We start from the raw sequence: 115,343 nt of genomic DNA, 5'->3' as shown, positions 1-115,343 counted from the left end.
GGGTGACCGGCCAGTCGCAGGGGCCGGACGACGAGAGCCGGGACGTTCCCCCGAGGGGGAGCGTCCCGGCTCTGCGGCTCGATCGGCGCGCGACCGCGCTACGAGTACTTGATGTTCAGGCCCACGCCCACGATCATGATGAACCAGATCAGCCCGATGAAGATGGTCGCCCGGTCGAGGTTCTTCTCGACCACCGACGAACCGGACAGGCTCGACTGCACGCCGCCGCCGAACAGCGACGACAGGCCGCCGCCCTTGCCCCGGTGCAGCAGCACGAGAACGATCAGCAGCACACTGGTGATGGCCAGGCCGATGAAGAGTGCGAGTTCCACGAGGCGAGAATCCTGTTCGGTGAAATGACTGTGGCAGGCGCCCCCGAAGGGGCAACCTGCCACAGTCTACGCGATGAACCGCCCGATCAGAGCAACGGCCCGCCCGCGGCGATCGCACACAGCTGCGCGAACTCGTCCGCCTTGAGCGACGCGCCGCCCACCAGGGCGCCGTCGACGTCGGGCTGCCCGACGATCTCGCCGACGTTCTTGGCGTTGACGCTGCCGCCGTACAGGACCCGCACCCCGGCCGCGGTGGCCGCGTCGGAGATCTCGGCGAGCGCCGCACGCACCGCCGCGCACACCTCCTGGGCGTCCTGCGCACTCGCGACCCGGCCGGTGCCGATGGCCCAGACCGGTTCGTAGGCGACGACCACCTTGCTGATCTGCTCGGCCGTGAGACCGGCCAGCGACGCCTTGACCTGCGCGACGTTGTAGGCGACGTGCTCGCCGGCCTCGCGGACGTCGAGCCCTTCACCGATGCAGACGATCGGCGTGAGGCCGTACTTGAGCGCGGCCTTGGCCTTGCCCAGCACCACCTCGTCGGTCTCGCCGTGCAGGGTGCGGCGCTCGGAGTGGCCGACGGTGACGTAGGTGCAGCCGAGCTTCTCCAGGAAGGCGCCGCTGATCTCACCGGTGTAGGCACCCGAGTCGTGCTCGGACACGTCCTGCGCACCGTAGGTGAGCAGGAGCTTGTCGCCGTCGACGATCGTCTGCACGCTGCGGATGTCGGTGAACGGCGGGAGCACCGTCACGTCGACCTTGTCGAAGTACTTCTCGGGCAGCGCGAAGGCGATCTTCTGTACCAGCGCGATGGCCTCGAAGTGGTTGAGATTGCACTTCCAGTTGCCCGCGATCAGCGGCTTGCGTGCGGCGGCCATCAGTTCCCCACTTCCAGTACGGCGAGCCCCGGGAGTTCCTTGCCCTCGAGATACTCCAGCGAAGCACCGCCGCCGGTCGAGATGTGCGAGAACGCCGAATCCGGCAGGCCGAACGACCGCACGGCCGCGGCCGAGTCACCGCCGCCGACCACGCTGAACGCGCCGTCCTGGGTGGCCGCGGCGATCGCCTCGGCGACGCCGCGGGTACCGGTGGAGAACTTCTCGAACTCGAAGACACCCATCGGGCCGTTCCAGAACACCGTCTTGGCGCCGCGGAGCACGGCCGAGAAACGCTCGACGCTGCCCGGGCCGATGTCCAGGCCCATCCCCTCGGTGAAACCGTCGCGGGTGAACGCGATCGAGGTGCCGGCGTCGGCGGCGAACTTGTCGGCCACCACGATGTCGTGCGGCAGGTGGATCACGTCGCCGAACCGGTCGAGCAGGTCCTTGCAGGTGTCGATCATGTCTTCCTGCAGCAGCGAGTCGCCGACCGGGCTGCCCTGCGCCCTGATGAAGGTGAAGGCCATGCCGCCGCCGATCACCAGGGTGTCGACCTTGGGGGCCAGGGCCTCGATGACGGCGAGCTTGTCGGACACCTTGGACCCGCCGAGGACCACCGCGTACGGGTGCTCCACGTCGGTGGTGATCCGCTGCAGGACGTCCACCTCGGTGGCCACCAGGTCACCGGCGTACGACGGCAGCAGCTTCGCCACGTCGTACACCGAGGCCTGCTTGCGGTGGACCACGCCGAAGCCGTCGGACACGAACGCGCCGTCGTCGCCGACCAGCTCCACCAGTTCGCGGGCCAGCGCGGTGCGCTCCGCCTCGTCCTTGGAGGTCTCCCGCGGATCGAAGCGGATGTTCTCCAGGAGCAGGACGTCGCCGTCGGTCAGGCCCTCGGCGCGCGCGAGCGCGTCGGAGCCGACCGTGTCACCGGCGAGCTGGACGTTGCGGCCCAGTTCCGCCGAGAGGCGGGCGGCGACCGGAGCCAGCGACAGCGCCGGGTCCGGCTCGCCCTTCGGACGGCCGAGGTGCGCGGTGATGATCACCTTGGCACCGGCGTCGACCAGCTGACGCAGCGTCGGGATGCTGGCCAGGATGCGGCCCGGATCGGTGATCTCGCCGCCGTCCAGCGGCACGTTGAAGTCCGACCGGACCAGCACGCCGCGACCCGAGACTCCTTCGGCGAGAAGGTCTTTGAGAGTGCGTACAGCCATCGGGCTTACAGCGACTTGCCGACGAGGGTGACCAGGTCGGCGAGGCGGTTGGAGTAGCCCCACTCGTTGTCGTACCAGGAGACGACCTTGGCCTGGTTGCCGATCACCTTGGTGAGGCCGGCGTCGAACAGCGAGCTGTGCGGGTCGGTGACGATGTCGCTGGACACGATGGGCGCGTCGTAGTACTTCAGGATGCCCTTCATCGGGCCCTCGGCGGCGGCCTTCATCGCGGCGTTGATCTCCTCCGCGGTGGCGGCCTTCTCCAGCTCCACGGTGAGGTCGGTGACCGAGCCGGTGGGGATCGGCACGCGCAGGGCGTAGCCGTCGAGCTTGCCCTTCAGGTCCGGGAGCACCAGCGCGATGGCCTTGGCGGCACCGGTCGAGGTCGGCACGATGTTGATCGCGGCGGCGCGGGCGCGGCGCAGATCCTTGTGCGGTGCGTCCTGCAGGTTCTGGTCCTGGGTGTAGGCGTGCACGGTGGTCATCAGGCCCTGCTTGATGCCGAAGTTGTCGTGCAGGACCTTGGCGAACGGCGCGAGGCAGTTGGTGGTGCACGAGGCGTTCGAGATGATGTTCTGGCTGCCGTCGTACTGGTCGTCGTTGACGCCCATCACGATGGTGATGTCCGGATCGCTGGCCGGGGCCGAGATGATGACCTTCTTCGCGCCGGCGTCCAGGTGGCCCTGCGCGGCGTCGCGGCCGGTGAAGATACCGGTCGACTCGACGACGACGTCGACGCCGAGGTCCTTCCACGGCAGCGCGGCCGGGCCCTCGCGCAGCGCGAGCGCCTTGATGCGCTTGTCGCCGACCACGATCTCGTCGCCGTCGACCGACACGTCCTCGGGCAGGCGGCCCAGGATCGAGTCGAACTTCAGCAGGTGAGCCAGGGTGTTGATGTCGGTCAGATCGTTGACCGCGACGATCTCGATGTCGGTGGTGCCGGCGGCATTCGTCGCCAGCACGGCACGGAAGAAGTTGCGGCCGATGCGGCCGAATCCGTTGATGCCTACCCGAACGGTCACGTTGTGCTCCTTAGCAGAGTGGGAGAGCCGGTGGGAATGTCCGGCCCACTGCGTCCAGCCTAGTGGCAGGCCGCCCGCTCTTCAGCAGAAGGTCCCGATGCGGTGTGCGTCACGCCCGCTCGGTGCGCACCCGCGCCGAACCGAGCAGCATTCCGGCGGCGGCGAGCTCGGACTCGTCGTCGAAGGAGACCGCCAGCTGCACGAACTTCGACGGTCCGACCGCGAAGCCGTAGAACGAGTCGGCGCCGGCACCGGTCTCCGGCTCGTGAAGGCGAAAACCGGCATACCGGACCTGATCCGCGAACCACGTCCGTTCGTCGTAGCGATCCGGGGAGGCACCCGCCAGCAGCCGTGCCAGGCTCGCCGCGGCGTCCTGTCCGTCGTCGCGCCGCCAGAGCGTGAGCCGGGCCGTGAAACCGGGCCGCCACAGCACCAGCGTGCCGTCCTCGACGCGGCGGTTCACCGGCCGGTCGAGGGTGATCTCCCACTCGGGAGACAGCGGCAGCGGCCCGCTGACCACCGGGAAGTCCGGGTTGAGGCCGGCCGGGACGGGCGCCGGTGCGATGGGGCCGGTACCTCGTGTCTGTTCCGGCACGAAGCCGTCGCCGGCACGGACCAGCGCGGTGCCGACGGGTGACGACAGGTGCGGCGTGACCGCCGGGTCCCACACGCCGATCTCGGCGAGCGCGAGCACCGCGAGGTTCTCCGGGGTGTCGACGTACTCCTGGGTCTCGTCACCGGCCAGGAAACTCCAGCCGAGTTCGTCGCGCACCATGTAGCCGACCGGGCGGCGGTCGTTGAGGATGCGACGGCTCACGTGGCAGGTCTGCGCGGCCGCGGTGGGGTCGGTCATTATGTTCACGCTTCGTCGAGGAGTTCGGGGGTCACCGCGGATTCGGTGTCGGGCAGGCCCTCCTGGCGGGCCTTCTTGTCCGCCATGGACAGCAGCCGCCGGATCCGGCCGGCCACCGCGTCCTTGGTCATCGGCGGATCGGCGAGCTGGCCCAGTTCCTCCAGGGATGCCTGCCGGTGTTCGACGCGGAGGCGGCCCGCGGCCACTAGGTGGTCGGGCACCTCGTCGCCGAGGATGTCCAGGGCGCGCTCCACGCGCGCGGCCGCGGCGACCGCGGCACGCGCCGAGCGGCGCAGGTTGGCGTCGTCGAAGTTGGCGAGGCGGTTCGCGGTGGCCCGGACCTCGCGCCGCATGCGGCGCTCCTCCCACACCAGCCGGGTCTCGTTGGCGCCCATCCGGGTCAGCAGTGCGCCGATGGCCTCGCCGTCGCGGATCACCACGCGGTCGCTGCCGCGTACCTCGCGGGCCTTGGCCACCACGCCGAGCCGCCGGGCCGCACCGACCAGGGCCAGGGCGGCCTCCGGTCCGGGACAGCTGACCTCGAGGGACGACGACCGGCCCGGCTCGGTCAGCGAACCGTGCGCCAGGAACGCACCGCGCCAGGCGGCCTCGGCGTCGCCGACGCTGCCGCCGACCACCTGCGCGGGCAGCCCGCGCACCGGGCGGCCACGCGGATCGAGCAGCCCGGTCTGGCGGGCGAGCGCCTCACCGTCCTTGCTGACGCGCACGATGTATCGCGCGCTCTTGCGGAGTCCTCCCGACCGGAGCACGTGCACCTCGGACGGGTAGCCGTAGAGATCGTGGATCTCCTGGCGCAGCCGGCGGGCGACGTTCCCGAGATCCACCTCCGCCTCGACCACCACCCGTCCGGCCACGATGTGCAATCCCCCGGCGAACCGCAGGAGCGCCGCGGCTTCCGCCTTCCGGCAACTCAGTTGCGCCACCGACAGACGACTCAATTCGTCCTTCACCGCGCCTGTCATGGCCAACCTGACCAAGCCTCCTTCGTGCCACTCGTCCAGCAACTCTCGTCAAAGCTTACCGTGCGGTCAGTTATGACTTCCATACCGTCTCTCCTGTCTCTCCTTCCGGGGGGACGTCGCGGCCTCACCTCCGGTCGTGCAGGAGCGCACCGAGCGTCGCGGACACCTTGACCGGGTCGTGCACATCCTGTCCGGGGAGTCCGAGATCGGCGATCACCAGACGCGCCCCGAACTCGCCTGCCGCCCGCTCCAGGTGCTCGCGTTCGCGTCCGGCCGGCACCGAGGCGGCATCGACCAGGATGTCGTCGCAGCGCAGGGAGCCGCCGGCGTGCGCGGCGAGCACGTGCAGGTGCCGTTCCACCGAGAACCCGGTGGTCTCCCCCGGCTCGTTGGCCAGATTCACCACCAGCACCTTGCGGGCCGGCGTCGCACGCAGCGCCGCCAGCTGCTCGGGCACCAGCACGTGCGGGATCACACTGGAAAACCAGGAACCCGGCCCGAGAGTGACCAGATCCGCGGCGCCGATCGCCTCGACGGCCTGCGTGCACGACGACGGTTCGGCCGGCGTCACCCGCACCCGCCGCACCACGCCGGGGGTGGTGGCGACGGCGACCTGCCCGCGGATCACCCGGCTCATCCGCGGGTCCTCCTCGAGGCCGGTCACATCGGCCTCGATCACCAGCGGCTCGGTGGCCATCGGGAGCACCCGGCCGTCGATCCCGAACAGGTCGACCAGCGCGTCCAGGGCGGCGACGATGTCGTCGCAGCGCTCGTCCACGCCGGACAGCAGCAGATTGCCGATCGGGTGCCCGGCGAGCGCACCGCTGCCGCCGAAGCGGTGCTGCAGCAGATCGGCCCACATCCGGGCGCGGTCGGCGGACGCCGGATCGACGGCGCCGCGCGCCTCGAGCGCGGCCGGGGCCGACAGCAGCGCCGCGAGCGCCATCCGCAGGTCTCCGGGTGGAATCCGGCCGAGTTCGTGCCGCAGGCGCCCGGACGACCCGCCGTCGTCGGCGACGGTCACCACGGCGGTGACCTCGGGTGTCAGGTAGCGCAGGGCGGTGAGCGTGTTGTAGAGGCCGTGCCCGCCGCCGAGCGCGACCGCCTTCATTCGCGCCCCAGATCGCGGTGGGAGGCGACCACCTCATAGCGCGGACGGCCGTCGGTGTCGGTCTCCGCGGCGAGGCGCCGGGTGATCTCCTCGGTCATCGCGACGCTGCGGTGTTTGCCGCCGGTGCAGCCGATCCCGATGGTCATGTAGCTCTTGCCCTCGCGGAGGTATCCGCGGGCGATGATGTCGACCAGTTCGGTGTAGCGCTGCAGGAACTCGAGCGCATCGGGCTGGCCGAGCACGTAGTCGCGCACCGGCGCCTCCCGGCCGTTGTGCTCGCGCAGCTCCGGGATCCAGTACGGGTTGGGCAGGAAGCGGACGTCGGCGACGAGGTCGCAGTCGATGGGCAGCCCGTATTTGAAACCGAACGACTGGACGGCGATCGAGAGCCCCTGTCCGGTCTGCGAGGGGAAGACCTGCGCCACCATCGTCCGCAGCCGGGTCGCCGAGAGGTCGGAGGTGTCGATCAGCGTCTCGGCGTCGGCCTTGACGCCCGCGAGCATCGCCCGTTCGGCGGCGATGCCCTCGGACAGGGTGCCGCTGCCCTGCAGCGGGTGGCGGCGTCGTACCTGTTCGAAGCGCCGGATCAGGACCGGGTCGGAGGCGTCGACGAAGAGCAGCACGGTGTGCGCCCCGCCGTCGGCGAGCTCGGCCCGCAGATGGGCGAGGTCGGCCGCGAACGTCGGGCCGGTCGGGCGGACCACCATGGCGATCTTCTGCGCGCCGATCTCGCTGGTGCGGACTCCGTCGACCACCTGGGCGATCACCGAGACCGGGACGTTGTCGGCGACGTACCAGCCGTCGTCTTCGAGCACGTTGGCGACCGACGTCCGGCCCGCGCCGGACATGCCGGTGACGAACAGGACGGTGGTGGCGCTGGGGGCCTCGGCCTCGCTCACGGCGCGGTCCTCTCCTTGAGGTCGGTGTGGGGGGTGTCGCTGTGGAGTGCTTCGTGGACGGTGCGGGCGGTGGCCTTGCCCATCCCGCGGACCTGCGCGATCTCGTCGACCGTGGCCTGTTTCAGCTTGGCGACCGAGCCGAAATGGGTCACCAGGGCGGTCCGCCGCGAGGGTCCCAGGCCGGGAATCCCGTCGAGCGCGGACGCCGTCATCCGTTTGCTGCGCTTGGACCGGTGGAAGCCGATCGCGAAGCGGTGCGCCTCGTCGCGGATGCGTTGCAGCAGGAAGAGCGCCTCGGAGTTCCGCGGCAGGATCACCGGTTCATCGTCGCCCGGAATCCAGACTTCTTCCAGTCGTTTCGCCAGACCGACCACCGTCACGTCGGTCACCCCGAGGTCGTCGAGGACGGCCGCGGCGGCGTGCACCTGCGGCTGCCCGCCGTCGACGACGAACAGGTTCGGCGGATAAGCGAAGCGGCGCGGCCGGCCGGTCTTGGGGTCGAGGGCCGCTTCCGGCGCGAGGTCGCCCCCGTTGTCGGCGGCGGCCTCCCCGGGCTCCGTCTCCCCCGCCGCGGCCTCGCCCGCCCGGTCCGCGGCATCGCTGCGATGGCGCAGGAAGCGGCGGTGGGTCACCTCGGCGATCGAGGCGACGTCGTCGGAGTGGCCGTCGCCGGCCGCCTCCCGGATCGAGTAGTGCCGGTAGTCGGATTTGCGGGCGAGGCCGTCCTCGAAGACGACGAGGGAGGCGACCACGTCGGTGCCCTGCACGTGGGAGATGTCGATGCACTCGATGCGCAGCGGCGCGTCGTCCATGCCGAGCGCCTCCTGCAGTTCGGTGAGCGCGGCCGAGCGGGTGGTGAGGTCACCGGCCCGCTTGAGCTTGTGCCGGGTCAGGGCCTCGCCGGCATTGCGTTCGACGGTCTCGGCCAGGGTGCGCTTGTCGCCGCGCTGCGGCACCCGGAGCGAGACCCGGCTGCCGCGGCGCTCGGACAGCCACGCGGTGAGCTGCTCGGCGTCGTCGGGCAGCTCGGGGATCAGCACCTCGCGCGGGATGCCGGAACTCATCTCCGACTCGTCGCCGTAGAACTGCAGCAGGAAGGCCCCGACCTGGTCGCCCAGGGTGGCGTTCTCCTGCACCTCGACCACCCAGCCGCGTTCGCCGCGGACCCGGCCGTCACGGACATGGAAGATCGCCACCGAGGTCTCGAGTTCGTCGCCGACCATCGCGATCACGTCGGCGTCGGTGCCGTCGCCGAGCACCACCGCCTGCTTCTCCATGGCGCGCCGCAGGGCCGACAGGTCGTCGCGCAGCCGTGCCGCGCGCTCGAAGTCCAGATCCTCGGCGGCGGCGCCCATCTCGCGTTCCAGCCGGCGGATCAGTGTGTCGGTCTTGCCGGCCAGGAAGTCGCAGAAGTCCTCGGCGATCTCCCGGTGCTCGGCGGCGTCGACCCGCCCGATACAGGGCGCCGCGCATTTGTCGATGTAGCCGAGCAGACACGGCCGGCCCATCTGCGCGTTGCGCCGGAACACCCCGTTGGAGCAGGTCCGCACCGGGAACACCCGGGTCAGCAGGTCGACGGTCTCCCGAATGGCCCAGGCGTGGGCGTACGGGCCGAAGTACCGCACACCCGGCTTGCGCGCGCCCCGGTAGACGAAGACCCGCGGGAACTCCTCGTTCATGGTGACCGCGAGCATCGGGTAGCTCTTGTCGTCCCGGTAGCGGACGTTGAAGCGCGGATCGAACTCCTTGATCCAGTTGTATTCGAGCTGAAGGGCCTCCACCTCGGTGCCCACCACGGTCCACTCCACGGAGGCGGCGGTGGTGACCATCTGCCGGGTGCGCGGGTGCAGCGTGGTGAGGTCGGCGAAGTACGACGTCAACCGTGACCGCAGGCTCTTGGCCTTGCCGACATAGATCACCCGCCCGTGCGCGTCGCGGAACTTGTACACGCCGGGGTCGGTCGGGATGGTGCCCGGAGCCGGGCGGTAGGTCGTCGGATCGGCCACGGTTCCCAGGTTAGTCGCCGGGTCCGACAGGGGTCCGGCGGGCGAAGGTGCGGCGGAGGACGGCGGCCGCCGCATCCAATGGGAAGCCGTGGATGCAGGCCGCCCAGTCGTAGTCGTCGTCGGACCAGCGTGTGCTCTCGTCCGGCCAGTGCAGATCCCACGGTTCCGATGATCGCGGCCGCCGGGCGAGGCTGAGTGATACGTGCCCGGCAGCACTGCGGGTGCTCGCCTCGAAACCGCCGTCGTCGTCCCGGCGGTGCACGCTGAGCTGCCCGAAGGGCACGGTGAGCGGCAGCGCGAACCCGGCCGGCCCGACGTGCTCGGTGAACCAGTCCTGTTCGGCCTTCCGCCGCTGCTCCCACTCCCGTCGCAGGTCGGCGTCGCGCTCGGCGACCGCTGTCACCGGACCGTCGTAGCGGAACCAGCCGGGTTCGACGTCCGCCGTGGCGAAGCGCACATACGACGCGCGGACCCCGGCGTCGTCGTTCCGCATCTCCAGCACCGCGCCGGTCTCCCGATCGACCACGAGCCGGATCGGATACGGCTTGCGCTCCGGCGCCGCGAGTTCCACCGCCCAGGCCGGGCGGCCGAGGAACTCGGTCTCCTCGATCGGTCTCTTCGTGGGCCGGGTGAAGTCGTCGCTGCGCGCCCAATCGTTGGCGTCCCGAACGGCGAGGATCGCTCTGCCGGGCCCGGTGTACTCCACCCGGCTGCCCGGGCTCAGCACCGGTGGCTCGGCCGGCGCCGACGGGTCGAACCGCCACGCGTGCTCGCCGTCGCGGCGGAACACCGGCGTCCCGTCGGGCAGATCGACGCGCAGTCGGCGGCCGTGCTGCCACACCCGCACCGCACCGGGCGGGAGGCCGACGAAGACCGGCATCTCACCCATCCACATCCGGAAGCCGTCGTCGTCATCGACGGTCTCCACCACCCCGGTCACCGGGACCGACGGACCGTCGACCATCGCGATCAGCACCTCGACCCACGCCGTCACCGGCTCACGCCTCCCGGACGATGCTGGTGCCGTACACGCTCAGCGAGCGGTAACCGAGGCGGTACGACGCGGTGGTCATCTCGTCGCCGGCCTCGCCGTCGTGGGCGACGCGGATCGGGGCGGCGGAGGTGATCTCGAAAGCCGGGACCTGCGCCTCCTGATACAGCTTGGACGCCTTGATCCGGCCGGTGAGCAGCGAGGCGGCGATGCGGACGGTCTCGAAGCGGTGCCCGGTGCGCAGGTAGCGGACGTCGATGAGGCCGTCGTCCAGGCGGGTGCGGCGGCCCGGGAAGAATCCGGCGGTGCCGTACATGCCGTTGCCGAGGAAGAAGAACAGGGTCTGCACCTCGTCGCCGTTCATCGCCACCGTGACCGGTTCGCTGTGCCGGAGGACGTGCAGCCCGGCGCGGATGGTGGCGACCGGGCGGCTCGCGCTGTGCTGAAAGCGCTCGCGCGCCTTCACGTATTCGGGGTAGGCGCCGATGCTCGACGTGTTCAGGATCAGCTGGTCGTCGTTCAGCCAGAGCACGTCGACGTCGGTGACCTCGCCGGACCGGACGTAGTCGACGGTCGACCCGACGTGTTCGGCGCCGATGTCCTTCGCGAAGTGGTTGAAGGTGCCCGCCGCGAAGACGGCGAGCGGCAGACCGGACTCAATCGCCTGCTGCGCGACGGCGGCGACGGTGCCGTCGCCGCCGGCCACGCCCAGCACCTCCGCGCGCGCCGCCGCCTCCCGGGCGACGTCGCCGAGGTCCCCGGCCGTCGACAGGTCGACGATCTCCGCGGCGGGCAGCTCCTTCTCGATCTGCGCCTGCACCCGCTCACCGGTGCCGTCCCCGGACGCCGGATTCACCAGGATCACCAGGCCTTCCCCGTCCGGGCGGGGGCGCTGCTCCGGGCGGCGCGGCGGCGGCACGGTGATCGCGTGGTCGTCGACGGGCTTCACCAGCTGCGCGCCCAGCACCGCGATCCCGGCGCCGAGCGCGAAGCCGGCGAGGACGTCGCCCGGATAGTGGGCGCCGGTGGCCACCCGCGACAGGCCGACCAGTCCGGCGAGCCCGCCCAGCAGGTATCCGGCCGGCCGGTTCTCCACGCCGACGGCCATCGCGAAGGCCGCGGCGCTGGCCGAGTGCCCGGACGGGAACGAGCTGGACGTCGGCTGGCGGCGCAGCCGGCGCAGCCCGATCCCGGCGGTGTCCGGCCGCACCCGCGGGTGCACCCGCTTGCTCACCTGGTTCGCGATGAGACTGGTCACGCCGAGGGTCACGACGCCGCGCGCGGCACCCCGCCGGAGCGACGGCGACTTGGTGGTGGCCATCGCGGCGGCGATCACGAACCACAGCTTGCCCTTGTCCGCGGCCGCCGACAGCGGCTTCATCGCGGCGTCCAGGAACGGGCTCGGCGAGTCGGCGACGGCGCGGAACACCCGCTCATCGAGTTCGGCGAGGCCGGCGGTGAGCGCTTCGGCGGGCTGTTCGTTGGGCACGACGGGACCGGTGAATCGGGTGGGACGGATCATAGGGAAACCGTAGCGGCCGGCGACGGTAAACTGGTGCTCATGACGCGCTCGCCGCGCCCCGCGGCCCGGCGCCGCAGCCGGGCTGCGGTGACCGGGGTCCTCGCGAGCGCCCTCGTCCTGCTGCTGTCGAGCTGTCAGATGAACGCCGGCACCGAGTTTGCGAGTCAGTTCGGCCGGTACCTCGACGGCCGCGACGATGTCGCGAGCCATCGGATCCGCGGCAACAACGACCTTCCCGGGCGCGGTTCCGCCGACAGCCGGGTGGATCTGCGAGACGGCCTCTCCGACGCCGAGCTGGCCCGCTCGATCAGCGAGATCACACACCACCGCGTCGCGCGGAAGATCGCGCACCACAATCTGTCGTTCTACTTCCCCGCGGTCAACGGCAGCGGGGCGCCCGCGACGGTGTCGGTGTTCGTCCGGACCGGCGACGGCGCGCTCGGCGACACCTCCCCCGCCGCGCTCGAGCGCCGGATCGCCGACGTGCGGGCCTTCGCCGCGTCCGATCCGGGGCTGATCACGCTCGACACCTTCATCCACGACCTGCGCGGCAGCACCAGCGGCGACCCGTACGTGACGGCGGACCGGCTGAACGACTATCTGCGCACCGACCCGCCCGGTGTCCGCTACGTGTCGGCGACCAGCGGAGATGTCGGCGCGCTGGGTGTGGTGAGCTTCGACGCCGGCGACTCGGTGGAGCAGCTGCGGCCGCTGCGGCAGGTGCTCGCGGCGCTTCCGCCCGGGGTCACGCCGGTGCGCTGGCGGGCGAACTCGCAGCGGCCGGTCACCGCACCGCAGTTCGAGCTGGTCCTGCCGCGGGGCACCGATCCCGCGGTGCTCGAAGCGGCGGAGCATCGCGCCGCCGAGGCCGGGATCCCGCTGTCGGCATCGATCGCGAGATAGCGGCGCCGCCCGGGCCGGACCAGCCCTTAGGCAGGCCGGTCCGGTGTCGGCTCGGCGGGCGGGCGGTACTCGCGCTGGAGTTCCCGGACCCGCCGCATCGCGGCGACGGCGGCGTCGCCGTCCCGGGCCTGCACGGCCATCACCGGAATGTGCTCGTCGTACGGGAACAGCAGCCGGGCCCACGGAGCCTTCTCCGGGTAGCTCATGCCGGTCACCTCGTCCCAGCCGTACACCCGCTCGGTCACCAGGTTCAGGACGCCGATCCCCCGCGGGCCGACGCGCAGCCGCGAACGGGTGAAGAGCAGCAGCACGCAGGAGATCACCACGCCGATGGTGATCAGCGCGGCCTGATCCTGCCAGCCGACGGGCGCTCCGGTGTCCCGCCAGGTGAGCAGCAGACCGAAGGTGACGTGAATGGCGATCACCACGACGATCGCGATGATCACGATCCGCACGATCGCCTTGGGCCGGTAGACGTAGACCCAGTCGTCGTCGGTGTCGGGCCGCTGCTCCGGCGCCGCGGTGTTCATCGGCCGGCGAGGCCGGCCAGCACCAGCGCCGACGCGAGGGCCGCCGTCATCGCTTGCGCGCCTTTGTCTTCCGACGATCCGGGCAGACCCGCCCGGTTAATGGCCTGGGCCTCGTTCAGGGTGGTCAGGACGCCGTTGCCGACCGGCGTGGACTCGTCGAGCGAGACCCGGGTCAGGCCGGCGGTCACCGCGTCGCAGACGTATTCGAAGTGCGGGGTCTCCCCCTTGATCACCACGCCGAGCGCGACGACGGCGTCGTGCGTGCGGGCCAGCGCCTGCACGATCACCGGCAGCTCGATCGCCCCGGCTACCCGGACGACCGTCGGATCGGTGACGCCCGCGTTCGCGGCGGCGCTGACCGCGCCGTCGAGCAGCGCCGTGCAGATCAGCTCGTGCCACTGCGAGGCGACGATCGCGACCTTCAGCCGTCCGGCGTCGGCCAGCTCGAGCGTCGGTTCTCCGCTGCCGCTCATGCGCCCGCTCCGTTCTCGATCGCGTCGTCGAGTCCCTGCAGGTCGTGACCCATGCGATCGCGTTTGGTCTTCAGGTAGCGCAGGTTCTCCTTGGTGGCCCGGACCGGCATCGGCACCCGGTCGATGATGGTGAGCCCGTAGCCGTCCAGGCCGACGCGCTTGGCCGGGTTGTTGGTCAGCAGCCGCATGGACCGCACGCCCAGGTCGACCAGGATCTGCGCGCCGATGCCGTAGTCGCGGGCGTCGGCCGGCAGGCCGAGCGCCAGGTTGGCGTCGACGGTGTCGCTGCCCGCATCCTGGAGCTGGTAGGCCTGCAGCTTGTGCAGCAGGCCGATTCCGCGGCCCTCGTGGCCGCGCATGTACAGCACCACGCCGCGGCCCTCCTGCGCGACGGCCTCCATCGCGGCGTGCAGCTGCGGGCCGCAGTCGCAGCGCAGCGATCCGAAGACGTCGCCGGTCAGGCACTCCGAGTGCACACGGACCAGTACGTCGGCGCCCGCCCCGTCGGGTCCCGCGACGTCGCCCATCACCAGCGCGACGTGCTCGACGTCGTCGTACGGGCTGGAGTAGCCGACGGCGGTGAAGTCGCCGAACTCGGTGGGGATCCGGGCCTCGGCGACGCGCACGACATGCTTCTCGTGGTGGCGCCGCCACGCGATGAGGTCGGCGATGGAGATGAGGGCGAGGTCGTGCTCGTCGGCGAAGACGCGCAGCTCCTCGAGGTGCGCCATGTGGCCCTCGTCCTTCTGGCTGACGATCTCGCAGATCGCGCCGGCCGGCCGCAGCCCGGCGAGCCGGGCCAGGTCGACGGCGGCTTCGGTGTGGCCGGGGCGGCGCAGCACGCCGCCCTCCTTGGCGCGCAGCGGCACGACGTGTCCGGGGCGGGTGAAGTCGTGCGCCTGCGCGTCGGCCTCGGCGAGCTTCCGGATGGTGACGGCGCGGTCGGCGGCGCTGATGCCGGTGCCGACGCCCTCGCGCGCGTCGACGGTGACGGTGTACGCCGTGCCGTGCTTGTCCTGGTTCACCGAGTACATCGGCGGCAGCCCGAGGCGGTCGCAGTCGGCGCTCTCCAGCGGCACGCACACGTAGCCCGAGGTGTATCGCACCATGAACGCCACCAGTTCGGGGGTGGCCTTCTCGGCGGCGAAGATCAGATCGCCCTCGTTCTCGCGGTCCTCGTCGTCCACCACCACCACGGCCTTGCCGGCCGCGATGTCGGCGAGTGCGCGTTCGACGCTGTCCAGCGTCACCTTGCCGGTCTCGTCAGTCATCCTCACTCGCCTTCCTTCACCACGCTGCCGTGCGCCGTCGCCCCGGTCAGTCGTTCTACATATTTCGCGATCACGTCCACCTCGAGGTTCACCGGGTCGCCCACCTGCGCGACGCCGAGGATCGTTCCGGCGAGCGTGGTGGGGATCAGGGAGACCTCCAGCCAGGGCGCGCCGGCGTCGTCGCCGACCGCCGACACCGTCAGCGACGTGCCGTCGATCGTGATCGACCCCTTCTCCACCACGTATCTCGCCAGCCCGGCGGGTATGGCGACCCGCACGACGGTCCAGTTCTCGGTGGGCGAGATCGACGCGATGGTGCCGACACCGTCGACGTGCCCCTGCACGATGTGCCCGCCGAAGCGCCCACCGGCCGGCATCGCCCGCTCCAGGTTGACCGCGGAGCCGGGGGCCAGGCGGCCGAGGGAACTGCGCTGCAGGGTCTCGTCCATCACGTCGACGGTGAACGTGTCGGTGGTCTGTTCGACGACGGTCAGGCAGACCCCGTTGACCGCGATCGAGTCACCGAATCCGGCGTCGCTGGTGACCAGCGGGCCGCGGATGGTGATCCGCGCCGCGCGGTCGAGATCCTCGCGCGCGACGATCTCGCCGCGTTCCTCCACGATTCCGGTGAACACCCGTCTCCTCCATGCATCCGCGCTCGGGGAGGACAGGTCGCGGCCCGGTGCCGCGCTGCCGTTCTCTCGTATCCGGACTGTGACCGTCGGCTCCGGGATCTCACCGGAATCTGCTGTCCCCGTGCTGGCACGGGCGCTCGCGGGCTCGTGACGCTCACGGACCTGCCGCTCGCCTCCATCACCGCCGGTGGGGAATCGCACCCCGCCCCGAGAACTCTGTCTCCGACGCTAGCACGCGGACGCGCCGTCGTGGCGCGCGCTCCGGCGCTGTCCTGCGGTGTTAGATAGACGCACAGCGCACGAAAGCCCGTGCGCGTCACCGCGACGACACCCAGGGGACGCCATGACCACTTCGCCCACCGGAAAGATTCCCGCCGGGCAGCCGCCCGCCTCGAAGGGCGCCGGCCGTGACATCGGCGTCTTCATCAAGCGGTTCTGGCTGCCGATCATCCTGGTGATCCTGGCCATCATCTTCATCGCCACCAACACCAACGACACGCCGCTGACCATCGGCTGGGTCACCATCAACTCGCCGCTGTGGCTCACCATCACCGTGACCGTGATCGTCGGCTTCGTGATCGGCTGGTTCGTCGGGCGCCGGGGCAAGAGCGACTGAGGCGGTACCCGCGCCGGCTGACCGTACTGTGACGTAGATCAGCGGCGCGGTCGGTGCTGCGCCGACATCATTCGGATTCGTTCCGGGCGGTCAGGGTGACCAGAAGGTCGTCGCCGAGTTCGGTCACCGACTCGCGACGGAAGCGGTGCGCCTGGGTGAGGGTGGTGACGGTGCGGTCGAGGACGGCCGGGGAGCCGTCGCCGAGGATCGTCGGCGCCAGGTAGTACTGGACCTCGTCGACCACACCGGCGGCCAGGAAGGCACCGAGGATGCCGGGACCGCCCTCCACGAGCACCCACAGGGCGTCGGGGACGGCGTCGAGGACGTCGCGCGGATCGTACGAGCGGACCTGGACCAGCGGAGCCGTGTCGTCGAGGAGTTTCGCACCGGCCGGCAGGTCTCGCTGCCCGACCACCACGCGGGTGGGCTGATGGGCGTAGAGCGAACCGTCCGGCCGCCGCGCGGTGAGCGACGGGTCGTCGGCGAGGGCCGTCCCGGTCCCGATGACGATGGCGTCGAGCCGTGACCGCTGGGTGTGCGCGTGAGCGCGCGCCTGCGCCCCGGTGATCCACCGGCTGGTGCCGTCGGGTGCGGCGATGCGGCCGTCGAGGGTGGCGGCGATCTTCGCGGTGACGAAGGGGCGGCCGTGCGCCTGCCGGAACAGCCAGGGCCGCAGCGGCCCCCGCCGGATCTCGTCGGAGAGGACGCCGCCGGTCACGGTGACGTCGGCGGCCCGGAGGCTCTCCGCTCCCCCGGCGGCGATCGGATTCGGGTCGGACACACCGAAATGGACCGCCGTCACCCCGGCGTCGATGAGCGCTTCGCTGCACGGCCCGGTACGGCCGGTGTGGTTGCACGGCTCGAGGGTGACCACCGCGGTGCCGCCGCGAGCGGCGCGTCCCGCATCGCGCAGGGCGACGATCTCCGCGTGCGGTCCGCCCGGCGGCTGAGTGTGCCCGACACCCGCGACCCCGCCCTCGGCGTCCAGGATCACCGCACCGACCGGAGGGTTCGGCGAGCTGAATCCCTGTGCGCCCCTAGAGGTCTCGATCGCCAGGCGCATGGCGCGCTCGATCGCGGTGGCGGACATGCGTCAGACGGTGACGGCGGCGTCGGTGGCGAGCCGGCGCAGTTCGGCGACCCGGGCGGCCGGATCGTCGCCGCCGTAGACGGCCGATCCGGCGACGAAGCAGTCGACGCCGGCCTCGGCGGCCTCCTCGATGGTGTTCGCGGCGATGCCGCCGTCGATCTCGATGAGCAGCTTGAGCTCCTCGGCGTCGATCAGCTTCCGCAGCTCACGCACCTTGTGCAGGACCTCCGGCATGAACTTCTGTCCGCCGAAGCCGGGTTCCACGCTCATGATCAGCAGGGTGTCGAACTCGGGCAGGATCTCCAGGTACGGCGCCAGCTCGGTGCCCGGCTTGATGCCCAGCCCCGCCTTGCCGCCGGCCGCGCGGATGTCGCGGGCGACGGCGACCGGGTCGTCGGTGGCCTCGGCGTGGAACGACACGTTGTACGCCCCCGCCTCCGCGTACGGCGGCGCCCAGCGCCCGGGATCGGCGATCATCAGGTGGCAGTCGAGCGGGATGTCGGTGGCCTTGAGCAGCGACTCGACCACCGGCAAGCCGAGGGTCAGATTCGGGACGAAGTGGTTGTCCATCACGTCGACGTGCACCCAGTCGACACCGGGGTCGATCTCGGAGGGGCCGACGGCGGCGATCTCGGCGGCGAGGTTGGCGAAATCGGCGGACAGGATCGAGGGCGCGATCATCGGCGCCGGTCGTTGACACATGCGTCGTAGTGTAACGGTCTCCGGGGTGAGCGCCGGGCCGTGGCGCCGTACTCCTTTTGGAGGACATGACGGGGCGATTCGCGAGGATCGCGATAATCTTCGTGCCTACCACGAGCCAGGAGTGTCATGCCGAGTCGCGATCCCCGCCAGCCCGGACCAGGCCGGATTCCCCGGCCGACTCCCCCGCCTCCTCCCGGCACGCCCCCGGCCGCGGCCGACGCGGCACCGCCCCGGTTCGGTGGACACGCGCCGCATCCGGCAGCCCCGCTCCCCGGACGGGCCGGCCCGCCGCCCGCACCGCCGGGCCCCGGACGGCCCCTGTCCGGGCCGTCGCACCCGGTGCCGCCCCCGCCCATGCCCGCGGCCGGGCCGCACCCCACGACACCCGGCGGACCCCGACCGCCGACACTTCCGCAGCCACCTCGGCCCGGTGGGGCGGGCCCGATTCCGGACGCTCCGGCGGAGCCGACGGCCACCATCGCGATCGGCGGTCCCGCGCCGGCCCCGGAACGACGCCGACGATTCGGCCGCAAGGGATCGCCCACCGAACTCCCCGGCAGCGCCGCAACGACGACCGATTCGGCAGGCGGCGATCGCCGGCGCGGCCCCCTCGCCTTCTTCCGCACCCGCCGCGGCACTCTTCTCCGCTGGACCGCACTGTGTCTGGGGCTGATCCTGATCGGCTGGTCCGTCGGCTACCTGGTGATGCCGCGCAGCGGCGGCGGAGACCAGATCGTCATTCCGAAGGAAGCCTTCGAGGCGACCGCGACACGGGGTGACATGCCGTCACTGGTGGGGCTGAACCGCGACGCGGCCGTCGCCGCGATCGGTGACGCCGGAGTCAGCGGCATCACCATCGACTATCGCGACAAGCCCGCGGCCGGACCCACCGGCACGGTCATCGCCCAGACACCCGCCGCCGGCGTGGCGGTGACCGACGGCATCGAACTGACTCTCTCGGTGCCCGCACCGATGCCCGCGCTGAAGGGCGTCCCGAACCGGGATGCCCGGACCACCCTGGAAGACCTCGGTGCGATCGTCACGGTCGAGAGCGTCGTCGACCCGGCCGCACCGGCGGGAACCGTACTGCGCACCGATCCCGCCGAGGGCCAGCCGATGCCGTCGAGCGTGACCATGGTGGTCGCCGATCCCGGCGACGCGCTCAGCCTCTCGACGGTGTCGACCGTCTCCTCGTCGAGCTGTTCGACCTCGAGTTCGGCGAGTGTGGCGGGCAAGACCCTGAGCAACAACGTGACCTGTACGCCGGGGTCGTCGAAGAAGGCGGAGGCGGAGGCGGAATACGCGATCAACCGCAACGCCACCCTGCTCGAGGCGACGGTCGGCACCGACGACACCAAGGGCAAGGGTGGTGCGACGGTCACGATCTACGGCGACGACCGTCCACTCAAGACGGTGAACGTCGGCCTGGGCCGTTCCGAGGACATCCGGGTGGACGTCCGGAACATGATGCGCCTGCGGATCGTGGTGACCTCCGGCGGCGGTGACGACTCCCCGACGGTCGTGCTGGGCGACGCCCGGCTGCGCGGTTCCACCGACGGCCTCGACCAGATCGCGGGCCGGCGATGATGCGGCGGCTGATCGTCGCCGCGATCGCCGCACTGCTGGTGCTGAGCGGACTGCCGTGGCTGCCGGCCGGCCCGGCCGCGGCCGAGCCCAAGGCCAGCGGACCCGGCACCGTACTCGTGGTGATGGATACCTCCGGGTCGATGTCGGCGTCCACCGACGGCGGCAGCACCCGGATCGAGGAGGCACGAAGTGCCGTACTCAAGACCGCGGACTCGTTGCCCACCGGTGCCCGCTTCGGGCTCATCGCCTATCCCGGCAACGGTCGCGTGGTCGACGGCTGCTCGATCGGTGACGAGGAGATCAAACTCGGCACACTCGAGGCCGGCACGGTATCGACCGCTGTGCGGCGGCTGACTCCGAGCGGCGACACGCCTACCGGCCCGGCGCTGCAACACGCGGCAGACGTCCTCCGCAAGGAAGGCGGCCACGGCACGATCATCGTCGTCAGCGACGGTGACGCGAACTGCGGCTCGTCGAACCTCTGCGAGGTCGCCGAGAAGATCGCCAAGGAGGGCATGGCCGTCCAGGCGCATACCGTCGGATTCCACCACGAAGACGATCAACTCGCCTGTGTCGCGAAGACACTCGGCGGCAGACATGTGAACGTCACCGAGCCGGGGGCGCTGGAACCCGTACTTGAGGAACTCAGCGGCGCGAAGCTGGAGTTCGACCTGGAGGTGCCGAAAGAGATGCCCGAAGTCGCCGGTACCGGCACCCAGGGCAGCACGATCGTCGCCAAGGTGCGCAGCACCGGACAGCAGCCGGCCAACAACGTGCGCGTGTCGATCCAGGTGACCGGCGCCGACGGCAAGCCGAGCACCAAACTCATCATTCCGCAGGCCGTCCGCTTCCTCGGCAATCTCCAGCCCGGCCAGCGAGAACGGCAGGTGCGGATGACGATCCGTCCACCCGAGGGCACCATCGGCGACTACAAAGTGACGGGGACCGCGTATTCGGTGAACACCTCACCGGTACAGCAGAGCGGGTCGTTCAAGGTCGTCCGCAGCGGCCCGGTCTCCGGACTCCTCGGCGACGTGCAGAGCGTCGCGGTACTCGGCGACTCTTATTCTTCCGGTGAAGGATCCGGAGACTATATCGCGGGCACCAACTCGCAGTTCGAGAACATGTGTCACCGGTCGAAAGCGAACTATGCGGGTGTCATGTTCTCCGATAACGCGTACACGATCGCCTGCTCCGGGGCGACGACCTGGGATTTCTGGGCCCAGCAGCAGGTAGCATGGTCACCTCCCAAGAACCGCGGCATGTACGAGATGCCCCAGCTCAAGCGCCTCCACGAGGTGGCTTCTCATCACCCCGTCGACGCCGTATTTCTCTCGGTCGGCGGAAATGACGTTGGCTTCGGCGATGTCCTGGGTGCCTGCATCGCGAAATTCGATCACTGCATCCCGCAGGTCCGAGAGGCGACCAAGAAGGCGAAGGCACAGTCTCTCGCCGACCGGCTCGCCGATGTCTACACCGACGTCGACAACACCATCAATTCGGATACCCCACGGAAGCAGCGAGGACAGCACACGGCGCCGATCGTCGTCGTCCCGTATCCGCGGATCACGCCGACCAACAACGCCCTCGCCGAAGAGGGCGAACCTGGGCAACTCCGACCCGGCGAAGGCTGCATGATGGGTGTCAGTCCCGACGAGATCACCGAGCTGAACTCCATGCTGGACGCGGTGAACGCGACGATCGCCCGTGCGGTGGACGCGGCCCGGGCCACCGGGGTGCCGGTGTACTACGCACAAGATGTGATCGGTGCCTTTCAGCCCGATCACACCATTTGCGCGCGGGACTCGTACGCGGTCAACAGTGTCGCCGCGAACGCAGCGCCATGGCTGCAGCAGCAGATCGCCCATCCGAACCGGAAGGGCTACGAAGCGATGGCCAGCAGTCTTCGGGGGTGGTCGCAGACGACGACCCGCTTCGTACCTCGCGACGAGCACCGTTCCGATTGGTCGGACGTGGTGATATCCGAACGCAATCCGGTGGACAAGGTCAGTAATCTGATCTCGGCCCCGGTCAAGAAGTTCGATCTCATGGAACCGCTGACCGACATCAACGTCCAGAGCTCCGGATACCAGCCGAACAGTGTGGTCACCATCGAGGTGCGTTCGACTCCGCGCGCCATCGGCAGCTTCATCGCCGACCGTAATGGGAACGTGAACGTCCATTTCGTGTTGCCGAGCCACGTGACTCCCGGCCGACACAAGCTGGTCGCGCAGGGAATCGCTCCCGACGGATCCGCTCGACAAACCGTTCAGGACATCCGGGTGATCCCCCGCTACAGCGGGATCATGACCGTGGTGTTCCTCGTCGGCGTGATCCTGGCCGCGGGCGGGGCGATCTCGATCCGGCGAGCCAAGAAACGCAAATCCCGCGCCGCCACCACGCCGCCGCCCACGCCGGCGGTGTGAAGGTCCGGGAGCGGTGGACGGTATCCGGTCACCGCTCCCGGGGCTTCGGGCGGCAGGCGCGGGACGCGGGACGCGGGGCCGGGCGTCAGAGGTGACCGGAGACGTAGCGGGGGCGGGAACCCACCGAGGCCAGGAGGGCGTCGTGCAGCTCCGGCCCGTACTCTTCGAGATTCGGCCAGTCGACCAGGACCAGACCGCAGTCGGTGCGGGCGTACGGGGTGCTGCCGATGTGCCAGTCGCCGATCGGCGCGGTGAACCCACAGGACGGGCACTCCTCGGTCGGCTCCTCGCCGCCGTCCCACCAGTCCTGCGGATCCCAGTCGGTCAGCAGTTCGTGGCACCGCGGGCACTCCGGCGGCACGCTGTCGGAGAAGGCGCTGACCGTCGCACCGGGGCCGAGGTCGACGGAGACGTCGCCGCGCTCGTCGAGCGGCAACGGGTTGCCGTCGGAGGCGGCGGCGTGCGCGATCGCCATGATCTCCGCGAGGCGGGCCTCGTCGACGGGGCCGCCCGGCTCCACCGGGTCGTCGTCCGGGTCCGCGCTGAGCACCAGGCGGACCGTCTCGGCGAGTTGCCGTTCGGCGGCGGCACCCGAGTCGTCGAGCGAGAAATAGAACTGCAGGAACTGGCTCACGGTGTCAGGCATCCCTGCGCAGGACGGCGAGGAACATGGCGTCGGTGTCCTGGCGATGGGGCCAGAGCTGGACGTACGGGCCGGGGCCCAGACTCTCCGGGTCGACCATGTCGCCCGCGACGAAGGGCCGGGCGTCGAGTTGGGTGGTCTCACCGGACGTGTTCAGGCAGGAGGCGACCACGGCGGTGGTCTCGGCGGGGTGCGGGGAACACGTCGAGTACACGACGACGCCCCCGGGGCGCACCAGGCGGAGCGCCTCGGTGAGCAGCGCGGTCTGCAACTCCACGAGTTCACCGATCTCCGACGGCTGCCGCCGCCAGCGCGCCTCGGGACGGCGGCGCAGCGAGCCGAGCCCGGAGCAGGGCGCGTCGACCAGGATGCGGTCGTAGCCCGGCTCCAGGCCGGTGGCGCGGCCGTCGGCGACGTGCACGGTGACCGGCAGCCCGTCGACCACCTTCTCGATCAGTCCGGCGCGGTGCTCGGAGATCTCGACCGCGTCGAGGTGGGCACCGTCGAGGCCGGCGAGCGACCCGAGCAGGGCGGCCTTGCCGCCCGGCCCGGCGCACAGGTCGAGCCAGCGGCCGCCGTCCTCGCCGACGAGTTCGGCACGAGTCAGGGCGAGCGCCACCAGCTGGCTGCCCTCGTCCTGGACACCCGCGAAGCCCTCGCGGACGGCGTCGAGCTGCCCCGGATCACCCTCGGGCAGGTACACCGCGTACGGCGAGTACCGGCCCTCCTCACCGCCGCTGACCAGTGCGAGTTCCTCCGCACTGATCTGGCCGGGCCGGGCCACCAGGTGCACGATCGGCCGCTCGTCGTCGGCCGCCAGCGCCGCCTGCAGTTCACCGGCCGAGCCGCCGAGCGCCTCGGCGAACACCTCGGCGATCCAGCGCGGATGCGCGTAGGTCATCGCGAGGTTCCCGATCAGGTCGTCGGTGATCGACGGGGCGAGCGTGTCGAGCCACTGCTGCTCGGTGCGCTGCGAGATCTTGCGCAGCACCGCGTTCACGAAACCCGAAGGGCCCATTCCCTTCTCGCTGCGCACCAGGTCGACCGAGGTGGACACCGCGGCGTGTGAGCCGATCCGCGTCCGCAGCAGCTGGTAGGCGCCCAGACGCAGCACGTCGAGCAGTTCGCCGTCGATCTCGGCGACCGGGCGGCCCGCCGCGGACGCGATGACGGCGTCGAGCAGTCCCGTGCTCCGCGCGGTGCCGTAGGTCAGTTCGGTGGCCAGCGCGGCGTCGCGGCCGGTGATCCGTCGTTCACGAAGGAGCTTGGGCAGCAACAGGTTCGCGTAAGCGTCGCGTTCCCGGACGGCCCGCAGCACATCGCGGGCGACGACGCGTTCGGGATCGAGTTCCTTGGTGCGGAGCTTCTTGTCCTGCGGCTTCTTGTCCCGGCCGCCCCGATCATCCCGGCGGCGCCGGTCGTCCCGGCTCACGCGAAGCGCTCCTCGCCGGTGAGCCGCGCGCCGCGCGCCCAGTCAGCGGCGGGCTGCGCTTTCTTGCCCGGCGGCTGCACCCAGCCGAGCCGCACCGCACCCGACGCGGTGCCGACGTGGACGGCCTTCTTCCCCGCCGAGATCGCCCCGGGAGCAAGGTCTTTCGGCGCGGTGATCCCCGCGGGTGGCTCGGCGTCGTCGACGACGGTCACCGGACCGAGCTTGATCCGCGCGTCACCCAGCCTGGTCCACGCCCCGGGCGCGGGCGTATGTGCGCGGATCGCCCGGTCGACGACGTGCGACGGCAGATCCCACCGCACTTGGGCGTCGTCGACGGTGATCTTCGGCGCGTACGACACCCCGTCGCCCGGTTGCGCCACCGGCGACAGCTGGTCGGCGGCGATCCCGTCGACCACGTCGCGGGTGAACGCCGCTCCGGCCTCGGCCAGCCGGTCGAGCAGATCACCGGCGGTGTCGGTGGACCGGATGCGTTCGGTGAACTGGCCGAACACCGGCCCGGTGTCGAGCCCGGCTTCCAGGGCGAACACGCTGGCGCCCGTCACCTCGTCGCCCGCGGCGATCGCCGCCTGCACGGGGGCGGCTCCGCGCCAGGCCGGCAGCAGCGAGAAGTGCAGGTTGACCCAGCCGTACGGCAGTGCGGTGAGCACCTCGGCGGGGATCAGCCCGCCGTAGGCGACGACGACGCCGAGGTCGGCGTTCCAGCGCGCGAGGGCCTCGGCCACCTCGGGATCGCTCATCCGCCGGGGCGTGATCACCTCGATGGCGTGCTCGTCGGCAAGCTCGCCGATCGGTGAGCGCACGGCCTTGCGGCCGCGGCCCGCGACGGTGTCCGGCCGGGTGATCACCCCGGCCACGCGGTGATCGTCGGAGTCGATCAGTTCCCGCAGCGTCGGGACGGCCGGGTGCGGGGTACCCGCGAACACCACTCTCATGTCAACCGATCGTAGGCGGGTCCACCTGGACCCGAATACCCGCGGTGTCCTCATGGCGCGCGTGCCGGAGCACCTGGGCCGCCCGCAGCGCCGCGGCCAGATCGCGGCCGTGGCCGCGGTCGGTGCGCAGCAGGACCCGCTCCAGCGGTTCCCCCGGTTCGGCACCGGCCGGCGGACGCACCCCCGGCGGCAGCGGCACCGGTCCCAGCTGCTGCGCCCCGGGCGGCGTGTCGACCATGCCCAGGAACGCGCTGATCGCCGCCGGCGGCCCGTCGATCGACGCCATCGTGACCGCGGGCGGGAAGCGCAGTTCCCGGCGCAGAGCCAGCTCGTGCCCGGCGAAACCGGCCGGGTCCCAGCGGATGAGGGCCTGCACCGGCAGCAACGTCGCGTCGGCGACGATCACCACCCGGCCCCCGTCACCGTGCGGCCGCACCAAGGTGGCCACCGACATCCAGGTGCGCACCGCCTCCTCGGCGGCGCGCAGATCCTGCCGGTCGAGCTGTGCCCACGTGTCGAGGAGCACGGCGGCGCCGTAGCCCCCGGCCGCGTGCGGCTGCGCACCGGGCGTGGCGACGACGACGCGCGCACCGGCGTCGATCTCATCGACGATCTTGTCGCCGCCGGACGTCACCACCGGTATCCCGGTGAAGGCGCGGCCCAGCTCCTCCGCGGTGCGTTTGTCACCGATCATCAAGGCGCGCACCGCGGTACCGCCGCACGCCGGACAGACGAAGCGGGTCTCCAGCCGCCCGCACCACCGGCACGACAGATCGCCGCGATCACCCATCTGCAGCGGACCGTGGCACGACCGGCAGCGCGCGTGCGTCCGGCACCGCGCGCAGGCCACCGACGGCAGATAGCCGCGCCGCGGCACGATGAACAGCACCGGGGCGTCGTCGGCGAGGGCGCGCCGGGCCGCGTCGAAGGCGATCGCCGGGATGCGCGCGGAGCGGGCGAGCGGGTCGCCGGCCACGCGCCGGTCGTCGTCGGAGATGCCCTCCACGCGCGGCATGTCGGCCCGGATCGTCTCGCGCGGTGCGGTGAGCGATCGCGCCCAGCCCGATTCGACCAGCGCCTGCGCCTCCGCGGTGCGGGCGAAGCCGCCGATCACCAGCGCCGACGCGCTCTGGTGAGCCCGCAGTACCGCGACCTCGCGCGGGTGCGGGTAGGGCGAGCGCGGCTCGTCGAGGCTGGGATCGCCGTCGTCGAACACGACGGTCAGGCCCAGGTCGGCGACCGGCGCGAAGACGGCGCTGCGGGTGCCGATCACCACCCGTGCCTGCCCTCGGAGCACCGCGAGCCAGCGGCGGTAGCGCGCGGTGGGCCCCAGACCGGCGGCCAGGGTGATGCACCAGTCGCCGAGCAGCGGCCGGCAGGCGGCGTCGAGCCGGTCCAGGTCACGCTGATCGGGGACGACGATCACCACGCTTCTCCCCTGCGCGGCGACCGTGCCGGCCAGTTCGGCGAGCCGGGCGGCGACGTCCTCGCCGGGCCGGGCCTGCCAGCACACCCGCGGGTGCAGGGTGGCATCGTGCAGGGCCGCAAGGAATTCGGCGCCACCGTCGTACGCGTGCCAGCGCTCGGCCGACGGGGCGGCGATCTCGAGTTCGGGCTCGTCCGGCGGCTCGGCCTTCTCCACCCGGGCGTGCCGCGGCGGGATCGCCAGGCGCAGGACGTCGGGCATGGTGCCCGCGTACCGATCGGCGACGGCCCGGGCGAGTCGTGCGAGGTCGGGCGTCAGAACGCGTTCCGGTGAGACGACGCGGTCGAGCCAGGCCAGCCTGCCGCCGTGATCGCTCTCCGGAAGGCGTTCCAGCACGAAGCCGTCGACGAGCCGGCCGGAGAACCGGACGCGGACGCGGACACCCGGCTGGGCATCGGAATCCATCGCCTCGTCGACGAGATAGTCGAAGGGCCGGTCGAGATGCGCGAGGCCGAGCATCGGGAGCACCCGCGCGACCGGGTTCTCCGGCGCGGGCAGGCGCCGGTGCTTGTCCTTGGCGGACTCACCGGCCACGGGGTGCTCCTCGACCTAGACGGGCGTTTCGACACGGTCTCGGCTAGCGCCTCGACCGGCGGGGCGGGCTTAGGGGCGTTTCGACACGGTGCGGGCTGGGGTCCTCATCCGCCGGGAGCCGGCTACAGGCCGGCGGCGGCGCGGAGTTCGGCGACGCGGTCGGTGCGCTCCCACGGCAGGTCGACGTCGGTGCGGCCGAAGTGGCCGTAGGCGGCGGTCGCGGCGTAGATCGGCTGCAACAGCTCCAGGTCGCGGACGATCGCACCCGGACGCAGGTCGAAGACCTCGGAGATCACCTTCTGGATGGTGCCGACGTCGATCTTCTCGGTGCCGAAGGTCTCGACGAACAGCCCGACCGGCGCGGCCTTGCCGATGGCGTAGGCGACCTGCACCTCGATGCGCTTGGCGAGGCCGGCGGCGACGGCGTTCTTCGCGACCCAGCGCATGGCGTAGGCGGCGCTGCGGTCGACCTTCGACGGGTCCTTGCCGGAGAACGCGCCGCCGCCGTGGCGGGACATGCCGCCGTAGGTGTCGACGATGATCTTGCGTCCGGTCAGTCCGGCGTCGCCCATCGGGCCGCCGAGGACGAAGCTGCCGGTCGGGTTCACCAGCAGGCGCGGGCTGCTGGTGTCGAGCGGCGTCGGCAGGTCCAGCTCGGCGAACACCGGGGCCAGGACGTGCTTCTCGATGTCCGGCGTCAGCATGCCGGCGATGTCGATGTCGGCGGCGTGCTGGGTGGAGACGACGACGGTGTCGAGGCGGACCGGCACGTCGTCGGCGTACTCGATGGTGACCTGGGTCTTGCCGTCCGGGCGCAGGTACGGCAGGGTGCCGTCCTTCCGGACCTCGGTGAGCCGGCGGGCCAGCCGGTGGGCCAGCGCGATCGGCAGCGGCATCAGTTCGGGGGTCTCGTCGGTGGCGTAGCCGAACATCAGGCCCTGGTCGCCGGCGCCCTGCAGGTCGATCTCGTCGGCGTGGGTTCCGGTCTGCGCCTCGTGCGACGCGGTCAGGCCCTGGGCGATCTCCGGCGACTGCGCGCCGATCGCGACGTTGACGCCGCACGACGCGCCGTCGAAGCCCTTGGTCGACGAGTCGTAACCGATCTCCAGGATCTTCTCACGCACGATGGTCGGGATGTCGGCGTAGGCGGTGGTGTTCACCTCACCGGCGACGTGCACCTGGCCGGTGGTGACGAGCGTCTCGACGGCCACCTTGGCACCCGGATCCTGGGACAGCAGCGCGTCGAGAATCGAATCACTGATGGCATCGCAGATCTTGTCCGGATGTCCTTCGGTGACGGACTCGCTGGTGAACAGGCGGGACGCGGACGCGGTCATCGGTTCCTCTCAGAGAACGGGGTCGGTGGAAAGCTGGGAAAGTGGGTGATCGGCTTCGGTGCCCCCACTATCAGGCACCAGCGAGGAGACTTCGTCAAGGATTCTGCTCGCCATCAATGTCTTTGAGCCGTACGGCAATCCGGTCTCGGTTCCGTCGGCGGACAGCACCCAGCCGGTGTTGTCCTCGGTACCGAACGCGCGGCCCTCGCCGACGGCATTGACCACGAGCAGATCGCAGCCCTTGCGCCGGAGCTTCGCCCGGCCGTGATCCAGGACGCCGCCGTCGGCGTCGCCGGTCTCCGCCGCGAAGCCGACGATCACCGTCTCGGCGGGGATGCGGCCGTCTCGGCGGGCGCCGACCAGGCCGGCCAGGATGTCCGGGTTGGTGTCGAGTTCGATGGGCGACGGCCCGTCCGCGCCCTTCTTGATCTTGGCACCGGCCACGGACACCGGGCGGAAGTCGGCCACCGCGGCGGCCATGATGACCACGTCGGCGCCGGCGGCTCTGGCCGTCATCTCCTCGTTCAGCGCCGCCGCCGAGTCGATGTGCACCACGTCGACGGCGGCCGGTTCGCCGGGCTCACTCACCGCGCCCGACACCAGGGTCACCCGGGCGCCGCGCTGCGCGGCGACGCGGGCCAACGCGTAGCCCTGCTTGCCGGAGCTGTGATTGCCGAGATAGCGCACCGGATCGAGCGCCTCGCGAGTCCCGCCAGCGCTGATCAGCATGCGGACGCCGGCCAGATCGCGCGGAAGGGCGTCGGGCCGGGTCAGCAGCAAGTCGCCCAGCAGACCGATCTCCGCCGGTTCGGGCAGCCGGCCCGCACCGGTGTCGGCACCGGTCAGCCGCCCGGAGGCGGGAGTCAGCACGGTCGCGCCGTGCCGCCGAAGGGTCTCGACGTTCGCCACAGTCGCCGGATGCTCCCACATCTCCGTGTGCATGGCCGGCACGAACAGCACCGGGCAGCGGGCGGTCAGCAGCGAGGCGGTCAGCAGATCGTCGGCGCGGCCGGCGGCGGCACGCGCCATCAGATCGGCGGTCGCCGGAGCGATCACCACCAGGTCGGCCTGTCGTCCGAGGGCGACGTGGGCCACCTCGTCGACGTCGTCGAAGACCTCGGTGGTGACCGGATTGCCGGACAGCGCCTCGAACGTGGCGGCGCCCACGAACTTCAGGGCGCTGCGCGTCGGGATCACGCGGACGTCGTGCCCGGCCTCGGTGAAGTGCCGGATGACCGAGCAGACCTTGTACGCGGCGATGCCGCCGCCGACCCCGACGATGACGTGACGGCGAGCGGTCTCGTCACCCACGAGGGGGCCTATTCGCCTTCGGTGTGCTCGAGCAGGTCCGAGTGGATCTCGCGCATCGCGATCGACAGCGGCTTCTCGTGCACGCCCGGCTCCACCAGCGGCCCGACGTACTCCATCAGGCCCTCGGCGAGCTGGTTGTAGTAGTCGTTGATCTGGCGCGCGCGCTTGGCCGCGTAGATCACCAGGGCGTACTTGGAGGAGGTGCGCTCGAGCAACTCGTCGATCGGCGGATCGGTGATGCCCAGCGGGGTGTCGTAGACGGTCTCTTCGACGAGATCCAGTTCGATCCCGGTTTCGGTGCTCACGCGTTGTTCTCCTGCAAAGTTCGTTAGGGTGCGGCCACTCAGCGGCCGACTAGCAAGTTTACCAAGGTCCGGGCGGAAGCGTCGACATCGTCGTTCACGACGACGTGTTGGAACTCGTCCTGAGCGTCCATCTCGACCTTCGCGGTCTGCAGGCGGCGGGCGATCGCCTCCGGCGTCTCGGTGCCGCGGCCGGTGAGGCGCCGCTCCAGCTCGGTCCAGCTCGGCGGCGCCAGGAAGACGGTCACGGCCTCGGGCAGCGAGCTCCGCAGCTGCCGTGCGCCGGCCAGATCGACCTCGACGAGCATCGGCGTACCGCTCTCCCGGGCGCGCCGCACCGGTCCTGCCGGAGTGCCCGATCGTTGCAGTCCGCCATGGATGTCGGCCCACTCGAGCATCTCGCCGCGCTCGATCATCGCGTCGAAGTCGGCGCGCGAGACGAAGTAGTAGTCGCGGCCGTCGACCTCACCGGGCCGCGGGGCGCGCGTGGTGGCCGACACCGAGAAGGTGAGTTCCGGCAGCAGCTCGCGCACCCGGGTCACGACGGTCGACTTCCCGACGGCCGAGGGGCCGACCAGTACAACCAGTCGGCCCCTCGGTCGGGAATCCTGTGCGGATCGCTCAGCAGGCACAGCTCAGGAGCTGAACTTCTCGAGCAGAGCCTTGCGCTGGCGGTCGCCGAGGCCGCGGAGACGACGAGTCGGAGCGATCTCCAGCTCGGTCATGATCTCCTGCGCCTTGACCTTGCCCACCTTCGGCAGCGCCTCGAGCAGCGCCGAGACCTTCATCTTGCCCAGGATCTCGTTCTCCTCGGCATCAGCCAGGACCTGCTTGAGATCGGTGCCGCCACGCTTGAGGCGCTCCTTCAGCTCGGCACGCACGCGACGGGCCTCGGCTGCCTTCTGGAGCGCTGCTGCGCGCTGCTCGTCTGTCAACTGGGGAAGAGCCACGGTTCCTCCGCCTTTCGTTGGTTCGGTTCGGTTGGTCCCCCGACGCTATATGAGCACCGGGCGGCTTCGCTCCGCGGGTCGATCCGGCCCGCCGAGATGCACGACGATTCTATCTATTCTCGTCATGACCAGGACAGACGGTACCCCGCGTCCCTGAGAGAACCGAACACCGCCCCTGGGCGCGTCGCACTCCGGGTCCATCGGTAGCCTGTCGCACCATGCGACAGTCCGACCTGGTCACCCTCACGCGAGTCCTCCGCGACGACTTGGCGCCGCGCACGGCGACGGAGTCCGTCGTGCTGTCCGACCGGCCGCACGCCCGGCTGCTCCGCTACGGCACCGCCGACCAACTCGGCGCCGCCCGGGAGGCCGGCGCGGTGCCGGTGCTGCTGGTCCCGCCGCTGGCCGTGCCCGCGTCGTGCTACGACCTGGCTCCGGGCAACTCCGTGGTGGAGTTTCTGCTGGCCAGCGGCACTATTCCATATGTCATCGACTTCGGTGACGTGGGCCGGGCCGAGCGTGGACTGGGCTTCGAGGACTACTTCGACACGCTGATCCCACGCGCGATCGGCGAGGTGGTCGATGACTTCCGCGGCCCCGGCGATGCGCTGGATCTGATGGCCTGGAGCCTGGGCGGCACCCTCAGTTTCCTGACCGCCGCGCACGACCGCAGCCTGCCGATCCGCTCGGTGATCAGCGTCGGCACACCCCTCGACTACATGCAGATCCCGCCGTATCCGTTGGTCCGGCAACTGCTCGGCCCGACCGGCGGCCGCCCGGCGACGTACGCGCTGCGCGCCATGGCGGGCATCCCCGCGCCGATCGTGCGCACCGTGTACCGGGGCTTCGCGTGGCAGCGCGAGCTGACCAAGCCGTGGTACATCCTGGCCAATCTCGGCGACACCGAGGCGCTGGCGCGCATGCAGGTGATCGACCGCTTCCAGCGGTCCCTCCCCGGCTATCCGGGCAAGGTCGCCGAGCAGATGCTCGTCAACTTCGTGATCCGCGACGAGGTCAGTCGCGGACTGCTCCAGTTCGACGACGTCACGGTCGACCTCACGTCGATCACCGCGCCGGTGTTCATGGTCGGCAGCCCGCGCGACCCGATCGCGCCGTACGGCGCCGTACGACACGGTGAGGAACTGTTCTCCTCGTCCGCGCGGGTGGAGTTCCACACGGTGACGTCGAGCCACCTGGGCCTGCTGACCGGTCCGGACGCGGCCGAGCACACCTGGCCGGCCATCGCCACGTTCCGCGCCCGGCTCGACGCCGAGCGTCTCTAGCGCGGCGAGGCGGCTTGACCGGCGGGGCGACCTGACAGCTGGACCCGAGCAGCCCGTTGAGCCGCCACCGAGCCTGCCAATTCAGGGGTCGTTTCGACACGGCCGGGCCCTAGCGGGCCCGTCCGGCGGGGCGGGCTGCTGATGACCACTCGTCAACGGGCTGTTGATGACCACCCGGGGCAGCTGCTGAGGACAGCCGCCAAACGAGACCGTGTCGAAAGGGGCGCTCCGCGGGCGCGGTCAGCGCAGCGCCGACTCAATCTCGTCGCGTGTGGCCCGCGCGGCGGCGGCCAGGGCCGCCGGATCGGGGCCCGCGCGCAGAATGCTGCGTGAGGCGGCCGGGAGGAGCCACGACAGGTCGGCGGTGTCACCGAAGATGGCGGTCAGGTCGGCCGCGGTGGCGCCCTGCGCGCCCAGGCCGGGCGACAGAATCGGGCCGCCCAGCGACGACAGGTCGAGGCCGTGCTCCCGTGTCGCCCCGACGACGACGCCGGCCGTGCCGGAGCCGTCGGCGTTGACGGCCGCGGCGGCGTCGACGATGGATTGCGCCACCCCTCGCTGGAGGGCGGCGCCTTCCGGGTTCGAGGTCCGGGCGAGCACGAACACCCCCCGATCGGTGGCGCGGGCCTGGGCGACGGCCGGGTCGAGCGCACCGAAGCCCAGGTACGGCGACACGGTGACCGCGTCGGAGCACAGCGGGGACGCGTCGTCGAGCCAGGCGGTCGTGTAGGCGGCCATGGTGGTGCCGATGTCGCCGCGTTTGGCGTCCGACAGCACCAGTGCCCCGGCCTCCCGGCAGCCGGCGATGGTCTCCTCGAGCACCGCGAAACCGGCCGAGCCGAAGGCCTCGAAGAAGGCGACCTGCGGCTTGATCACCGCCGCCACCGGGCCCAGACCGGTCACGCAGGCGCCGGCGAAGGCGCGCAGGCCGTCGACGGACACCGGCAGGCCCCACTGCTCCAGCAGCGCCGCATGCGGGTCGATACCGGCACACAGCCGCCCCCGGTCGGCCACGGCCGAACGGTAGGCGGCCGCGAAGCCGACGCTCACTTGCCGCCGCGCAGCACGGCGTGGCGGCGCTGCAGGGATTCCACGCCCATCGTCGCGCCGAGCGCGGCCTCGATACCCTGCACGGCCGCCCCGAAGCCGGAGACCGTGGTGACGCACGGGATACCCGCGGTCATCGCCGCGGCACGGATCTCGTAGCCGTCGGCCCGCGGGCCGGAGCTGCCGGCCGGGGTGTTGACGATCAGGTCGACGCGGCCGTCGCGGATCATGTCGACCACCGACTCCTCGCCCTCGGCGGCCTCGTAGTGCTTGCGCACCTCGGTCACCTGGATCCCGTTGCGGCGCAGCACGTCCGCGGTGCCCTTGGTGGCCAGGACGGTGAAGCCCAGGTCGGCGAGGCGCTTGGCCGGGAAGGCGGCCGAGGCCTTGTCGCGGTTGGCGACCGAGACGAACACCGAACCCGACGTGGGCAGCGCGCCGGAGGTGGCGGTCTGCGCCTTGGCGAAGGCCCGGCCGAAGTCGGCGTCGAAGCCCATCACCTCGCCGGTCGACTTCATCTCCGGGCTCAGCAGCGTGTCGACCACGGCGCCCTCGGGCGTGCGGAACCGGTTGAACGGCAGCACCGCCTCCTTGACCGCGACCGGCGAATCGACCGGCACCACGGTGCCGTCACCGGTGGCCGGGAGAACGCCCTGATCGCGCAGCTCGGCGATGGTCATGCCCATCATCACCCGGGCGCACGCCTTGGCGAGCGGCACCGCGGTGGCCTTGGACACGAACGGTGCCGTCCGGCTGGCACGCGGGTTGGCCTCCAGCACGTACAGCACGCCGTCCTTCAGCGCGTACTGCACGTTGAGGAGCCCGCGCACGCCGATGCCCCTGGCCAGCGCCTCGGTGGAGCGCCGGACGGCGTCGATCTCCTCGCCGCCGAGGGTGATCGGCGGCAGCGCGCACGCCGAGTCGCCGGAGTGGATACCGGCCTCCTCGATGTGCTCCATCACGCCGCCGATGTACAGCTCGGTGCCGTCGTACAGGGCGTCGACGTCGATCTCGACGGCGTCCTCGAGGAACCGGTCGACCAGCACCGGCCGGTCGTCGGAGATCTCGGTGGCGCGGGAGATGTAGTCGGCGAGGGCGGCCTCGTCGTACACGATCTCCATGCCCCGGCCGCCGAGCACGTACGACGGCCGCACCAGCACCGGGTACCCGATGCCGGCGGCGATGTCGCGAGCCTGCTCGAAGGTGGTGGCGGTGCCGAACTTGGGGGCCGGCAGCCCGGCGGCGACCAGTACCTTGCCGAACTCGCCGCGGTCCTCGGCCAGGTCGATGGCGCTCGGGCCGGTGCCGACGATCGGCACGCCCTCGGCCTCCAGCTGCGCGGCCAGACCCAGCGGCGTCTGGCCGCCGAGCTGCACGATGACGCCCGCGACGTTCCCCGACTCCTGTTCGGCGTGGATCACCTCGAGGACGTCCTCCAGGGTGAGCGGCTCGAAGTAGAGGCGGTCGGCGGTGTCGTAGTCGGTGGAGACGGTCTCCGGGTTGCAGTTGACCATCACCGTCTCGTAGCCGGCCTGGCTCAGGGTGAGCGCGGCGTGCACACACGAGTAGTCGAACTCGATGCCCTGGCCGATCCGGTTCGGTCCGCTGCCGAGAATGATCACCTTCGGGCGCTCACGCTGCTCGGCGACCTCCGAGGTGGCCGCCTCGTCGAGCTCGTAGCTCGAGTAGTGGTACGGCGTCTTGGCCTCGAACTCGGCGGCACAGGTGTCGACGGTCTTGTAGACCGGCCGGATCCCCCACTCCGCGCGGAACGCGCGGACCGCGGCCTCGTCACCGAAGGTCGCGTCGCCGGCGGCGGCCCGCAGCGCGGCGATCTGCCGGTCCGACAGGCCGGTGAACTTGGCCTGGCGCACCAGGTCGGCGTCGAGCCGGTCGGCGTCGCGCACGTCGGCACCGACCTGTCCGATCCAGCCGATCTCGGCGAGGAACCACGGATCGATCGCGGTGGCCTCGTACAGCTGCTCGATGGTGGCCCCGGCCTCCATCGCCTGCATGATCTTGTACATCCGGCCGTCACGGGCCACCCGGATGTCGTCCAGGAGCGCGGGCAGATCGAGCGTCGCCGGATCCGGCCGATCCGGTTCGGTCCAGAATCCGGCGGCCTTGGTCTCCAGCGAGCGCATCACCTTGCCGAGCGCCTCGGCGAAGCTGCGGCCCAGGCTCATCGCCTCACCGACGGACTTCATGGTGGTGGTGAGGGTGTCGTCGGCGCCCGGGAACTTCTCGAACGCGAAGCGCGGGGCCTTGACGACGACGTAGTCGATCGACGGCTCGAACGCGGCCGGGGTGGCCTTGGTGATGTCGTTGGTGATCTCGTCGAGCGAGTAGCCGATGGCCAGCTTGGCGGCCATCTTCGCGATCGGGTACCCGGTCGCCTTCGACGCCAGCGCCGACGACCGCGACACGCGCGGGTTCATCTCGATCACGACCAGCCGGCCGTCCCGCGGGTCCTGAGCGAACTGGATGTTGCAGCCGCCGGTGTCGACGCCGACCTCGCGGATGATCGCGATCGACTGGTCGCGCATCTGCTGGTACTCGACGTCGGTGAGCGTCATCGCCGGGGCGACGGTGATCGAGTCGCCGGTGTGCACGCCGACCGGGTCGACGTTCTCGATCGAGCAGATCACGATCACGTTGTCGCGGTTGTCCCGCATGAGCTCGAGCTCGTATTCCTTCCAGCCGAGGATGGACTCCTCGATCAGGACGTTCGCGGTGGGCGACGCGGCCAGGCCGCCACCGGCGATCCGGTTCAGGTCGTCCTCGTCGTACGCCATGCCGGAACCGAGGCCGCCCATGGTGAACGACGGCCGCACCACCACCGGGTAGCCGAGCTCGGCGACGGTGGCGTGCACCTCCTCCATGGTGTGGCAGACGCGCGAGCGAGCGCTCTCGCCGCCGATCTTGGCGACGATGTCCTTGAACATCTGACGGTCCTCACCGCGCTGGATGGCGTCGATGTCGGCGCCGATCAGCTCGATGCCGTGCTTGGCGAGGATGCCCTGTTCGTGCAGGCCGACGGCGGTGTTCAGCGCGGTCTGGCCGCCGAGGGTGGCCAGCACCGCGTCGATCGGATGACCGGCGGCGGCCTCGGTCTCGAAGACCTTCTCGACGAACTCCGGGGTGATCGGCTCGACGTAGGTGGCGTCGGCGAACTCCGGGTCGGTCATGATGGTCGCCGGATTCGAGTTGATCAGCGAGACCCGCAGGCCCTCGGACTTGAGGACGCGGCACGCCTGGGTGCCGGAGTAGTCGAACTCGCAGGCCTGGCCGATGACGATCGGGCCCGAGCCGATGACGAGGACGTGGTTGAGGTCGGAGCGACGTGGCATCGGAGGATCAGTTCCCTTCCGTGGTCGAGGCCGACGTGTACGCGTCCATCGCGGACACGAACTTGTCGAAGAGGTTGGCGGCGTCGTGCGGGCCGGACGCGGCCTCGGGGTGGTACTGGACGGAGAACGCCGGGCGGTCGATCAGCTCGACGCCCTCGACCACGCCGTCGTTGGCGCAGACGTGACTCACCCGGCCGCGGCCGAAGTCGGTGTCGAACTCGTCGCCGGCCTTGCCCTCCAGGGCGAAGCCGTGGTTCTGCGAGGTGATCGCCACCTCGCCGGTGGCCAGGTCGACCACCGGGATGTTGATGCCCCGGTGCCCGAACTTGAGCTTGTAGGTGGACAGGCCGAGGGCCCGGCCGAGGATCTGGTTGCCGAAGCAGATACCGAACAGCGGCAGGCCGGCCTCCAGGACGCGCCGGGTCAGCGCGACGGCGTCGTCGGCGGTGGCCGGGTCGCCCGGGCCGTTGGACAGGAAGAAGCCGTCGGGCTCGATGGCCATCACGTCGTCGAAGGTGGCCCCGGCGGGCAGGATGTGCACCTCGACGCCGCGGGCGGCGAGCATGCGCGGGGTGTTGGCCTTGATCCCGAGGTCGATGGCGGCGACCCGGAAGCGCGGCTCACCGGCCGCCTCGACCACGTAGGTCTGCTCGGTGCTGACCTCGCCGGCCAGGTCGGCGCCGGACATCGGCGCCTGGGCGCGGACCTGGGCGAGCATGTCGGCGGCGTCGGTGACGGCGGCGCCGGAGAAGATCCCGGCGCGCATGGAACCGGCCTCGCGCAGCACGCGCACCACGGCGCGGGTGTCGATCCCGGCGATACCCACCACGCCCTGCGCCTTGAGCTCGTCGTCGAGGCTGCTGCTGGCGCGCCAGTTGGAGACGCGCGTGGTGGGGTTGCGCAGGGCGTAGCCGGCGACCCAGATCTTGCCCGGGTCGTCGTGGTCGATGAATTCGGCCGACCAACGCACGTCGGACCGCTTGCCGAGCAGGCTTTCGCCGTCCTCGGTGTTCCAGCCGGTGTTGCCGATCTGCGGGGCGGTCGAGACGATGATCTGCTTGTGGTAGCTCGGGTCGGTGAGCATCTCCTGGTAGCCGGTCATCGCGGTGCAGAACACCGCCTCACCGAAGGTGGCGCCCTCGGCACCGAAGCTCATACCCGTGTGGATGTTGCCGTTCTCCAGCACCAATACCGCTTTGCTCATGACTTCTTCCTCTTCGTATCGGATGCTGTGGTCTCGTTGTCGCCGGCGTTCAGTGCCGCGAAGGTGGCCTCGGTGATCTCCCGGTAGGGGGCCGTCCAGTCCGGGTACACCGACTTGTCGTCGCCGCGGATCCCGGAGTCCACCTCCAGGCCGGACGCCAGCCGCCACCGGATGACGAGCAGGCCGTCGCGGCTCATCACCTTCCCGGCCAGGCGGTTCTCGGTGCGCAGCGCGGTGATCGACTCCGCCGGGATCCAGATGTCCGACGCGCCGGTGCGCGCCAGCAGGATGCCGCCCGGGTACTCGCTGTAGGCGACCAGCGCCCGGTCACCGAAGTCGCCGGTGGCGATCCGGGTGGTCCAGCTGGGCGCCAGGGTGGAGCCGACGTACATGCCGGTCTCCGGTCCGCGGACCGGCTCGCCGAGGTCGGCGGGTACCGGCGGCAACTCGCCGACGGCCTGCGCCTGCGCGCGGCCACGGCGGCGCCAGCCCCGCAGGGCGAGGGCCACCAGACCGAGCCACAGGATGACGACCGCGACGACGATGATCAGGTCGTACAGCCAGTCGCTCACGAGTACGTCACCGACCCCCGCAGGATCGTGGCGACGACGACGCCGGGCAGGGTCATCGCCGCGTACGGCGTGTTCCGCGACTTGCTGGCCAGCTCGTCCGGATCGACCACCCACTCGGTGTCCGGGTCGACGACGGTCAGGTTGGCCGGCTCGCCGACGGCGATCGGGCGGCCCTGATCGTCGAGCCCGACGATCTGCGCGGGCCGTTCGCTCATCACGCGGGCCACCCCGCGCCAGTCGAGCAGGCCGGGGCGGACCATCGTCTCCACGACCACCGACAGCGCGGTCTCCAGCCCGAGCATGCCCGGCTTGGCCTGGCTGAACTCGCAGCACTTCTCGTGCGAGCCGTGCGGCGCGTGGTCGGTGGCGACGCAGTCGACCAGGCCCTCGGCCAGTGCGGCGCGCAGGGCCAGCTTGTCGCGGTCCTCGCGCAGCGGCGGGTTCACCCGGTTGACGCCGTCGTAGGTCTCCAGCCGCGAATCGTCGAGCAGCAGATGATGCGGGGTCACCTCGGCGGTGATGTCGATGCCCTGGCTCCGGGCGAAACGGATCAGCTCGACGGTGCCCTCGCAGGAGGCGTGGGCCACGTGGATCCGCGCACCGGCGTCGCGGGCGAGCAGCGCGTCGCGGGCGACGATCGACTCCTCGGCGGCGCGCGGCCAGCCGGCCAGCCCGAGGCGCGCGGCGGTGGGACCGTCGTGCGCGACCGCGCCGACGGTCAGCCGCGGATCCTCGCTGTGCTGGGAGATCAGCACGCCGAGGCCGCGCGAATACTCCAGCGCCCGCTTCATGATGACCGGGTCGTGGACGCACTTGCCGTCGTCGCTGAAGAGCTTCACCTTCGCGACGCCGTCGGCCATCATGCCCATCTCGGCGAGCTGGGTGCCTTCGAGTCCGACGGTCACCGCGCCGACCGGGTGGACGTCGCACAGGCCGACGTCCTGGCCGATCCGCCAGACCAGGTCGGTGATCGCGGCGTTGTCGGCGACCGGGCTCGTGTTGGCCATCGCGAAGATCGCGGTGTAGCCGCCCTTGGCCGCGGCGGCCGAGCCGGTCGCGATGGTCTCGGTGTCCTCGCGGCCGGGTTCGCGGACGTGCGTGTGCAGGTCGACGAAACCGGGCAGCAGGACGTGTCCGCCGCCGTCGACGGTCCCGGCGCCCTCGGGTGCGGTCAGCGTGCCGGCCGGGCCGATCCCGGTGATGACGCCGTCGGTGACCGCGACGTCGACCGGGTCACCTTCGCCGTACGGGCGAACGTTGGTGATGAGGACATTGCCGTGGGCCGCCACTAGTGGACCCCTCCTGCCTGGTGATGAACGGGGGTGTCGCCCGCGGCCTCGTGCGCGTCGCTGGCGAGGAGCCGGAACAGCACGGCCATGCGGACGTGCACCCCGGCGCGGACCTGGTCGAGCACCACCGACTGGGGAGCGTCGGCGACGTCGAACCCGATCTCCATGCCGCGCAGCATGGGACCGGGGTGGAGCACCTTCGCGTGCTCGGGAAGCAGGGCGAGCCGGGTGTCGTTCAGGCCGTAGCGGACCGAGAACTCGCGGGCGCTCGGGAAGAAGCCGCCGTTCATCCGCTCGGCCTGCACGCGCAGCATCATCACCGCGTCGGCGGCCGGCAGTTCTGCGTCGAGCTCGGTGCTCACCCGTACCGGCCAGGTCTCGACGCCGGTGGGCAGCAGGGTCGGCGGGGCGACGAGCACCACGTCGGCGCCGAGGGTCGACAGCAGTTGGGCGTTGGAGCGGGCCACCCGGGAATGCAGGATGTCGCCGACGATCGCGATCCGCCGGCCGTCGAGCGAGCCGAACTGCGAGCGCAGGGTGTAGGCGTCGAGCAGTGCCTGGGTCGGATGTTCGTGGGTGCCGTCGCCCGCGTTGATCACCGCGGGTCCGGTGGTCGGGAGGCCGAGGATGTCGGAGCCGTCGTTGGTCCAGCGGGCGATCTGCGCGGCCGCGCCGGACGCGGGGTGGCGGACGATCAGCGCGTCCGCGCCCGCGGCCCGGAGGGTCTTCGCGGTGTCGCGGAGGGATTCGCCCTTGCTGACCGACGAGCTCGACGCGCTCACGTTGATCACGTCGGCGCTCATCCACTTGCCCGCCACCTCGAACGACACCCGGGTGCGGGTGGAGTTCTCGAAGAACACGGTCATCACGGTGCGCCCGCGCAGCGTCGGCAGCTTGCGGACCTCGCGGCCGGCGAGCGCCTGCTCGAAGCGGGCGGCCTCGTCGAGGATCTCGACGGCGTCGTCGCGGCTCAGGTCCGCGGTCGAGAGCAGATGCTTCATCGGTCCTCCCCCGGGGTGCGCAGCACCACTTCGTCCACGCCGTCGTCCTCGGCGAGATGCACCTCCACGTCCTCGTCGCGCGAGGTGGGGATGTTCTTGCCGACGTAGTCGGCGCGCAGCGGGAGCTCCCGATGACCGCGGTCGACCAGTACCGCCAGCTGTACGGCGGCCGGGCGGCCCAGGTCGCGGAGGGCGTCGAGGGCGGCGCGCACGGTGCGCCCGGAGAACAGGACGTCGTCGACCAGGATCACCAGCGCCCCGTCGACACCGCCGGTGGGGACCAGCGTCCGTTCGAGGGGGCGGTGCGGCTTGTCGCGCAGATCGTCGCGGTAGAGCGTGATGTCGAGGTAGCCGGTGGGCACCTCGACGCCGCTGAACTCGGCGATCTTGGCGGCCAGCCGCCGGGCCAGAGACGTGCCGCGGGTCGGGATTCCGATGATCACCACCGGGCCGGCCTGATCGGAGTCCAGAGCGGTCTTCTCGATCACCTGATGCGCCATGCGCGCAATGGTGCGACCCACATCGGACGTGCTCAGCAGCGTCCGGGAATGCATCGGTGCGGAATCTTGCGACACCTTGCGACCGACCTCCTTCTCCGCCTCACGGGACGGATCGTTAAAGGATTTGCCGGAAGCGACTCTACTCCCCCGCGTCGCCGCCGCGAATTTGGGCCGCGCGCACCTGCGGGGCCAGCGCCGCGATCCGGTCCAGGACGCCGTTGACGAAGGCCGGCGAGTCGTCGGTGGACAGCTCGGTGGCGAGCTTGACGGCCTCGGTGATGACCACCTTGACGTCGATGTCCGGCGCGTACAGCAGCTCCCAGGTCGCCAGGCGCAGGATGGCCCGGTCGACGGCCGGGAGCCGCTCGAACTTCCAGTTCTGCAGATGCGAGGCGACCACCGCGTCGACCTGCTCGGCATCGGCGGTGACGCCCTCGACGGCCCGGACCACGTAGCCGGTCATCTCGCCGACCGCGTCGTGGGTGTCGAAGACCTCGCGACGCTCGGCGATCAGGTCGGTCGCCGGAACGCCCTTGGCCTCGGCCTCGAACAGCATGTCGACGGCCCGGCGCCGCTGGCGATGGCGGCCGCGCGGCTCCGGGTTGCGCCGATCAGCTGTTGACACGGCCGAGGTAGCTTCCGTCGCGCGAGTCGATCTTCAGCTTGTCACCGGTGTTGATGAACAGCGGGACCGCCACCTCGGCGCCGGTCTCCAGCGTGGCCGGCTTGGTGCCGCCGGTGGAGCGGTCGCCCTGCAGGCCCGGATCGGTCTGGGCGACGATGAGCTCGACGGTCACCGGGAGCTCGACGAACAGCGGCTCGCCCTCGTGGGTGGCGACCTGGACGCTCATGTTCTCCAGCAGGAAGCGGGCGCCGTCGCCCATGGTCTCCGGGGAGATCGAGATCTGCTCGAAGGTCTCGCCGTCCATGAACACGAAGTCCGACCCGTCGTTGTACAGGTAGGTCATGTCGCGGCGGTCGACGGTGGCGGTCTCCACCTTGACGCCGGCGTTGAAGGTCTTGTCGACGTTCTTGCCGGACAGCACGTTCTTGATCTTGGTGCGCACGAAGGCGGGGCCCTTGCCCGGCTTGACGTGCTGGAACTCCAGGATCTGCCACAGCTGGTTGTCGATCTTCAGCACGAGGCCGTTCTTGAAATCGGCGGTCGTCGCCATGAGGGGTCTCCTTATAAGTCTTGTCTGTCGTGCGCTACAGCACGCGCAGCTCGCGTGGCGTGTGAGTCAGCGACCGCGAACCGGATTCGGTGACCACCAGGGTGTCCTCGATCCGCACCCCGCCGCGGCCGGGCAGATAGATGCCCGGCTCGACGGTGACGATCGCGCCTCGAAGAAGTGTACCGGTCGCGGTGGCGCCGATCCCCGGCGCTTCGTGGATCCGCAGGCCCACACCGTGTCCGAGGCCGTGCACGTAGAACTCGCCGTATCCGGCGTCGGCGATCACCTGGCGAGCGGTGGCGTCCACCGCGCGCAGGTCGGCGCCGGGGGTCAGCGCCCGCGTTCCGGCCTCCTGCGCGACACGCACGATCTCGTGGATCTCCCGCTGCCACGGCGCCGGTTCGCCCAGGACCACGGTGCGGGTGGTGTCCGAGTGGTAGCCGTCGACCATCGCCCCGAAATCGATCTTCACCAGGTCCGACGTCGCCAGCACCGCGTCGGTCGGCCGGTGATGCGGGACCGCCGAGTGCGCCCCGGCGGCCACGATGGTCTCGAAGGCGATGCCCGACGCGCCGCGCTCGTACATCTCCCATTCCAGGTCGCGCGCCACCTGTCGTTCGGTGCGGCCCGGGGCGATCGCGCCGCGCTCGATCAGCGCCGTCAGCGCGGCGTCGGCCACCGCGCACGCCCGCGTGACCAAGGCCACCTCGCCGTCGTCCTTCACCTCGCGCAACTCCTCGACCACGCCGCGGAGGGGAACCAGCGTGGCGCCGTCGCCGCCGGGTTCCTCGCGCAGGGTCTGGAACTGGGCGACGGTGACCGCGTCGGCCTCGATGCCGACACGCGCGCCGGCCGCCTCGGCGACGAGCGCGGCGAGCGTGTCGCGGGCGATCACCGCCGTCACATCCGGCGTCTGGGCCGCGACCTGAGCGGTGTAGCGGCCGTCGGTGGCGATCCGGTCACCGGTGCCGCCGCCATCGGCCCGGATCAGGACGGCGCCGTTGCTGCCGGTGAAACCGGTCAGATAGCGCACGTTCACCAGGTCGCTGACGACCAGGGCGTCGGCGCCGCGGCGGGTCAGGCCGGCGGCGACGGCGGCGCGTCGTGCGGCGTAGGCGGGGGCGGGGGCGGACACGGGGACGGATTCTCCAGACACAGGCATGCCAAGATTGTTGTACAGGTCTCAGGCCGGTACGGTATCGACATGGACTCGTGGCTACTGCGCGGTATCATCATGTCGGTCATCAACATCGCGGCCCGCATCTTGCTGGGTTTCGCGGTGATCGCGTGGCCCATTCAGTCCCCGATCTACCGGGCCATCGCCATCGCCGCGATCGTGCTGATCGCGGTGATCTGGGGCGGATACGACGGTATCAAGGATGCGCGCGCCCATCCGGACCCCGACGACTACGACGACCTCACCATGCGCTGGCTGAAGGCGGGCTTCCTGGCCGGCTGGACGTCGTGCCTGATCTGCTGGATCCTCGGCACCTACTGGCTCGACGGCATCGGCCAGGCGTCGTTCTGGATCGAGATGATCGCCGGAACGTCGTTCATCACGCTGCTGGTGTACGTGCCCGCCTTCTTCGGCGTCAGCGCCGGCCGCTTCCTGGTCCGCCGCGAGCAGCGCAAGGGCGAGGACACCGACTGGTCGCACCACGAACTGCACACCCAGCCGACCGAGGTCGTGCAGACCGGCGCCTGAGCCGTCGTTCTTTCACCGAAGGCCCGGCCCCCTTCACGGGGACCGGGCCTTCGGGCATCCGAGCACCGGCCCGGGGTCCAGAACGGCGGTCAGACCAGTGTGACGTCGTCGAAGTAGTCGCTGTGCCCCAGTACGTCCGATGACACATCGTGATCGACGATGTTCGCGAAGCTCGATCCGAAACCCTTGGCGCCCACCGCCTCACTACCGAGCATCGCGCCCTTGTAGAGGTACTTGAGGACCTTGTCGTTGGTGGAGTGATAGTTGTGCACCTCCCCGGTCACGGCGCGTCCGAGCCTGCCCCAGTCGCCGCCACGGCCCCGTGCCGCCCCGACCAGGTGTACCGCTGCGACCGCGGGCGCAGCGGGGTCGGTCCCCATCGACTCAGCGGCGGTGATCATCACCCGGCCGCCCAGACTGTGACCGACGAGGATGACCTCGTCGGTCTCCGTGCGCGCCAGGATTCCAGCGAGTGCGGCGCCGGCCTTGTCCGCGCGGACCGTCGCCGAATGCCATGGATTCTTCGCGAGTCCGGCGCCCGCCATCGCCCAGCCGATCGGACCGAGGGCCGCGGCTGCCGCCTTGTGCGCCATCGCCCCACCGACTCCGGCGAAGGCTGCTCCCTGCTGTATGCCCATGTTCGCGAAGACGTACTTGGCGATGCTCTCCTTTTCCTTGGACCCCCAGTGCAGGAGATACACCGGTGAATCGGGGTACCGGGCCTCGACCATGTCGACGGCCGCGTCCCAGTCCTGAGCGTTCTGGGTGAGGAATCCTCGCGCGATCACCACCGGCGTACCGTTCCCGGCACGGAACTTCTGGATGCCGAACGACTGGTCATCACTCACGTAGGCATTGATCAGGCTCGCACCGAAGGCGGTCCCGAGCGCCGCACCCGCGGCCGTGATCACTGCCGTGCCACCCGCCATGCCGAACGCGATACCGCCGGATCCGATCGCTCCACCCCCGAGAGTCGCCAATCCCCAGCTCGTCGCCACCGCCCCGGAATAGCCGCCGAAGGTCACGCCGACCAGACCGCCGAGCGCAGGAGCCGCCGCGTAGGCGGCAGGGCCGAGCACGGCGCCGCCGAGAAGGCCGAAGCCGGCGAGCCGCGAGTGCCTCGCGAGGTTGGCGCTGTCGTACTTCAGGATGTCCCGGTAGCGATGCGGTGCCGAGATCTTGTCCGCGGCCCGCGCGAAGCTCGGAAGTTCGTGCCGATGCTCCGCGCAATACTTGGGCAGCCTGACGGAGCCGGGACCGCGGACGGCCATATGCGCACATCCCGGAGCCGGGCAGACTCGGGTCGGCGTCCCGCACTTCGCGCACAGGTATGTCGGCAGACGGCGACGGACGGCGACCTTCCGGTGAGTCGTCTTGGCGAAGCACCCCGAACACCACCGAGCGAGCACGACTTCGGTGGTCAGCCGGTCGACGAAGCCCGAGATCTCCCTGGCAATCTCCTCGTGCACTCCGGCCTGCGCCAACTGACTCTTCTCGTCGTCCGGTTCCGCCGCTTCGAGCGCAGCGATCGAGTGTTTGGCATACGCCCAGGCGTTGTTCACCATCGCGGCGTTCGAGAGCATCTCGTCGTCGCCCTCGATCGCCTCGGCTACCGGACCGGCCAACGGTCCACTCAGCTCCAGTCGCCGGCCCATCGGCGACCGAAGCACGCATGCGACTCGGCCCTCGCCCACCATCGTCACTGACACCGTGGCACTCACTGCCGTCCCTCCGTTCCTGCACACTGTGGTGTGTACAGCACGAGACGACTATAGATCGCGGTTCCGACAGCACCACTGAAAGGCGACGATCTACCTCGCAGGACGGCCCTCGCAGCGCGGCAGCGGGGCACGGGCGTTGCTACGACTCCCGGTCAGCCGAGGAAGACGCCGCCCGGGGACGACTCGCCGGCGACGGCGGAGTACGCCGCGGCGATCAGCGACGGGTCCGGGGCCTCGAGGCGGCCGGGGCGGGCGAGGCCGTCGAGCACGACGAACCGGAGCATGCCGGAGCGGTTCTTCTTGTCGCCGGCCATGTACTTGAGCAGGTCGCCGAGGGCGTCCGGGTCGTAGCTGGTGGGCAGGCCGACCAGCTCCAGCAGGGTGCGGTGGCGGTCGGCGGTGGCGTCGTCGAGGCGGCCGGCGAGCCGGGCCAGCTCGGCGGCGAAGACCATGCCGACGGCCACGGCGGCGCCGTGGCGCCACTTGTACCGCTCACGCCGCTCGAGTGCGTGCCCGAGGGTGTGGCCGTAGTTGAGGATCTCCCGGAGCGACGACTCCTTCAGATCCGCCGAGACGACGTCGGCCTTCACCTGCACGCTGCGGCGGATCAGCTCGGGCAGCACGTCGCCGGCCGGGTCGAGGGCGGCCTGCGGGTCGTTCTCGATGAGGTCGAGGATCACCGGATCGGCGATGAACCCGGTCTTGATCACCTCGGCGAGGCCGGCGACGATCTCGTTGCGTGGCACCGTTTCGAGGGTGCCGAGGTCGATCAGCACGGCGTCCGGCTCGTGGAACGACCCGACCAGGTTCTTGCCGGCGTCGGTGTTGATGCCGGTCTTGCCGCCGACGGCGGCGTCGACCATCGCCAGCAGCGTGGTCGGGACGTGGACGACGCCGATGCCGCGCATCCAGGTGGCCGCGGCGAAGCCGGCGAGGTCCGTGCACGCGCCGCCGCCGAGGCTGACGACCTTGTCGTTGCGCTTCATGCCGATCTGCCCGAACACGTCCCAGAGGTAGGCGGCGACCTGCAGGTCCTTGCCGTCCTCGGCGTCCGGAATCTCGATGCGGTGCGCGTCCAGCCCACGTTCGGTGAGGTATTCGCGGATCTGCTCGGCGGTCTGCTTGAGCGGCGGCTGGTAGACGATCGCGACGTGATCGGCGGTGGCGACGGCCTCGGCCAGGTCGGGCAGCAGGCCGCGGCCGATGATCACGTCGTACGGAGCGGCCGCGCGAACGGCCACCTTCACGGGCTCGGTCATGAACGGTTCTCCTTCGGGAGGCAGGGCGGCGAGGATCTGCTCGACGATCGGGGCGACGGCACCGGACGCGTCGACCGTCTGCGAGGCGACGGCCTCGTAGGCGGCGGTGCGCCCGGCCAGCAGTGCGGCGTAGCGCGCGGCGGGATCCGGGTCGTTCAGGAGCGGACGGTCCGAATGCGCGACGCGCGCGAAGCCGTCGTCGGCACCGATCCGCAGGTAGACGACGTGGTGATCGGCCAGGGCGCCGGCGATGTCGGGCACGGTCACCGAACCGCCACCGAGGGCGACGACCCCTTCGCGGGTCGCCAGCACGTCGAGCACCACCTCACGCTCGAGCGCGCGGAACGCGGCTTCCCCACCGTCGGCGAAGATCTCCGGGATGGTGCGGCCGGCGCGTCGTTCCAGTTCCTCGTCGGTGTCGAGGTACCGGGCGTCGAGCGCGGCGGCCAGCGCCCGCCCGACGGTGGTCTTGCCGGATCCCATGAACCCGGTCAGCACGACCCGCGGCGTCACGGACGCGGCGGCCGGACGTCGATGGTCTCCAGGTAGGCCCGCAGGTTGGCGCCGGTCTCGGTGGCCGAGTCGCCGCCGAACTTCTCCAGCGCGGCCTGCGCGACGACCAGCGCGACCATCGCCTCGGCGACGACGCCGGCGGCGGGCACCGCACAGACATCGCTGCGCTGATGGATGGCGCTGGCGGGCTCGCCGGTGGTCATGTCGACCGTGGCGAGAGCGCGCGGGACCGTGGAGATCGGCTTCATGGCGATGCGGACACGCAGGTCCTCGCCGTTGGTCATGCCGCCCTCGGTGCCGCCGGCACGGTTGGTGGAGCGCAGGACGCCGTCGGGCCCGGGGACCATCTCGTCGTGCGCCTCGCTGCCACGGCGGCGGGCGGTGGCGAAACCGTCGCCCACCTCGACGCCCTTGATGGCCTGGATGCCCATCAGGGCGCCGGCCAGCCGGGCGTCGAGCCGGGTCTCGCCGGAGACGTGCGAACCGAGACCGATCGGGACGCCGGTGGCGATGATCTCGACGACGCCGCCGAGGGTGTCGCCGTCGCGCTTGGCCGCCTCGATCTCGTCGATCATCGAGGTCTCCGCGTCCTTACCGAAGGCGCGGACCGGGCTCTCATCGATGGCCGGCAGGTCGGCGTAGCGCGGCGCGGGGCCGTCGTACGGGTCGCTGGCGCCGATGGAGATGACGTGCGAGAGGACCTCGATGCCGAAGACCTGGCGCAGGAAGTTGCGGGCGACCGTACCGGCGGCGACGCGGGCCGCGGTCTCCCGGGCGCTCGCCCGCTCGAGGACCTGCCGGGCGTCGTCGAACCCGTACTTGAGCATGCCGGAGAAGTCGGCGTGTCCGGGGCGCGGCCGGGTGAGCGGCGCGTTGCGGGCGCCGGACAGTTCGGCGTCGTCGACCGGATCGGCCGACATGACCTTCTCCCACTTGGGCCATTCACTGTTGCCGATCTCGATGGCGATCGGGCTGCCCATGGTGCGGCCGTGCCGGAAGCCGCCGATCAGCGTCAGCTTGTCGGCCTCGAACTTCATCCGCGCACCCCGGCCGTAGCCGAGACGTCGGCGGGCGAGCTGTTCGGCGATGTCGGCCGAGGTGATCTCGACCCCGGCCACCATGCCCTCGATCATCGCGATCAGGGCGGGCCCGTGGGATTCTCCTGCAGTAGTCCAGCGCAACACAAGGAACAATTGTTCCAGAAGCTACGTCCACTGCCCGTACTGGGGCTTCAGGATGGTGTTGACGTCCACCGTCACCCCGCCGACCTGCTGCTGGCCGGGGATCTGGTGGAGGTGCGCGGCCGGGTGGAGGTAGCCCTTCGGCGTCCCCCAGTCGTGCTGCCAGAACCACTGCCCGAGCGCCAGCGACGACGCCCACTGGATGGTCTGCGCGTTGCCGTACACGCCGACCCGCCCCGGACCGATCACCGTGTTCCAGGCGAGCAGATACGGGGCGATCTGGGTGACGAACTGAGTGAGCGTCGGATTGTCGTCGATGGAGACGTAGATCGGGGCACCGGCCGGCCCGCCCGCCGCGGTGTGCAGCTGCGCCCCGCGGGCGGCGTGCTTCAGCCCGGCCGGGTAGCCGCCGAGCCAGTCGGCCGTCGCCTCCTTGCCGTACTGATAGTTGGAGACGACGGTCAGCCCGGCCGCGCGCATCCCCGTCGCCTCCGCGGCGGTCAGCGGCTTGCCGGTCATCCACGACTCGCGCGGATCGGACACGTACCGGATCACCCCGGCATGCCCGGCCGCGCGGACGGCCTGCGGGGACGGGACGCCGACGGCGTAGTCCAGCAGCGTGCCGAGGGTCGTGCCGGCGGGCAGCGAGGGCGGCAACTCCGACGAACCCGCGGCGAGGTCGGCGAGGCCGTCGGCGCGTGCCGGGCCGGACGGCAGCACGACGGCCGCACCCGCACCCGCGATTCCGGCGGCGCACACGGACAGGAAACGGCGGCGGGACACCCCGCGGGCACTGGCGGACACGAGAAACCTCGACTCGATCGGCGACGACTACCCCGCCCACCCTAGCCTCAAACCCCACCTGTACCTCTAGTCACTCTAGTCACAAACTCGGCCACGGTGCTTTCCACCCTCACGCGGCGGCGACGGCCACGACGAGGGTGGCAACGACCAGGAGCGGCCCGTGCACGACACGCCGTCGCCGCACCAGAGCGCACACCGCCACCGTCAGCACCGCGGCCAGGAGCAGCACGGCCAGGGCCGCGAACGACGACCCCGCGAGCACCCCGCACGACGGCGCCAGCTTCACGTCGCCCCCGCCGCACGATCGGGTGAGGAAGCCCGCCAGGTAGGGCGCGGTCAGCACCAGGGCGGCGAGCGCGGCGGCCGGTGACGACCACGCCTGTAGCGCCGCGATCAGCAGCAGCGGCAGGGTGAGCCGATTCGGCAGGCGGCCGGTGCGGCGGTCACACTCGGCGGCGGCGATCAGGCCCGCGGCGAGCAGCCAGGTGAGCAGCATGACACCAGCGTGGACCGTCGCGCCCGGCGCCGGGCGGCACCGTCCACAGGCCGGTACGAGTGGTACCGGGTTGTCCACAAGTCAGGCGCGCAGGACGGCGGCCATCGCCTCCTTGGGCGCGGGCCGCCCGGTGAACTGCTCGGACTGGCTGTACGCCTGGTTCAGCAGCATGGTGAGCCCGCCGACCACGACTCCCCCGGACTCGGTGACCGCCCGCGCCAGCGGGGTCGGCCACGGGTCGTAGATGACGTCGACCAGGCGCGCGGCACCGCGCAGCGACGCGATCAGCGGCTCCGCGGCGGGGGCCGGCACGGTGGAGACGACGACGTCCGCGCCCGCGACCGATTCGGCGAGCGCCGGACCGTTCTCGAAACCCACCAGACGACACGCCAGACCCAGCCGCCCGGCGAGTTCCACCACGCCCGCGGCGCGCTCCACGCTGCGGGCGACGAGGACGATCCCGGTGAATCCCCAGTCGGCGAGCGCCGCGACCGTCGGCAGGGCCGTCCCGCCGGCGCCCACCACCACCGCGTGCCGCGCGGCCACCGGGACTCCGGCCTCGGCGAGCGCGCCGGTCATCCCGTCGACGTCGGTGCAGTCGGCGCGCCACCGGCCGTCGGGCAGCCGGATCAGGGTGTTGGCCGAGCCGATCAGCTCGGCGCGCGCGGTCCGCTCGTCGGCCACCGCCAGCGCGGCGAACTTGCCCGGCATGGTGACCGAGAAGCCGGTCCACTCCGGTCCGGCGGCGGCCACCCGCGCGGGCAGCTCCTCGGCCGTCGTCTCCAGGGCGTCGTAGGTCCAGCCGTCCAGGCCCAGCGCGGCGAACGCGGCGCGATGCAGGTCCGGCGACCGCGAATGCCCGACCGGCGAGCCGAGCACCGCGGCCTTGCGCGGGCCGCCGTCCATCAGCTGCATCCGGTGGTGATGAACTTGTTCTTGCAGGCGACCTCGGTGTTCTTCTTGTGCTGGGCGAAGGTCTTCGCGAACAGCGTGGTGCCGTCCTTGTCGACGGTCACGAAATAGACCCAGTCACCCACGGCCGGGTGTTCGACGGCGTGCAGCGCCTTCTCGCCGACCGCACCGATCGGCGTCACCGGAAGGCCTTCCTTCTGGTAGGTGTTCCACTCGGTCTTGTCGGTGTAGGTCTCACCGTGCACGTCGATGTTGGTCACCGCCGCGGTGTAGTTGGCGGTGGAGTCCATCTCGAGCTTCTGGCCCTTGTCGAGCCGGTTCAGGATCACCCGGGCCGCCTTGGCGTAGTCGTCGTCGTGCTTCACCTCGCGCTCGATGATGGAGGCGACGACGAGGGCGTCGTACGGCATCAGTCCGGAGTCGTTCTGGCTGGTCAGGCCCCAGCTCTCGAACCGGGTCACGCTCCTGGTGATCAGGCTGCGCAGCAGTTCCTTCGCATCCATCCGGGGATCGATGTCCTCCCACGACCCGGACGCGATCAGGCCCTCGATCCGGCGGTGATCGCCGGTCAGCTTCTGCACGGCCGGTGCCGCCCACGACGGGACGCCGAGGTCGGCCACCGACGACTGCGCCGCGGCGTGCTGCAACTGCTCCACCGTGACGCCGTAGGTCTTGCCGTCGGCCTGGACCGAGGTCGCCTCCGCCAGCATCTCGAAGATGCCCGGCGTGGTCTTCCCGTCGATGCCCTTCTTGGAGTCGAGCTGCAGCCCCTCCGGGATCACCAGGCTGCCGACCCGGTAGGTGTCGTTCTCGTCGGTCAGCATCGATACCGCGGTGGCCGCCGAGATCTTGGTGGGCAGCTTGTAGAAGCCCGCCTTGAGGGAGCGGCTGCCCGCGGCGTCGATGAACGCCCGCTTGCTGCCGACCACGTCGTCGTCGGCGAGGATCTTCCCGATCTCGCGCACCGAGGCCTGTTCCGGGATCTGCACCAGTGTGGGGGAACCGCCCGTGGTGGAGCTGAAGTTCTTGTGCGAGTCGAACACGCCGAGATGTTTGAGGCCGAGCAGACCGACGACGAGCACGACGATCGCCACCGCCAGCACCGCGAACAGCGCCTTGCGGTGCGAACGCCGCTCCGGCATCCCGCCCTCGACGACCGGCAGGTCACCGGTCGGCGGCTCGCCGGATCCACCGGCGGACGGGGCCGGAGCCGGCGCGGTCTCGGCGTGACCGTCGAGGATGTCGAACGATCCGGTCACCGGTGCGGCGTGGGCCCCGGGCGCTGCGACCGGGGCGGTCGGGGCGGCGAGCGCGAACGCCGCGGTGTTCAGCTCGGCCGGGTCGAGCGCCGGGACGTGCGGGTCGGTCGCGGTGAAGTCCGCGGGCGAGCCGGCCCGCGACGACGGCATCGCCGCGGTGTCCGCGTCGGCCACCGGAGCGGGAACCGGAGCCGGAGCGGCCGGCACGGTCGGCGCCTCCGGAACCGGCGCGGTGACGGGGGCCACCGGCGCGGCCGGTTCCGGCAGCGGAGTCGGCGGCACGGCGGCCCGGTGCCGGACCTGCGGCGGCTCGGCGGACCACGACGGCTCGACGAAGCGCTTCTCGATCGCGGGCGAGGGCACCTCGGCCTGCGCGTACCGGATCTCCAGATACGGGTTGGCCGAGCGTTCCGGCCGCCGGTACTCGACGGTCGGATCGGGCAGGCCGGGATCGGTGCGGACGATCGGGATGCTGCCGGTCGTCGTCGGGTCGCCGGGTGCGCGGCGGCGCCGGTGCCGGGTCCGTGGCTCTTGCTCTTCAGTCACTCGCGCCTCGTCCTTCGCTGCGTCGGGCATCCAGCCATCCTTGAAGAATAGCCACAGCGGCCGCTTGATCGATGACGGCGCGCGCGGCCTTTCCCTTGCGTCCACTTGCGCGCAAGGCACCGGCCGCGGTCACCGTGGTGAGTCGTTCGTCGTGGTAGACGACGGGCACCGGGGCGATCGCCGCCGCCACCTGGCCGCCGAAGTCACGGGCCGCGGCCACCGCCGCGCCCTCGGTGTTGCGCAGCGTGCGGGGCAGGCCCACCACCACCTCGACCACTTCGTATTCGTCGGCCAGCGCGGCGACGCGCCGCACATCGGCGTCGTCGGCGGTGCGCTGGACGGTCTCCACCGGGGTCGCCAGGATCCCGTCGGGATCGCAGCTGGCCACGCCGACGCGGACGCTCCCGACATCGATGCCGAGGCGCCGTCCTCGCGGTGAGATCACGACTCGCCGACGACCTCTCGCACGCGACGCAACGCGGCGTCGATGCCCTCGGCATCGGTGCCGGAGCCCTGCGCCAGGTCCGGCTTGCCGCCGCCGCGGCCGGACACCAGCGGAGCGATCTCCCGGACCAGGTCACCGGCCTTGCGTCCGGCGGCCCGCGCGGCCTCGGTGGTGGCCACCACGAACGGCACCTTGCCGCCGTCCGCCCCGAACAGCACGACCACGGCGTCACGATCGGCGACCTTGCCGCGCAGTTCGGTGGCCAGCGCGCGCAGGCCGTTCGCGTCGACGCCGTCGCCCACCCGGCCGGCCACCACGAGGGTGCCGCCGACGGTCTCGGCGTCGTCGATCAGTCCGCCGACGGCCGCGCGGGCCTGCTCGGCGCGGACGGCGTCGAGCGCCTTCTCGGCGTCCTTGAGCCTGGTCACCAGCTGCTCGACGCGGTCGGGCACCTGCTCGGACGGCACCTTCAGCGAACTCGCGAGGCCGGCCAGCAGGGCGCGTTCCCGCGAGAGGTAGCGGAACGAGTCCATGCCGACGTACGCCTCGACGCGGCGGACACCGGAACCCACCGAACCCTCACCGATCACGGTGACCGGGCCGACCTGCGCCGAACTGCCGACGTGCGTACCACCGCACAGCTCCATCGAGAACGGTCCGCCGATCTCGACCACGCGGACCTCGTCGCCGTAGTTCTCGCCGAACAGCGCCATCGCACCCATCGCCTTGGCCGAGGCGAGATCGGTCTCGAAGGTGTTGACGGTGTAGTTGGCCTCGACGGCCTCGTTGCTGATGCGCTCGATCTCGGTGCGCTGAGCCTCGCTCAGCGGCTCGGACGAGTGGAAGTCGAACCGCAGGTAGCCGGGCCGGTTCAGCGATCCCGCCTGCGTCGCGGTGGGTCCGAGGACCTCGCGCAGCGCGGCATGCACCAGATGCGTGCCGGAGTGGCCCTGCGTGGCACCGTGCCGCCAGGACGGATCGACGGCCGCGAGCACCTCGTCGCCCTCGACGATCTCGCCCTCCTGGACCGTGACGCGGTGCAGCCAGACCAGCTTGGACAGCTTCTGCACGTCGGTCACGGTCAGCCGGGCGCCCGACGAGGTGGTGATGGTGCCGGTGTCGGCCATCTGACCGCCGGACTCGGCGTACAGCGGCGACCGGTCCAGGATCAGTTCCAGCTCCGTGCCCGGCGTCGCCGAGACCACCCGCTCGCCGCCGGCGACCATGCCGATCACGCGCGCCTGGGACACCAGCTCATCGAAGCCGGTGAACTCGGTCGGCCCCCGATCCAGGAACTCGCGGTACACCGAGAGATCGGCGTGCCCGGACTTGCGGGCGGTGGCATCGGCCTTGGCGCGGGTGCGCTGGGCCGCCATCAGCTCGGCGAAGCCCTCGCGGTCCACCTCGAGGCCCGCCTCGGACGCCATCTCCAGCGTGAGATCGATCGGGAAACCGTACGTGTCGTGCAGGACGAAGGCATCGTCACCGCTGATCCGGCTGCGGCCGGACTTCTTGGTCGACGCCGCGGCGTCGGCGAAGAGCTTGGAACCGGAGGCCAGGGTCTTGCCGAACGACGACTCCTCGGCGACCGCGACGGTCAGGATGTGCTCGCGCTGCTCGGCCAGCTCCGGGTACGACGGGCTCATCAGCTCGATCACCCGCTCGACGATGCGGCCCATCGTGGGCTCGCTCGCGCCGAGCAGGCGCATGGACCGCACCACGCGCCGCAGCAGCCGCCGGAGCACGTAGCCGCGGCCGTCGTTGCCGGGCACCACACCGTCGCCGATGAGCATGACGGCGGTTCGCGAATGGTCGGCGATCACCCGGAAGCGGACGTCGTCCTCGTGATCGCCGGTACCGTAGCCGCGGCCGGTCAGCTCCGACGCCAGGTCGATCACCGGCTTGAGCAGGTCGGTCTCGTAGACGTTGTCGACGCCTTGCAGCAGGCAGGCGACGCGTTCGATGCCCATGCCGGTGTCGATGTTCTTCTTCGGCAGCGGGCCGAGGATCTCGTAGCCCTCCTTGCCGCCGCCCTCACCGCGGATGTTCTGCATGAACACGAGATTCCAGATCTCGATGTAGCGGTCCTCGTCGGCCTCCGGGCCGCCCTCGATGCCGTACTCCGGGCCGCGGTCGTAGAAGATCTCCGAGCACGGGCCGCACGGGCCGGGCACGCCCATCGACCAGTAGTTGTCCTTGAGTCCGCGGCGCTGGATGCGCTCGGCCGGGACGCCGATCACGTCGCGCCAGATGGCCTCGGCCTCGTCGTCGTCGAGGTAGACCGTCGGCCAGAGCTTCTGCGGGTCGATGCCGTAACCGCCCTCGTCGACCGGGTCGGTCAGCAGCGACCAGGCGAATTCGATGGCCTCGCGCTTGAAGTAGTCGCCGAAGCTGAAATTGCCCGCCATCTGGAAGAAGGTGTTGTGGCGGGTGGTGATGCCCACCTCTTCGATGTCGAGGGTGCGCACGCACTTCTGCACGCTGGTGGCGCGGGCGAACGGTGGCGTCTGGTCGCCGAGGAAGTAGGGCTTGAACGGCACCATCCCGGCGTTCACGAACAGCAGGTTCGGATCGTCGAGGATCAGCGAGGCGCTGGGCACCTCGGTATGTCCGGCCCGGATGAAGTGATCCAGGAAGCGCTTCCGGATTTCATGCGTCTGCACTGCGGTGTCGTCCTCAGAATGTCGGCTGGTACGGCTGTTGCGACTCTCCAGCCTACCGTCGTCTCTGTCAGACTCGACCCATGGGACCCGAACACCGCTACGCGCTGACCGCCACCTGGCTCGGGAATCGCGGATCCGGCACCTCCGGCTACCGCGACTACGACCGCACCGTGCGCCTGGAGTCCGACGGCCGGCCGGACCTGGTCGTCTCGGCGGACCCGTCGTTCCGCGGCGACGCCGGGCGCTGGAACCCGGAGGACATGCTGCTGGCCGCCCTGGCCGAGTGCCACCTGCTCTCCTACCTCCACGCCTGCGTGGCTCGCGGGGTGGTGGTGACCTCGTACACCGACGACGCGACGGCGGTGATGCGCACCGAGGGCAACGGCGGCCGGTTCACCTCCGCGACGCTGCGGCCACGGGTCGTCGTCGCCGAGGAGTCGATGATCGACGACGCCCTCGCCGCCCACGACGACGCGCACGAATGGTGCTTCATCGCGAATTCGGTGAACTTCCCGGTTCACCATTCGGCGACGGTCACCGCTTCGCCGGCCCCTTCGTGATTCTGCGCACGATGCTGCGCAGACGCGTCACTCGCGGCCCGAGTTCACGCTCGAAGCCGTGCTCGCTGGGGTGGTAGTAGTCCCGGCCGACCAGCGGATCCGGTGGATACTGCTGGGCGACGACCCCGCCCGGATACTCGTGCGGGTACCGGTAGCCGACGGCGCTGCCCAGCGCTTCGGCACCGGCGTAGTGGCCGTCCCGCAGGTGCGGCGGCACGTTTCCGATGCGCCCGGCCGAGACATCGGCCATCGACTCGCTCATCGCCTTCACCACGCCCGCGGACTTGGGCGCGGTCGCCAGGTGAATGGTGGCCTGGGTCAGCGCGAGCCGGGCCTCGGGCATGCCGACCAGCTGGACCACCTGCGCGGCGGCCACCGCGGACTGCAGCGCGGTCGGGTCGGCCATCCCGATGTCCTCGCTGGCGTGGATCATCAGCCGCCGCGCGATGAACCGCGGGTCCTCCCCCGCCGCGATCATCCGCGCCAGATAGTGCAGCGCCGCGTCGACGTCGGACCCGCGGATCGACTTGATGAACGCGCTGATCACGTCGTAGTGCTGGTCGCCGTCGCGGTCGTACCGGACGGCGGCGCGGTCGATCGCCGCCTCGACGTCGGACACCTCGATGGTCAGCACCCGGTGCTCGTCGGCGTCGGCGCCGTCGGAGTCCACGCCGGCGTCGCGGACGACGCCGTCGGCGGTGGCCTCCAGCGCGGTGAGGGCGCGGCGCGCATCGCCGCCGGCCACCGCGATCAGGTGGTCGAGAGCCTCGTCGGTCAGCTCGACGCCGCCGGCCAGCCCGCGCGGGCTGGCGATGGCCCGGGCCACGACGGCGGCGATGTCGTCGTCGGTCAGCGAGCGCAGTTGCAGCACCAGCGACCGTGACAGCAGCGGGGCGACCACCGAGAACGACGGGTTCTCGGTGGTGGCGGCCACCAGCAGCACGATGCGGTTCTCCACGGCGTCGAGCAGCGCGTCCTGCTGTGTCTTGGAGAAGCGGTGGACCTCGTCGATGAACAGCACCGTCTGTTCGCCGTGGGCCAGGCGGCGGCGGGCGAGGTCGATCACCGTCCGCACTTCCTTGACCCCGGCCGACAGTGCGGACAGCGCCTCGAACCGGCCGCCGGTGGCGCGGCTGATCAGCGATGCCATCGTGGTCTTGCCGGTGCCGGGCGGGCCGTAGAGCAGCACGGACGACGCCCCCGAGCCCTCGATCAGCCGGCGTAGCGGTGCGCGTTCGCCGAGCAGATGCTGCTGGCCGACGATCTCCTCGAGTGTCTCCGGCCGCATCCGGACGGCGAGCGGGGCCTGCGGGCGGCGCGCCCCGCCGGGCGTGGCCGGTCCCCCGCCGGCGGCCGGCCGCGGCGGGTCGGCCGGATCGGCGAAGAGCCCAGGATCGTCGGTCATCGGGTGGTCACTCGAACCAGAACAGGCGCAACGCGCGTTCCATCTCGTCGGCGGCGCCGGCCAGTTCGGTGTCGCCGGCCCGCCGGGCGGCGTCGCCGAGGTCGGCCCACCGGGTCAGCACCACCCGCGCATCGGTGGTGTGCAGCGCCCAGTCGTGCCCGCGGCGGCCGCCGCCCACCATCCAGTGCGTCGACAGCCACACCCACAGGGTGCGGGCGACCAGGAGACGCCGGGTGAACTCGCCGTCCCGGTGCGCGACCGGCCACAGCGCCTCCACTTCCGATCGCCACGCGTCGACCAGGCGCTTCTCCAGGTCCGCGCGGCGGCCGAGGGCCACCTCCGACAGCCGGGCCGGGAAGGTCGCGAGTGCGTAGGCGACGTCGAGCGTGCCGTCGCGGAAGGCGCCGAACTCGTAGTCCATGAACTGGACGCCGTCCTCGTTGATCAGGATGTTCTCCGGGCCGACGTCCGACGGGCTGAACGCCCGCAGGTCGCCGCCGGTGAACAGCCGGCAGCCCTCCCGCAGGTCCGCGGCCAGCCGGTCCGACAGCGGGATGCCGAGGCGCTGCACCAGGGCGGGCGCCCCCTCCCGGCAGTCGCGGGCCTGCGCGGCGACCTCGTCGGCGCCCCGCTCGGCGCTGCCGGCGACCGTCCGGCGCAGTAGCGCCCGGAAGTCGTCCTCGCCGCCGACGGTCGCCGCGTGCATCCGGCCGAGTGCCTGGCCCCAGGCGCTCAGCCCGCGGGCCGCGGTGTCGGCGTCCTCGCCCAGCACCTCGATCATGCTGCGGCCGTGTCCGAGGTCGGTCAGCACCAGCATCCGGGCGTCGGTGTCCGAGGCGAGCAGCTGTGGTCCCGGGCGGGACCGCGTCGGCAGGGCCGTGGCGTAGCGGTAGGCGGCCACCTCGCGCAGGAAGGGGGCGATCGGCGCGCCGTCGTCGAGCACCTTGATCACCACGGTCCGGCCGGTGGCCAGCGGATTGTCACCCAGCCGGGAGCGGACGACGGTGCTGCGCCCGGTGCCGCCGAGGTCTTCCGGGTCGGTCAGGGTGACCGACGAACCGGCCCGCCGCGTGAGCAGGGCCTCCCCGGTCGCCAGCGCATCGGCGAGCAGCGCCTCCCCGGCCACGGTCATCGGTTCGCGGTGTCGTCGGCCTTCTGCGCGGTCACCGGCGGCTTCGGCGTGGCGTCGATCCCCGACTCCTTGCGCTGCTGCGGTGTGATCGGTGCCGGCGCGTCGGTCAGCGGGTCCACGCCGCCACCCGACTTCGGGAAGGCGATGACCTCGCGGATCGACGGCTCACCGGCCAGCAGCGCGGTGATCCGGTCCCAGCCGAAGGCGATGCCGCCGTGCGGCGGTGCGCCGAAGGCGAAGGCGTCGAGCAGGAAGCCGAACTTCTCCTGCGCCTCGTCGTGGGAGATGCCCATGATCTCGAAAACGCGTTCCTGCACGTCACGGCGGTGGATACGGATCGAGCCGCCGCCGATCTCGTTGCCGTTGCAGACGATGTCGTAGGCGTAGGCCAGCGCCGCGCCCGGGTTCTCCTCGAGGGTGTCGAGCGACTCCGGCTTGGGCGAGGTGAAGGCGTGGTGCACGGCCGTCCAGGCGCCCGAGCCGACGGCGACGTCACCGGACGCGGTGGCATCGTCGGCGGGCTCGAAGAGCGGCGCGTCGACGACCCAGGTGAACGCCCAGTCGCCGTCCTTGCGGAGTCCGAGCTTGTCGGCGATCTCGTTGCGGGCAGCGCCGAGCAGCGCGCGCATCGGCTTCACCGGGCCGGCGGCGAAGAAGATGCAGTCACCCGGCTGCGCGCCGACGTGGGCGGCGAGGCCCTCCCGCTCGGCGTCGGACAGGTTCTTGGCGACCGGGCCGGTGAGGCTGCCGTCCTCCTGGACCAGCACGTAGGCCAGCCCCTTGGCACCGCGCTGCTTGGCCCATTCCTGCCAGGCGTCGAGCTGGCGGCGCGGCTGCGCGGCGCCGCCCGGCATCACCACGGCGCCGACGTACGGCGCGCGGAAGACGCGGAACGGCGTGTCCGCGAAGTAGAGGGTGCACTCGACCAGCTCGAGGCCGAAGCGCAGGTCGGGCTTGTCGGTGCCGTAGCGCGCCATCGCGTCCGCGTAGGTGATCCGCGGGATCGGGGTGGTGATCTGGTAGCCGATCAGCTGCCACAGGGCCACCAGGATCTGCTCGGCGAGCGCGATCACATCGTCCTCGTCGACGAAGCTCATCTCGACGTCGAGCTGGGTGAACTCCGGCTGCCGGTCGGCGCGGAAGTCCTCGTCCCGGTAGCAGCGGGCGATCTGGTAGTAGCGCTCCATTCCGGCCACCATCAGCAGCTGCTTGAACAGCTGCGGGCTCTGCGGCAGGGCGTAGAAGGTGCCGGGCTGCAGGCGGGCGGGCACCAGGAAGTCGCGGGCGCCCTCCGGGGTGGAGCGGGTCAGCGTCGGCGTCTCGATCTCGAGGAAGTCGTTGGCGGCCAGCACCTCGCGCGCCGCGGCGTTGGCCTTCGAGCGCAGGCGGATGGCGTTGGCCGGATCTTCGCGCCGCAGGTCCAGGTAGCGGTAGCGCAGGCGCGCCTCCTCGCCCGGGTGCTCGTCGAGCTGGAACGGCAGCGGCGCCGACTCGTTGAGCACGACCAGTTCGCCGGCGTTGATCTCGATCGCGCCGGAGGCGAGGTTCGGGTTCTCGCTGCCCTCGGGACGGACTTCGACGGTGCCGGTCACCTGGATGCAGTACTCGGCGCGCAGCCGGTGCGCGGCCTCGGCCACCTGCTCGTCGCGGAAGACCACCTGCACGAGGCCGGAGGAGTCACGCAGATCGATGAAGACCACCCCTCCGTGATCGCGGCGGCGGGCCACCCATCCGGCGACGGTGACGGTCTGGCTGGCGTTCTCACGACGGAGAGACCCGGCGAGGTGGGTGCGAAGCACTGAGGTCCTTTCAGCGGCGGGTAAAGGGCGAACTTGCTCGATCTTCCATGGTAGAGGCCGCCCCCGACACGCGGTATCCGGCCCATCGGACACCGCGCCGCATGTCATCATGAGCGCGTGACTTTTCAGGGCAGCGGCGGACTCGACACCAGCGGTATCTCGGCCGGCGGATCCGGCGGGGGCGGCGGCTTCGGCGGCGGCAAGATCGCGCTCGGCGGCGGGGTGGGCCTCATCGTGGCCATCGTGGCGGTGCTGTTCGGGATCAATCCGGGCGACATCCTCGGCGGCGACAGCAGTTCCTCCAACCAGGTCGGGAACATCTCGCAGGGCAGCACCGGCTCGAACGCGGCGTTACAGCAGCAGATCGACAGCTGCACCATCGAGAAGGCCAATTCCGGCGATGTGTGCCGGATCGTGGCCACCGCCAACAGCCTCAACACGGTGTGGCCGACACTGGTCGACGGCTACACCAAGCCGAAGATGGTGATCTTCTCCGGGCAGGTGAACACCGGTTGCGGCGCCGCGTCGTCGGCCATGGGCCCGTTCTACTGCCCCGCCGACCAGACCGCCTACTTCGATCCGACGTTCTTCGCCGAACTCAAGCGGATGGGCGGGTCCGACGGCGCCGCGGCGCAGGAGTACGTGGTCGCCCACGAGTACGGCCATCACGTCCAGCAGCTCACCGGACTGCTCGCCAAGGGCCAGCGGATGGGCAACGCGGGTTCGGTGCGCACCGAACTGCAGGCCGACTGCTACGCGGGCGTGTGGTTCTACCACGCCCAGCGCGGCTCCGGGAAGGGCTTCATCGAGCCGCTGACCGACGATCAGATCGCCAACGTGATCCAGACGGCCCGGGCCATCGGCGACGACACCATCCAGGGCGCCAACTCCAACCCGGAGGGCTGGACCCACGGCTCGGCCGCCCAGCGTATCCGCTGGTTCAAGGTCGGCTACGCCGACGGCGATCCCCGTAAGTGCGACACCTTCGCCACCAACCAGCTGTAGCCGCCCGGAGACGAGACGGACCCCGGGCTACTCGGCGCCGAAGATCGCGACGGTCTTCTCGCGGACCAGGTCCTGGACCTGATGTGCACCGCTCGCGGCCTTCTTGGCCTCCTCGACGGCCTCACCGATCAGCGTGGCCTGCTTGATCGAGACGAGGTGGAACTTGTGGTGCTTCTTGAACTTGTGGGTGACGTTGCCCGACAGGCCGTGCTCCACCTCGAGATCGCTGATCAGATCGAGCCGGGCCTCGCCCGAGCCCTCGCTGAAGTCGAGTTCCGGCAGGTCTACCCACACGGTGTTCGGGCGCGTGGTCGACTCGAAGTAGTAGCGCTTGGCGGTGTGGTCGGACACCGTCTGCCACAGCGTCTGGGAGGCGTCCGGCTTGCCCGGCTCCGGGTTGCGGAAGGGCTGCGCGGCATTGCGGATGATGCTGAACATCGAGGCGATGGCGGTCAGCTTCGACGCCGGCTCCGGCTGGTGCTTGACGTAGTAGAGCGCCCGGGCGAAGCGGTCGCGCGCATCGCAGGTGCCGGGCAGCGGGGCGTCGCCGCCGAGGCCCTCGTACTGCTTCACCAGTTCGAGCTGCTGGTCGTACGCGGGCGAGTTGGTCATCACCCAGTAGTCGCGGCTGTGGTGGACGTTCAGCTTGCCGTCGATGTACTCGAAGATCGCCGAATCGCCGACCGCGTCGCCGAGCGCGAGGTGGATCGCCGGGTGGCTGCCGCCGGTCGGGTCGGCCATCGGGATCACCTGCGGATTGTTCGCCTCGGTCCACTCGACCGCCTCGGCGACGGTGGCGAAGTTGTCGAGGTAGTACTGCATCCACACCGACATCGCGAGCTGCGGCCGCGTCGGGTCGGGATCGCCGTATTCGGACTCGGCGAGCCAGAGGACATGGCCGGTGAGGCCCTCCTCGTTCATGCCGTCGGCCGACATGATGTCGAAGACGCCGGCCACGACGCTGCCGTACTTCGCCGTCCACGTGAGCGCGCCGTTCACCCGGTCGTCACGCTTGATGCCCCGCGGGAGTTTCCAGAGATTGGTCCGCAGATCCATGTGGAAATCCATATTGCGGCCGGTGATGACCGATCCGCCGGCTTCGGGCCAGAGCACACGAGTGCACATGTAAGCGCCTGCTTTCGCTGTCGTGAAAGGAAATGAGTGGTGATGCGAGCGCCTCCATAATCACCGAACGAATCGGCTCGCGCAATGGGAACTCCGCATGTCACCGGATATAATGAATTGCGTATAGATGCACGTATACCACGTGCCATACTCAGGCCAGCAGACCGGCGATCTCGTCGACGACGCCGTCGAGCGCGACCTTGCGCTGCTCCCCGTTCGACAGGTCTTTGATCTCGATGGTCCGCTCCGCCAGCTCGTTCTCGCCCAGCACCAGCGCGAGCCGCGCACCGGAACGATCGGCCGCCTTCATGGCACCCTTCAGGCCGCGGTCGCCGTAGGCCAGGTCGACGCGGACACCGCGCTCACGCAGCCGGCCGGCGAGCGCGACGAGCTCGTCTTTGGCGGCCGCGCCCAGCGGCACGCCGAAGACCTGCACGCGGCCCTGCCCGGCGACCGAGACGTTCTCCGCGGCGAGCGCCAGGACCGTGCGGTCCACGCCGATACCGAAACCGATGCCGGACAGATCCTGTTTGCCGCCGATCTGCTTCATGAGGCCGTCGTAGCGGCCACCGCCACCGATCCCCGATTGCGCGCCGAGACCGTCGTGCACGAATTCGAAGGTGGTCTTGGTGTAGTAGTCCAGGCCGCGGACCAGCCGCGGATTCAGCTCGTACGACACGCCCAGCCGGTCCAGGTGAGCCCGCACCGACTCGAAATGCTCCCGCGCCGAGTCGCTGAGATGGTCGATCATCAGCGGCGCGCCCGCGGTCATCTCGCGCACTTCCGGACGCTTGTCGTCGAGCACCCGCAGCGGATTGATGCGGGCACGCTCGCGCGTCGCCTCGTCCAGATCCAGCCCGAACAGGAATTCCTGCAGCGCCTCGCGGTACTGCGGGCGGCAGGTGTCGTCGCCCAGCGAGGTGAGTTCCAGCCGGTACCCGGACAGCCCGAGCCGCCGGTAACCCTCGTCGGCGACGGCGATCACCTCGGCATCGAGCGCGGGGTCGTCGACGCCGATGGCCTCGACGCCCACCTGCTGCAACTGGCGATAGCGGCCCGCCTGCGGTCGCTCGTACCGGAAGAACGGCCCGCTGTAGCAGACCTTGACCGGGAGCTGACCGCGATCGAGACCGTGCTGGATCACCGCGCGCATCACCCCCGCCGTGCCCTCCGGGCGCAGCGTGACCGTGCGGCCGCCCCGGTCGGCGAAGGTGTACATCTCCTTGGAGACCACATCGGTGGATTCGCCGACGCCGCGGGCGAACAGCGCCGTCTCCTCGAAGATCGGCAATTCGATGTGTCCGTACCCGGCGCGATACGCGGCGTCGGTGAGGGCGGTACGAACGGCGAGGAAGTCAGCCGAGGCCGGCGGGTAATAGTCCGGAATCCCCTTGGGTGCGTGGAATTCTCCGCTCACAGTCCGTATCGTCCCTTCTTCTCCCGGCCCGGCAGCTCCTGCAGGAACGGATTGGTGGCGCGTTCGGCGCCGACGGTGGTGGCCGGTCCGTGCCCGGGCAGGACGACGGTGTCGTCGCCCATCGGGAGGATGCGCTCGTCGATCGAGCGCAGCAGCCGGCTGTGGTCGCCGCCGGGCAGATCGGTGCGGCCGATCGAACCGGCGAACAGTACGTCCCCACTGAAGCAGACGACGGACGGCTCCTCCTCGCCGGGTGTCTCGACCGTCAGCAGCACGCTGCCGCGGGTGTGGCCCGGTGCGTGGTCGACTTTCCACCGGATCCCGGCCACCTCGATCTCCTCGCCGTCGGCGAACTCGATCACCTTCTCCGGCTCGCGGAACTCCATCACCCCGATCATCGCGGCCAGGGCCTTGCCCAGGCCCTCGCCGGGGTCGGCGAGCATGCCGCGGTCGTCGGGGTGGATGTAGACGGGGATGGCGTATTCGTCGGCCAGTTCCTGGGCGTTCCACGTGTGGTCCAGATGGCCGTGGGTCAGCAGGATCGCGACCGGGGTGAGGCCGCGTTCGGCGAGCTGGGCGCGGACCTGGGGTGCCGCGTCCTGACCCGGATCGATGACCACCGCCTCGCCCGTCTCCTCGTCGGCGACCAGGTAGCAGTTGGTTTGGAACATCCCCGCGGGGAAACCGGTGATGAGCATGGGTCCCATTCTGTCATTCCGGCCTGCGATAGCATGGGGCGCGCCGTGACTCCCCGCGGCCGGACATCTGGCCACCCGCCGATGACACAGGAGGACCACCGAGCGTGACGACCAACGAGGAGCGCCGCGAAGCCGCCAAGCGCAAGCTGGAACAGCGCCTGGAAGCCGAGCGGCAGCAGGCCCGCAAGCGGCGCAACACCGTCATCGGCATCGTCAGCGTGGTCGTCGTCGCGGTCGCCGCCGTGGGCGGCTACTTCTGGTACCGGGCCTGGGACAACGGCCGCCACACCGAATGCAGCTACGCCGACGCGCCGTTCGACTGGGATGGCGAGATCAAGGCGGTGCAGCAGCAGGTCGATGCCGCCCCGGCCGCACAGAAGGCCCAGGGCAACGCCTACCTGCAGCTCCTCCGCGACGGGCAGAAGAAGCAGCGCACCGCGCCGAAGCCGCCGGGCCGCACGCTCAACACCGGCACCGTCACGATGACGCTGAAGACCAACAAGGGCGACCTCCCACTGAGCCTCGACCGCCACCAGGCGCCCTGCAACGTCAACGCCCTGGTCTCGCTGTCGAAGGACGGCTACTACAACGACACCTCCTGCCACCGGCTGGTCGCCCGCGACACGCTTAGCGTGCTGCAGTGCGGTGATCCCACGCTCACCGGGGCAGGCGGCCCCGGCTGGAGCACCAAGGACGAGCTGCCGACCAAGCTGAAGATGGTCCCGGGCAGCGATCAGATGCAGCAGCTGGGCATGGACGCGACGTACATCTACCCGCGCGGCACCGTGGCGATCGCCAACAAGAACAACGCGCAGCAGGGCATCACGAACACCGGCAGCGCCCAGTTCTTCATCGTGACCAAGGACTCGCAGCTCCCGGCTTCCCTGTCCATCGTCGGCCACGTCGACGACCAGGGCATGAAGGTGGTCGACCAGATCGCCAAGGGCGGCATCGACCCGGGCGTTCTCGGCACCGCTCAGGACGGCAACCCGAAGACCCCGCTGGAGATCAAGACCGTCAGCATCAGCGACTGACCCGGGGCTACGCCGCGGAGGTCACCCGGTAGACGTCGTACACGCCTTCCACGTTGCGCACGACGTTCAGGACGTGCCCGAGATGCTTCGGGTCGCCCATCTCGAAGGTGAACTTGCTGACCGCGACGCGGTCGCGGGCGGTGTGCATGGTCGCCGACAGGATGTTGACTCGTTCGTCGGCCAGCGCCCGGGTGATGTCCGACAGCAGCCGGTGCCGGTCCAGGGCCTCCACCTGGATGGCGACCAGGAACACCGACGACGGGCTCGGCGCCCAGTGCACGGGCAGCAGCCGCTCGGACTGGGCGCGCAGGGCCGCCGCGTTGGTGCAGTCGTCGCGGTGGACGCTGACGCCGCCGCCGCGGGTGACGAAGCCGAGGATCGCGTCGCCGGGCACCGGGGTGCAGCATTTGGCGAGCTTCACCAGGATGTTGTCGACGCCCTCTACCTGGACGCCGCAGTCGGCGCTGGACGGCCGTGAACCCTGCGGCACGGTCGACGGGGTGGACCGCTCGGCGAGCTGCTCCTCGGCGCTCTCCACGCCACCGAGCATGGTCACCAGCCGGTGCACCACGCGGCCCGCGGTCAGATTGTGCTCGCCGACCGCCGTGTACAGCGCATCGACGTCGGCGTAGCCGAGCTCCTTCGCGAGGGTGGTGACCGATTCGGCGGACAGCAGGCGCTGCAACGGCAGGCCGCCGCGGCGCACCTCCTTGACGATCGCCTCTTTGCCCGCTTCGAGGGCCTCCTCGCGGCGTTCCTTGGCGAACCACTGCCGGATCTTGGCCTTGGCGCGCGGCGAGACGACGAAGTTCTGCCAGTCCTTGCTCGGGCCGGCCGTCTCGTCCTTGGAGGTGAAGACCTCCACCACCTCGCCGTTCTCCAGCGGCCGTTCGAGGGCCACCAGGCGGCCGTTCACCCGGGCGCCGATGCACCGGTGCCCGACCTCGGTGTGCACCGCGTAGGCGAAGTCGACCGGCGTCGAGCCCGTCGGCAGGGTCACGACGTCACCCTTCGGGGTGAAGACGAAGATCTCCTTGACCGCGAGGTCGAACCGGAGCGATTCGAGGAACTCGCCGGGATCGGCGGCCTCCCGCTGCCAGTCGAGGAGCTGGCGCATCCACGCCATGTCGTCCACCTCGGCGACATCGGCGTTCTTGCGCCCCTTACCTTTCCGGCCCTCCTTGTAGCGCCAGTGCGCGGCGATGCCGAACTCGGCGGTGCGGTGCATGTCGTGGGTGCGGATCTGCACTTCGAGCGGTTTGCCCTCGGGACCGATGACGGTGGTGTGCAGCGACTGGTACACGCCGAAGCTGGGCTGGGCGATGTAGTCCTTGAAGCGGCCGGCCATCGGATGCCACAGCGAGTGCACCACGCCGACGGCGGCGTAGCAGTCGCGCACCTCGTCGCACAGGATGCGCATGCCGACCAGGTCGTGGATGTCGTCGAAGTCGCGGCCCTTGACGATCATCTTCTGATAAATCGACCAGTAGTGCTTGGGCCGGCCCTCGACGGTCGCGGTGATCCGCGCCCCGGCGAGCGCGTTGTTCAGGTCGCTGCGTACTCGTTCCAGGTAGGTGTCCCGGCTGGGTGCGCGGTCGGCGACCAGCCGCACGATCTCCTCGTACCGTTTCGGGTGCAGGATCGCGAACGACAGGTCTTCGAGTTCCCACTTGACCGTCGCCATGCCCAGCCGGTGCGCCAGGGGCGCGATCACTTCGAGCGTCTCCCGGGCCTTGCGCGCCTGCTTCTCCGGCGGCAGGAACCGCATGGTGCGCATGTTGTGCAGCCGGTCGGCGACCTTGATCACCAGTACGCGCGGGTCGCGGGCCATAGCGATGATCATCTTGCGGATGGTCTCCGCCTCGGCGGCGCTGCCGAGCGCCACCTTGTCGAGCTTGGTGACGCCGTCGACGAGGTGCGCGACCTCGGTCCCGAAGTCGGATTCCAGCTGTTCCAGGGAGTAGCCGGTGTCTTCGACGGTGTCGTGCAGGAGCGCGGCGACCAGGGTGATGGTGTCCATGCCGAGATCGGCGAGGATGGTGGCGACCGCCAGCGGATGGGTGATGTAGGGGTCACCCGACTTGCGGAACTGCCCTTCGTGGTGGGTCGCGGCGACGTCGTACGCCCGCTGTAGGACGGCGACGTCGGCCTTCGGGTAGACCTCGCGGTGCAGCGTGGCGAGCGGTTCCAGGACCGGCTCGATCGGGCTGCGCGGACCGGCCGTGATGCGCCGGGCCAGGCGGGCCCGCACCCGCCGCGAACTCAGGGGCGGCGCACCTGTCTCATCGGGCCGGTGGCTGGTCTCGGCGTCGCTCATGTCACGAGCTTAGTCACGCGGCCGCTCAGTCGTGACAGAGGTTGTGCACACGGACCGACGAGCCGAGTCCGGCACCGATGACCGTCCGCCCGCCGCAGGCCGCGAGCTCCATGATCACCGCGAGATCGGCGACCTCGGCGCGCGCCTGCCGCAGCAGCCGGGCGGCGGCGACCAGCGTGCCGCCGGTGGCCAGCACGTCGTCGACGACGGCCACCCGGCGTCCGGCGAGCGCGATGCCCTCGGCCGGAACCTCGAGCCGCGCGCTGCCGTACTCGAGGTCGTAGTCGACGCCGATCACCGGCGGCGGCAGCTTGCCGCCCTTGCGCACCGCGACCACGCCGACGCCGAGTTCCCGCGCGACCGCGCCACCGAGGAGGAATCCCCGCGCGTCGATCCCGGCGATCAGTTCGGCGCCGTCGCAGCATTCGGCGAGCGCGGTGACCACGGCCGCCAGTCCGCCCGGGTCGGCGAGGACCGGGGTCAGGTCCTTGAAGGCGATCCCCGGGGACGGGAAGTCGTCGACCAGCCGGGCGTGCCGGTCGATCGCTTCGCGGGCGGTGAGCACCGCCGCTGACGCGTTCACTTGCGCACCCACCGATCCATGTTCCAGCCGGTGCCGGTGCGGGCCAGGCCCGGGATCACCTGCGCCGTCGACGTCGTGTGTTCGCGTGCGCGGACCGTGCCGAACAGCGGGATGGACGGCAGCGCGTCCCAGGCCGCGTTCTCGATGGTCCGCAGCAGCGGGAGCCGGGCACTGTCGCTCTGGGTGAGCGACAGGTCGGCGATCGCGCCGGTCGCCTGCGGATTGTTGAAGCCGGACAGGTCGAGCGGATCGCCGCCGAACAGCTGATAGACGTTCGGGAAGCCCGACGCGGTCCCCGCGGCGGCGAAGCCGGTGGCGCCGTTGGTCAGCAGCACGTCGACGCCGGAACCCAGTGCGCCCGGGGTCAGGGCATCACCCGGGGTCAGGGCATCGGACGACGCGTCGACCACGGTGAGTCCGGCGGCGCCGCATTCGGCGATGATCGCGTCGGCGACGGCCTTGCCGACCGGATCGGGCGCGCGGTAGCCGAGCCGCACGGTGACCGGGGCGCGGCGGCCGTCGGCCCCGGCCGGACGGTCGTCGAGCAACTGCCGGGTGCGCCGTACGTCCGAGCGCGGATACCGGCGGGCGAACTGCTCGTTGAGGGCCGAGCCGAGCGGGTCGGACGGGGCCACGGTCCGCAGCGACCACACCAGGCCGTTGGCGCCGAAGCGCCGGGCCAGCGCGTCGCGCGGCACGCACGAGGCGAACGCGCGCCGCAGCGCCGGGTCGGCGAGGACGCCGCGGCCGGAGAGCACCAGCTGGGTCACCGAGAGCGACCGCGGGTCCTTGGCGGCCCGCCGGTTCTCGGCGCCGGTGTACTCGGTGGCGGCGCGGCCCATCATCCGGTCGCCGGCCGCGAGGTCGCCGGTGTCGGCCACCTCGACCTTGCCGTCGGCGACGGCCTTGTCGCCCGCGGTCCCGCGCGGCCACACGGTGATGTCGCGAGTCACCGGGGCGTCGCCCCACCACTTGTCGTTCGCGGTCAGCCGCAGGCCGCCGTCGACCGTGTATTCGCGGAGCTTGTAGGGACCGGCCGACGGGAAGTCCTTCTCGTCGATCGCGGTGCCCGGCTTGAGGGCGAATCCGTTGTTCCAGACGTCGGCGATCTTCGCGATCGCCGCCTTGTCGCCCTTCTCGATGGCACCGACCAGGTCCGGCACCCCGGCCTTCCGGGCCACCACGTGCGCCGGCAGCAGCGTGCCGACACCGAACAGGGCCGGCCACTGCGCGTAGTCGCGGCCGCGCGCGAAGGTGACGGTCGCGGTCTTCTCCCCCGGCGTGCATTCGACGCCGGCGATGTCGCGGTAGCCGGCGTTGGTCGACGCCGCGAACCCGCGGAGCTTGCCGCCCATCGCGGCCGCGGCCAGCACCAGGTCGTCGCACTCCATCGGGTGCCCGTCGGAGTATTGCGCCTTGTCGGCGAAGGTGTACTGCAGCGTCAGCACGGGGCCGTCCTGCACCGTCACGGTGCCGATGTCGCGGTCGGCGACCACCTGCCCGTCCGGGCCGAGGTAACTGAAGCCGGGCAGCACGCGGGCCAGCGCCATGATCGCGCCGGAGGCGTCGCCGTCGACGGTGTTGACGTTGTATCCGTCGACGCTCGCGTCGATCAGATAGTCGATCTGATCCCGGTCTCCGCTGCCGCACGCGGTGAGCGTGACGGCCACGACCGCCGTGAGGCCGACGGCCAGCGCGGAGACCAGGCGTCTCACGCCGCGCTCCGGGCGCGCCGGGCCAGCACCTTCGCGGTATGCGCCTTGACGTCGGCGCGTCGTTGCTTCAGCGTCACCAGCAGCGGCGAAGCCAGGAACACCGAGGAGTAGGTGCCCACGACGACGCCCACCAGCTGGATCAGCGCCAGGTCCTGGAGGGTGCCGACACCGAGCATCCAGACCGCGATCACCATCAGCGCGATGATCGGCAACACCGAGATCACCGTCGTGTTGATGGATCGCATCAGGGTCTGGTTCACCGCTAGGTTGGTCTGTTCGGCATAGGTGCGCCGCGAGGTCGCGAACACCCCGCGGGTGTTCTCCTCGACCTTGTCGAAGACCACCACCGTGTCGTAGACGGAGAAGCCGAGAATCGTGAGCAGACCGATGACGGTGGCCGGGGTCACCTCGAAGCCGACCAGCGAATAGATGCCCGCGGTGACGACGACGTCGAACACCAGCGAGGCCATCGAGGCGAGCGACATCTCCCGGTCGAACCGGATGGTGATGTAGAAGAACACCACCACCAGGAACACGACCAGCGCGATCACCATCTTCCGGGTGATCTCCTTGCCCCAGGTGCTGCTCACGTCCGAGCTGGAGACGTCGGACGCCTTCAGCTGCTCGGGGAACGCGGCGGCCAGCCCCGCGGTGACCGCGGCGGTCTGCGACTGGTCGAGGTGCTGGGTCCGGACCTGGATGGTCTTGGCCGCGCCGCTGCCGGCGGTCTGCACCTGATGCGGGTCGAAGCCGAGCGACTCCGAGACGTTCTTCTCGACGGCGGAGGTGGTGACGCCGGCCTTGGCCGGCAGCGAGATCTGGGTGCCGCCCTCGAAATCGATACCGAGGGTGAACCCGCGGAAGATCATCGAGAGGACGCAGATCGCCAGGATGAGGCCCGAGATCAGGTACCACATCTTGCGCTTGCCGACGATGTCGAAGGCGCCGGTGCCGCTGTACAGGCGGGAGAAGAAGCCCTTGCTCGCATCGGCCCGGTAGTCGGCGTCGTCCCACTGCGTGGTCGGCGAGGTGTCGATCACCTCGGTCGTCTCCGGCTCGGTGGTCCCGGTCCCGGGACGCTTCGCGTGCGTCACTGCACCGTCTCCTTCTGCTGGCGGGCGGCGGCGCGTCGCCGTTGTTTGGCGACCTCACTGACCGCGCCGAGGCCGTTGACGCTCGGACGCGACAGGAACTCCGACCGGGTCGCGAGTTCGACCAGCGGATGGGTCACCAGGAACACGATCACCACGTCGAGGATGGTCGTGAGACCCAGGGTGAACGCGAAGCCCCGGACCTCGCCGACGGCCAGCACGTAGATCACGACCGAGGCGATGAAGCTCACCGCGTTACCGGTCCAGATGGTGCGGCGGGCGCTGGCCCAGCCGCGCGGCACGGCCGAGCGGAAGCTCCGGCCCTCGCGCATCTCGTCCTTGATGCGCTCGAAGTAGACGACGAACGAGTCCGCCGTCATGCCGATGCCGATGATCAGACCGGCCATGCCCGCTAGGTCGAGGGTGAACCCGATCCAGCGGCCGAGCAACACGATCACGCCGTAGACCATCAGGCCGGCCAGGACCAGTGAGCCGGCCGCCAGGAAGCCCAGCATCCGGTAGTAGGCCAGCGAGTAGAGCAGCACCGCGATCAGGCCGATGAGACCCGCGATCAGGGCCGCGCGCAGCGCCTGCCAGCCCAGCGTCGCCGAGACCGACTGGGCCTCGGACGCCGAGAACGACAGCGGCAGCGAACCGTACTTCAGGGCGTTGGCCAGCGAATTGGCCTCCTCCTGCGTGAAGCTGCCGCTGATCTCCGTGCCACCGAGGATCTGCGAGTTGATGACGGCCGCGGAGATCACCCGGCTGTCCAGGGTCACCGCGGTCTGCTTGCCGACGTTCTTGCCGGTGTAGTCGACCCAGGTCTTCTTGCCCGCGCCCTTGTAGTCGACGTTGACCACCCACTGCCCGGACTGGTTCTGTCCGGACGAGGCCTTGGCCACGTCCCGGCCGTCGATGATCATCGGGGCCAGCAGGTACACCGCGTCCCCCTTCTCACCGCAGGACACCAGGTACTGCTTGGGGTCGTCGTGCCCGACCAGCGGGTCGTTGGCCTCCGGGGAGCAGTCGACCTTGGCCATCTCCTCGCGCAGCTGCTGGATCTGCGCGTCGGTGGCGTTCGCCGGCGCCTGCCGGGCCTTGCGGGCCGCGGCGATCGCGGCGGCCTGCTGCTCGGCGGTCTGCTCGGCCAGCGGCGGGGCCGGCGGTGTCTTCTGCGGCACCGCCTGGGCCGTGTCGATCACCGGGCGGATGTACAGCCGCGCGGTCTGGCCGAGCGCGCGGGCCTGCTTGCCGTCGTCGCCGGGCACGGTGATGACGATGTTGCTGCCCTGCACCACCACCTCGGAGCCGCTGACGCCGATGCCGTTGACGCGCTGCTCGATGATGTTGCGGGCGATCTCGAGCTGGCTGCTCTTCGGGTCGGAGCCGTCATCGGTGCGGGCGGTCAGCACCACGCGGGTGCCGCCCTGCAGGTCGATGCCGAGTTTCGGTTCGGGTTTGCCGCCGCCGGTGAAGAAGATCAGCGCGTAGATCACGCCGAGCAGCACCAGGAACACCGTCAGCGGCTGCCACGGCGGAACGCCGCGGCGCGCCATGGTCCGGCGCGGACGTGGGGAGGGATTGCTCACGGGCGGAAAGCCTACTTGTCCTTCGCGGTGGCGTCGTCGCCCGACGGCGGCGCGTCGTCGTTCTCGGCGTCGTGAGTTGCGATCTCGGTGAACTCGTCGTCGATGGTCTCCTGCTCATCCGCGGTATCCGTGTCGGCATCGTCGGCGTGTTCGGTGAGGACGTCGCGGATCGCGAGCCGGTTCCAGGTGGTCACGACACCCGGGGCGATCTCGATCTCGACGGTCTCCCCGCCGTGATCGGCGGCCACGGTGCCGTACAGACCGCAGCTCAGCTGCACGCGAGCGCCGGGCACCGCCTGCGCCTTGAGTTCGGCCTGCGCGGCCTGGCGCTTCTTGTTGTTCCGGAAGCTGATGAACATGAAGGCCACCAGCAGCGCAAGCATGAGGGGCAGAAAGAGTCGATCCATGGCGTCCATAGTGCCAGGTGCATCCCCATTGCTCCCCGCCGCGGGGTCGGCCGGAGCTACCTGCGGGTCACCTCGCTCGCGGAGACCCGCAGCGGCATCGCTCCCGACCGCAGGTCAGCGGCCAGAGCGTGCGCCTGCTCACGGGTGAAGTCGCCGCTGATCTCGGTAGCGCCGTGGATCGGCGCACGGATGACGGGCGCCGAGAGCACCGAGCCGTCCAGCGTGAACGCGGCCTGCTCACCGACGTGCCGGGCGGTGTAGTCGGCCCACTCCAGCGCGGTTTCCACGGGGAATTCGATGGTCACCACCCACTCACCGGCACCGTTCTGGCTCGCCGAGGCCGCGGCGACCGGGCCGCCCCCGAAGATCGCGGGGGCCAGCAGATACACCGCCTGCTCCCGCGTATCGCAGGTGACCAAGTAGTCGCGCGGGTCGTCGTGGCCGGCCAGCGGGTCATAGGCCAGCGCCGAGCAGTGAAGACGCGTCATCTCCTCGCGCAGTCGCTGCAACTGCGCGGCGTTCGCCGTCGCCGGCGCCTGGCGGGCTGCGCGCGCGGCCTCGCTCGTGGTTGTCTGTGACGCCGTTGTCTGCGGGCCCGTTGTCTGCGGGGCCGGCTGTGCGACGACGGGGGCAGAGTCCCGGACCGGGCGGATGTAGAGCGCGGACGGTGCCGCAAGCATCCGCACCGCGGGCGCGTCGAGGCCGGCGACCGTGTATTCCATGCGGGCAGGCGATCCGGCGACCGTCACTACGTCGGTCACCCGGCCGCCGCGCAGCGTCGCGCGTTCCTCGATCACCCGGCGAGTGGCGTCGAGTTGCTCATTCGACGGCGCTCCCCCGTCGTCGGTGGTCAGGGTCAGAGTCACCGCGTATCGCTCGCCACCGCTGTCACCGTCGCCGCGGACCAGCGTCACCGCCGCGATGACGATCGCCGCCACCACGATCGCCGCCGCCACGACCGCCCACCACAGCCGTCGGCGTGTACGGACGGGGGTGCCGTGAGCGACGGCCGCACGGCGCGGACCGGCCGGCGCCGCGGCCATCGTGGCCGCCGCGATGTTCGCGGTGGGCGCCGTCTCGGTGAGCGCCGGTCGCCTGGGTGCCGTCTGCGGAAGCTCCGGGGAGCCGGTCAGCGCCTCCGCGAGCGCGGCGCCGAATTCCCCGGTCGAGCCGTATCGGTGTGCGGGTTCCTTGGCGGTGGCACGGGCCAGTATGGCGTCGGCACCGGGCGGCAGATCAGGCCGGGCGGCGCGCACCGACGGCAGCGGCTCGGTGAGCTGGCGCCCGATCACGACGGCCGCGCTGCTGCCGGTGAACGGAGCTGCGCCGGTGAGCAGATGGTAGGCCGTGCAGGCCAGTGAGTACTGGTCACTCGCGCCGCCGACCTGGCGATCACTCAGTTGCTCGGGCGACGCGTAGGCGAGGGTGCCGACCGCCGTGCCGGTCGCCGTCAATCCGGTCACGGCCGAGGTCGCCTCGGAATACGCGATCCCGAAGTCGGTCAGGTGCACGTCCCCGTCCCGGGACAGCAGGATATTGGCGGGCTTCACGTCCCGGTGCACCAGACCGCGGGCGTGGGCCCGATCGAGAGCGTCGCCGATGGTCATGACGATCGACGCCACCATCGCGGCCGGCAGCGGGCCGCTCGCACGGACTCGCGCGTCGAGGTCGTCGCCGTCGATGTACTCCATCGCGATCCAGAGGCGGCCGTCGGTCTCTCCCCGGTCGTGCACATGGACGATCGCCGGGTGTGTGAGGGACGACGCCAGTTCCGCCTCACGCAGGAACCGGGCCCGGAATCCCGGGTCGGCCACCGACTGCGGGGCCAGGACCTTGAGCGCATCGTGGCGGGGCAGCCGCGGGTGCGCGACCAGGTACACCTCCCCCATGCCACCGGCGCCGAGCAGCCGGACGACCCGGTAGCCGGCGAACATCTCACCTGATCGCAACGGTTCCACGGGAGTGAGCATACGGCGCACCCCAGCCGCAAGCCCGTCACATCCCGTCGTCGAAGAGGGTGTCCTCCCGGGCGCGGACGCCCAGTGTCTGGTTCAGGGCGCCGGCCGGCGGGGTCAGACCGAGGTGCTGCCAGGCGGCGGCGGTGGCGACCCGGCCGCGCGGGGTGCGGGCGATCATCCCGGCGCGCACCAGGAAGGGTTCGCAGACCTCCTCGACGGTGGCCGGTTCCTCGCCGACGGCCACGGCCAGCGTCGACACCCCGACCGGTCCCCCGCCGAAGCCGCGGACCAGGGCGCCCAGGACGGCACGATCGAGCCGGTCCAGGCCCAGTCCGTCGACGTCGTACACGGCGAGTGCTGCGTGTGCAGCAGCCAGATCGACGGTGCCGTCGCTGCGGACCTCGGCGTAGTCGCGGACGCGGCGCAGCAGCCGGTTGGCGATGCGGGGGGTGCCGCGTGAGCGGCCGGCGACCTCGACGGCGGCCTCCGGTGCCAGCGGGATGCCGAGGATGGCCGCCGATCGGCGCAGGACCTGGACCAGTTCGGCGGTCTCGTAGAACTCCATGTGGGCGGTGAAACCGAAGCGGTCGCGCAGCGGGCCGGTGAGGGCGCCGGACCGGGTGGTGGCGCCGACCAGCGTGAAGGGCGCCACGTCGAGCGGGATGGAGGTGGCGCCGGGTCCCTTGCCGACGACGACGTCGACCCGGAAGTCCTCCATCGCCAGGTACAGCATCTCCTCGGCGGGCCGGGCGATGCGGTGGATCTCGTCGATGAAGAGGACGTCGCCTTCGACCAGGTTGGAAAGCATCGCGGCCAGGTCGCCGGCGCGTTCCAGCGCCGGGCCGGAGGTGATGCGGATGGCCGCGCCCATCTCGGCGGCGATGATCATGGCGAGAGACGTCTTGCCCAGACCGGGTGGGCCGGAGAGCAGGATGTGGTCGGGCGTGCGGCCGCGGTTGCGGGCGGCGTACAGCACCAGTTCCAGCTGTTCGCGGACCTTCGCCTGGCCGATGAAGTCGGCCAGCGTCTTGGGCCGCAGGCTGGCGTCGAGTTCGGAGTCGCCCGGAACGATCGACGGGGCGAGCAGTTCCTCGTCGCCGAAATTCCCGTCGCCGAAGCCGCCGGTCATCGGCGGGGCCCGAGCCCGGCGAGTGCGGCTCGCAACGCCGTCTGCGAGTCCGCATCCGGTTGCCCGGCAAGGACTTTCGAGACGGCCTGCGCGGCGGCGTTCTCGGTGAAACCGAGGCCGACGAGGGCCTGCGTCACCTGCGCGCCGACCCCGGCCGCCGTGCCGGGCAGCGCGGCGCCCGGATCGCCCGCGGGAGCGGCGACCTTGTCGCGCAGTTCCACCACCAGGCGTTCCGCGACGCGCTTTCCGATACCCGGCACCGCGGTCAGCGCCTTGACGTCGGAGTCGGCGAGCGCGCGGCGCAGCCGGTCGGGTTCCAGGACGGCGAGCGTGGCCATCGCGAGGCGCGGACCCACGCCGGTCACCGTCTGCAGCACGCCGAACAGCTCCCGCGCGTCGGGATCGGTGAAGCCGTACAGCGTCATCGAGTCCTCGCGCACGATCATCGCCGTCATCAGCCGGACCTGCTCGCCGCGGCGAAGAGTGGCCAGGGTCGGCGGCGTCGCCAGCACCCGGTAGCCGACGCCGGCGCATTCGACGACGGCGTGGTCGAGTGCGATGTCCACCACTTCACCGCGTACCGATGAGATCACCGCGCCCCCGCCTTCCGTTGTGCCAGCTCCGCCTGGGCCTGCGCGAGCCTGCGGCGGTGCGCCTCCTGCGCCGCCCGCGCCTGCTCGGCCGCGGCCGCCATGCGCTCGTTGACCGGCCCGCGCCAGCAGTGGCAGATGGCCAGGGCCAGCGCGTCGGCCGCGTCGGCGGGCTTGGGTGCCTGCTGCATGCCGAGGATCCGGGTGACCATCATGGTGACCTGCGCCTTGTCGGCGCGGCCGGAACCGGTGACCGCGGCCTTGACCTCACTGGGCGTGTGGAACCGGACCGGGACCTCGCGTTGCGCCGCGGCGAGGGCCACCACCCCGGCGGCCTGGGCGGTACCCATCGCCGTGCTGACCTGACGCTGCGCGAAGACCCGCTCCACCGCCACGACGTCCGGCGCGTGCGTGTCCATCCAGTGCTGCGCGGCGGCGTAGATCGCCATCAGGCGCTCCGGCAGTTCCATCGCCGCCGGGGTGCGGACCACGTCGACGTCGAGCGCGACGACGCTGCGCCCCGCGCCCGACTCGACCAGCGCGATACCGCACCGCGTCAGCCCGGGATCGACTCCCATCACACGCACCCGCGGCCACCTCTCGATCTGTTGCGAACAGTTGTTCGAGATTCTAGCGCATTCGGGTCAGTCGTTGTCGAGCTCGGCCAGGACCTCGTCGCTGATGTCGACGTTGCTGTACACGTCCTGCACGTCGTCGCAGTCCTCGAGGGCGTCGATCAGCTTCATCACCTTGCGGGCGCCGTCGGCGTCCACCGCGACCTCGACCGAGGCGCGGAAGTCGGGCTCGGCGGCGTCGTAGTCGATGCCTGCCTCCTGCAGCGCGGTGCGCACGGCGATCAGATCGGTCGGTTCGCAGACCACCTCGAAGCTCTCGCCCAGGTCGTTGACCTCCTCGGCACCGGCGTCGAGCACGGCCATCAGGACGTCGTCCTCGGTCTGGGTGCCCTTCTCCAGGGTCACCACGCCCTTGCGGGTGAACAGGTAGCTCACCGACCCGGGGTCGGCCATGTTGCCGCCGTTGCGGCTCATCGCGGTGCGCACCTCGGTGGCGGCGCGGTTGCGGTTGTCGGTGAGGCACTCGATGAGCAGGGCCACGCCGTTCGGGCCGTAGCCCTCGTAGGTGATGTTCTGCCAGTCCGCGCCGCCGGCCTCTTCGCCGCCACCGCGCTTGCGGGCGCGCTCGATGTTGTCGTTCGGGACCGACGACTTCTTCGCCTTCTGGATGGCGTCGTACAGCGTCGGGTTGCCGGCCGGGTCACCGCCGCCGGTGCGCGCGGCCACCTCGATGTTCTTGATCAGCTTGGCGAACATCTTGCCGCGCTTGGCGTCGATGGCCGCCTTCTTGTGCTTGGTGGTAGCCCATTTGGAGTGGCCGCTCATCAGGCTCTCCCTTCCTTGACGATGTCGACGAAGTACTGGTGGACCCGCAGATCCCCGGTGACCTCCGGATGGAAGGACGTGGCGATCACGTCCCGTTGCCGAACTGCGACGATACGCCCCGCCGCGGGGCCCTCCGGCACGGTGGCCAGGACTTGCACGTCCGGCCCGGCGGATTCGACCCACGGGGCCCGGATGAACACCGCCCGCAGCGGGTCGTGTCCGGGACCGGTGATGCCGGTGAACTCGAGGTCGCACTCGAACGACTCCACCTGCCGCCCGAAGGCGTTGCGGCGCACCGCGATGTCGATACCGCCGAGGCCGCGGGCCAGCCGGTCGTCGCCGCGCAGTTCGCTGCCCGCGCCGTGTGAACGGGTGTCGAGCACCTGCGAGGCGAGCATGATCATGCCCGCGCACGACCCGTAGGCGGGCAGTCCGCCGGCCAGCGCGTCCCGAAGCGGGTCACCGAGGCCGAAGACATCGAGCAGGCGGCTCATCGTCGTCGATTCGCCGCCCGGAATGACGATCCCGTCGACGGCGCGCAGTTCGCTCTCCCGCCGTACCGGGATCACCTCGGCGCCGCAGGCCCGCAGCGCCGCGGCATGCTCCCGGACGTCGCCCTGCAGTGCCAGCACACCGATCGTCGGCGTCACGAATCGCCCTTCTTCATGATCGAGACCTGGTCGGCGGGCACGTTGGTGCGGGTGAGCCCCTCCTGGGTCACCGCCGCCACCATCCGGCCCGACCGGTCGAAGATCCGGCCCTGAGTCAGCGACCGGCCGCCACCCGCCGACGGCGAGGTCTGGTCGTAGAGCAGCCAGTCGTCCGTGCGGAACGGCCGCAGGAACCACATCGCGTGATCGAGCGACGCGGTCTGCGCGGGAGTGCTCGGGTGCGGCACCGCGGCGGAGCTGAGCAGCGTCATGTCGCTCATGTAGGCGAGCGTGCAGACGTGCAGGAGCTGATCGTCGGGCAGCGGATCGCGGTGCCGGAACCACACCCGCTGCTGGGCCGCGAAGAAGCCGTTGACCTGGAGCTTTTCGCGCGGAACGATCCGCACGTCGAACTTCTCCCACTCCTGGTAGAGCGAGCGGACCGTCTCGTCGGGGTCGTCCTTGCGGTCGGGCAGCGATTCGGGATCGCCGGCCGACGGCATGGTGTCCTGGTGCTGCGGCCCCTCGTCGCCGGTCACGTGGAAGGACGCCGACATCGAGAAGATCGCCTCGCCGTTCTGCACGCCGGTCACCCGCCGCGTCACGAACGACCGCCCGTCGCGGATCCGGTCGACCAGGAAGATCGCCGGCTGATCGGACTTCCCGGGCCGCAGGAAGTAGCCGTGCAGCGAGTGGACCTCGAACTCCGGCGAGACGGTCTTGGTGGCGGCGACCAGCGCCTGCCCGGCCACCTGGCCGCCGAAGGTGCGGCGCAGCACGCTCGGAAACACCCCGCCGCGATAGATGTCGTTGTCGATCCGCTCGATGGCTAGGATCTCTTCGATACTCGGCACAGGAGGAATTATCGCACCCCGGCCGCGGCCGATCGGGGCCGGTACGTTGGAGCCCATGACCTCCGACACGGGTTCCACACTGTCCACCGGTCTGCGCGAGGTGCTGGACGGCCGCTGGGCGGCCACCCGCGACATCGTCCGGCGGCACATCGAGGACGAACACCTGGTTCCCCTCGACGGTCTGTCCCTCGCCGAGTACCGCGAGCGGATGCTCGGCCTGATGGCGGCGATGGTGCCGCTCGGCTTCCCGGCGCAGGGCTTCCCGAGTGCCGACGGGCCGGGCGATCCGGGGGCCGCGGTCACCGCGATCGAGACCCTGGGCTACGGCGATCTGTCGCTGATGGTCAAGGCCGGCGTCCAGTGGGGCCTGTTCGGCGGTGCGATCGAGAACCTCGGCACGCAGCGCCACCACGACGAGTACCGGCAGCGCCTGATCGACCTCGAGGTCCTCGGGTGTTTCGCGATGACCGAGACCGGGCACGGCTCCAACGTGCAGGCGCTGGAGACCACGGCCACTTATCTGCCGGAGTCCGGCGAGTTCGAGATCCATTCGCCGACGCCGTCGTCACGCAAGGACTACATCGGCGGCGCGGCCGTGCACGCGCGGTACGCCGCGGTCTTCGCGCAGCTGATCACCGGCGGTCCCGGCGAGGAACCGGCCGGGCGCGGGGTGCACTGCTTCGTGGTCCCGCTGCGCGACGACGAGGGCGCCGATCTGCCCGGCGTCACCACCTCGGACTGCGGTGACAAGGGCGGGCTGCCCGGCGTCGACAACGGCCGGATCCTGTTCGATCACGTCCGCGTCCCGCGCACCGCGCTGCTCAACCGCTACGCCGACGTCGACGCGGACGGCACCTATTCGAGTCCGATCGAGTCGGACAACCGGCGCTTCTTCACCATGCTCGGCACCCTGATCCGCGGGCGCGTCACCGTCGGCGCGTCCGGCGGCGCGGCCGGGCGGCTGGCCCTGACCCTCGCCGTGAAATACGCGCTGCGGCGGCGGCAGTTCGCCGGACCCGGCGACGACGGTGAACTGCTTCTGCTCGACTACCGCGCCCACCAGCGTCGCCTGCTGCCCCTCGTCGCCCGGGCCTATGCCTTCGCCCTGGCCCAGAACGAGGTGACCGAGGAACTCTACGAACTGCAGGTCCGGCCGGCCGACGAGGCCGACCCGGACGCGGTGCGGCGGCTGGAGGCCAAGGCCGCGGCGATCAAGGCCGGACACACCTCGCTGGCGTCGACGGCCGCCATCGAGGCCCGGACCGCGTGCGGCGGCGCCGGGTACATGGCCGAGAACCGGCTGCCGCTGATCCGCGACGACCTCGACGTGTTCACCACCTTCGAGGGCGACAACCTCGTTCTCACCCAACTGGCCGCCAAGCAGTTGCTGACCGACTACGCCGCCGACATCGACCACCTCGACGCCGCAGGCTGGGTGCGGTTCGTCGCCTCGATGGCGCGAGATGTCGCGCTGGAGAAGACCGGTGCGCGGCAGCTGGTGCAGACCGTCCGCGACGACTCCGACGAGGCCCCCGAGGACAGCGACCTGAGCCACTATTCGGCGCAGCTCGCGCTGTTCACCGGGCGCGAGGATCATCTGGTGCGCACCGCGGCGGCGCGCCTGCGCCGGGCTTCCGACGACGACACCGACGCCTTCGAGGTGTTCACCTCCACCCAGGACCACCTGATCAAGGCCGGTTCGGCGCACATCGAGCGGATCGCGCTGGAGAGCATGCAGGCCGCCCTCGCCGGGCTGCCGAAAGACTCCCCGGCCCGCGACACCCTCGAGACGGTGCGCGACCTGTTCGTCTACTCCGCGCTGGAAGCGGACCTGGGCTGGTTCCTGATGCACCGCTTCGTGTCGGTCGAGCGTGCCAAGGCCATCCGCCGCGGCGTCAACGACCTCTGCGCCCGCCTCCGCCCGGTCGCCGGCGACCTGGTCGACGCCTTCGGCGTCCCCGCCGTCGCCCTGGACGTCCCGATGCTGACCAGCGACGCCGCGACCGCCCCATGACGGTCGAGGTCTCGGCTCCGCTCGACCCACTGCTCAGTCGAGACCACCGCCCTGGACGCAGTGATCTCGACTTCGCTCGATCAGCCTGGCTATTCGGCGACGCGGACCAGGACGACCGTCACGTTGTCGTGGCCACCACTGATGTTCGCGCACTCCACCAGGGCCTCGGCGGCCTCTTCGAGCGAATCCGTCTCGGTGACGGCGGCGAGGATCTCGTCGTCGGTCAGTTCGCCGTTGAGGCCGTCGGAGCAGAGCAGCACGATGTCGCCCGGCACGGCCGGGAAGGCGAAGTAGTCCGCACGCGGGGTGGCCATTCCGGCACCGAGCGCCCGGGTGATGACGTTGCGGCGCGGATCGACCCGCGCCTGCGCCGGGGTGAGGAAACCGCCGTCGACCAGTTCCTGCACCTGCGAGTGGTCGACGCTGACCGGCTTGATCCGGCCACCGCTGATCAGATAGGTGCGCGAATCGCCGATGTTGAAGGCCACCCAGTGCGGGGCGTCGTGCTCGACGGCCAGCACCACGCCGGTCGCCGTGGTGCCCGCCCGGCGGGCGGTCTCCGCGTCGAGACCGCCGATCCGGTCCTGCGCCTCGACGAGGAGACCTTCCAGCGCGCCGGAGGTCTGCGCGAGAGATACCCCGACCGGGGCGGACGCGAGCGTCTGCAGCGCCGCCTCGCTGGCGAGCTCACCGCTCTCGTGCCCGCCCATGCCGTCGGCCAGGAGGTAGCGGCCCGGCAGTGCGAGCGCGGCGTCCTCGTTGGCCGGGCGGATGCTGCCGACGTGACAGGCCACCGCCCAGTCCAGACGCAGGCCCGCGGCCTCGTCGAGGCCCGTGGCAGCGACGTCCCGCAGGATCACCGGCTCGCTCATCTCGTCTCCTCTTCGCTTCGCGGCCGCCCGGCGCCCGCGGATCACCAGCCGCGTTCGGCCAGGCGGTGCGGCTGCGGGATCTCGTCGACGTTGATGCCGACCATCGCCTCGCCGAGCCCGCGCGAGACCTGAGCCAGCACGTCGGGGTCGTCGTGGAAGGTGGTCGCCTTGACGATCGCCGCCGCACGCTGTGCCGGATTGCCGGATTTGAAGATACCCGACCCGACGAACACGCCCTCGGCGCCGAGCTGCATCATCATCGCCGCGTCGGCCGGGGTGGCGATACCGCCCGCGGTGAACAGGGTCACCGGCAGCTTGCCCTCGCGGGCCACCTCGGCGACCAGCTCGTACGGCGCCTGCAGTTCCTTGGCGGCGACGTACAGTTCGTCCTCCGGCAGCGAGCCGAGCCAGCGGATCTGATCGCGCAGCTTGCGCATGTGGGTGGTGGCGTTGGAGACGTCGCCGGTGCCGGCCTCACCCTTGGAGCGGATCATCGCCGCGCCCTCGGTGATGCGGCGCAGCGCCTCGCCGAGGTTGGTGGCACCGCAGACGAAGGGCACGGTGAACGCCCACTTGTCGATGTGGTTGCTGTAGTCGGCGGGGGTCAGGACCTCCGACTCGTCGATGTAGTCGACGCCGAGACTCTGCAGGATCTGCGCCTCGACGAAGTGGCCGATGCGGGCCTTCGCCATGACCGGGATCGAGACGGCCTCGATGATGCCGTCGATCATGTCCGGGTCGCTCATCCGCGAGACGCCGCCCTGGGCACGGATGTCGGCGGGCACGCGCTCGAGGGCCATGACCGCGACGGCACCGGCGTCCTCGGCGATCTTGGCCTGCTCGGGCGTCACCACGTCCATGATCACGCCGCCCTTGAGCATCTCGGCCATTCCGCGCTTGACGCGCGCGGTGCCGGTAGCGGGGATGTTCGTGGTCTCGCTGGTCACTCGGTTGCTCCTGATGTTCGGAAAAGTCGTCACCTGGTTCGGAGAGCCATGGTCTCCGGTGTGGAACCAGTATTCCCGATGACGGTCCGGGCCGCGCAGACCGGGTCGCCGGAAACCTGGTGCGGTTCAGTCCGGGGCGACACGCTCGCTGATCTCCAGGAACTCCGGGAGCGTCGCATGACCGCCCAGGTGCAGAATCCGCACCATCCGCCGGGAGCCGAGGGTGCGCGCGTCGCGCACCGAATCGTTGTAGAACCGGCGGGCGATACTGACGCGGGCCTGCGCGTCGGCCAGCTCGGCGGTGAGCGCGGCCGGACGATCCGCCGGATCGGTCTGCGCGAGCACCGTGGCCAGGTGATTCTCGGCGGCCTCGCGGTCGGCGGGCTGGGCGTGTTCGGCGGCGTCGGCGGCGCCGGCCAGGACGGCGGCGACCGCCGGATCGGCCGTCGAGGCGGCGATCGCCCGGGCCACCACGGCACGGCGGTCCAGCGCCGCGAACACCGACGCGCGGGCCAGATCCACCCGGATGTTGAGGCGATTGAGACGCGTCGCCCGGGTCGCCGCCAGGATCGCCAGCCAGATCACCGCGGCGGCGGCCACCACGATCACGACGGCCGTCAGCCAGTCTGCCGCGTCCATTCCTCTCCCCCGTCTCAGTCCGACACCACGACCGGGCCGGCGCCCAGCGTGACCGATTCGTACACCTTCTGGATCTGGTCGGCGACCCGCGACCAGTCGTACCGGTCGGCACGACGGCGCGCTCGTTCCACCAGTGCGGCGCGCTCGGCGTCGTCGTCGAGCAGGTCGATCACGGCGGCGGCCAGGGCCGACGGTGATCCGGTCTCGACCAGGCGTCCCGCGGCGCCGCCGTCGAGCACCCGGGAGAACGCGACCAGGTCGCTCGCCACGACCGCCGCGCCGGCCGCCATCGCCTCGACCAGCACGATGCCGAAGCTCTCGCCGCCGAGGTTGGGGGCCACGTAGACGTCGGCGCTGCGCAGCGCCCGCGCCTTGGTCTGGTCGTCGACCATGCCGAGGAACCGCAGGTGCGGGGCGAGATCACCGGCGCGGCGCGCGAGGGCCTTCTCGTTGCCGCCGCCGACCACCAGCACGGTGATGTCGGGGTACCGCTCGACGATGCGCGGCAGCGCGCGCATCAGGATGTCGACGCCCTTGCGCGGTTCGTCGAAGCGGCCGAGGAAGAGCAGCGTGCGGCCGGCGCGGGGGAAGCCGTCGAGTGGCTCGGCGTCGGCGAACTGGGCGACGTTGATGCCGTTCGGAATCTCCACCGCGTCGTTGCCGAGCGACTCCATCTGCCAGCGGCGGGCCAGTTCGGACACCGCGATCTTGCCGGAGATCCGTTCGCGGAACTGCCGGAGCATGCTGTCGAACGCGGAGAGCCACAGCGATTTGGTGGTGGCCGTGTGGAAGGTGGTGACGATGGGACCGGTGGCGACCATCAGGGACAGCATCGACAGGCTCGGCGAGTTCGGCTCGTGCACGTGGAGGACGTCGAACTCGTTGTCGGCGATCCACTTGCGGAGCCGGTGCAGTCCCTTGGGCGAGAAGTTCACCCGGGACACCGAGCCGTTGTACGGGATGGCCAGCGCCGGCCCCGCGGAGTCGACGTAGTCGGGCAGCTCGGTGTCGAGCGCGGCCGGGGCCAGCACGCGGACCTCGTGTCCGCGGCGGATGAACACCTCGGCCAGCTCGATGACGTGCGCCTGGACGCCGCCCGGCACGTCGAACGAGTACGGGCAGATCATCCCGATCTTCACGCCAGCCGCTCCCGGCGCTCGGCGGACCAGTCGGCCTCCCACAGCGGTTGCAGCATGTGCCAGTCGGCGGGCGCCGCCGAGATGCCCTCCTCGAAGGCATCGGCGACGCGCTGGGTGGCGGAGGCGACGTCGTCGACCTCGACGTCGGTCACCCGGATGTAGGAGGTGTCCGGGCCGGTGAAGCTGTGGTGGATGGCGAGCAGCGCCGCGCCGGTGTCGAGGGCGAGCTTGGCCGGGCCGGCCGGCATCCGGGTCGGCTCACCGAAGAAGGTGACCGGCACACCGTGCCGCGACAGGTCGCGATCGCCGAGCAGACAGACCATGCCGCCGGCCCGGAGCCGCTGCGCCAGCGCCTCGAACGGCGGCTGCTCTCCCCCGGTCAGCGGGAAGACCTCGAAACCGAGGGATTCGCGGTACTCGACGAAGCGGTCGAACAGGGACTCCGGCTTCAGTCGCTCGGCGACGGTGGCGAACTGCCCGTGGTGGGCGACGAGCCACACGCCGCAGGTGTCCCAGTTCCCCGAATGCGGCAGGCTGAACACGACGCCCCGGCCCGACTCGGCCAGCTCGGCCACCCGCTCGGTGCCCCCGGGCGAGAGGGTGGTGTTCGCCACGATGGCCGCCGGATCGGTGGTCGGCAGCCGGAACGCCTCGCGCCAGTATCGCGCGTACGACCGCATCGCCTCGGCGACGAGATCGTCGGGCACCTCGTCCGGGGTGGTGCCGATCACCCGGGCCAGATTCTTCCGGAGCTGCTGCGGTCCGCCGTGGCGTCGGCCGGCGACGGTGCCCGCGCCGTCGAACACGCTCCGGGCCAGTCGTTCGGGGGCGTGACGGACGGCCGCCCAGCCGGCCCGGTAGCCGAGGTCGGCGGCACGCTCCTGCCAGGTCACGACTGCGGCTCCGCCTCGCCGGGGCCCCGGCCGTCGCCGGCCGCGGGGGCCATCGGGATCAGGTCGCGCGCCCCCGGCGAATGGGCGATGGACCACATCCGCTGCCCGACGGTGAAGACGCTGCCCGCGGCGAGCACCCACATCGCGACGTGGATGGCCCACGACCAGTGCAGACCAGGGAAGTCGGTGAAGCCGGCGCCGACCAGCACGATGATCAGCCGCTCGGGCCGCTCGATGAGCCCGCCGTCGCCCTGCAGGCCGGCGGCCTCGGCGCGCGCTTTGGCGTAGGAGATCACCTGTGAGGTGACCAGGCAGATCAGCGTCGCGATCAGCAGCCACCGGTGCGGATGCGTGAAGGCCGCCCAGTAGGCGAGCGCCCCGAAGATGGCGCCGTCGGCGATCCGGTCGCAGGTGGCGTCGAGCACCGATCCGAAACGGGTGCCGCCGCCGCGGGCACGGGCCATGGCGCCGTCGACCATGTCGAACATGACGAACGCCCAGCACACCAGGGCACCGGCGAACAGGTACCCGGGGCCGAACAGCCCGATCGCGGCGGCCACCGTGATGACGGTGCCGATGACGGTCATCGCATCGGGCGTGAACCCGATCTTGAGCAACGACCGGCCCAGCGGATCGGTCACCGCCGACACCACCTGGCGCCCCTTGAAGCTGATCACCGGCCCTCCTCCTCCAGGTCGGACCAGGCGTCGGCCAGCAACTGCCGGGTGTCGCGCAGCAACTGCGGGATCACCTTGGTGCCGCCGACGACGGTGATGAAGTTCGCGTCCCCGGTCCACCGGGGCACGACGTGCTGATGCAGGTGCTCACTGAGCGAACCGCCCGCGGCCGATCCGAGGTTCAGGCCGACGTTGAAGGCGTTCGGGTTCGACACCGACTTGATCACCCGGATGGTCTGCTGGGTGAACGCCATCAGCTCGGCCGACTCCGCGGCGGTGAGGTCTTCCAGCGCGGCCACCTGCCGGTACGGCACCACCATCGTGTGGCCGGGGTTGTACGGGTACAGGTTCAGCACCGCGTACACGTTCTCCCCGCGCCGCACGATGAGTCCGTCCTCGTCGGACATCCGCGGGATGTCCAGGAAGGGGTGCCCGGAGAGCTCCTCACCGTCCGCCGCGGCGCGCGGCGGTTCGGTGATGTAGCTCATCCGGTGCGGCGTCCACAGCCGCTGCAGCAGGTCGGTCATCGCCGTTTCCTGGCCATGTCCAGGAACTCCTGCATCGTCTCGGCGGACGGCGAATCGTTGCGGCGGGACTCCTCCCACTCGTCGATCGCGACGATCGCATCGTCGATCGGCACCCCGTTGAGCTGGGTGCCGTCCCGGAAGCGGAAGCTGACGGCGTTGGCGTCGACATCGCGCTCACCGGCGAGCAGCATGAACGGCACCTTGGCGGTGGTGTGGGTGCGGATCTTCTTCTGCATGCGGTCGTCGGAGTGGTCGACCTCGGCGCGCACGCGGCGGCCGCGGAGCCGGTTCACGACGGACTGCAGGTGCGGCGCGAAGGCGTCGGCGACGGGGATGCCGACCACCTGGACCGGCGCCAGCCAGACCGGGAAGGCACCGGCGTAGTGCTCGGTGAGCACACCGAAGAACCGCTCGATCGACCCGAACAGCGCGCGGTGGATCATCACCGGGCGCTTCTTGGTGCCGTCGGACGCGGTGTACTCCAGCTCGAACAGCTCCGGCTCGAAGAAGTCGAGCTGCAGCGTCGACATCTGCCAGGTGCGCCCCAGCGCGTCCTTGACCTGCACCGAGATCTTGGGGCCGTAGAACGCGGCCCCGCCCGGATCGGGGACCAGTTCCAGACCGGACGCCTCGCCGACCTGGCGCAGCGTCTCCGTCGCTTCTTCCCACACCTCGTCGGAACCGACGTACTTCTCCGGATCCTTGGTGCTCAGCTCCAGGTAGAAGTCGTCCAGGCCGTAGTCCTTGAGCAGTTGCAGCACGAACTGCAGGGTGCCGCTCAGCTCCTCGACGATCTGCTCTTGCGTGCAGTAGATGTGCGCGTCGTCCTGGGTGAAGCCGCGGGCCCGGGTGAGGCCGTGCACCACGCCGGACTTCTCGTAGCGGTACACCGACCCGAACTCGAACAGCCGCAGCGGCAGCTCGCGGTAGCTGCGCCCGCGCGACCGGTAGATCAGGTTGTGCATCGGGCAGTTCATCGGCTTGACGTAGTAGTCCTGCCCGGGCTTGCGGACGGTGCCGTCGTCGTTGTATTCCGCATCCAGATGCATGGGCGGGAACATGCCCTCGGCGTACCAGTCGAGGTGCTTGGACACCTCGAACAGGTGGCCCTTGGTGACGTGCGGGGTGTTGACGAATTCGTACCCGGCGGCGGCGTGCTGTTCGCGCGAGTAGTCCTCCATCTCGCGGCGGATCACGCCGCCCTTCGGGTGGAACACCGGCAGGCCCGAGCCCAGCTCGTCGGGGAAGCTGAACAGGTCCAGCTCGGCGCCGAGCCGGCGGTGGTCGCGTTTCTCCGCCTCGGCCAGCCGGTCGAGGTAGGTGTCCATCGCCTCCGTCGACTCCCAGGCGGTGCCGTAGATGCGCTGCAGGTCGGCGAGGGACTGGTCGCCGCGCCAGTAGGCGGCCGAGCTGCGGGTCAGCGTGAACGCCGGGATGTACTTGGTGGTCGGCACGTGCGGGCCGCGGCACAGGTCGCCCCAGACGCGTTCGCCGGTGCGCGGGTTGAGGTTGTCGTAGGCGGTGAGCTCTCCCCCGCCGACCTCCATCACCTCGGCGTCGTCGGCGGCGCCCTTGTCGTCGATCAGTTCGAGCTTGTACGGCTCACCGGCCAGCTCCGCGCGCGCCTCGTCCTTCGACGCGTACACGCGGCGGGAGAAGCGCTGGCCCGACTTGATGATCTGCTTCATCTTCTTCTCGAGCGCCTTGAGATCCTCCGGGGTGAAGGGTTGCTCGACGTCGAAGTCGTAGTAGAAGCCGTCGGTGATGGGCGGCCCGATGCCCAGCTTGGCGTCGGGATTGATCGACTGGACCGCCTGGGCCAGGACGTGAGCGGCCGAATGCCGGATCACGCTGCGGCCGGCCTCGGAGTCCGCCGGAACGGGTACGACGTCGGTGTCGACGGCGGGCGCCCACGACAGATCGCGGAGGGTGCCGTCGGTCTCGGCGACGACGACGATGGCCTGCGGCCCCTTGTTCGGGAGTTCCAGCTCGCGCATGGCCTCACCCGCGGTAGTGCCGGCCGGGACCCGGAACGTTTCCGGCAGGGCGACTCGGTCGGGTGCGGCGTGGTCGGGCACGGTGAGGACTCCTCGGGGCTGGACGCGGGTCGTCAGCGCAGGGGTTCTCCGGCGCCGACGGATCTGTTCGCGTTGAATCGTATCGGGTCGCGCCTGCCGCACCACCACAGCGTGACCGCGAGCGTGGCGAGCAACACCAGCAGGTAGCTCCCCGACGCGATCACCGCGGCCACCGCACGCCAGCCGTGCGGATCGGGATCGGCGAAGAGCCGGAACATCCCGAACTGAAGCACCGACACGCGGCCGTCCCACTTGTGCGACGGCCAGGTCAGCCCGAAAACGACCACCGCGGCGGGCGCCAGCCACCACAGCCAGGTCACCGGCCGGGAACGGCGCGCCGACTCGACGGCCTGCACCAGTCCGATCAGCAGCAGCGGCACCAGCCACACCCAGTGATGGCCCCACGAGAACGGCGAGACCGCGCACGAGGCCATGCCGGTGATCGTGATCGCCAGCATCGTCGCCCCGCACCGCCAGGCCCACCACGACGCGAACAGCGCGACCACCGCCACCACGACGCCGACCGGCAGCCACAACCACGACGGCGCGTTCCACAGGCCCTGCAGCGCACCCAGCCGGACGAAGAATCCGTTGAACGACTGGTTGGCGGGCCACGCCAGCGGCCCGATGCGCGACGTGTCGTGCACGGTGACCGTCCAGAACTCCCACGCCTGGCCGGGGATCACCGCGAGCCCGACCACCACGGTGACCGCGAAGGTCGCCACCGCGACCACGAGCGCCTTCCACTGCCGGGTGACCGCCAGGTACGCGGCGAAGAACAGCGGCGTCAGCTTGATACCGGCCGCGATCCCGATGCCGATACCGCGCCACGGCCCACGCGTGAGGGTGAGGCCGCCGATGATCAGCACGGCCAGCACCAGGTTGATCTGACCGTTGCCGAAGGTGCCGCGGACCGGTTCCAGCGCGGTCATCGCGACCGCCGCCAGCACCGTGGCCAGCCAGAACCGGCCGTCCCGGCGGAAACCGAGGCCGCGCAGGGTCAGGGCGACCAGCAGGACCAGGCAGACGATGTTCACCGCGTTCGTCGCCAGCACGGCGCGGTGCGGGCTGACCAGGCCGAGCGGCAGCATGGCGATGGCGGCGAACGGCGGGTAGGTGAACTGCCAGATCTCGAACACCGGTCCGGCGTACAGCGGGGTGCCGTCGATGATCGCCCGCGCTCCGCCGCGGTACACCTTGGTGTCGATGCCGGGGCCGAACAGGCCGTGGCGGATGTCGCCGACCGTCCCGATGGACAGGTGCCAGACCACGGCGGCGACGGCCAGCACGGCGATCACCCCGACGAGCGCCGCCGGGATGCTCCGTATCGTCCGGACCCCGACCGAATGTGCTGCCACGGCCGCGACACTACGCCGCCCGGCGACCCCGATCACGGGGGCGCGCCCAGCATTTCACGCAGATTCCTCCCGCATATCACCCCTACCGCGCAACCCGGACGGACCGCAGGTCATCGCGTGTCCGGTACGCGACGAAACCGGCGATCACCACCGCGAGCCACAGCAGCGAGTAATGGCCGGCGAGCACCGTGTCGACCGGGTAGGTGTACCAGTGGCCCGCCGCCGGCCGCGGCAGCCCGGAGATCCCGCTGTAGGTCCAGCGCCCGGTCCCGCGGGTCCACGGGTACGGGAAGACGGTGAGCACGATCACGGCCGGCGCCGCCCAGCGAAGCCGGCTCAGCGGCCGCTCCCGGTCGGTGGTCCGCCAGGCCCAGTCGACGGCGATGAGCAGCAGCGGCAGCACCCACACCCAGTGATGTCCCCAGGAGAACGGCGACACCGCGCAGCCGGTCAGACCGGTGAGGGTGACGGCGAACAGTTCGCGGCCGCGCCGATGCGCGAGGGCGGCGACCCAGAAACCGGCGATCGCGGCCGGCCCGGCGACCGCCAGCCACATCCACGTCGGCGCCGCGAAGACCGTCGTCCCCCCGTCCCCGAGCCGGGCGTACCGTTCCACGTCGGCGACCCGCAGCAACTGGCTGAGCAGGCCGTTGATCGAGTTGTTGCCGTGCCCGTCGACGGCGCCGATCCGGCCCGAATCGAGGAGGGCGCCGGTCCAGTACCGGGCGGCCTGCCCGCCGAGGGCCGCGACGGCGACCACGAGGGCGACGGCGAAGGTGACCAGCGCCGTCGCCGCGGTCCGCCACTGCCGGGTGACGAGCAGATAGCCGACGAAGATCAGCGGTGTGAGCTTGATCGCGGCCGCGATGCCGACGCCCACACCCCGCCACCGGTCGTCGCTCCACAGCAGGTCGGCCAGGACCACGGCCATCAGGATCAGATTGATCTGCCCCAGCCAGAAGGTCTGCGACAGCGGCTGAAGCAGGTAGCACCCGAGGATCGCGAGCACGGTGAACAGCGCGAGCCGGCGATCCCGGCGGTAGCCGAGCGCGGTCATCGACCCGGCGATGACCAGACCGGCCGACGCGAGGTTCGTCAGCGCGCCGACCGCGGCCGTGAGCGAGGCCGGCAGCCAGGCCAGCGGAGCGAAGACGACGGCGGCGAACGGCGCGTAGGTGAACGGCAGCTTGCTGCCCGGCGCGGTCGGCCCGTACAGCGGCAGACCGTGCAGGACCGCGCGGCCGCCGGCCCGGTACACCTCGACGTCGACCGACACCAGGACCGCCGCGGGAAAGCCCGCCATGACGGTCATCCAGACCGCCATCGCCACGGCGACGACGGCGGACACCGCCGCGCCCACCAGGAAGGGGCCGGGGATCGCTCGCGACTTCACCGGAGGGAGAGTACGCGACGGCCCCTCGCAGATCGTCTGCGAGGGGCCGTCGTCGGTGGTCCCGGCTGGGATCGAACCAGCGACCTCCCCGGTGTGAACGGGACGCTCTTCCACTGAGCCACGGGACCGTATTCGGTTGTTCGGTGCGGCGGACCGCACGAGCAACGAGATTACACACCGATCGGCGCCCGAACCAAATCGGGGCGACTTCCAGCGGAAACACAGCCGCGTAAGACGCTGACCAGCCGATTTGTGTCGTGGCGGCGAGATGGTTAATGTTTCGTTCCGTTGGTGAGCGGGAGTCCACAAGACAGACGTTCACCGGCGTGCGGATGTAGCGCAGCTGGTAGCGCATCACCTTGCCAAGGTGAGGGTCGCGGGTTCGAATCCCGTCATCCGCTCTCTGATCTTCTTCACCCTTCCCGCGCGATTAGCTCAGTGGGAGAGCGCTTCCCTGACACGGAAGAGGTCACAAGTTCAATCCTTGTATCGCGCACCATCCACACGGAAACCCCCGCCGCCGGCGGGGGTTTCTCGCGTTTCGGACCCCCGGAGAACGCCGCCGACCAGCGCGGGGATCCCCAGTTTGCAATTGCCGCGCACCGCCCGCTAGTGTTTGTTCTCGCCGGTGAGCAATCGAGTCCACAAGACGAGTTCACCGACATGCGGATGTAGCGCAGCTGGTAGCGCATCACCTTGCCAAGGTGAGGGTCGCGGGTTCGAATCCCGTCATCCGCTCGCACCTGGTGACGTGGCCGAGTGGTGAGGCAACGGCCTGCAAAGCCGTGCACACGGGTTCGATTCCCGTCGTCACCTCCAGAATGTTTCATAATTTCACAGTTCCCGCGCGATTAGCTCAGTGGGAGAGCGCTTCCCTGACACGGAAGAGGTCACAAGTTCAATCCTTGTATCGCGCACCATCGCGGAAGCCCGGGCTCAGAACGCCCGGGCTTCCTGCATCGACAGGACGAAGCCGTGCTCCCCCGACGGCGTGGTGCAGGTGACGCCCGATTCCCGCGAGGTGCACGTGTAGCCGTTGTCGGTGATCGTGTACCCGTACGGCAGCGGTTTACGCTCCGGCGAGGTGAACACGCCCTGGTTGAAGCACGACGGCGTCACGGTCTCCCCGGACAGGAAGAACCCGCGGGTGAGCATGCTCGCCGGATACTCCGCCGATCCGCGGCAGTCGGCACCGGCCGGGATCGGGGCGGTCTTGGCCTGGCAGCCGGCGGTGTACTGCTCCTTCCCCAGGCGGCACCACACGTTGCCGGTGGGCGAGACGAAGGCGACGTCGCCGTCGAGACTGCCACCGGACCGGTAGTCGTCCGGGTTCGCGTTGATCAGCCCCGAGCCCGCGGGCGGTCCGGGATGCGGGGACACGTCCGCCGGCGGCGTCCCCGATTCGGGAGTGCCGGTCGTGCCGAAGGCGCCGCTGCCCGGAGCGACGGAGGTCACCGTCACCGTGGAGGTGCCGTCGTGCGCGTGGTCGTCGTCGCTGCCACACCCGGTGATCAGTGCGGCCGCAAGCAATCCGGTCGCCAGCAGCACGGTGGCCGAGAGCGTGTTCTTCATCACTCGTTCCGTTTCTCCCGGCCCAATCAGCATTCTAGGCGGTTGTCAGTGCACACATGTACACTGATTGGTATGACGACGGACATCGACGCGCGCCGGCGAGAGGTGCGGGCCCTCTCCGAACTGGGCCTCACCGAACTGGCGAAGGCCTCGTCGGGCATCCACCAGACGCACCGGGCGATCTCCGACCGGGTCTTCGGCCTCGTCGAACGCGGCCTCGGCGCCACCGCCCTCGCACCGGTCAAAGCCCTGCACGACGGCATCACCGACGGCGTGTACACGATCGTCGCCGAGTCGACGGCCACCGCCGGCCGGGTCAGCGGCAAGGTCGCCGACCTGCCGCTCGCGACTCCCCTGTCCGAGACGACGACCGGCGCGAGCCTGATCGGTGTGGTGAACGGGCTGATCGGCGACGAACTCGACGGCAAACAGTCCGCGCTCACCGACAGCAATCTCAGCGTGCGGGTCGCCGGACGGCCGGTCGACGTCACCGCCGACGGCCTGCGGGCCGCGTTCCCGCGGGCCGGCCGCCGCGTCGCGGTCTTCGTCCACGGTCTGGTGGAGACCGAACACGCCTGGCGGATCGGCCAGAAGCACTCCGCACCCTACGAACACCGACTCTGGGCCGCGGGCGTCACCAGCGTGTTCATCCGGTACAACACCGGCCGACGCATCTCGACCAACGGCCAGGACCTCGCGGAACTGCTCGACGACCTGGTCCGTTTCTGGCCGAACGACGTCGATGAGCTGATCCTCATCGGGCATTCGATGGGTGGACTGGTGCTGCGCAGCGCCGCCCACCACGGCCAGGAGGCAGGCCAGCTGTGGACGCAGCGCGTCCGGACGTACGTCAGTCTCGGCACGCCGCACGTCGGCGCCCCGCTGGAGAGCGTGGCCCACCACGCCAGCGCCGCCCTGACCGCAGTCCCGGAGACCAATGCCTTCGGCCGGCTCCTGCGGCGGCGCTCGGGCGGTATCCGCGACCTGCGGGCCGGATCCCTGATCGACGACGACTGGGCCGGCCGCGATCCCGACGACCTCGCCCGCGCCCTGGCCGCCGAGATCCCGCTGCTGCCCGGCGCCGACCACTACTTCGTCTCGGCGACCCTCACGCGCGACCCGCGGCATCCGCTGAGCCGGGTGATCGGCGACGGCCTGGTCCTGCACCACAGCGCCGGCGGCCGCAATTCCACCCGGCACCTCGGCTTCGACGACGCGAACGGGCTGCATCTCGGCCGCCGCCACCACTTCCACCTGCTCAACGACCCGGCCCTCGCCGACCAGCTGGTCGCCTGGATCGGCTGACGCACCGCTCTCGCGGCCCCTCAGACCCCCAGCGCGGCGAGCACCGCGAGGACCCGCCGGTGGTCGTCGTCGGACACCGGGAGCCCGAGCTTGGTGAAGATCCCGGTCACGTACTTCTCCACCGTGCCGACGCTCACGAACAGCCGCTGGGCGATCGCCCGGTTGCTGCGCCCCTGGGTCATCAGCTCGAGCACCTCCCGTTCGCGGCCGGTGAGCGCGTCGAGCGGGTCGTGCCGGGCGGCGAGCATCGCGGACACCACCTGCGGATCGAGGACGGTTCCACCGGCGTGCACGCGCTCGATGGCGTCGCGCAGGTCGTCGAGCGAGGCGATCCGGTCTTTGAGCAGGTAGCCGACTCCCCCGGCGCCACCGGCCAGCAGTTCGCCCGCGTACAGCGCCTCCACGTACTGGCTCAGCACCAGCACTCCGGCGCGGCTGTCCTGCGCTCGCAGTTCGCGCGCGGCCCGCAGTCCCTCGTCCCGGAAGGTCGGGGTCAGGCGGACGTCGAGCACCACCACGTCGGGCGCCAGTTCGGCGACGCGCTCGGGCAGGCCGACGGCGTCGCCGAACGCGCCCACGGTCAGGTAGCCGGCCTCGTCGAGCAGTCGCACGAGACCTTCGCGCAGCAGAACGGAGTCTTCGACGATCAGGACGCGCAGCGCCGGCCCGGGTTCATTCACGGATTCAGGGTAGGCCCCGGCTCCGGCAGGTCGAGGACGACGACCACCCGCGTGCCCGCCCCGTCCGGGCTGTCCACCGACAGCGCGCCGTGCAGGCCGTGCACGCGGTCGGCCAGACCGGCGAGACCGTGGCCGGGGACCGGCCGGGCACCGCCGCGGCCGTCGTCGTCCACCTGGACCATCAGCCGCTGCGGCTCGATGCGGCGCACGGTGAGCCCCGCCGCGGTGGCTCCGGCATGCTTGACGACGTTGGTCAGCAGTTCGGCGACCACGAAGTACAGCGCGCGCGCCGTCTCCGCCCCGACCAGCCCGTCCAGGCCCGGTTCGACGTCGAGGGTCACCGGCACCGGGCAGCCCGCGGCGAGCGATTCCAGCGCGGCGGTCAGGCCGCGGTCGGTGAGCAGCGGCGGCGCGACTCCGGAGGAGAGGGCCCGCAGTTCGTCGAGCGTGGCCTGCGCCTGCGTGCGGGCCTCGGCCGCGAGGGTGAGCGCGGCGGTCCCGTCGTCGTCGCCGATCCGGCGTTCCAGCGCCGCGAGATCCATCTGCAGGCGCACGAGTCGTTGCTGCGGGCCGTCGTGCAGGTCCCGCTCCAGGCGATGCAGCGACCGGTCCTCGGCGCGGATCGCCGCTTCGCGCGCCAGGTTCTCCTCGCGCAGTGCGACGACGAGGTCGTCGGACTTCCAGCGCCCGAGCATCACGCGGGCCGGCCAGTAGTGCAGGTGCGCGCACCCGGCGGCGATCCACGGCAGGGTCGCGAGCGCGACGATGCCGACGCTCAGCGAGATCAGGACCTCGACCAGCACCACGTGCGACGGATCGATGTCGAGGGGGATCCCGCCGAAGATCTGCACGGGTCCGCTGAACACCTCCCCGCTCTTGACCGTCGTGCCGTCGGCGCGTTCCAGCGGCCCGCGCCACGCGAAATAGCTCACCCCGCCGAGGCCCAGGCCCAGCCAGGTCACCATCACCACGAAGGTCGCGGTCGCCACCGCGGGCGCGATGATCATCTGGTGCACCAGCGCCGCCCAGTAGCGGGCGCTGATCAGCGGTGCGAGGAAGCGCTTCACACTCGCCCCGGCCGGCGCGTCGACCGAGCGATCCCACTCGGGTTCGGGGATCGGCGGCAGCCCGGTGAGGCGCAGCAGTCCGGTATCGGCCATCGCGAAGCCGCGGGCCACCCACATCGTCACCACGAGCACCGCCAGCCCGACCACGACCACCAGCAGTCCCACACCCGCCGACAGCCCGCTGATCAGCGCCGCGAAGGCCGCCCATCCCAGGACCATCGCGACCCCGACGTACACCACCGTCCCGGGCACCGCCCGCCACAGGGCGAGGTAGCCGCGCCGGCCGGCGCCGTGATCGCTCTCCATCTCCACCGCATTCACACTCACCCCACCAGCCTCCCGCACCCCGCCCGCCCAGGGAATCCGGCCGCCCCGGCGATCCCCCTGGGGGCTGTCCCCCACCCGCGGCGGCCGACGGCACCACCGCGGCGGCCGTTCCCGTCCGATCACGGCACGACGAGCACCAGCTTTCCCGCGACGTGCCCGGCCTCGCCGCGGCGGTGCGCCGCGCGGACCTCGTCGACGTCGTGCAGGTCGTAGCTGCCGGCGATCACCGGGCGCAGCGCGCCCGAGGCGATCAGGCCGGCGACGGCGGCCATCCCGGCCTGGTCGGCCTCCACGAGCATGGGCACATGGCGGACTCCCGCGGCCTCGGCGGCGGCGCCGAGCGGTTCGGTGACCAGCAGGTTGAGCGAGACGATCGTGCCGCCCGGCCGGGTGATCGCCAGCGACCGCGCGGTCGCCTCGCCGCCGATCGCGTCGAGCACCACGTCCACCTCACCCGCGGCCACCGCGAAGTCGTCGGTGCGGTAGTCGATCATCTCGTCGGCGCCGAGTTCGCGCAACAGGTCGTGATTGGCGGCGCTCGCCGTGCCGATCACGACCGCCCCGAGATGCTTGGCGATCTGCACCGCGACATGCCCGACGCCACCGGCCGCGGCATGGATCAGCACCCGCTGGCCGGGTCGCACCCCGGCGACGTCGACCAGCGCCTGCCAGGCGGTCAGCGCGGCAAGCGGCACCGCCCCCGCGGCGGTGAGCGGCAGGTTCTCCGGCACCGGCACCATCGACCGCGCCGGCGCGACCACGTAGTCGGCGGCGCCGCCCACCCCGAACGGATACGGCAGCATCCCGAAGACCAGGTCGCCCGGCCGGTGGATACCGACGCCCAGCCCGACCTCCTCGACGACGCCGGCCACCTCCCAGCCCAGGATCCGCGGCACCGACGGCCGCGGCTCGCCGAGGAACCCTGGGATCGCCCGATGACCCCAGTCCGTCGGATTAAGCCCGGTGGAGACCACCCGGATCAGCACGTGCGACGGTCCCGGAACCGGGCGCGGCACCTCGACCGATTCCAGGACCTCGGCCGGGCCGAGGCGCGTGGAGGCGATCGCCCGCATGGTGGTGGCGGTGGTGGTGACGGTCATCGACATTTCTCCTCATCGTGGACGGTGAATCAGCCCCCACAGCCTCTCCCGGCACGCGGTGCCGCCGACAGTGGCCCGTGGGCCGACATATGGGAAGATCGGGCCATGGTCTCCCGCGTGGTCGTCCTCGCCGACGACGGAGTGATGCCCTTCGAGATGAGCCTCGCCGGCCGGGTCTTCGGCACGGCCGCCGACGGCGACGGGAACCCGCTCTACGACGTCGAGGTGTGCACCAGCGACGGCGCGCCGGTCACCGCGTCCGGCGGGTTCGACGTAGTGCCCCGGCACGGCCCGGACACCCTGCATCACGCCGATCTCGTCGTCGTGGCGCCGTCGGCACAGCACGCGACCCTCACCCCCGACGGTCCGCCGTCACCGCTGGCCGCCGCCCTCGGCGCCGTCCCGGCGCACGCGCGCATCGCCTCGATCTGTCTGGCGTCGTACGTGCTCGCCGCCGCGGGTCATCTCGACGGCCGCACGGCGACCACCCATTGGGCCGCCGCCGATCATTTCGCGCGCACCTTCCCGCGGGTCACGGTCGACCCCGACGCCCTCTACGTGGACGAGGGGCGGTATCTGACCGCCGCGGGCGCCACCAGTGGGATCGACCTGATGCTCCATCTGATCCGCGCCGAATACGGCAGCGCCGTCGCCAACGACGTCGCCCGCCGCTGCGTCGTCCCGTCCTGGCGCGACGGCGGCCAGCTCCAATACATCGCGCAGCCGATCCCCGAGTTCGACGGCGACGATCTCGCCCCCACCCTGGAATGGGCGCGCGACCATCTCGGCGACCCGCTCACCGTCGACACCCTCGCCCGCCACGCGCGAGTGTCCCGCCGCACCTTCACCCGCCGGTTCCGGGAGGCCACCGGGACCAGCCCGATGGCCTGGCTGCTCGATCAGCGCACCGAGTACGCCAAGCTTCTGCTGGAGACCACCGCGTATCCCGTCGACGACGTGGCGCACCGCGCGGGTTTCGGGACCGGGAGCGCTCTGCGCAAGCAACTGCGCCTCAAACACGGCGTCTCGCCGTCGTCGTACCGGCGGGCGTACCGGCGGTGAACGACGTCCGGCAGATCACACGGCGAACTCTCGCCTAATAGTAAGGCGCCTAATAGTATGGGTGCATGACCACTGTCGTCGGCCGCCGCCAGGAACTCCTTCTCGACCGCGCCGGCGGCGACCGCGACGTCGAACTCCTCATGGGACTGCTGACGACGGCCCGGCGGGTCATCCGGGCCTACAACGCCGGCCTGGCCGAGCACGACGTGACCGACGGACGCTTCGCCGCGCTGCTCGCCATCGACGCCGAGCCGGGAATCACCCCCGCGGCGCTCGCCGACCGGCTCGTGGTCACCCGGGCGACGGTCACCGGACTCGTCGACAACCTCGTCAAGCGCGATCTGGTGATCCGCGAGGCCGACGAGACCGATCGCCGCACCCTCGCCCTGCACCTCACCGAGGACGGGCGCGCGACCGTCGCGACCGTGGCACCGCTCGTGACCGGCTGGTTCACCGCCATCGCCGACGGCATCGAGCCGGCCGACCGGGACGCGGCCTGGCGCACCTTCGCGCAGATCCAGGCGAACGTCCGCGACCGGCCGCCCGGTACCGACGTCTGAGACCCGCACCGACACTTCCCCAAGGACCCCGCCCATGGATTGGACAGCCTTCCTCGACTCCGCCAAGCGCGGCCTCGCCCCCGCGGGGAAACCGCTCCAAGATCGCCCACGCCTGCTCCGCGTCGCCGTGGGCATGATCGCCGCCACGGTCGCCGCCTTCTTCTTCGACGAGGCCGGCGCCCTGCTGATCACCATCGGCGCCTTTCTCACCGCGATCGCCGCGATCATGCCGCACGACCGCTCTCGGCTGGGCGCCACCGGCCTGACCTCGATCCTGATGGTCACCGCCGCCGCGGCCGGCCTGGCCGTCGGGACCGATTGGTGGGCGGTGGTGCCCGTCCTGGTCGTCATGTTCTTCGCGTCCGGCATGCTGCGCGCCGTCTCGGCGGGACTCAGTATCCGCGTCCTCGTGCTCTCGTTCGTCTTCCTCGCCCTCGCCGAGATGGAGCCGGAACTCCCGACCGGCTACGGCGTCACCATCGGCTTCTTCGCTTTCGGCGTCGCGATCATGTACGCCGCGCAGTTCCTGCCACCGTTCGACGGCCGGAACCGGGCGCAGCGCACCGCGGTCGGCGCCTTCTACCGGATCGTCTCGTCCCCGGAGGAGTACAGCGCACCCGCCCTGCTCGCCGCGGACCGCACGCTCGCGCATCTCCGGCTGCGCGACGACGACGAGATCGACCGGCTCACCCAGCTCACCGAGTACGGCGAGCAGATCGCCCAGCTGCTGCTGGTGATCGAAAGACGACCCGCGACCGACGCGAGTACACGCGCGCTGACCGCCGCCGTGCGCATCCAGACAGCCGCGATCGGCGCCCGGATCGCCTCCGGTGCGATCGGCGGCCCCGACCTGGCCGACGTCACCTGGCCGCGGCCGGTCACCGGCGCCACCGAGACCGCGCTGGCCCACGCCGTCGACGCCGCCACCGCGCTGGTCGCCGGACGATCGGCCCCGCCGGCATCCGACGAACGCCGTGTCCCGACCAGCTGGGAACTGATCCGCGACCAGCTCACCCCGACGTCGCAGGTCTTCCAGCACGCGGTACGGCTGACCGTCGTGTCCACCCTCGCGGTGGCCCTGGGCATCGTGATCTCCGCCTACCTGCCGTCCGACCAGATGCTCTCCGGCCACGGCTTCTGGATCGTGATCGCCACCGCGCTCATCGTCTTTCCCGACTACGGATCGACCATGGCACGCGGGATCGGCCGCACGACCGGCACCGTTCTCGGCATGGGCCTGGGTATCGCTCTCGCCTTCGTCCCCTACCACATCACGCACGGCCTGATCCTGCTGGCGCTGTTCCTGCTGTACCTGGCGTTCCGGTCGATGGGCCAGCTCTACACGATGCTCTTCGTCGTCGCGTGGATCGCGCACCTGACGCCCGGGGTTCTCGGCGCCACCACCCGCGCCGGCGCCACGGTGATCGGCGTGGTGCTCGCATTCGCCGCCTTCTTGCTGTTCCCCAGCTATCAGCGCCGGATGCTCACCCGCCGGCTGCGGACCTGGGCGCTGTCGGCGGCCGACAAGCTCGACGCCCTCGCCGCACTGTGGAGTCACGACACCGAGGCCGGCCGTCGGCACGTCGCCGACACCACCGTGCGCGGCAGGCTCGCCCGCCTCGACTTCTGCGATTCGGCGCGGCAGGCCCTGGTGGAACCCGCCGACAAGCACGGCCGGTGGACGAATGCGGCCCTGCTGCCGTCGGTCGACTCGGTCAGCCGGATCGGCGCCACCCTCGCCGGTTTCGCCGCGCTCGGCCAGACCCTGACCGACGACGACCGCCCCGGCACGATCGTCCACGCCGATCTGCTGGCGCGCGAGTTCCGCGCCCTCGCCGACGATCTCGCGTCCGCGGATGCCCGGGACGTCTTCGGCTCGGCGACCGCCGGACGCGTCCGGCCGGCCGCCGACGGTGAAAGCTCCGAGGGGCAGAGCTCCGAGGGTCAGAGCTCCGACGTGGTGATCACCGCGCAGTCGATCGACGACGAGCTCGCCGGCTTCGTCGACCGGCTCCGGCCGCTCACCTCACGTCGGGCACGATGAGACCCATGCCCGCCGATCGCCCCGTCCTCATCGAACTCGTCACCGATCCCGGCGCCGCCGCGGAGATCGCGTTCGTCGCCGCGGTGACCTTCCCTCTCGCCTGCCCGCCGCATTCGACCCGGGAGAACATCGCCGCGCATCTCGCCGGCTCCCTCACCCCGGAGCACTTCGCGCACTGGATCACCGGCGACGACCACGACGTGCTCGTCGCCCGGGACGGCCGCGGCGGACCGCTGATCGGATACAGCCTGATCGGGTACGGGCCGCCGGCCGATCCCGCGGTGCGCGACGCCCTGCCGGGCGGGCGGGCCGTCGAGGTCTCCAAGATGTACGTCCTGCCCGACCATCACGGCACCGGCCGCGGCGCCCGCCCGTCGCATCTCCTGATGGCCGCCGCGCTGGACGCGGGCCGCGCCCGTGGCGCGGAGTCCGCCTGGCTCGGGGTCAACCAGCTCAATGCGCGCGCCCTGACCTACTACCGCAAGATGGGCTTCGCGGTGGCGGGCACCAGGAGCTTCGACATGAACGGCGCGGTGGAGCACGACTACGTCATGGTGCGGGGACTGTAGCGGCGCACAGGTCCCGGCCGGTCAGCCGGCCGACACCGCCCCCTCCGCCTCGGCGAACCGGGACAGCGCGAGCAGACGCGAGGTGGCGCGCAGGTACTTCTTGCGGTAGCCGCCGGCCACCATCTCCGGGGTGAAGATCTCGTCGAGCTTCACGCCGGAGGTCACCACCGGGATGTCGGCGTCGTACAGGCGGTCGGTCAGCGCCACCAGCCGCAGCGCGACGGCCTGATCCTGGGCGGGTTCCACGTCGGAGATGCAGACCAGGGTCACACCGTCGATCAGCGACTTGTACTTGGACGGGTGCAGCTTGGCCAGGTGCGCACTGAGCTCGGAGAAGCTGTCGAGGGTCGCGCCCGGCGTCGCCTCCGCCTTGGCGAGGAGTTCCCCGTCGGTGACCGGCTCGGGTGCCGGCGGCAGGTCGCGGTGCCGGTAGTCGGGGCCGTCGACCCGCACGCTCTCGAAGATGCCGGACAGCTTCTGGATCTCCCGCAGGAAGTCGGCGGCGGCGAAACGGCCCTCGCCGAGCTGCCCCGGCAGCGTGTTCGACGTGGCCACGATCGAGACGCCGCGGGCGCTCAACTCGCTGAGCAGGCGGGACACCACCATCGTGTCGCCCGGATCGTCGAGCTCGAACTCGTCGATACAGAGCACGCTGTGCCCGGAAAGGCGCTCCAGCGCGTCGGTGTAGCCGAGGGCGCCGACCAGGTTGGTCACCTCGCCGAAGGTGGCGAACGCCTTGGGCCCGGGCATCGAGTGATAGATCGATGCGAGCAGGTGCGTCTTACCGACACCGAACCCGCCGTCCAGGTAGAGGCCGATGCCGTGCGGGGGCGCCGCCTTGCGGAACAGGCCGCGCTTGCCGCCGGAGCGGATCTTGGACGCGCGTGCCACGAAGTCGCGAGCGGCGGCCACCGCCGCCGCCTGGCTGGGCTCGTTGGGGTCCGGGATATAGGAGTCGAAGCTGACGTGATCGAACATCGACGGGGGGACCATCTCCCCGATCAGAGCGTCCGCCGCGATCACCGGGTTTCGGTCGGAGAGTCGTGCCACCATGCGGGCAGCCTAGCCAGTCCGGTACCACTGGAAGCATGTACCTGATGAAGAAAGCGACCGAGGTCACAACGCCGGCGCCGGCTGGGGACGACGATCTGGCGGCCTGGCTGCGCGAACAGTACGCGTATCCGGACGATCGGCCCTGGTTGCGGGCCAATATGGTGGCCTCGATCGACGGCGCCGCGACCCTCGACGGCCGGTCCGGCGGACTCGGGTCGCCCGGCGACCGGCTGCTCTTCTCGGTGCTGCGGCAGCTGGCCGACGCGGTGGTCGTGGGCGCCCACACCGCGCTCACCGAGGGCTACCGCGTACCCGAGTCCGACGGCGACTCCCCCGCCCCCGCACTGGTGCTCGCGTCCCGGTCGCTGAGCATTCCGGACGACTACGCCCCCGCGTTCGCGCCCGGCACCCTGATCGCGACCTGCACCGCGGCACCGGCCGCCGAGCGCGCTCGGCTCCTCGCGGGCGGGGCCACGCTCATCGACTGCGGCGACGACGAGGTCGATCCGCGCCGGCTGACCGCCGAACTGGCGGCGCGGAGCCATCGCAAGCTGATCTGTGAGGGCGGTCCGCGACTGCTCGCGTCGCTCGTCGCCGCCGGTGCCCTCGACCAGCTCGCGGTCACCCTGGCGCCGGCGCTGGCCGGCGGCGACGGTCCGCGCATCGCGCACGGTGACACGCCACCCGGCGGGCTCCGCCACGCACGACTCGCCCAGCTGATCGGCGACGACGACGGCTACCTCTACTTCCTCTGGAACACCGGGACCGGCGAGGCCGGCGGAGCCCGAGCGGGCATGCCCTAGGCTCGAACGCATGTCCCTGCGCGTCCCGCGATTCCGCCTGCTCGCGACCCTCGCCACCGCCGCCGTGCTGGCCACCGCCTGCACCCCCGGCCCGGAGGCGGGGCCGGACATCGTGCGCGGCGACCACGGCGGTGCGGGCGCGACGGCGCCGGACAAGCTCCCGAATCTCCCCGCACCCAAGCGGGATCTGAACTACTCGAACTGCGCGGGCCGGCTCGCGGAGACCTACGGCGTCGCGCAGCCCGACGGCATCCGCCTCGAATGCGCGACCTTCGACTCCCCGATCGATCCGGCCAAGCCCGACGGCTCCACCCTGTCGGTGGGCGTGGTGCGCGCCAGCAAGGCCGAGACCCCGAAGGATGCCGCGCCGCTGGTGCTCACCACCGGCACCGATCTGCCCAGTTCCCGGCTGGCACTGACCCTGAACAGCAGCGCGATCGGCCCGCTGCTCGACCGGCATCCGCTGGTCCTGGTCGACCGGCGCGGGATCGGCGAGTCCGCCGAGATCGACTGCCTCACCCGCAGCCAGCGCAGCATCATCGCCGACGACGGCGCCGCGGGCACCCGCGACGTCGAGGCCCGCGTCACGGCGCTGGCCACCGCGACCCGCGCCGGCGCCGACCTCTGCAACGACACGCTGTCGCCGAATCAGCTGGACTTCGCCGACGCCGACGCGGCCGCCGATCTGGAGCAACTGCGCACCCGCTGGCAGGTGGACCGGATCGGGCTGGTCGGCGTCGGCAGCGGCGCCACCGTCGCGCTCGCGTACCAGGGCGCCCATCCCAGCCGGGTGAGCCGGCTGATCCTGGACTCTCCCGTCGGCCTGAACGTCGCGGCCACGCCGGCCGCGGCGGCGCGTGCGGCCGGAGTGCAGAACTCGCTCGCCACCTTCGCCACCCGCTGCTCCAACACGGGCTGCAGTCTCGGCGCCGACGGCCTCGGCATGCTCAACCGGGTGGTGGGTGCGGGCGCCAGCGGCGGCCTGCCGGGCCTGTCCGACACGTCGGTGCTCGCCGCGATCACCACGGCGCTGGCCCTCGGCGACACCTCGCCGGACGGCCTGGGGAGACTCGCCGACGCGATCAGCGCCGCCGACCGCGGCGATTCCGGGAAGCTCGCCGCCCTGGCCACGGCCGCGGACGGTGTCCGCGACTCCGACGGTCAGCTCCTGGCCCGGTGCAACGACCTCGTCGGGCGTCCGGGCCTCGCCGAGATCCCCGGGCTGGCGACGTCGTGGGGCCGGGATGCGCCGCTGACGGCGAACTCCGCGGCGCTCGGGCTCGCCCGGTGCGACGGCTGGGGCGTCGCCGACCCGGCGAAGGCACCGGAGACCTTCGCGGTCTCCCCGCTGATCCTGCTCGGCCAGAACGACCCGATCAACGGACTCAAGCTCACCGAGAGCCTCACCCCGCTGATGGTGACGGCCGGCGCGTCGCCGACGACGGTCAGCTGGGACGGCCTCGGCTACAGCGTCCTGTCCCGCAGCGAGTGCGCGGCCGACGTCGTCGCCGAATATCTGGGTGACGTGAAACTCTCCGGCCCGGCCGAACGCGCGTGCCCCGCCTGAGACGGCGCCGTCGTGTAGTAGGTTCGCTCAGGTGAGTGTGATGGATCGCTACCTGTACCCGCGCATGGACTCGGCGCGCATTCTGTCGATGATCCTGTGGCCGATCAGCATCATGATGATCCTGCAGCGGTCGATCATTCTCGCCGTCAACGGCGCCCGGACCGACGACTTCACCACCGTCTACCAGGCCTCGCTGCACTTCCTGAACCGGCAGCCGGTGTACGCGGAGAACTACGCCACCGTCGACCCGCACTATCTGTACCCGCCGTCGGGCACCCTGCTGATGGCGCCGCTGGCGTACCTGGACCCCACACACGCCCGCTGGACGTTCATCGCGGCCAGCGTGGTGGTCCTGATCATCTGCGCCTATCTGCTGGTCCGGATGTTCGACCTGCCCCTCGATTCCTGGGTCCTCCCGGGCGTGCTGTTCTTCATGTTCAGCACCGAGACCGTCGCGAACACCCTCATCTTCACCAACTTCAACGCCTTCGTGCTGCTCGGCATGATCGCGTTCCTCATGCTGATGCGCAGCCGCAACGACTACTGGGCCGGCTTCTTCATCGCCATGACGCTCGCCGTGAAGCCGGTCCTGGCACCGCTGCTTCTGCTGCCGCTGCTGCAACTGCGCTGGAAGGTCTTCGTCACCGGCCTGGGCATCCCGATCCTGCTCAACCTGGCGGCGTGGCCGCTGATCGTCGACTCGCGGTCGTTCCTGGACCGCACCGTGCCGTACCTGTCGGAGACCCGGGACTACTACAACAGCTCGATCGCCGGCAACGGCGCCTACTTCGGCGTCGCTGACTGGCTGATCATCCTGCTGCGTATCGCGTTCGTGCTGATGGCGATCTTCTCGCTGTGGTTCCTGTACAAGTACTACTCCGACAACGATGAGCTGCTCTGGCTCGCCACCTCGTCCGGTGTCCTGATGGCCACGCTCTGGCTGGTCAGCTCCCTCGGCCAGGGCTACTACTCGATGCTGCTGTTCCCGATGCTGATGACCGTCTTCCGGTCCGGTTCGGTGATGCGCAACTGGCCCGCCTGGCTCGCCGTCTACGGCTGCATGACGTTCGACGTGTTCGGCTCCAAACGGTGGGAGCCGTTCGGCCGCTACCTCGAATACAACCGGGTGACCCTCGGCTGGTCGCTGCTGATGATCGTCGTCTTCTGCGTCCTGCTGTTCCGCTGGCTCGACATCCGCAAGCTGGACGACGACGCCGCGTCCCCCACCGCCGAGGCCCCCGCGCTCAGCTGAGGTGCCTGCGCAGCGTCAACGACTGCGCCAGCGTTCCGACCGGCCCCTGCTCGTCGTGCAGGACGCTGCTGGTGAGACCGACGCCGCTCGGCCCGAAGGCGACGCGCGTGTCCAGGCCCAGCCATCGCCCGGCGGGCTGCCGGAACAGGTGCGCGGTGAGGTCGACGTTCGGGTACATCCAGACGTGCGGGTCCTGCCGCAGCGAGATGCCGTTCGCGGTGTCCCACAGCTTGGCGTAGTCGCCGAGCGCGGTCGCGGGCTCCCCGGCGATCAGCTCGACGTCGGTCGTCACCCACGCCCGGGCGCGGCCCGGCCGGGTGTCGTCGGCCTGCCACGCCTGCACGGTGTCGATCATCCCGCCCTTCCACCGCTTGAGCCACGACGGCTCGGTGAAGGTCTCCGGCGGCGGCAGCGGCGCGAACTCGTTCTCGGCCACCTCGGCCGTGTCGGAGACCTGCAGCAGCCAGCCGCGCGCCCGGACGGTGGGGCGGCCGCCGATCACCGCGGTGGCCTCGACCAGTTCGATGGTGCGGCCGGGCCGGATCACCTCGACGCTCAGCTCGATCCGGTCGCGGGCGATCTGGCCCAGCACTTCGAGGCTGAACCGGCTGAACTGGAGGCCGGCGGCGTGCGCCGTCCGCCACCGCTCCAGATGGTCGACGATCAGTCCGGCGACCGGCGCCAGGTGCAGCTCGTCCTCGCGCCAGGCCCCGGCCGCGCAGTCGGTCGGGGCGAAGGTGTCGTCGTCGATCCTGGTGAAGTACGCGCGCGTGGAGGGAGCCATGCCAGCCACGCTAACTCAGCGCGGCACGCGCGCGGCAACCGGACTACCGTGGAATCCATGAGCGATGACGCACGTGATTACCCGGCCGATCCGAAGGCGCTCACCGACGCCGACTGGCGCGAGCGCCTCAGCCCCGCCGCCTTCCGGGTGCTCCGGCAGGCCGGCACCGAAGCCCCGTTCACCGGCGAGTACACCGACACAACCACGGAGGGCGTCTACCGCTGCCGGGCCTGCGGCGCCGAACTCTTCCGGTCCGACGCGAAGTTCTCCTCGCACTGCGGCTGGCCGTCGTTCTTCACGCCACTCGCCGGCGATGCGGTGATCGAGCGCCGTGACGACTCGCTCGGCATGGAGCGCGTGGAGATCCTGTGCGCCAACTGCCACAGCCATCTCGGCCATGTCTTCGCCGGGGAGGGCTACGACACCCCCACCGATCTGCGGTACTGCATCAACTCGGTCAGCCTGGACCTGGACACGTCCGCCGACGGCTGAGCCTGCCGAAGGCTCAGGGCAGAGCGGCGACCAGCGCCGCCGGCTCCACCCGGGGGCCGGTGAAGAAGGGGATCTCGACGCGGACGTGGTAGCGGGCCTCGGTGGCGCGCAGGTCGCGCATCAGGTCGACGATGCGGTACAGCTCGGGTGCCTCGAAGGCGAGCAGCCACTCGTAGTCGCCGAGCGCGAACGCGGGCACCGTGTTGGCGCGCACGTCCTTGTAGCCGCGGGCCGCCTTGCCGTGGTCGGCGAGCATCTTGCGGCGGTCCTCGTCGGGCAGCAGGTACCAGTCGTACGACCGCACGAACGGGTAGACGCAGACGTAGTTCCCAGGATCCTCCCCGGCCAGGAACGCCGGGATGTGGCTCTTGTTGAACTCGGCCGGGCGGTGCAGCGCGGCGGCGCTCCAGAACGGCTCGCTCACCTTGCCGAGCAGGGTGGTGCGCTGGAACGAGCTGTACGCGTCCTGCAGCTGCTCGATGGTCTCGGCGTGCCACCAGAACATGAAGTCGGCGTCCCCGCGCAGTCCGGCGACGTCGTAGATGCCGCGGATCACCACACCCTTGCCCTCGACCTCGGCGACGAACCGCTCCAGATCGGCGATCACCTCGCTCCGATCGTCCGGCAGCTCCCCGGCCCGGATCTTGAAGACCGAGAACATCAGGTAGCGGATGGTGGCGTTGAGTTCGTCGTAATCCAAGCGAGCCATGACTCCCATACTGCCACTGCGCCCCACGCGTCCTGGCTCACACTCCCGTCACGACGACCGAGAACGCTGCTCGAATCGGGGTGCGTGCCTTCGGCCCGCTCGGTCTGGTGTCAGAACGGTGGTGGGCCGTCGGCGGCGTCGGCGCGTTCGCGGGCGCGACGCAGGCGGGCGCGTTCGGCACGGCGCCAGGCGTGTTTGTAGGCGGTGGCGGCCCGTAGACCTCCGCCTGTCACGCTGCGGCCGACGCCGCCGGTCGGGGGTGGGCCGGGTGGTGGTTCGGGTGGCGCTTGGGCTTGATGGGCACACCTCACCCCGGTGAGCTGGGGGAACAGCCACTGATTCTCCGCGCGGGTCTCGAAGGTCGTGCCGTGGAGGGTGATCGCCGTCCACACCGCACCGTGGTCGTCGATCCATTGTTCGTCGACCCATCCGTCTTCGGGATCGGTCGCGCCGAGGAACGTTTTCAGCAGGTGATGGCGCTTGCATTTGGGTCCGACATTGCACAGGCAAGTCGGTCCGCCGGAGGCGGGGCAGATCTGGTTGAACTCCTCGCAATGGTCGAGTTCGCAATTCCAGGCCGGCTGCTCGCATCCGGGCACGGTACAGGTGCCGAAAAGGGCCCGGACCAGGACACTCAGGGCTTCGGTGGGCCGGTACGGGTCGGCGGGCTGGGCCTGACCGGTCAGGAACGCCGGCGGCACCTCGTGCCCGTCAACAAGCTCGCCGCGCGTCCCGGACCGTCCGGCATCAGTGCGCTCGGCATCAGTGCGCTCGGCATCAGTGCGCTCGGCATCAGTGCGCTCGGCATCGGGCTGCTCGGGGTTGCGGTGATGCCGGAGCTCGGCCGCGTGGCCGCCGGACGGGTCGTCCTCCTGGCGGCCGTCGGTGTCGTTCTCGCGGTTCTGGGCCGCAGTGGCGTTCGGCTCCTGCTTGGCGTGGGGGTCGGTGTCGTGTCCGTCGGGCGACTCGGCGGCGACCGGCTCGACGCTGTTGCTGTCTTCGGGTGGCGCCGTGACCGGGGGACGGCGCTGCAGGAGCGCACCGAGGTCGAGGTCCCGGACGAGAGCGTCGGGGCGTTGTGCGAGGTCCCGGACGTGGCCGGCGCTGATCGGGCCGTGCCCGTCCAGATGGGCCGGTTCGTCGTTGTCGCCGGTGAGGGTGCTCTTCTGGCAGACCGCGTGCACGATGATCCGGGCCTGCCGCTCGGAGATCTCCCCCTCGCCGAGGGTGGCAGTACAAGTCTCTTTGTCGGCGCACGCGCAGGTGAAGGGGAGCCGGCGCAGCCGGGCGATCGCCGCCGCGGAGCGGAGCATGCCCTTGGTACGCGGGTCATTCGGGCAGACCCCGGCGATCATCGCCTCGACCGTCTCGTAGGCCAGGCGGGCCTCTTCGGCGTCCGCGGTGATGTTGATCCCGCCCAGACCGTCGGGGTAGTCACGATGGGTCACGTTCTTACGGCGCCGGGCCTTCTCCCGCCGTTTGCGATCGGCGTCGGCGTCACGTTTGTTCACGATCCGGTCGGCGATCCGTTCGGCCGCCCTCTCGGAGATGTGCCCGGCGGTGGCGAGCGCATCAGCGAGATCCTGGTCGACCTGCGTCATGATCTGGCCGTCGTCGACGATGTCGGTGCGGTAGGCCACCTTCTCGAACATCTCCGGCGAGATGACGGTCCGGCGGAGCAGGTCCGCGGTGGCGGGGAGTCGTTCGGCGGCGGCGATCGCCACGCCGACCAGGGCGCGGGAGGCCCGCCGGTTCCCGGCGAAATAGATCGCGAAGTATTCCACGGCCAGTGTGTAGGGGTCGAACAGGTCTTTCTGGTCTTCTCCGGCGCAGACGCGGTCGTCGAGGGTGGCCAACTCGATGTCGAGGAACTGCCCGACGGCGAACAGCTGTTGCGAGTACAGGTATGTCTGACCCCGCCAGGCGGCCTCGGCGTAGACCGCCCACGACCGGCACTGCGCCTTCTCGTCGTCGTTTTCGTCGGCGGGGACCATCCCGGCCGCGGTGAGATCGATCCCCGCCCAGCGGGAGGTGAACGCGTCGTCGATCGCGTCGGTCGTCATGATGGTCACCTCCCCCCAGGGATCAATGTTCGACTTATCTATGCTCTAGGATACAGCCACATCACGGTGTGTGCCACCCGACTTTTCTGTACCGTCACCACGACTATACGACCTGGTTACGACAACAATCAGCTATGCGGAGGCGGTCACCCGATCACACCGAGTCGGCGGCAATCCGCCCACAGAAGTTGAACGATCGCGGTGACATGTTCGAATAGATCGAGTCGAGGTGCTTGCCTTCGACTCGCCTCCTCACTGCGTTCGTCGGCGGCTCAGGCGGCGGACTGCGGCCGTCGTCATGCTGGGCGATGGTCGACGATCCGCGCCGCCGCCCGCCGGGCCGAGCCGATGCAGGCCGGCACGCCGACGCCGTCGAACGCCGCACCGGCGAGTGCGAGTCCCGCGGGCAGCGAGTCCCGCGCGCCGGCCATCGCGGCCAGGTGACCGGGCGCGTATTGCGGCAGGCCCTCGGGCCAGCGCTGCACCACCGTGTGCTCGATCACCGGCGCGGCCAGGCCGGCGCCGGCGAAGTAGGTCGCCAGATCCTCTGCGGCCCAGGTGAGCAGGGTGTCGTCGTCGGCGGTCACCGGCTCGCCGAGCCGCCCGAACGACACCCGCAGCACCGGCGGACCGGACTCCGCCAGGTGCGGCCATTTCTGCGACGACAGGGTGACCGCCTTGCTGCGCATACCGGCGTCGGAGGCCACCAGGATCCCGGAATGCCCGGGCAGCGCCGTGCCCGGCGCGAGGACGCAGCCGACGACGGCCGACCCGGCGGCCGGGACCTGCGACAGCGTCGCCGCCGACTCCGGCGCCACCGCGGCCAGCAGCGTCGCGGCCCGCCACGGCGGCACGGCGACGATCACCGCGTCGTAGTCGCGCGCCGCACCGGCGGCGTCGAGCACATAGCCGCCGCGATCCGCTTCGATCCGGTGCACCGGCGTCTCCGGGAGGATCGACGCGCCGCTCGCCCCGGACAGCACCTCGACGAGCCGGCGGTAGCCGCCCCGCAGCGCGCCGAACACCGGGCCGCCCGGCGCCGGGGCCGCGACGATCCCGCGCACGGCGGAGGTCAGCGAATCGGCGCCCGCGTCGAGCGCCGCGGCGAGCGCGGGCACGGTCTCGGCGAGACCGAGGTCGTCGGCCCGCGCCGAATACACCCCGCCGAGCATCGGGTCGACGCTGCGCGCCACCACGGCGTCGCCGAAGCGGTCCCGCACCAGGGCGCCCACCGACACCGCCGCACCGGGTGTCCAGTTCAGCGGACGGGCGGCCTCGCCGTCGATCAGGGCCCGGTCGGCATCGCCGATCAGCGCACCCATCGCCGCGGCGCCGTCCGGTACGCCCATCACCGCGGGCCGCGGCATCGGATGGAGCCGTCCGCCGGACCAGATCGCCGGTCGCAGCGGCCCCGGCGACACCACTTCCCCGGCGAGTCCCAGCTCGGTGACCAGCGCGAGCGCCTCGGGCCGCCGGATGATGAACGCCTCGGCGCCCACATCCATCGCGACGGGGCCGGCGTGGCGGGTGCACAGCAGTCCGCCGGGGCGGTCGGCGGCGTCGTACACGTCGATGGCGGCGTCCGCGCCGAGCCTCCGGCGCAGCGCGTAGGCGGCGGTCAGACCGGAGACGCCGCCGCCGACGACCGCGATCCGCGGCGTCATAGCGAGTGGATCAGTTCGACGGCGCGGGTGATCGCGCCGGCGTCGGTGTTCGGCAGCACCCCGTGGCCGAGGTTCAGGATGTGGCCGCGCGCGCCGGCGTCGACGGCCCGCTCCCCCTCGCGGATGATCCGGGACAGTTCGCGCGTCAGCACCTCGTCGCCGGCCATCAGCACCGTCGGATCCAGGTTGCCCTGGAGTGCGACGCTCCGCTCACCGGAGCCGCAGCCGACCCGCTGCGCGGCCACGTCGAGCGGCACCCGCCAGTCGACGCCGATCACGTCGGCACCGACCCGGGTCATCGCGGACAGCAGTTCACCGGTGCCGACGCCGAAGTGGATGCGTGGCACCCCGAAACCGGCGATCTCGGCCATCACCCGCGCCGAATGCGGCGCCACGTAGGTCTGGTACTCGGCCTCCGACAGGGTGCCGGCCCAGGAGTCGAAGAGTTGCACGGCGTCGACTCCGGCCTCCAGCTGCGCGGTGAGGAACGCGATGGTGATGTCGGTCAGCTTGCCCATCAGCCGGTGCCACAGCGGGGTGTCGGCGCGCATCATCGTCTTGGTGTGCTCGTAGGTGCGGCTGGGGCCGCCCTCGATCAGGTACGACGCCAGGGTGAACGGTGCGCCGGCGAAGCCGATCAGCGCGGTGGTGCCGGCCAGTTCGTCGAGGATCAGCGAGATCGCCGCGGTGACGGCGCCCACCTCGCCGGGTTCCAGGCGGGGCAGGGCATCGACGTCGCTCGCGGTGCGCACCGGCTGCGCGATGACCGGCCCGGTTCCGGCGACGATGTCGAGATCGATGCCCGCGGCCTTGAGCGGCACCACGATGTCGGAGAACAGGATCGCGCCGTCGGTGTCGTGCCTGCGGACCGGCTGCAGGGTGATCTCGCAGACCAGCGCGGGATCGAAACACGATTCGAGCATGCCGCGGCCGGCCCGGATCTCGCGGTACTCGGGCAGCGAGCGTCCGGCCTGCCGCATGAACCACACCGGCCGCCGGGACGGCTGCCCTCCGGTCGCCGCCGCGATCAGCGGCATCCCATCCGAATTCCGCCGCGCCCGGTGCATCGAACTCATGTCCCCAACAATGCCATGTTCGCCTCGTGACCTCTATTCCGGACAAGCGGAGTTCAGCGACCTGCGCAGCATCGCTGCGTTAATATCGCCGAGCTGCGCGACCGCGCCGTCACATCCGATAGGAGAGAGCGACACATGGCCGAGACAAACGCGGGCTGGTACGACGACGGTTCCGGCACTCTGCGGTGGTGGGACGGGCAACGATGGACCGAGCAGACGCAGGAACCGCCGAAGAAGGGTGGCGTCAGCGGGATGCTCCAGCGGATCCAAGACGAGGCCTCGGCGGGTGCGCGCCCACGTCCGGCCGCAAGTCCGGCGGCTGCGGCGAGTCCCGCTGTTCCGGCCGGCGCGCCGGGCGCAGCGCCGACCCCCGCGACAACGGCGCCGGCCACCGGCGGCATGAGCTATGTCGTTCTCCAGGTGGTGCTGAAAGAGAAATTCTTCGGAACGGGGTCAGGCAATCTCACCGAGCTGGAAAACGCGATCAATCGTCAAGCGGCGCTCGGCTACCGGCTCCACACAATCAGTACCGCCGCCGCGGGCAGCAAAGGCCTAGATGAGTGATTCCTGGCGATGTGACGGGTGTGTCGTGTGGGACTGAAGAGCGAGGTCGTCCAGGATCGATGTTGCATACACCGACATCGACATGGGAGCCGACATGGTCACCGACCTGGACGAC

General features: G+C 70.8%; 104 protein-coding genes, 6 tRNA genes, 1 pseudogene and 1 riboswitch. Of the genes and pseudogenes, 25 read left to right on the top strand and 86 right to left on the bottom strand.

What is annotated here, in order from left to right; all coding sequences use genetic code 11:
* Positions 1-98: 98 nt before the first annotated feature.
* The 11 genes from secG to ACSEEN_RS03455 all read right to left on the bottom strand — a co-directional run bounded on the left by secG (position 99) and on the right by ACSEEN_RS03455 (position 11,814).
* Positions 99-332: a preprotein translocase subunit SecG gene (secG, locus tag ACSEEN_RS03505; protein ID WP_247863565.1), complete on the bottom strand. Its 234-nt coding sequence runs from the start codon at positions 330-332 to the stop codon at positions 99-101.
* Positions 333-418: 86 nt separating this feature from the next.
* Positions 419-1,210, bottom strand: a complete 792-nt coding sequence (tpiA, locus tag ACSEEN_RS03500; protein ID WP_247863566.1) for a triose-phosphate isomerase — start codon at positions 1,208-1,210, stop codon at positions 419-421.
* Entirely contained in the window at positions 1,210-2,427 is a 1,218-nt protein-coding gene (locus tag ACSEEN_RS03495; RefSeq protein ID WP_247863567.1) for a phosphoglycerate kinase, read from the bottom strand. Before ACSEEN_RS03495 ends, tpiA begins: the two co-directional genes overlap by 1 nt.
* A gap of 5 nt (positions 2,428-2,432) precedes the next feature.
* The gene (gap, locus tag ACSEEN_RS03490) at positions 2,433-3,449 is read right to left on the bottom strand and encodes a type I glyceraldehyde-3-phosphate dehydrogenase (protein WP_247863568.1); all 1,017 of its coding nucleotides are present in this window, start codon (positions 3,447-3,449) and stop codon (positions 2,433-2,435) included.
* A 109-nt stretch (positions 3,450-3,558) separates the two neighbouring features.
* Positions 3,559-4,302 carry an immunity protein Imm33 domain-containing protein gene (locus ACSEEN_RS03485; protein WP_247863569.1) on the bottom strand — a complete coding sequence of 248 codons (744 nt, stop codon included), beginning with the start codon at positions 4,300-4,302 and terminating at the stop codon, positions 3,559-3,561.
* 5 nt (positions 4,303-4,307) lie between these two features.
* Positions 4,308-5,285, bottom strand: a complete 978-nt coding sequence (gene whiA, locus ACSEEN_RS03480; protein ID WP_247863570.1) for a DNA-binding protein WhiA — start codon at positions 5,283-5,285, stop codon at positions 4,308-4,310.
* Between the two features lie 124 nt (positions 5,286-5,409).
* Positions 5,410-6,396 carry a gluconeogenesis factor YvcK family protein gene (locus ACSEEN_RS03475; protein ID WP_298443889.1) on the bottom strand — a complete coding sequence of 329 codons (987 nt, stop codon included), beginning with the start codon at positions 6,394-6,396 and terminating at the stop codon, positions 5,410-5,412.
* Entirely contained in the window at positions 6,393-7,295 is a 903-nt protein-coding gene (rapZ, locus tag ACSEEN_RS03470; RefSeq protein WP_371307802.1) for an RNase adapter RapZ, read from the bottom strand. Before rapZ ends, ACSEEN_RS03475 begins: the two co-directional genes overlap by 4 nt.
* Complete coding sequence (uvrC, locus tag ACSEEN_RS03465; RefSeq protein WP_440712310.1) at positions 7,292-9,301, bottom strand: excinuclease ABC subunit UvrC; 2,010 nt, start codon at positions 9,299-9,301, stop codon at positions 7,292-7,294. The genes rapZ and uvrC overlap by 4 nt, the downstream gene beginning before the upstream one ends.
* 10 nt (positions 9,302-9,311) lie before the next feature.
* Entirely contained in the window at positions 9,312-10,295 is a 984-nt protein-coding gene (locus tag ACSEEN_RS03460) for a hypothetical protein (protein ID WP_440712309.1), read from the bottom strand.
* A gap of 4 nt (positions 10,296-10,299) precedes the next feature.
* A complete protein-coding gene (locus ACSEEN_RS03455) occupies positions 10,300-11,814 on the bottom strand; it encodes a bifunctional phosphatase PAP2/diacylglycerol kinase family protein (RefSeq protein WP_440712308.1) in 1,515 nt (504 codons plus the stop codon).
* Between the two features lie 39 nt (positions 11,815-11,853).
* Between ACSEEN_RS03455 and ACSEEN_RS03450 the strand changes: the two genes are divergently transcribed.
* The gene (locus ACSEEN_RS03450) at positions 11,854-12,717 is read left to right on the top strand and encodes a hypothetical protein (RefSeq protein ID WP_298443881.1); all 864 of its coding nucleotides are present in this window, start codon (positions 11,854-11,856) and stop codon (positions 12,715-12,717) included.
* Between the two features lie 26 nt (positions 12,718-12,743).
* On the opposite strand, the gene ACSEEN_RS03445 is transcribed toward ACSEEN_RS03450, so the two are convergent.
* The 4 genes from ACSEEN_RS03445 to ACSEEN_RS03430 are packed head-to-tail and all read right to left on the bottom strand — an operon-like array spanning position 12,744 to position 15,626.
* Entirely contained in the window at positions 12,744-13,247 is a 504-nt protein-coding gene (locus ACSEEN_RS03445) for a PH domain-containing protein (protein WP_247863576.1), read from the bottom strand.
* Entirely contained in the window at positions 13,244-13,720 is a 477-nt protein-coding gene (gene ribH / locus ACSEEN_RS03440; RefSeq protein WP_247863577.1) for a 6,7-dimethyl-8-ribityllumazine synthase, read from the bottom strand. The genes ACSEEN_RS03445 and ribH overlap by 4 nt, the downstream gene beginning before the upstream one ends.
* Complete coding sequence (locus ACSEEN_RS03435) at positions 13,717-14,991, bottom strand: bifunctional 3,4-dihydroxy-2-butanone-4-phosphate synthase/GTP cyclohydrolase II (RefSeq protein WP_247863578.1); 1,275 nt, start codon at positions 14,989-14,991, stop codon at positions 13,717-13,719. The genes ribH and ACSEEN_RS03435 overlap by 4 nt, the downstream gene beginning before the upstream one ends.
* A gap of 2 nt (positions 14,992-14,993) precedes the next feature.
* Positions 14,994-15,626 (bottom strand): riboflavin synthase, encoded by a 633-nt coding sequence (locus ACSEEN_RS03430; protein ID WP_247863579.1) that lies wholly within the window; start codon positions 15,624-15,626, stop codon positions 14,994-14,996.
* 56 nt (positions 15,627-15,682) lie between these two features.
* Positions 15,683-15,845: riboswitch (FMN riboswitch) on the bottom strand.
* 124 nt (positions 15,846-15,969) lie between these two features.
* Between ACSEEN_RS03430 and ACSEEN_RS03425 the strand changes: the two genes are divergently transcribed.
* The gene (locus ACSEEN_RS03425; RefSeq protein WP_247863580.1) at positions 15,970-16,242 is read left to right on the top strand and encodes a Z-ring associated ZapG family protein; all 273 of its coding nucleotides are present in this window, start codon (positions 15,970-15,972) and stop codon (positions 16,240-16,242) included.
* A 67-nt stretch (positions 16,243-16,309) separates the two neighbouring features.
* Here the strand turns inward: ACSEEN_RS03425 and ribD are convergent, their stop codons facing one another.
* A complete protein-coding gene (ribD, locus tag ACSEEN_RS03420) occupies positions 16,310-17,332 on the bottom strand; it encodes a bifunctional diaminohydroxyphosphoribosylaminopyrimidine deaminase/5-amino-6-(5-phosphoribosylamino)uracil reductase RibD (protein ID WP_247863581.1) in 1,023 nt (340 codons plus the stop codon).
* 3 nt (positions 17,333-17,335) lie between these two features.
* Entirely contained in the window at positions 17,336-18,034 is a 699-nt protein-coding gene (gene rpe, locus ACSEEN_RS03415) for a ribulose-phosphate 3-epimerase (RefSeq protein WP_440712307.1), read from the bottom strand.
* Positions 18,035-18,388: 354 nt separating this feature from the next.
* Here rpe and ACSEEN_RS03410 point away from each other — a divergent pair, with 354 nt between their 5' ends.
* Both ACSEEN_RS03410 and ACSEEN_RS03405 read left to right on the top strand, forming a co-directional pair.
* The gene (locus ACSEEN_RS03410; protein WP_440712306.1) at positions 18,389-19,621 is read left to right on the top strand and encodes a PASTA domain-containing protein; all 1,233 of its coding nucleotides are present in this window, start codon (positions 18,389-18,391) and stop codon (positions 19,619-19,621) included.
* Positions 19,618-22,047 (top strand): VWA domain-containing protein, encoded by a 2,430-nt coding sequence (locus ACSEEN_RS03405; protein ID WP_440712305.1) that lies wholly within the window; start codon positions 19,618-19,620, stop codon positions 22,045-22,047. Before ACSEEN_RS03410 ends, ACSEEN_RS03405 begins: the two co-directional genes overlap by 4 nt.
* Before the next feature lie 85 nt (positions 22,048-22,132).
* Here the strand turns inward: ACSEEN_RS03405 and ACSEEN_RS03400 are convergent, their stop codons facing one another.
* The 9 genes from ACSEEN_RS03400 to mihF all read right to left on the bottom strand — a co-directional run bounded on the left by ACSEEN_RS03400 (position 22,133) and on the right by mihF (position 30,995).
* Positions 22,133-22,693 carry a hypothetical protein gene (locus tag ACSEEN_RS03400; protein WP_440712304.1) on the bottom strand — a complete coding sequence of 187 codons (561 nt, stop codon included), beginning with the start codon at positions 22,691-22,693 and terminating at the stop codon, positions 22,133-22,135.
* Positions 22,686-24,122 (bottom strand): RsmB/NOP family class I SAM-dependent RNA methyltransferase, encoded by a 1,437-nt coding sequence (locus tag ACSEEN_RS03395; protein WP_298444258.1) that lies wholly within the window; start codon positions 24,120-24,122, stop codon positions 22,686-22,688. The genes ACSEEN_RS03400 and ACSEEN_RS03395 overlap by 8 nt, the downstream gene beginning before the upstream one ends.
* A complete protein-coding gene (gene fmt / locus ACSEEN_RS03390; protein WP_298444260.1) occupies positions 24,119-25,075 on the bottom strand; it encodes a methionyl-tRNA formyltransferase in 957 nt (318 codons plus the stop codon). Before fmt ends, ACSEEN_RS03395 begins: the two co-directional genes overlap by 4 nt.
* A gap of 1 nt (position 25,076) precedes the next feature.
* A complete protein-coding gene (locus ACSEEN_RS03385) occupies positions 25,077-27,020 on the bottom strand; it encodes a primosomal protein N' (RefSeq protein ID WP_440712359.1) in 1,944 nt (647 codons plus the stop codon).
* Between the two features lie 197 nt (positions 27,021-27,217).
* The gene (gene metK, locus ACSEEN_RS03380) at positions 27,218-28,432 is read right to left on the bottom strand and encodes a methionine adenosyltransferase (RefSeq protein ID WP_247863587.1); all 1,215 of its coding nucleotides are present in this window, start codon (positions 28,430-28,432) and stop codon (positions 27,218-27,220) included.
* A gap of 9 nt (positions 28,433-28,441) precedes the next feature.
* Entirely contained in the window at positions 28,442-29,743 is a 1,302-nt protein-coding gene (coaBC, locus tag ACSEEN_RS03375; protein ID WP_247863588.1) for a bifunctional phosphopantothenoylcysteine decarboxylase/phosphopantothenate--cysteine ligase CoaBC, read from the bottom strand.
* 8 nt (positions 29,744-29,751) lie between these two features.
* Complete coding sequence (gene rpoZ, locus ACSEEN_RS03370; protein ID WP_247863589.1) at positions 29,752-30,048, bottom strand: DNA-directed RNA polymerase subunit omega; 297 nt, start codon at positions 30,046-30,048, stop codon at positions 29,752-29,754.
* A 38-nt stretch (positions 30,049-30,086) separates the two neighbouring features.
* On the bottom strand, positions 30,087-30,677 hold the full coding sequence (gmk, locus tag ACSEEN_RS03365; protein ID WP_247863590.1) for a guanylate kinase: 591 nt from the start codon (positions 30,675-30,677) through the stop codon (positions 30,087-30,089).
* A gap of 3 nt (positions 30,678-30,680) precedes the next feature.
* On the bottom strand, positions 30,681-30,995 hold the full coding sequence (gene mihF / locus ACSEEN_RS03360) for an integration host factor, actinobacterial type (RefSeq protein WP_005939231.1): 315 nt from the start codon (positions 30,993-30,995) through the stop codon (positions 30,681-30,683).
* A 218-nt stretch (positions 30,996-31,213) separates the two neighbouring features.
* Here mihF and ACSEEN_RS03355 point away from each other — a divergent pair, with 218 nt between their 5' ends.
* Positions 31,214-32,278, top strand: coding sequence for an alpha/beta hydrolase (locus ACSEEN_RS03355; protein ID WP_298444267.1), 1,065 nt, complete (start codon positions 31,214-31,216; stop codon positions 32,276-32,278).
* Between the two features lie 240 nt (positions 32,279-32,518).
* On the opposite strand, the gene pyrF is transcribed toward ACSEEN_RS03355, so the two are convergent.
* The 10 genes from pyrF to ACSEEN_RS03305 form a co-directional block, all read right to left on the bottom strand.
* On the bottom strand, positions 32,519-33,328 hold the full coding sequence (gene pyrF, locus ACSEEN_RS03350) for an orotidine-5'-phosphate decarboxylase (protein ID WP_298444269.1): 810 nt from the start codon (positions 33,326-33,328) through the stop codon (positions 32,519-32,521).
* Complete coding sequence (carB, locus tag ACSEEN_RS03345; protein ID WP_371307792.1) at positions 33,325-36,675, bottom strand: carbamoyl-phosphate synthase large subunit; 3,351 nt, start codon at positions 36,673-36,675, stop codon at positions 33,325-33,327. The genes pyrF and carB overlap by 4 nt, the downstream gene beginning before the upstream one ends.
* 7 nt (positions 36,676-36,682) lie before the next feature.
* Complete coding sequence (gene carA / locus ACSEEN_RS03340) at positions 36,683-37,879, bottom strand: glutamine-hydrolyzing carbamoyl-phosphate synthase small subunit (protein WP_247863594.1); 1,197 nt, start codon at positions 37,877-37,879, stop codon at positions 36,683-36,685.
* Positions 37,876-38,451 carry a PH-like domain-containing protein gene (locus ACSEEN_RS03335; protein ID WP_247863595.1) on the bottom strand — a complete coding sequence of 192 codons (576 nt, stop codon included), beginning with the start codon at positions 38,449-38,451 and terminating at the stop codon, positions 37,876-37,878. The genes carA and ACSEEN_RS03335 overlap by 4 nt, the downstream gene beginning before the upstream one ends.
* Positions 38,448-39,740 carry a dihydroorotase gene (locus ACSEEN_RS03330; RefSeq protein ID WP_298441651.1) on the bottom strand — a complete coding sequence of 431 codons (1,293 nt, stop codon included), beginning with the start codon at positions 39,738-39,740 and terminating at the stop codon, positions 38,448-38,450. The genes ACSEEN_RS03335 and ACSEEN_RS03330 overlap by 4 nt, the downstream gene beginning before the upstream one ends.
* Positions 39,740-40,741 carry an aspartate carbamoyltransferase catalytic subunit gene (locus ACSEEN_RS03325; RefSeq protein ID WP_247863597.1) on the bottom strand — a complete coding sequence of 334 codons (1,002 nt, stop codon included), beginning with the start codon at positions 40,739-40,741 and terminating at the stop codon, positions 39,740-39,742. Before ACSEEN_RS03325 ends, ACSEEN_RS03330 begins: the two co-directional genes overlap by 1 nt.
* Positions 40,738-41,295 (bottom strand): bifunctional pyr operon transcriptional regulator/uracil phosphoribosyltransferase PyrR, encoded by a 558-nt coding sequence (gene pyrR / locus ACSEEN_RS03320; RefSeq protein ID WP_247868009.1) that lies wholly within the window; start codon positions 41,293-41,295, stop codon positions 40,738-40,740. Before pyrR ends, ACSEEN_RS03325 begins: the two co-directional genes overlap by 4 nt.
* An 85-nt stretch (positions 41,296-41,380) precedes the next feature.
* Complete coding sequence (nusB, locus tag ACSEEN_RS03315) at positions 41,381-41,866, bottom strand: transcription antitermination factor NusB (protein ID WP_283255206.1); 486 nt, start codon at positions 41,864-41,866, stop codon at positions 41,381-41,383.
* Positions 41,853-42,416, bottom strand: a complete 564-nt coding sequence (gene efp, locus ACSEEN_RS03310) for an elongation factor P (RefSeq protein ID WP_247863598.1) — start codon at positions 42,414-42,416, stop codon at positions 41,853-41,855. Before efp ends, nusB begins: the two co-directional genes overlap by 14 nt.
* A gap of 34 nt (positions 42,417-42,450) precedes the next feature.
* On the bottom strand, positions 42,451-43,578 hold the full coding sequence (locus ACSEEN_RS03305; RefSeq protein ID WP_440712303.1) for a M24 family metallopeptidase: 1,128 nt from the start codon (positions 43,576-43,578) through the stop codon (positions 42,451-42,453).
* Between the two features lie 42 nt (positions 43,579-43,620).
* Here ACSEEN_RS03305 and ACSEEN_RS03300 point away from each other — a divergent pair, with 42 nt between their 5' ends.
* Positions 43,621-44,121: a B-4DMT family transporter gene (locus ACSEEN_RS03300; protein WP_247863599.1), complete on the top strand. Its 501-nt coding sequence runs from the start codon at positions 43,621-43,623 to the stop codon at positions 44,119-44,121.
* Positions 44,122-44,210: 89 nt separating this feature from the next.
* Here the strand turns inward: ACSEEN_RS03300 and ACSEEN_RS03295 are convergent, their stop codons facing one another.
* The 10 genes and pseudogenes from ACSEEN_RS03295 to alaS all read right to left on the bottom strand — a co-directional run bounded on the left by ACSEEN_RS03295 (position 44,211) and on the right by alaS (position 55,920).
* Positions 44,211-45,746, bottom strand: coding sequence for a DUF726 domain-containing protein (locus ACSEEN_RS03295; protein WP_298441660.1), 1,536 nt, complete (start codon positions 45,744-45,746; stop codon positions 44,211-44,213).
* A gap of 248 nt (positions 45,747-45,994) precedes the next feature.
* Positions 45,995-47,101, bottom strand: a complete 1,107-nt coding sequence (aroB, locus tag ACSEEN_RS03290; RefSeq protein WP_371308106.1) for a 3-dehydroquinate synthase — start codon at positions 47,099-47,101, stop codon at positions 45,995-45,997.
* A 33-nt stretch (positions 47,102-47,134) separates the two neighbouring features.
* Positions 47,135-47,584 (bottom strand): annotated as a pseudogene (locus ACSEEN_RS03285) (shikimate kinase); the annotation flags it as partial.
* A gap of 26 nt (positions 47,585-47,610) precedes the next feature.
* Positions 47,611-48,816 (bottom strand): chorismate synthase, encoded by a 1,206-nt coding sequence (aroC, locus tag ACSEEN_RS03280; protein ID WP_283255309.1) that lies wholly within the window; start codon positions 48,814-48,816, stop codon positions 47,611-47,613.
* A gap of 3 nt (positions 48,817-48,819) precedes the next feature.
* Positions 48,820-49,539: a DUF1906 domain-containing protein gene (locus tag ACSEEN_RS03275; RefSeq protein WP_371308105.1), complete on the bottom strand. Its 720-nt coding sequence runs from the start codon at positions 49,537-49,539 to the stop codon at positions 48,820-48,822.
* A 169-nt stretch (positions 49,540-49,708) separates the two neighbouring features.
* Positions 49,709-50,095, bottom strand: a complete 387-nt coding sequence (locus tag ACSEEN_RS03270; protein WP_298441663.1) for an A24 family peptidase — start codon at positions 50,093-50,095, stop codon at positions 49,709-49,711.
* A gap of 81 nt (positions 50,096-50,176) precedes the next feature.
* A complete protein-coding gene (locus tag ACSEEN_RS03265; protein WP_247863602.1) occupies positions 50,177-51,010 on the bottom strand; it encodes a shikimate dehydrogenase in 834 nt (277 codons plus the stop codon).
* Positions 51,001-52,812, bottom strand: coding sequence for an endolytic transglycosylase MltG (mltG, locus tag ACSEEN_RS03260; protein WP_298441665.1), 1,812 nt, complete (start codon positions 52,810-52,812; stop codon positions 51,001-51,003). The genes ACSEEN_RS03265 and mltG overlap by 10 nt, the downstream gene beginning before the upstream one ends.
* Positions 52,805-53,257, bottom strand: coding sequence for a Holliday junction resolvase RuvX (gene ruvX, locus ACSEEN_RS03255; RefSeq protein ID WP_247863604.1), 453 nt, complete (start codon positions 53,255-53,257; stop codon positions 52,805-52,807). The genes mltG and ruvX overlap by 8 nt, the downstream gene beginning before the upstream one ends.
* Entirely contained in the window at positions 53,254-55,920 is a 2,667-nt protein-coding gene (gene alaS, locus ACSEEN_RS03250) for an alanine--tRNA ligase (RefSeq protein WP_298441668.1), read from the bottom strand. Before alaS ends, ruvX begins: the two co-directional genes overlap by 4 nt.
* An 80-nt stretch (positions 55,921-56,000) precedes the next feature.
* Between alaS and ACSEEN_RS03245 the strand changes: the two genes are divergently transcribed.
* Positions 56,001-56,480, top strand: a complete 480-nt coding sequence (locus tag ACSEEN_RS03245; protein WP_440712302.1) for an OsmC family protein — start codon at positions 56,001-56,003, stop codon at positions 56,478-56,480.
* Here the strand turns inward: ACSEEN_RS03245 and ACSEEN_RS03240 are convergent.
* Genes ACSEEN_RS03240 through aspS form a run of 3 tightly spaced genes read right to left on the bottom strand, consistent with a single transcriptional unit; the run spans position 56,455 to position 60,816 of the window.
* Positions 56,455-57,885, bottom strand: coding sequence for a replication-associated recombination protein A (locus tag ACSEEN_RS03240; protein WP_371307782.1), 1,431 nt, complete (start codon positions 57,883-57,885; stop codon positions 56,455-56,457). The two genes, ACSEEN_RS03245 and ACSEEN_RS03240, sit on opposite strands and share 26 nt — an antisense overlap.
* Before the next feature lie 7 nt (positions 57,886-57,892).
* Complete coding sequence (locus tag ACSEEN_RS03235) at positions 57,893-59,017, bottom strand: hypothetical protein (protein ID WP_247863608.1); 1,125 nt, start codon at positions 59,015-59,017, stop codon at positions 57,893-57,895.
* Positions 59,014-60,816, bottom strand: coding sequence for an aspartate--tRNA ligase (gene aspS, locus ACSEEN_RS03230; RefSeq protein ID WP_247863609.1), 1,803 nt, complete (start codon positions 60,814-60,816; stop codon positions 59,014-59,016). Before aspS ends, ACSEEN_RS03235 begins: the two co-directional genes overlap by 4 nt.
* Before the next feature lie 117 nt (positions 60,817-60,933).
* On the opposite strand from aspS, the gene ypfJ reads away from it, so the two are divergent.
* Positions 60,934-61,821 (top strand): KPN_02809 family neutral zinc metallopeptidase, encoded by an 888-nt coding sequence (ypfJ, locus tag ACSEEN_RS03225; protein WP_247863610.1) that lies wholly within the window; start codon positions 60,934-60,936, stop codon positions 61,819-61,821.
* A gap of 27 nt (positions 61,822-61,848) precedes the next feature.
* Here ypfJ and ACSEEN_RS03220 read toward each other — a convergent pair whose 3' ends face one another.
* From ACSEEN_RS03220 to ACSEEN_RS03210, 3 genes are all read right to left on the bottom strand, one after another.
* Positions 61,849-62,946, bottom strand: coding sequence for a linear amide C-N hydrolase (locus ACSEEN_RS03220; RefSeq protein WP_440712301.1), 1,098 nt, complete (start codon positions 62,944-62,946; stop codon positions 61,849-61,851).
* Positions 62,947-63,097: 151 nt separating this feature from the next.
* On the bottom strand, positions 63,098-64,363 hold the full coding sequence (gene hisS / locus ACSEEN_RS03215; RefSeq protein WP_440712300.1) for a histidine--tRNA ligase: 1,266 nt from the start codon (positions 64,361-64,363) through the stop codon (positions 63,098-63,100).
* Positions 64,360-65,061, bottom strand: coding sequence for an MBL fold metallo-hydrolase (locus tag ACSEEN_RS03210; protein WP_247863613.1), 702 nt, complete (start codon positions 65,059-65,061; stop codon positions 64,360-64,362). The genes hisS and ACSEEN_RS03210 overlap by 4 nt, the downstream gene beginning before the upstream one ends.
* Positions 65,062-65,165: 104 nt before the next feature.
* Here ACSEEN_RS03210 and ACSEEN_RS03205 point away from each other — a divergent pair, with 104 nt between their 5' ends.
* Positions 65,166-66,095: a peptidylprolyl isomerase gene (locus ACSEEN_RS03205; protein WP_247863614.1), complete on the top strand. Its 930-nt coding sequence runs from the start codon at positions 65,166-65,168 to the stop codon at positions 66,093-66,095.
* 7 nt (positions 66,096-66,102) lie between these two features.
* On the opposite strand, the gene ACSEEN_RS03200 is transcribed toward ACSEEN_RS03205, so the two are convergent.
* Genes ACSEEN_RS03200 through ACSEEN_RS03140 form a run of 13 tightly spaced genes read right to left on the bottom strand, consistent with a single transcriptional unit; the run spans position 66,103 to position 80,378 of the window.
* Positions 66,103-68,412 (bottom strand): RelA/SpoT family protein, encoded by a 2,310-nt coding sequence (locus ACSEEN_RS03200; RefSeq protein WP_247863615.1) that lies wholly within the window; start codon positions 68,410-68,412, stop codon positions 66,103-66,105.
* Between the two features lie 25 nt (positions 68,413-68,437).
* On the bottom strand, positions 68,438-68,995 hold the full coding sequence (locus ACSEEN_RS03195) for an adenine phosphoribosyltransferase (RefSeq protein ID WP_247863616.1): 558 nt from the start codon (positions 68,993-68,995) through the stop codon (positions 68,438-68,440).
* Complete coding sequence (locus ACSEEN_RS03190; RefSeq protein WP_440712299.1) at positions 68,992-70,710, bottom strand: ABC transporter substrate-binding protein; 1,719 nt, start codon at positions 70,708-70,710, stop codon at positions 68,992-68,994. The genes ACSEEN_RS03195 and ACSEEN_RS03190 overlap by 4 nt, the downstream gene beginning before the upstream one ends.
* Positions 70,707-71,804 carry a protein translocase subunit SecF gene (gene secF / locus ACSEEN_RS03185; RefSeq protein ID WP_371307776.1) on the bottom strand — a complete coding sequence of 366 codons (1,098 nt, stop codon included), beginning with the start codon at positions 71,802-71,804 and terminating at the stop codon, positions 70,707-70,709. Before secF ends, ACSEEN_RS03190 begins: the two co-directional genes overlap by 4 nt.
* On the bottom strand, positions 71,801-73,357 hold the full coding sequence (gene secD / locus ACSEEN_RS03180; RefSeq protein ID WP_247868016.1) for a protein translocase subunit SecD: 1,557 nt from the start codon (positions 73,355-73,357) through the stop codon (positions 71,801-71,803). The genes secF and secD overlap by 4 nt, the downstream gene beginning before the upstream one ends.
* 44 nt (positions 73,358-73,401) lie before the next feature.
* Entirely contained in the window at positions 73,402-73,797 is a 396-nt protein-coding gene (yajC, locus tag ACSEEN_RS03175) for a preprotein translocase subunit YajC (RefSeq protein WP_247863618.1), read from the bottom strand.
* Positions 73,798-73,853: 56 nt separating this feature from the next.
* The gene (locus tag ACSEEN_RS03170) at positions 73,854-75,755 is read right to left on the bottom strand and encodes a serine/threonine-protein kinase (RefSeq protein ID WP_440712298.1); all 1,902 of its coding nucleotides are present in this window, start codon (positions 75,753-75,755) and stop codon (positions 73,854-73,856) included.
* A 37-nt stretch (positions 75,756-75,792) separates the two neighbouring features.
* Positions 75,793-76,884, bottom strand: a complete 1,092-nt coding sequence (ruvB, locus tag ACSEEN_RS03165) for a Holliday junction branch migration DNA helicase RuvB (protein ID WP_298445823.1) — start codon at positions 76,882-76,884, stop codon at positions 75,793-75,795.
* Positions 76,881-77,477, bottom strand: coding sequence for a Holliday junction branch migration protein RuvA (gene ruvA, locus ACSEEN_RS03160; protein ID WP_440712297.1), 597 nt, complete (start codon positions 77,475-77,477; stop codon positions 76,881-76,883). Before ruvA ends, ruvB begins: the two co-directional genes overlap by 4 nt.
* A complete protein-coding gene (gene ruvC / locus ACSEEN_RS03155; protein WP_440712296.1) occupies positions 77,474-78,061 on the bottom strand; it encodes a crossover junction endodeoxyribonuclease RuvC in 588 nt (195 codons plus the stop codon). The genes ruvA and ruvC overlap by 4 nt, the downstream gene beginning before the upstream one ends.
* A 57-nt stretch (positions 78,062-78,118) precedes the next feature.
* Positions 78,119-78,874, bottom strand: a complete 756-nt coding sequence (locus ACSEEN_RS03150; protein WP_247863623.1) for a YebC/PmpR family DNA-binding transcriptional regulator — start codon at positions 78,872-78,874, stop codon at positions 78,119-78,121.
* On the bottom strand, positions 78,874-79,524 hold the full coding sequence (gene pdxT / locus ACSEEN_RS03145) for a pyridoxal 5'-phosphate synthase glutaminase subunit PdxT (RefSeq protein ID WP_298445831.1): 651 nt from the start codon (positions 79,522-79,524) through the stop codon (positions 78,874-78,876). Before pdxT ends, ACSEEN_RS03150 begins: the two co-directional genes overlap by 1 nt.
* Positions 79,521-80,378: an acyl-CoA thioesterase gene (locus tag ACSEEN_RS03140; RefSeq protein ID WP_298445833.1), complete on the bottom strand. Its 858-nt coding sequence runs from the start codon at positions 80,376-80,378 to the stop codon at positions 79,521-79,523. Before ACSEEN_RS03140 ends, pdxT begins: the two co-directional genes overlap by 4 nt.
* A gap of 55 nt (positions 80,379-80,433) precedes the next feature.
* On the opposite strand from ACSEEN_RS03140, the gene ACSEEN_RS03135 reads away from it, so the two are divergent.
* A complete protein-coding gene (locus ACSEEN_RS03135; protein WP_440712295.1) occupies positions 80,434-82,392 on the top strand; it encodes an acyl-CoA dehydrogenase family protein in 1,959 nt (652 codons plus the stop codon).
* Between the two features lie 89 nt (positions 82,393-82,481).
* Here the strand turns inward: ACSEEN_RS03135 and ACSEEN_RS03130 are convergent, their stop codons facing one another.
* From ACSEEN_RS03130 to ACSEEN_RS03080, 11 genes are all read right to left on the bottom strand, one after another.
* Entirely contained in the window at positions 82,482-83,264 is a 783-nt protein-coding gene (locus ACSEEN_RS03130) for a PP2C family protein-serine/threonine phosphatase (protein WP_247863627.1), read from the bottom strand.
* 41 nt (positions 83,265-83,305) lie between these two features.
* A complete protein-coding gene (gene pdxS / locus ACSEEN_RS03125) occupies positions 83,306-84,211 on the bottom strand; it encodes a pyridoxal 5'-phosphate synthase lyase subunit PdxS (protein WP_283255208.1) in 906 nt (301 codons plus the stop codon).
* Positions 84,212-84,337: 126 nt separating this feature from the next.
* Positions 84,338-84,850 carry a LemA family protein gene (locus ACSEEN_RS03120; protein ID WP_440712294.1) on the bottom strand — a complete coding sequence of 171 codons (513 nt, stop codon included), beginning with the start codon at positions 84,848-84,850 and terminating at the stop codon, positions 84,338-84,340.
* 14 nt (positions 84,851-84,864) lie between these two features.
* The gene (locus ACSEEN_RS03115; RefSeq protein ID WP_247863629.1) at positions 84,865-85,989 is read right to left on the bottom strand and encodes a glycosyltransferase family 4 protein; all 1,125 of its coding nucleotides are present in this window, start codon (positions 85,987-85,989) and stop codon (positions 84,865-84,867) included.
* Positions 85,986-86,882, bottom strand: a complete 897-nt coding sequence (locus ACSEEN_RS03110; RefSeq protein ID WP_247863630.1) for a phosphatidylinositol mannoside acyltransferase — start codon at positions 86,880-86,882, stop codon at positions 85,986-85,988. The genes ACSEEN_RS03115 and ACSEEN_RS03110 overlap by 4 nt, the downstream gene beginning before the upstream one ends.
* The gene (gene pgsA, locus ACSEEN_RS03105) at positions 86,879-87,559 is read right to left on the bottom strand and encodes a phosphatidylinositol phosphate synthase (protein ID WP_440712293.1); all 681 of its coding nucleotides are present in this window, start codon (positions 87,557-87,559) and stop codon (positions 86,879-86,881) included. The genes ACSEEN_RS03110 and pgsA overlap by 4 nt, the downstream gene beginning before the upstream one ends.
* Positions 87,556-88,086, bottom strand: coding sequence for an ATP adenylyltransferase (locus ACSEEN_RS03100; RefSeq protein ID WP_247863632.1), 531 nt, complete (start codon positions 88,084-88,086; stop codon positions 87,556-87,558). Before ACSEEN_RS03100 ends, pgsA begins: the two co-directional genes overlap by 4 nt.
* Positions 88,083-90,164, bottom strand: coding sequence for a threonine--tRNA ligase (gene thrS, locus ACSEEN_RS03095; RefSeq protein WP_440712292.1), 2,082 nt, complete (start codon positions 90,162-90,164; stop codon positions 88,083-88,085). Before thrS ends, ACSEEN_RS03100 begins: the two co-directional genes overlap by 4 nt.
* A gap of 32 nt (positions 90,165-90,196) precedes the next feature.
* On the bottom strand, positions 90,197-91,522 hold the full coding sequence (locus ACSEEN_RS03090; RefSeq protein WP_440712291.1) for a glycosyltransferase 87 family protein: 1,326 nt from the start codon (positions 91,520-91,522) through the stop codon (positions 90,197-90,199).
* A gap of 82 nt (positions 91,523-91,604) precedes the next feature.
* On the bottom strand, positions 91,605-92,915 hold the full coding sequence (locus ACSEEN_RS03085) for a glycosyltransferase 87 family protein (protein ID WP_440712290.1): 1,311 nt from the start codon (positions 92,913-92,915) through the stop codon (positions 91,605-91,607).
* A 56-nt stretch (positions 92,916-92,971) separates the two neighbouring features.
* A tRNA-Val gene (locus ACSEEN_RS03080) sits at positions 92,972-93,043 on the bottom strand.
* A gap of 200 nt (positions 93,044-93,243) precedes the next feature.
* Between ACSEEN_RS03080 and ACSEEN_RS03075 the strand changes: the two genes are divergently transcribed.
* From ACSEEN_RS03075 to ACSEEN_RS03055, 5 genes are all read left to right on the top strand, one after another.
* Positions 93,244-93,316 (top strand) — tRNA-Gly (locus tag ACSEEN_RS03075).
* Positions 93,317-93,339: 23 nt separating this feature from the next.
* Positions 93,340-93,414: transfer RNA gene (locus ACSEEN_RS03070), tRNA-Val, on the top strand.
* A gap of 166 nt (positions 93,415-93,580) precedes the next feature.
* Positions 93,581-93,653, top strand: a tRNA-Gly gene (locus tag ACSEEN_RS03065).
* A 7-nt stretch (positions 93,654-93,660) separates the two neighbouring features.
* Positions 93,661-93,734, top strand: a tRNA-Cys gene (locus tag ACSEEN_RS03060).
* Positions 93,735-93,760: 26 nt separating this feature from the next.
* A tRNA-Val gene (locus ACSEEN_RS03055) sits at positions 93,761-93,835 on the top strand.
* Between the two features lie 16 nt (positions 93,836-93,851).
* On the opposite strand, the gene ACSEEN_RS03050 is transcribed toward ACSEEN_RS03055, so the two are convergent.
* Positions 93,852-94,487, bottom strand: a complete 636-nt coding sequence (locus tag ACSEEN_RS03050) for a hypothetical protein (protein WP_440712289.1) — start codon at positions 94,485-94,487, stop codon at positions 93,852-93,854.
* 72 nt (positions 94,488-94,559) lie between these two features.
* Here ACSEEN_RS03050 and ACSEEN_RS03045 point away from each other — a divergent pair, with 72 nt between their 5' ends.
* Positions 94,560-95,792, top strand: coding sequence for an esterase/lipase family protein (locus ACSEEN_RS03045; protein ID WP_440712288.1), 1,233 nt, complete (start codon positions 94,560-94,562; stop codon positions 95,790-95,792).
* A 20-nt stretch (positions 95,793-95,812) separates the two neighbouring features.
* On the opposite strand, the gene ACSEEN_RS03040 is transcribed toward ACSEEN_RS03045, so the two are convergent.
* From ACSEEN_RS03040 to ACSEEN_RS03030, 3 genes are all read right to left on the bottom strand, one after another.
* A complete protein-coding gene (locus tag ACSEEN_RS03040) occupies positions 95,813-96,451 on the bottom strand; it encodes a response regulator transcription factor (protein WP_440712358.1) in 639 nt (212 codons plus the stop codon).
* A gap of 17 nt (positions 96,452-96,468) precedes the next feature.
* Complete coding sequence (locus ACSEEN_RS03035) at positions 96,469-97,866, bottom strand: sensor histidine kinase (RefSeq protein WP_440712287.1); 1,398 nt, start codon at positions 97,864-97,866, stop codon at positions 96,469-96,471.
* 119 nt (positions 97,867-97,985) lie between these two features.
* Complete coding sequence (locus ACSEEN_RS03030; RefSeq protein ID WP_440712286.1) at positions 97,986-98,966, bottom strand: NADP-dependent oxidoreductase; 981 nt, start codon at positions 98,964-98,966, stop codon at positions 97,986-97,988.
* A 105-nt stretch (positions 98,967-99,071) separates the two neighbouring features.
* Between ACSEEN_RS03030 and ACSEEN_RS03025 the strand changes: the two genes are divergently transcribed.
* From ACSEEN_RS03025 to ACSEEN_RS03010, 4 genes are all read left to right on the top strand, one after another.
* Positions 99,072-100,028, top strand: coding sequence for a GlxA family transcriptional regulator (locus ACSEEN_RS03025; protein ID WP_440712285.1), 957 nt, complete (start codon positions 99,072-99,074; stop codon positions 100,026-100,028).
* Between the two features lie 65 nt (positions 100,029-100,093).
* Positions 100,094-100,588, top strand: a complete 495-nt coding sequence (locus ACSEEN_RS03020) for a MarR family winged helix-turn-helix transcriptional regulator (protein ID WP_440712284.1) — start codon at positions 100,094-100,096, stop codon at positions 100,586-100,588.
* Between the two features lie 34 nt (positions 100,589-100,622).
* Positions 100,623-102,632 carry an FUSC family protein gene (locus tag ACSEEN_RS03015; protein ID WP_440712283.1) on the top strand — a complete coding sequence of 670 codons (2,010 nt, stop codon included), beginning with the start codon at positions 100,623-100,625 and terminating at the stop codon, positions 102,630-102,632.
* Positions 102,633-102,637: 5 nt separating this feature from the next.
* Positions 102,638-103,201, top strand: coding sequence for a GNAT family N-acetyltransferase (locus tag ACSEEN_RS03010; protein ID WP_440712282.1), 564 nt, complete (start codon positions 102,638-102,640; stop codon positions 103,199-103,201).
* Between the two features lie 21 nt (positions 103,202-103,222).
* Here the strand turns inward: ACSEEN_RS03010 and zapE are convergent, their stop codons facing one another.
* On the bottom strand, positions 103,223-104,254 hold the full coding sequence (gene zapE, locus ACSEEN_RS03005; protein ID WP_440712281.1) for a cell division protein ZapE: 1,032 nt from the start codon (positions 104,252-104,254) through the stop codon (positions 103,223-103,225).
* Positions 104,255-104,298: 44 nt separating this feature from the next.
* On the opposite strand from zapE, the gene ACSEEN_RS03000 reads away from it, so the two are divergent.
* From ACSEEN_RS03000 to ACSEEN_RS02990, 3 genes are read left to right on the top strand one after another with little or no spacing between them, the layout of a single operon-like run.
* Entirely contained in the window at positions 104,299-105,057 is a 759-nt protein-coding gene (locus tag ACSEEN_RS03000; RefSeq protein ID WP_440712280.1) for a dihydrofolate reductase family protein, read from the top strand.
* Between the two features lie 10 nt (positions 105,058-105,067).
* Complete coding sequence (locus tag ACSEEN_RS02995; RefSeq protein WP_440712279.1) at positions 105,068-106,624, top strand: alpha/beta hydrolase; 1,557 nt, start codon at positions 105,068-105,070, stop codon at positions 106,622-106,624.
* A 31-nt stretch (positions 106,625-106,655) separates the two neighbouring features.
* Positions 106,656-107,876 (top strand): glycosyltransferase family 87 protein, encoded by a 1,221-nt coding sequence (locus ACSEEN_RS02990; protein WP_440712278.1) that lies wholly within the window; start codon positions 106,656-106,658, stop codon positions 107,874-107,876.
* Here the strand turns inward: ACSEEN_RS02990 and ACSEEN_RS02985 are convergent.
* Positions 107,869-108,660 carry a thioesterase family protein gene (locus tag ACSEEN_RS02985; RefSeq protein ID WP_298444358.1) on the bottom strand — a complete coding sequence of 264 codons (792 nt, stop codon included), beginning with the start codon at positions 108,658-108,660 and terminating at the stop codon, positions 107,869-107,871. The two genes, ACSEEN_RS02990 and ACSEEN_RS02985, sit on opposite strands and share 8 nt — an antisense overlap.
* A gap of 57 nt (positions 108,661-108,717) precedes the next feature.
* Here ACSEEN_RS02985 and msrB point away from each other — a divergent pair, with 57 nt between their 5' ends.
* A complete protein-coding gene (gene msrB, locus ACSEEN_RS02980) occupies positions 108,718-109,152 on the top strand; it encodes a peptide-methionine (R)-S-oxide reductase MsrB (RefSeq protein WP_440712277.1) in 435 nt (144 codons plus the stop codon).
* 13 nt (positions 109,153-109,165) lie between these two features.
* Here msrB and hemQ read toward each other — a convergent pair whose 3' ends face one another.
* From hemQ to hemE, 4 genes are all read right to left on the bottom strand, one after another.
* Positions 109,166-109,861 (bottom strand): hydrogen peroxide-dependent heme synthase, encoded by a 696-nt coding sequence (hemQ, locus tag ACSEEN_RS02975; protein ID WP_440712276.1) that lies wholly within the window; start codon positions 109,859-109,861, stop codon positions 109,166-109,168.
* Positions 109,862-109,971: 110 nt separating this feature from the next.
* Positions 109,972-111,924 carry an HNH endonuclease signature motif containing protein gene (locus ACSEEN_RS02970; protein ID WP_440712275.1) on the bottom strand — a complete coding sequence of 651 codons (1,953 nt, stop codon included), beginning with the start codon at positions 111,922-111,924 and terminating at the stop codon, positions 109,972-109,974.
* Positions 111,925-112,220: 296 nt separating this feature from the next.
* Complete coding sequence (hemG, locus tag ACSEEN_RS02965) at positions 112,221-113,588, bottom strand: protoporphyrinogen oxidase (protein ID WP_440712274.1); 1,368 nt, start codon at positions 113,586-113,588, stop codon at positions 112,221-112,223.
* Positions 113,585-114,625, bottom strand: a complete 1,041-nt coding sequence (gene hemE / locus ACSEEN_RS02960; RefSeq protein ID WP_247868018.1) for a uroporphyrinogen decarboxylase — start codon at positions 114,623-114,625, stop codon at positions 113,585-113,587. The genes hemG and hemE overlap by 4 nt, the downstream gene beginning before the upstream one ends.
* Before the next feature lie 174 nt (positions 114,626-114,799).
* Here hemE and ACSEEN_RS02955 point away from each other — a divergent pair, with 174 nt between their 5' ends.
* Complete coding sequence (locus ACSEEN_RS02955; protein WP_440712273.1) at positions 114,800-115,228, top strand: DUF2510 domain-containing protein; 429 nt, start codon at positions 114,800-114,802, stop codon at positions 115,226-115,228.
* Positions 115,229-115,343: the final 115 nt, after the last annotated feature.

The organism is Gordonia marina (assembly GCF_052036135.1).
Classification (GTDB): Bacteria; Actinomycetota; Actinomycetes; order Mycobacteriales; family Mycobacteriaceae; genus Gordonia.
This window is presented reverse-complemented; position numbering and strand designations above follow the sequence as displayed.

Coding starts and splice junctions, on each gene's coding strand:
- ACSEEN_RS03020 (WP_440712284.1), top strand. CDS start 100,094: ATGACCACTGTCGTCGGCCGCCGCCAGGAACTCCTTCTCGACCGCGCC.
- ACSEEN_RS03150 (WP_247863623.1), bottom strand. CDS start 78,874: ATGAGCGGCCACTCCAAATGGGCTACCACCAAGCACAAGAAGGCGGCC.
- carA (WP_247863594.1), bottom strand. CDS start 37,879: ATGAGCAAAGCGGTATTGGTGCTGGAGAACGGCAACATCCACACGGGT.
- ACSEEN_RS03135 (WP_440712295.1), top strand. CDS start 80,434: ATGACCTCCGACACGGGTTCCACACTGTCCACCGGTCTGCGCGAGGTG.
- tpiA (WP_247863566.1), bottom strand. CDS start 1,210: ATGGCCGCCGCACGCAAGCCGCTGATCGCGGGCAACTGGAAGTGCAAT.
- ACSEEN_RS03435 (WP_247863578.1), bottom strand. CDS start 14,991: ATGACTGACGAGACCGGCAAGGTGACGCTGGACAGCGTCGAACGCGCA.
- ACSEEN_RS03265 (WP_247863602.1), bottom strand. CDS start 51,010: ATGCAGCTGATGGACGGCGGCCCGCGCAAGGCCGCGGTGCTCGGCTCG.
- zapE (WP_440712281.1), bottom strand. CDS start 104,254: ATGGTGGCACGACTCTCCGACCGAAACCCGGTGATCGCGGCGGACGCT.
- ACSEEN_RS03445 (WP_247863576.1), bottom strand. CDS start 13,247: ATGAACACCGCGGCGCCGGAGCAGCGGCCCGACACCGACGACGACTGG.
- ACSEEN_RS03305 (WP_440712303.1), bottom strand. CDS start 43,578: ATGCCTGTGTCTGGAGAATCCGTCCCCGTGTCCGCCCCCGCCCCCGCC.
- ACSEEN_RS03235 (WP_247863608.1), bottom strand. CDS start 59,017: ATGACCGTGGCCGGGGAGGCGCTGCTCGCCGATGCGCTGGCGACCGGG.
- ACSEEN_RS03450 (WP_298443881.1), top strand. CDS start 11,854: ATGACGCGCTCGCCGCGCCCCGCGGCCCGGCGCCGCAGCCGGGCTGCG.
- ACSEEN_RS03355 (WP_298444267.1), top strand. CDS start 31,214: ATGCGACAGTCCGACCTGGTCACCCTCACGCGAGTCCTCCGCGACGAC.
- ruvB (WP_298445823.1), bottom strand. CDS start 76,884: ATGACCGGCGGCTTCGGCGACGGGAATTTCGGCGACGAGGAACTGCTC.
- ACSEEN_RS03200 (WP_247863615.1), bottom strand. CDS start 68,412: ATGAGCGACGCCGAGACCAGCCACCGGCCCGATGAGACAGGTGCGCCG.
- ACSEEN_RS02995 (WP_440712279.1), top strand. CDS start 105,068: ATGTCCCTGCGCGTCCCGCGATTCCGCCTGCTCGCGACCCTCGCCACC.
- ACSEEN_RS03325 (WP_247863597.1), bottom strand. CDS start 40,741: ATGAAGCATCTGCTCTCGACCGCGGACCTGAGCCGCGACGACGCCGTC.
- ACSEEN_RS03455 (WP_440712308.1), bottom strand. CDS start 11,814: ATGATCCGTCCCACCCGATTCACCGGTCCCGTCGTGCCCAACGAACAG.
- ACSEEN_RS03010 (WP_440712282.1), top strand. CDS start 102,638: ATGCCCGCCGATCGCCCCGTCCTCATCGAACTCGTCACCGATCCCGGC.
- ACSEEN_RS03385 (WP_440712359.1), bottom strand. CDS start 27,020: ATGCTCGGCCTCGCGCATCTCGACCGGCCCTTCGACTATCTCGTCGAC.
- ACSEEN_RS02970 (WP_440712275.1), bottom strand. CDS start 111,924: ATGACGACCGACGCGATCGACGACGCGTTCACCTCCCGCTGGGCGGGG.
- ACSEEN_RS03475 (WP_298443889.1), bottom strand. CDS start 6,396: ATGAAGGCGGTCGCGCTCGGCGGCGGGCACGGCCTCTACAACACGCTC.
- pyrR (WP_247868009.1), bottom strand. CDS start 41,295: ATGCATTCCCGGACGCTGCTGAGCACGTCCGATGTGGGTCGCACCATT.
- msrB (WP_440712277.1), top strand. CDS start 108,718: ATGAGCGATGACGCACGTGATTACCCGGCCGATCCGAAGGCGCTCACC.
- rpe (WP_440712307.1), bottom strand. CDS start 18,034: ATGTGTCAACGACCGGCGCCGATGATCGCGCCCTCGATCCTGTCCGCC.
- ribH (WP_247863577.1), bottom strand. CDS start 13,720: ATGAGCGGCAGCGGAGAACCGACGCTCGAGCTGGCCGACGCCGGACGG.
- ACSEEN_RS03050 (WP_440712289.1), bottom strand. CDS start 94,487: ATGAAGAACACGCTCTCGGCCACCGTGCTGCTGGCGACCGGATTGCTT.
- ACSEEN_RS02955 (WP_440712273.1), top strand. CDS start 114,800: ATGGCCGAGACAAACGCGGGCTGGTACGACGACGGTTCCGGCACTCTG.
- hemE (WP_247868018.1), bottom strand. CDS start 114,625: ATGCCGCTGATCGCGGCGGCGACCGGAGGGCAGCCGTCCCGGCGGCCG.
- ACSEEN_RS03025 (WP_440712285.1), top strand. CDS start 99,072: ATGGTCTCCCGCGTGGTCGTCCTCGCCGACGACGGAGTGATGCCCTTC.
- efp (WP_247863598.1), bottom strand. CDS start 42,416: ATGGCGACGACCGCCGATTTCAAGAACGGCCTCGTGCTGAAGATCGAC.
- ACSEEN_RS03000 (WP_440712280.1), top strand. CDS start 104,299: ATGAAGAAAGCGACCGAGGTCACAACGCCGGCGCCGGCTGGGGACGAC.
- fmt (WP_298444260.1), bottom strand. CDS start 25,075: ATGAGAGTGGTGTTCGCGGGTACCCCGCACCCGGCCGTCCCGACGCTG.
- ACSEEN_RS03495 (WP_247863567.1), bottom strand. CDS start 2,427: ATGGCTGTACGCACTCTCAAAGACCTTCTCGCCGAAGGAGTCTCGGGT.
- ACSEEN_RS03030 (WP_440712286.1), bottom strand. CDS start 98,966: ATGACCGTCACCACCACCGCCACCACCATGCGGGCGATCGCCTCCACG.
- aroB (WP_371308106.1), bottom strand. CDS start 47,101: ATGACCGAGCCCGTGAAGGTGGCCGTTCGCGCGGCCGCTCCGTACGAC.
- hemG (WP_440712274.1), bottom strand. CDS start 113,588: ATGACGCCGCGGATCGCGGTCGTCGGCGGCGGCGTCTCCGGTCTGACC.
- ACSEEN_RS03400 (WP_440712304.1), bottom strand. CDS start 22,693: ATGCCTGACACCGTGAGCCAGTTCCTGCAGTTCTATTTCTCGCTCGAC.
- ACSEEN_RS03425 (WP_247863580.1), top strand. CDS start 15,970: ATGACCACTTCGCCCACCGGAAAGATTCCCGCCGGGCAGCCGCCCGCC.
- ACSEEN_RS03210 (WP_247863613.1), bottom strand. CDS start 65,061: ATGCTCATCACCGGTTTCCCCGCGGGGATGTTCCAAACCAACTGCTAC.
- ACSEEN_RS03300 (WP_247863599.1), top strand. CDS start 43,621: ATGGACTCGTGGCTACTGCGCGGTATCATCATGTCGGTCATCAACATC.
- ACSEEN_RS03410 (WP_440712306.1), top strand. CDS start 18,389: ATGCCCGCGGCCGGGCCGCACCCCACGACACCCGGCGGACCCCGACCG.
- ACSEEN_RS03270 (WP_298441663.1), bottom strand. CDS start 50,095: ATGCTGCTCACCTGGCTGCTCGCCGCGGGCCTGATCGCCGCCGCCGAG.
- ACSEEN_RS03220 (WP_440712301.1), bottom strand. CDS start 62,946: ATGTGCACTCGTGTGCTCTGGCCCGAAGCCGGCGGATCGGTCATCACC.
- ACSEEN_RS03045 (WP_440712288.1), top strand. CDS start 94,560: ATGACGACGGACATCGACGCGCGCCGGCGAGAGGTGCGGGCCCTCTCC.
- hemQ (WP_440712276.1), bottom strand. CDS start 109,861: ATGGCTCGCTTGGATTACGACGAACTCAACGCCACCATCCGCTACCTG.
- ACSEEN_RS03100 (WP_247863632.1), bottom strand. CDS start 88,086: ATGACCGACCTGCTGCAGCGGCTGTGGACGCCGCACCGGATGAGCTAC.
- yajC (WP_247863618.1), bottom strand. CDS start 73,797: ATGGATCGACTCTTTCTGCCCCTCATGCTTGCGCTGCTGGTGGCCTTC.
- ACSEEN_RS03120 (WP_440712294.1), bottom strand. CDS start 84,850: ATGGACGCGGCAGACTGGCTGACGGCCGTCGTGATCGTGGTGGCCGCC.
- ACSEEN_RS03485 (WP_247863569.1), bottom strand. CDS start 4,302: ATGACCGACCCCACCGCGGCCGCGCAGACCTGCCACGTGAGCCGTCGC.
- ACSEEN_RS03130 (WP_247863627.1), bottom strand. CDS start 83,264: ATGAGCGAGCCGGTGATCCTGCGGGACGTCGCTGCCACGGGCCTCGAC.
- ACSEEN_RS03015 (WP_440712283.1), top strand. CDS start 100,623: ATGGATTGGACAGCCTTCCTCGACTCCGCCAAGCGCGGCCTCGCCCCC.
- ACSEEN_RS02985 (WP_298444358.1), bottom strand. CDS start 108,660: ATGGCTCCCTCCACGCGCGCGTACTTCACCAGGATCGACGACGACACC.
- metK (WP_247863587.1), bottom strand. CDS start 28,432: ATGACCGCGTCCGCGTCCCGCCTGTTCACCAGCGAGTCCGTCACCGAA.
- ribD (WP_247863581.1), bottom strand. CDS start 17,332: ATGTCCGCCACCGCGATCGAGCGCGCCATGCGCCTGGCGATCGAGACC.
- whiA (WP_247863570.1), bottom strand. CDS start 5,285: ATGACAGGCGCGGTGAAGGACGAATTGAGTCGTCTGTCGGTGGCGCAA.
- ACSEEN_RS03240 (WP_371307782.1), bottom strand. CDS start 57,885: ATGACCGACGATCCTGGGCTCTTCGCCGATCCGGCCGACCCGCCGCGG.
- carB (WP_371307792.1), bottom strand. CDS start 36,675: ATGCCACGTCGCTCCGACCTCAACCACGTCCTCGTCATCGGCTCGGGC.
- ACSEEN_RS03245 (WP_440712302.1), top strand. CDS start 56,001: ATGGGACCCGAACACCGCTACGCGCTGACCGCCACCTGGCTCGGGAAT.
- secD (WP_247868016.1), bottom strand. CDS start 73,357: ATGGCGCGCCGCGGCGTTCCGCCGTGGCAGCCGCTGACGGTGTTCCTG.
- ACSEEN_RS03405 (WP_440712305.1), top strand. CDS start 19,618: ATGATGCGGCGGCTGATCGTCGCCGCGATCGCCGCACTGCTGGTGCTG.